This window comes from Streptomyces sp. NPDC028289 (assembly GCF_055565975.1).
Genome location: NZ_JBVHTI010000002.1, coordinates 56642 through 167284, shown reverse-complemented (window position 1 = coordinate 167284; position 110643 = coordinate 56642). Strand labels below are relative to the sequence as shown.

111 protein-coding genes and 6 pseudogenes (1 of these 117 running past the window's edge) are annotated in these 110643 nt (G+C 71.2%); 45 read left to right on the top strand and 72 right to left on the bottom strand.

Annotation, left to right across the window (positions count from 1 at the left end; all coding sequences use genetic code 11):
• From ACZ4UV_RS08755 to ACZ4UV_RS08730, 6 genes are all read right to left on the bottom strand, one after another.
• On the bottom strand, window positions 1–1024 hold the 5' portion of the coding sequence (locus tag ACZ4UV_RS08755; RefSeq protein WP_467836957.1) for an acyl-CoA dehydrogenase family protein. 287 nt of this gene lie to the left of the window's left edge; 1024 of the gene's 1311 nt are visible here — the first part of the coding sequence; its start codon is at window positions 1022–1024; its stop codon lies beyond the left edge, outside the window.
• A gap of 185 nt (window positions 1025–1209) precedes the next feature.
• Window positions 1210–1725 (bottom strand): nuclear transport factor 2 family protein, encoded by a 516-nt coding sequence (locus tag ACZ4UV_RS08750; RefSeq protein ID WP_451018185.1) that lies wholly within the window; start codon window positions 1723–1725, stop codon window positions 1210–1212.
• On the bottom strand, window positions 1722–3077 hold the full coding sequence (locus ACZ4UV_RS08745) for an acyl-CoA dehydrogenase family protein (RefSeq protein ID WP_451018186.1): 1356 nt from the start codon (window positions 3075–3077) through the stop codon (window positions 1722–1724). Before ACZ4UV_RS08745 ends, ACZ4UV_RS08750 begins: the two co-directional genes overlap by 4 nt.
• A 111-nt stretch (window positions 3078–3188) precedes the next feature.
• Window positions 3189–4487 carry an acyl-CoA dehydrogenase family protein gene (locus tag ACZ4UV_RS08740; protein WP_467836954.1) on the bottom strand — a complete coding sequence of 433 codons (1299 nt, stop codon included), beginning with the start codon at window positions 4485–4487 and terminating at the stop codon, window positions 3189–3191.
• Window positions 4488–4560: 73 nt separating this feature from the next.
• Window positions 4561–5136: a flavin reductase family protein gene (locus ACZ4UV_RS08735; RefSeq protein WP_467836952.1), complete on the bottom strand. Its 576-nt coding sequence runs from the start codon at window positions 5134–5136 to the stop codon at window positions 4561–4563.
• A gap of 52 nt (window positions 5137–5188) precedes the next feature.
• A complete protein-coding gene (locus ACZ4UV_RS08730) occupies window positions 5189–6487 on the bottom strand; it encodes an acyl-CoA dehydrogenase family protein (RefSeq protein WP_467836947.1) in 1299 nt (432 codons plus the stop codon).
• Between the two features lie 130 nt (window positions 6488–6617).
• On the opposite strand from ACZ4UV_RS08730, the gene ACZ4UV_RS08725 reads away from it, so the two are divergent.
• The 4 genes from ACZ4UV_RS08725 to ACZ4UV_RS08710 all read left to right on the top strand — a co-directional run bounded on the left by ACZ4UV_RS08725 (window position 6618) and on the right by ACZ4UV_RS08710 (window position 11130).
• Window positions 6618–7319, top strand: coding sequence for a TetR/AcrR family transcriptional regulator (locus ACZ4UV_RS08725; RefSeq protein ID WP_467836946.1), 702 nt, complete (start codon window positions 6618–6620; stop codon window positions 7317–7319).
• A gap of 288 nt (window positions 7320–7607) precedes the next feature.
• Window positions 7608–8987, top strand: a complete 1380-nt coding sequence (locus tag ACZ4UV_RS08720) for an MFS transporter (RefSeq protein ID WP_451018191.1) — start codon at window positions 7608–7610, stop codon at window positions 8985–8987.
• Window positions 8988–9109: 122 nt separating this feature from the next.
• Window positions 9110–9631: a nuclear transport factor 2 family protein gene (locus ACZ4UV_RS08715; protein ID WP_451018192.1), complete on the top strand. Its 522-nt coding sequence runs from the start codon at window positions 9110–9112 to the stop codon at window positions 9629–9631.
• Window positions 9632–9849: 218 nt separating this feature from the next.
• Entirely contained in the window at window positions 9850–11130 is a 1281-nt protein-coding gene (locus ACZ4UV_RS08710) for an MFS transporter (protein WP_451018193.1), read from the top strand.
• A gap of 114 nt (window positions 11131–11244) precedes the next feature.
• Here ACZ4UV_RS08710 and ACZ4UV_RS08705 read toward each other — a convergent pair whose 3' ends face one another.
• Together ACZ4UV_RS08705 and ACZ4UV_RS08700 are read right to left on the bottom strand one after the other, a co-directional pair.
• The gene (locus tag ACZ4UV_RS08705; RefSeq protein ID WP_451018194.1) at window positions 11245–11865 is read right to left on the bottom strand and encodes an NADPH-dependent FMN reductase; all 621 of its coding nucleotides are present in this window, start codon (window positions 11863–11865) and stop codon (window positions 11245–11247) included.
• Window positions 11866–11928: 63 nt separating this feature from the next.
• Complete coding sequence (locus tag ACZ4UV_RS08700) at window positions 11929–12813, bottom strand: nuclear transport factor 2 family protein (RefSeq protein ID WP_451018195.1); 885 nt, start codon at window positions 12811–12813, stop codon at window positions 11929–11931.
• A 143-nt stretch (window positions 12814–12956) separates the two neighbouring features.
• Here ACZ4UV_RS08700 and ACZ4UV_RS08695 point away from each other — a divergent pair, with 143 nt between their 5' ends.
• The 5 genes from ACZ4UV_RS08695 to ACZ4UV_RS08675 all read left to right on the top strand — a co-directional run bounded on the left by ACZ4UV_RS08695 (window position 12957) and on the right by ACZ4UV_RS08675 (window position 18468).
• Window positions 12957–14420, top strand: coding sequence for a benzaldehyde dehydrogenase (locus tag ACZ4UV_RS08695; protein WP_467836938.1), 1464 nt, complete (start codon window positions 12957–12959; stop codon window positions 14418–14420).
• A 48-nt stretch (window positions 14421–14468) separates the two neighbouring features.
• A complete protein-coding gene (locus ACZ4UV_RS08690; RefSeq protein WP_467836936.1) occupies window positions 14469–16022 on the top strand; it encodes a carotenoid oxygenase family protein in 1554 nt (517 codons plus the stop codon).
• Between the two features lie 49 nt (window positions 16023–16071).
• Window positions 16072–16566: a VOC family protein gene (locus ACZ4UV_RS08685; protein WP_467836934.1), complete on the top strand. Its 495-nt coding sequence runs from the start codon at window positions 16072–16074 to the stop codon at window positions 16564–16566.
• Window positions 16567–16782: 216 nt separating this feature from the next.
• Window positions 16783–17637 (top strand): fumarylacetoacetate hydrolase family protein, encoded by an 855-nt coding sequence (locus ACZ4UV_RS08680; protein ID WP_467836932.1) that lies wholly within the window; start codon window positions 16783–16785, stop codon window positions 17635–17637.
• A gap of 42 nt (window positions 17638–17679) precedes the next feature.
• The gene (locus tag ACZ4UV_RS08675) at window positions 17680–18468 is read left to right on the top strand and encodes an IclR family transcriptional regulator (protein ID WP_451018199.1); all 789 of its coding nucleotides are present in this window, start codon (window positions 17680–17682) and stop codon (window positions 18466–18468) included.
• On the opposite strand, the gene ACZ4UV_RS08670 is transcribed toward ACZ4UV_RS08675, so the two are convergent.
• A complete protein-coding gene (locus ACZ4UV_RS08670; protein ID WP_451018200.1) occupies window positions 18429–19325 on the bottom strand; it encodes an FAD-dependent monooxygenase in 897 nt (298 codons plus the stop codon). The genes ACZ4UV_RS08675 and ACZ4UV_RS08670 overlap by 40 nt on opposite strands.
• An 823-nt stretch (window positions 19326–20148) precedes the next feature.
• On the opposite strand from ACZ4UV_RS08670, the gene ACZ4UV_RS08665 reads away from it, so the two are divergent.
• A complete protein-coding gene (locus ACZ4UV_RS08665; protein ID WP_451018201.1) occupies window positions 20149–20511 on the top strand; it encodes a hypothetical protein in 363 nt (120 codons plus the stop codon).
• A gap of 47 nt (window positions 20512–20558) precedes the next feature.
• Window positions 20559–22196 carry a sodium:solute symporter family transporter gene (locus ACZ4UV_RS08660; RefSeq protein WP_467836925.1) on the top strand — a complete coding sequence of 546 codons (1638 nt, stop codon included), beginning with the start codon at window positions 20559–20561 and terminating at the stop codon, window positions 22194–22196.
• Window positions 22197–22290: 94 nt separating this feature from the next.
• Here the strand turns inward: ACZ4UV_RS08660 and ACZ4UV_RS08655 are convergent, their stop codons facing one another.
• The 8 genes and pseudogenes from ACZ4UV_RS08655 to ACZ4UV_RS08620 all read right to left on the bottom strand — a co-directional run bounded on the left by ACZ4UV_RS08655 (window position 22291) and on the right by ACZ4UV_RS08620 (window position 28295).
• On the bottom strand, window positions 22291–22947 hold the full coding sequence (locus ACZ4UV_RS08655) for a SpoIIE family protein phosphatase (RefSeq protein ID WP_467836922.1): 657 nt from the start codon (window positions 22945–22947) through the stop codon (window positions 22291–22293).
• Window positions 22833–23777 carry a hypothetical protein gene (locus ACZ4UV_RS08650; RefSeq protein ID WP_467836920.1) on the bottom strand — a complete coding sequence of 315 codons (945 nt, stop codon included), beginning with the start codon at window positions 23775–23777 and terminating at the stop codon, window positions 22833–22835. The genes ACZ4UV_RS08655 and ACZ4UV_RS08650 overlap by 115 nt, the downstream gene beginning before the upstream one ends.
• Window positions 23778–23852: 75 nt before the next feature.
• The gene (locus ACZ4UV_RS08645; RefSeq protein WP_467837910.1) at window positions 23853–24155 is read right to left on the bottom strand and encodes an ATP-binding protein; all 303 of its coding nucleotides are present in this window, start codon (window positions 24153–24155) and stop codon (window positions 23853–23855) included.
• Between the two features lie 158 nt (window positions 24156–24313).
• Window positions 24314–26248 (bottom strand): annotated as a pseudogene (locus ACZ4UV_RS08640) (SpoIIE family protein phosphatase); the annotation flags it as partial.
• A 316-nt stretch (window positions 26249–26564) separates the two neighbouring features.
• Window positions 26565–27749, bottom strand: a complete 1185-nt coding sequence (locus ACZ4UV_RS08635; RefSeq protein ID WP_467836916.1) for a cytochrome P450 — start codon at window positions 27747–27749, stop codon at window positions 26565–26567.
• Between the two features lie 30 nt (window positions 27750–27779).
• Window positions 27780–27971 (bottom strand): annotated as a pseudogene (locus tag ACZ4UV_RS08630) (FAD-dependent oxidoreductase); the annotation flags it as partial.
• Complete coding sequence (locus ACZ4UV_RS08625; protein ID WP_451018208.1) at window positions 27944–28096, bottom strand: hypothetical protein; 153 nt, start codon at window positions 28094–28096, stop codon at window positions 27944–27946. The pseudogene ACZ4UV_RS08630 and the gene ACZ4UV_RS08625, both read right to left, overlap by 28 nt.
• Complete coding sequence (locus ACZ4UV_RS08620) at window positions 28086–28295, bottom strand: ferredoxin (RefSeq protein WP_121790814.1); 210 nt, start codon at window positions 28293–28295, stop codon at window positions 28086–28088. Before ACZ4UV_RS08620 ends, ACZ4UV_RS08625 begins: the two co-directional genes overlap by 11 nt.
• A 333-nt stretch (window positions 28296–28628) precedes the next feature.
• On the opposite strand from ACZ4UV_RS08620, the gene ACZ4UV_RS08615 reads away from it, so the two are divergent.
• The 5 genes from ACZ4UV_RS08615 (at window position 28629) to ACZ4UV_RS08595 (ending at window position 31328) form a co-directional block, all read left to right on the top strand.
• On the top strand, window positions 28629–29042 hold the full coding sequence (locus tag ACZ4UV_RS08615; RefSeq protein WP_451018209.1) for a hypothetical protein: 414 nt from the start codon (window positions 28629–28631) through the stop codon (window positions 29040–29042).
• A 319-nt stretch (window positions 29043–29361) separates the two neighbouring features.
• Window positions 29362–29787 (top strand): SsgA family sporulation/cell division regulator, encoded by a 426-nt coding sequence (locus ACZ4UV_RS08610; RefSeq protein ID WP_467836906.1) that lies wholly within the window; start codon window positions 29362–29364, stop codon window positions 29785–29787.
• 41 nt (window positions 29788–29828) lie between these two features.
• Complete coding sequence (locus tag ACZ4UV_RS08605) at window positions 29829–30158, top strand: NIPSNAP family protein (protein ID WP_467836903.1); 330 nt, start codon at window positions 29829–29831, stop codon at window positions 30156–30158.
• A gap of 34 nt (window positions 30159–30192) precedes the next feature.
• Complete coding sequence (locus ACZ4UV_RS08600; protein ID WP_467836899.1) at window positions 30193–30762, top strand: Clp protease N-terminal domain-containing protein; 570 nt, start codon at window positions 30193–30195, stop codon at window positions 30760–30762.
• A gap of 404 nt (window positions 30763–31166) precedes the next feature.
• On the top strand, window positions 31167–31328 hold the full coding sequence (locus tag ACZ4UV_RS08595; RefSeq protein ID WP_451023275.1) for a hypothetical protein: 162 nt from the start codon (window positions 31167–31169) through the stop codon (window positions 31326–31328).
• Between the two features lie 84 nt (window positions 31329–31412).
• On the opposite strand, the gene ACZ4UV_RS08590 is transcribed toward ACZ4UV_RS08595, so the two are convergent.
• Window positions 31413–32333 carry a helix-turn-helix transcriptional regulator gene (locus ACZ4UV_RS08590; protein ID WP_467836894.1) on the bottom strand — a complete coding sequence of 307 codons (921 nt, stop codon included), beginning with the start codon at window positions 32331–32333 and terminating at the stop codon, window positions 31413–31415.
• 173 nt (window positions 32334–32506) lie between these two features.
• On the opposite strand from ACZ4UV_RS08590, the gene ACZ4UV_RS08585 reads away from it, so the two are divergent.
• The 3 genes from ACZ4UV_RS08585 (at window position 32507) to ACZ4UV_RS08575 (ending at window position 36926) form a co-directional block, all read left to right on the top strand.
• Window positions 32507–33853, top strand: coding sequence for an aldehyde dehydrogenase family protein (locus ACZ4UV_RS08585; protein WP_451021377.1), 1347 nt, complete (start codon window positions 32507–32509; stop codon window positions 33851–33853).
• A gap of 504 nt (window positions 33854–34357) precedes the next feature.
• A complete protein-coding gene (locus ACZ4UV_RS08580) occupies window positions 34358–35470 on the top strand; it encodes an alkene reductase (RefSeq protein ID WP_467836890.1) in 1113 nt (370 codons plus the stop codon).
• A 367-nt stretch (window positions 35471–35837) separates the two neighbouring features.
• Window positions 35838–36926: an alkene reductase gene (locus tag ACZ4UV_RS08575; RefSeq protein WP_467836888.1), complete on the top strand. Its 1089-nt coding sequence runs from the start codon at window positions 35838–35840 to the stop codon at window positions 36924–36926.
• Between the two features lie 432 nt (window positions 36927–37358).
• On the opposite strand, the gene ACZ4UV_RS08570 is transcribed toward ACZ4UV_RS08575, so the two are convergent.
• The 7 genes from ACZ4UV_RS08570 to ACZ4UV_RS08540 form a co-directional block, all read right to left on the bottom strand.
• Window positions 37359–37775, bottom strand: a complete 417-nt coding sequence (locus tag ACZ4UV_RS08570; RefSeq protein ID WP_451021374.1) for a hypothetical protein — start codon at window positions 37773–37775, stop codon at window positions 37359–37361.
• Window positions 37772–38050: a hypothetical protein gene (locus tag ACZ4UV_RS08565; RefSeq protein ID WP_467836884.1), complete on the bottom strand. Its 279-nt coding sequence runs from the start codon at window positions 38048–38050 to the stop codon at window positions 37772–37774. The genes ACZ4UV_RS08570 and ACZ4UV_RS08565 overlap by 4 nt, the downstream gene beginning before the upstream one ends.
• Before the next feature lie 29 nt (window positions 38051–38079).
• Entirely contained in the window at window positions 38080–38655 is a 576-nt protein-coding gene (locus ACZ4UV_RS08560; RefSeq protein ID WP_451021372.1) for a hypothetical protein, read from the bottom strand.
• Between the two features lie 62 nt (window positions 38656–38717).
• Entirely contained in the window at window positions 38718–40457 is a 1740-nt protein-coding gene (locus ACZ4UV_RS08555; RefSeq protein WP_467836881.1) for a hypothetical protein, read from the bottom strand.
• Window positions 40454–41818: a site-specific integrase gene (locus ACZ4UV_RS08550; RefSeq protein WP_467836879.1), complete on the bottom strand. Its 1365-nt coding sequence runs from the start codon at window positions 41816–41818 to the stop codon at window positions 40454–40456. The genes ACZ4UV_RS08555 and ACZ4UV_RS08550 overlap by 4 nt, the downstream gene beginning before the upstream one ends.
• Before the next feature lie 186 nt (window positions 41819–42004).
• Complete coding sequence (locus tag ACZ4UV_RS08545; RefSeq protein ID WP_451021369.1) at window positions 42005–42451, bottom strand: TetR/AcrR family transcriptional regulator; 447 nt, start codon at window positions 42449–42451, stop codon at window positions 42005–42007.
• A 405-nt stretch (window positions 42452–42856) separates the two neighbouring features.
• Window positions 42857–43492 carry a TetR/AcrR family transcriptional regulator gene (locus tag ACZ4UV_RS08540; RefSeq protein WP_351494524.1) on the bottom strand — a complete coding sequence of 212 codons (636 nt, stop codon included), beginning with the start codon at window positions 43490–43492 and terminating at the stop codon, window positions 42857–42859.
• A 138-nt stretch (window positions 43493–43630) separates the two neighbouring features.
• Here ACZ4UV_RS08540 and ACZ4UV_RS08535 point away from each other — a divergent pair, with 138 nt between their 5' ends.
• Both ACZ4UV_RS08535 and ACZ4UV_RS08530 read left to right on the top strand, forming a co-directional pair.
• Window positions 43631–44776 carry a VOC family protein gene (locus ACZ4UV_RS08535; RefSeq protein WP_467836874.1) on the top strand — a complete coding sequence of 382 codons (1146 nt, stop codon included), beginning with the start codon at window positions 43631–43633 and terminating at the stop codon, window positions 44774–44776.
• Window positions 44773–45042 (top strand): annotated as a pseudogene (locus ACZ4UV_RS08530) (fumarylacetoacetate hydrolase family protein); the annotation flags it as partial. The gene ACZ4UV_RS08535 and the pseudogene ACZ4UV_RS08530, both read left to right, overlap by 4 nt.
• Before the next feature lie 219 nt (window positions 45043–45261).
• On the opposite strand, the gene ACZ4UV_RS08525 reads toward ACZ4UV_RS08530, so the two are convergent.
• From ACZ4UV_RS08525 to ACZ4UV_RS08505, 5 genes are all read right to left on the bottom strand, one after another.
• Window positions 45262–45672, bottom strand: coding sequence for an STAS domain-containing protein (locus tag ACZ4UV_RS08525; protein ID WP_467836870.1), 411 nt, complete (start codon window positions 45670–45672; stop codon window positions 45262–45264).
• A 381-nt stretch (window positions 45673–46053) separates the two neighbouring features.
• Window positions 46054–46653 (bottom strand): DUF5994 family protein, encoded by a 600-nt coding sequence (locus ACZ4UV_RS08520; RefSeq protein ID WP_467836867.1) that lies wholly within the window; start codon window positions 46651–46653, stop codon window positions 46054–46056.
• A 205-nt stretch (window positions 46654–46858) separates the two neighbouring features.
• Window positions 46859–47224: a hypothetical protein gene (locus ACZ4UV_RS08515; protein ID WP_451017597.1), complete on the bottom strand. Its 366-nt coding sequence runs from the start codon at window positions 47222–47224 to the stop codon at window positions 46859–46861.
• Complete coding sequence (locus tag ACZ4UV_RS08510; protein WP_467836864.1) at window positions 47224–47895, bottom strand: Asp23/Gls24 family envelope stress response protein; 672 nt, start codon at window positions 47893–47895, stop codon at window positions 47224–47226. Before ACZ4UV_RS08510 ends, ACZ4UV_RS08515 begins: the two co-directional genes overlap by 1 nt.
• Window positions 47886–48476, bottom strand: a complete 591-nt coding sequence (locus ACZ4UV_RS08505; RefSeq protein WP_467836862.1) for an RNA polymerase sigma factor — start codon at window positions 48474–48476, stop codon at window positions 47886–47888. The genes ACZ4UV_RS08510 and ACZ4UV_RS08505 overlap by 10 nt, the downstream gene beginning before the upstream one ends.
• Before the next feature lie 157 nt (window positions 48477–48633).
• Here ACZ4UV_RS08505 and ACZ4UV_RS08500 point away from each other — a divergent pair, with 157 nt between their 5' ends.
• The 7 genes from ACZ4UV_RS08500 (at window position 48634) to ACZ4UV_RS08470 (ending at window position 52985) form a co-directional block, all read left to right on the top strand.
• Window positions 48634–49122, top strand: a complete 489-nt coding sequence (locus tag ACZ4UV_RS08500; RefSeq protein ID WP_351495711.1) for an Asp23/Gls24 family envelope stress response protein — start codon at window positions 48634–48636, stop codon at window positions 49120–49122.
• A gap of 84 nt (window positions 49123–49206) precedes the next feature.
• Window positions 49207–49374: a hypothetical protein gene (locus ACZ4UV_RS08495; RefSeq protein WP_030645371.1), complete on the top strand. Its 168-nt coding sequence runs from the start codon at window positions 49207–49209 to the stop codon at window positions 49372–49374.
• Window positions 49371–49778, top strand: a complete 408-nt coding sequence (locus tag ACZ4UV_RS08490; protein WP_351495684.1) for an Asp23/Gls24 family envelope stress response protein — start codon at window positions 49371–49373, stop codon at window positions 49776–49778. Before ACZ4UV_RS08495 ends, ACZ4UV_RS08490 begins: the two co-directional genes overlap by 4 nt.
• A gap of 112 nt (window positions 49779–49890) precedes the next feature.
• Window positions 49891–50517 (top strand): DUF6286 domain-containing protein, encoded by a 627-nt coding sequence (locus ACZ4UV_RS08485; protein WP_451017600.1) that lies wholly within the window; start codon window positions 49891–49893, stop codon window positions 50515–50517.
• A 28-nt stretch (window positions 50518–50545) separates the two neighbouring features.
• On the top strand, window positions 50546–51154 hold the full coding sequence (locus tag ACZ4UV_RS08480) for an alkaline shock response membrane anchor protein AmaP (protein WP_451017601.1): 609 nt from the start codon (window positions 50546–50548) through the stop codon (window positions 51152–51154).
• Window positions 51155–51240: 86 nt separating this feature from the next.
• On the top strand, window positions 51241–51396 hold the full coding sequence (locus ACZ4UV_RS08475) for a DUF6131 family protein (RefSeq protein ID WP_351495678.1): 156 nt from the start codon (window positions 51241–51243) through the stop codon (window positions 51394–51396).
• Window positions 51397–51701: 305 nt separating this feature from the next.
• Window positions 51702–52985 carry a PP2C family protein-serine/threonine phosphatase gene (locus tag ACZ4UV_RS08470; RefSeq protein ID WP_467836853.1) on the top strand — a complete coding sequence of 428 codons (1284 nt, stop codon included), beginning with the start codon at window positions 51702–51704 and terminating at the stop codon, window positions 52983–52985.
• Between the two features lie 73 nt (window positions 52986–53058).
• Here the strand turns inward: ACZ4UV_RS08470 and ACZ4UV_RS08465 are convergent, their stop codons facing one another.
• Together ACZ4UV_RS08465 and ACZ4UV_RS08460 are read right to left on the bottom strand one after the other, a co-directional pair.
• Window positions 53059–53220: a hypothetical protein gene (locus ACZ4UV_RS08465; protein ID WP_451017603.1), complete on the bottom strand. Its 162-nt coding sequence runs from the start codon at window positions 53218–53220 to the stop codon at window positions 53059–53061.
• 13 nt (window positions 53221–53233) lie between these two features.
• Window positions 53234–53827 (bottom strand): DUF5994 family protein, encoded by a 594-nt coding sequence (locus tag ACZ4UV_RS08460; protein WP_467836850.1) that lies wholly within the window; start codon window positions 53825–53827, stop codon window positions 53234–53236.
• A 291-nt stretch (window positions 53828–54118) separates the two neighbouring features.
• On the opposite strand from ACZ4UV_RS08460, the gene ACZ4UV_RS08455 reads away from it, so the two are divergent.
• Complete coding sequence (locus ACZ4UV_RS08455; RefSeq protein ID WP_467836847.1) at window positions 54119–55387, top strand: ATP-binding protein; 1269 nt, start codon at window positions 54119–54121, stop codon at window positions 55385–55387.
• 38 nt (window positions 55388–55425) lie between these two features.
• On the opposite strand, the gene ACZ4UV_RS08450 is transcribed toward ACZ4UV_RS08455, so the two are convergent.
• The 13 genes from ACZ4UV_RS08450 to ACZ4UV_RS08390 all read right to left on the bottom strand — a co-directional run bounded on the left by ACZ4UV_RS08450 (window position 55426) and on the right by ACZ4UV_RS08390 (window position 67473).
• Window positions 55426–55911, bottom strand: a complete 486-nt coding sequence (locus tag ACZ4UV_RS08450) for a DUF5994 family protein (RefSeq protein WP_451017606.1) — start codon at window positions 55909–55911, stop codon at window positions 55426–55428.
• A 284-nt stretch (window positions 55912–56195) separates the two neighbouring features.
• On the bottom strand, window positions 56196–56468 hold the full coding sequence (locus tag ACZ4UV_RS08445) for a hypothetical protein (RefSeq protein ID WP_360663174.1): 273 nt from the start codon (window positions 56466–56468) through the stop codon (window positions 56196–56198).
• Window positions 56469–56730: 262 nt separating this feature from the next.
• A complete protein-coding gene (locus tag ACZ4UV_RS08440) occupies window positions 56731–57159 on the bottom strand; it encodes a DUF5994 family protein (protein WP_451017607.1) in 429 nt (142 codons plus the stop codon).
• Between the two features lie 334 nt (window positions 57160–57493).
• Entirely contained in the window at window positions 57494–58738 is a 1245-nt protein-coding gene (locus tag ACZ4UV_RS08435) for a sialidase family protein (RefSeq protein WP_451017608.1), read from the bottom strand.
• Between the two features lie 168 nt (window positions 58739–58906).
• Window positions 58907–59848: a lysylphosphatidylglycerol synthase domain-containing protein gene (locus ACZ4UV_RS08430; RefSeq protein ID WP_451017621.1), complete on the bottom strand. Its 942-nt coding sequence runs from the start codon at window positions 59846–59848 to the stop codon at window positions 58907–58909.
• 5 nt (window positions 59849–59853) lie between these two features.
• Window positions 59854–61350, bottom strand: coding sequence for a hypothetical protein (locus ACZ4UV_RS08425; RefSeq protein WP_451017609.1), 1497 nt, complete (start codon window positions 61348–61350; stop codon window positions 59854–59856).
• A 160-nt stretch (window positions 61351–61510) separates the two neighbouring features.
• Window positions 61511–62179, bottom strand: coding sequence for a response regulator transcription factor (locus ACZ4UV_RS08420; protein WP_351495660.1), 669 nt, complete (start codon window positions 62177–62179; stop codon window positions 61511–61513).
• Window positions 62176–63489 (bottom strand): sensor histidine kinase, encoded by a 1314-nt coding sequence (locus tag ACZ4UV_RS08415; RefSeq protein ID WP_451017622.1) that lies wholly within the window; start codon window positions 63487–63489, stop codon window positions 62176–62178. Before ACZ4UV_RS08415 ends, ACZ4UV_RS08420 begins: the two co-directional genes overlap by 4 nt.
• A 28-nt stretch (window positions 63490–63517) precedes the next feature.
• Entirely contained in the window at window positions 63518–64357 is an 840-nt protein-coding gene (locus ACZ4UV_RS08410; RefSeq protein ID WP_451017610.1) for an ABC transporter permease, read from the bottom strand.
• On the bottom strand, window positions 64354–65301 hold the full coding sequence (locus ACZ4UV_RS08405; protein WP_451017611.1) for an ABC transporter ATP-binding protein: 948 nt from the start codon (window positions 65299–65301) through the stop codon (window positions 64354–64356). Before ACZ4UV_RS08405 ends, ACZ4UV_RS08410 begins: the two co-directional genes overlap by 4 nt.
• A 261-nt stretch (window positions 65302–65562) precedes the next feature.
• Entirely contained in the window at window positions 65563–66588 is a 1026-nt protein-coding gene (locus tag ACZ4UV_RS08400; protein ID WP_451017612.1) for an iron-containing redox enzyme family protein, read from the bottom strand.
• Window positions 66588–66800 (bottom strand): CDGSH iron-sulfur domain-containing protein, encoded by a 213-nt coding sequence (locus tag ACZ4UV_RS08395; RefSeq protein ID WP_451017613.1) that lies wholly within the window; start codon window positions 66798–66800, stop codon window positions 66588–66590. Before ACZ4UV_RS08395 ends, ACZ4UV_RS08400 begins: the two co-directional genes overlap by 1 nt.
• Window positions 66784–67473 (bottom strand): HemK2/MTQ2 family protein methyltransferase, encoded by a 690-nt coding sequence (locus tag ACZ4UV_RS08390; protein ID WP_451017623.1) that lies wholly within the window; start codon window positions 67471–67473, stop codon window positions 66784–66786. The genes ACZ4UV_RS08395 and ACZ4UV_RS08390 overlap by 17 nt, the downstream gene beginning before the upstream one ends.
• A 456-nt stretch (window positions 67474–67929) precedes the next feature.
• Here ACZ4UV_RS08390 and ACZ4UV_RS08385 point away from each other — a divergent pair.
• Window positions 67930–68462: pseudogene (locus tag ACZ4UV_RS08385) on the top strand (zinc-binding dehydrogenase); the annotation flags it as partial.
• A 66-nt stretch (window positions 68463–68528) separates the two neighbouring features.
• A complete protein-coding gene (locus ACZ4UV_RS08380) occupies window positions 68529–69056 on the top strand; it encodes a hypothetical protein (RefSeq protein ID WP_467836830.1) in 528 nt (175 codons plus the stop codon).
• 48 nt (window positions 69057–69104) lie between these two features.
• Here the strand turns inward: ACZ4UV_RS08380 and ACZ4UV_RS08375 are convergent, their stop codons facing one another.
• A complete protein-coding gene (locus ACZ4UV_RS08375; protein ID WP_467836826.1) occupies window positions 69105–69893 on the bottom strand; it encodes an ANTAR domain-containing protein in 789 nt (262 codons plus the stop codon).
• Window positions 69894–70046: 153 nt separating this feature from the next.
• Window positions 70047–70745: a TetR/AcrR family transcriptional regulator gene (locus tag ACZ4UV_RS08370; RefSeq protein ID WP_451017616.1), complete on the bottom strand. Its 699-nt coding sequence runs from the start codon at window positions 70743–70745 to the stop codon at window positions 70047–70049.
• Window positions 70746–70890: 145 nt separating this feature from the next.
• On the opposite strand from ACZ4UV_RS08370, the gene ACZ4UV_RS08365 reads away from it, so the two are divergent.
• Window positions 70891–71568, top strand: coding sequence for an SDR family NAD(P)-dependent oxidoreductase (locus ACZ4UV_RS08365; protein ID WP_451017617.1), 678 nt, complete (start codon window positions 70891–70893; stop codon window positions 71566–71568).
• A 93-nt stretch (window positions 71569–71661) separates the two neighbouring features.
• Here the strand turns inward: ACZ4UV_RS08365 and ACZ4UV_RS08360 are convergent, their stop codons facing one another.
• From ACZ4UV_RS08360 to ACZ4UV_RS08350, 3 genes are all read right to left on the bottom strand, one after another.
• Complete coding sequence (locus ACZ4UV_RS08360; RefSeq protein ID WP_390034556.1) at window positions 71662–72183, bottom strand: hypothetical protein; 522 nt, start codon at window positions 72181–72183, stop codon at window positions 71662–71664.
• Between the two features lie 215 nt (window positions 72184–72398).
• Window positions 72399–72959 carry a hemerythrin domain-containing protein gene (locus ACZ4UV_RS08355; RefSeq protein ID WP_390034557.1) on the bottom strand — a complete coding sequence of 187 codons (561 nt, stop codon included), beginning with the start codon at window positions 72957–72959 and terminating at the stop codon, window positions 72399–72401.
• A gap of 208 nt (window positions 72960–73167) precedes the next feature.
• Entirely contained in the window at window positions 73168–73395 is a 228-nt protein-coding gene (locus tag ACZ4UV_RS08350; RefSeq protein WP_467836817.1) for a hypervirulence associated TUDOR domain-containing protein, read from the bottom strand.
• A 283-nt stretch (window positions 73396–73678) separates the two neighbouring features.
• Here ACZ4UV_RS08350 and ACZ4UV_RS08345 point away from each other — a divergent pair, with 283 nt between their 5' ends.
• The gene (locus ACZ4UV_RS08345; RefSeq protein ID WP_467836815.1) at window positions 73679–74695 is read left to right on the top strand and encodes an SDR family NAD(P)-dependent oxidoreductase; all 1017 of its coding nucleotides are present in this window, start codon (window positions 73679–73681) and stop codon (window positions 74693–74695) included.
• Window positions 74696–74701: 6 nt separating this feature from the next.
• Here the strand turns inward: ACZ4UV_RS08345 and ACZ4UV_RS08340 are convergent.
• From ACZ4UV_RS08340 to ACZ4UV_RS08325, 4 genes and pseudogenes are all read right to left on the bottom strand, one after another.
• Window positions 74702–75333 (bottom strand): annotated as a pseudogene (locus ACZ4UV_RS08340) (CHAD domain-containing protein).
• Window positions 75225–76097, bottom strand: coding sequence for a CYTH domain-containing protein (locus ACZ4UV_RS08335; RefSeq protein ID WP_467836813.1), 873 nt, complete (start codon window positions 76095–76097; stop codon window positions 75225–75227). Before ACZ4UV_RS08335 ends, ACZ4UV_RS08340 begins: the two are co-directional and overlap by 109 nt.
• A 184-nt stretch (window positions 76098–76281) precedes the next feature.
• Window positions 76282–76407 (bottom strand): annotated as a pseudogene (locus tag ACZ4UV_RS08330) (glutathione-dependent formaldehyde dehydrogenase); the annotation flags it as partial.
• 324 nt (window positions 76408–76731) lie between these two features.
• Window positions 76732–78567 carry a hydroxysqualene dehydroxylase gene (locus ACZ4UV_RS08325; protein WP_467836809.1) on the bottom strand — a complete coding sequence of 612 codons (1836 nt, stop codon included), beginning with the start codon at window positions 78565–78567 and terminating at the stop codon, window positions 76732–76734.
• A gap of 253 nt (window positions 78568–78820) precedes the next feature.
• On the opposite strand from ACZ4UV_RS08325, the gene ACZ4UV_RS08320 reads away from it, so the two are divergent.
• Together ACZ4UV_RS08320 and ACZ4UV_RS08315 are read left to right on the top strand one after the other, a co-directional pair.
• Window positions 78821–79555: a hypothetical protein gene (locus ACZ4UV_RS08320; RefSeq protein ID WP_390034562.1), complete on the top strand. Its 735-nt coding sequence runs from the start codon at window positions 78821–78823 to the stop codon at window positions 79553–79555.
• Window positions 79556–79600: 45 nt separating this feature from the next.
• A complete protein-coding gene (locus ACZ4UV_RS08315) occupies window positions 79601–80029 on the top strand; it encodes an OsmC family protein (protein WP_467836807.1) in 429 nt (142 codons plus the stop codon).
• On the opposite strand, the gene ACZ4UV_RS08310 is transcribed toward ACZ4UV_RS08315, so the two are convergent.
• On the bottom strand, window positions 79974–81305 hold the full coding sequence (locus tag ACZ4UV_RS08310) for a carboxyl transferase domain-containing protein (RefSeq protein ID WP_451019845.1): 1332 nt from the start codon (window positions 81303–81305) through the stop codon (window positions 79974–79976). The genes ACZ4UV_RS08315 and ACZ4UV_RS08310 overlap by 56 nt on opposite strands.
• 329 nt (window positions 81306–81634) lie before the next feature.
• On the opposite strand from ACZ4UV_RS08310, the gene ACZ4UV_RS08305 reads away from it, so the two are divergent.
• The gene (locus ACZ4UV_RS08305) at window positions 81635–82810 is read left to right on the top strand and encodes an ABC transporter substrate-binding protein (RefSeq protein WP_467836804.1); all 1176 of its coding nucleotides are present in this window, start codon (window positions 81635–81637) and stop codon (window positions 82808–82810) included.
• 21 nt (window positions 82811–82831) lie between these two features.
• On the opposite strand, the gene ACZ4UV_RS08300 is transcribed toward ACZ4UV_RS08305, so the two are convergent.
• The 5 genes from ACZ4UV_RS08300 to ACZ4UV_RS08280 all read right to left on the bottom strand — a co-directional run bounded on the left by ACZ4UV_RS08300 (window position 82832) and on the right by ACZ4UV_RS08280 (window position 90432).
• Window positions 82832–84829, bottom strand: a complete 1998-nt coding sequence (locus ACZ4UV_RS08300) for an SWIM zinc finger family protein (protein WP_451019847.1) — start codon at window positions 84827–84829, stop codon at window positions 82832–82834.
• Window positions 84826–87636, bottom strand: coding sequence for a DEAD/DEAH box helicase (locus ACZ4UV_RS08295; RefSeq protein WP_467836801.1), 2811 nt, complete (start codon window positions 87634–87636; stop codon window positions 84826–84828). The genes ACZ4UV_RS08300 and ACZ4UV_RS08295 overlap by 4 nt, the downstream gene beginning before the upstream one ends.
• 97 nt (window positions 87637–87733) lie before the next feature.
• Window positions 87734–88315, bottom strand: a complete 582-nt coding sequence (locus ACZ4UV_RS08290; protein ID WP_451019849.1) for a sugar kinase — start codon at window positions 88313–88315, stop codon at window positions 87734–87736.
• Window positions 88312–89457 (bottom strand): ROK family glucokinase, encoded by a 1146-nt coding sequence (locus ACZ4UV_RS08285; RefSeq protein WP_351499697.1) that lies wholly within the window; start codon window positions 89455–89457, stop codon window positions 88312–88314. The genes ACZ4UV_RS08290 and ACZ4UV_RS08285 overlap by 4 nt, the downstream gene beginning before the upstream one ends.
• 237 nt (window positions 89458–89694) lie before the next feature.
• Window positions 89695–90432, bottom strand: a complete 738-nt coding sequence (locus ACZ4UV_RS08280; protein WP_451019855.1) for a GntR family transcriptional regulator — start codon at window positions 90430–90432, stop codon at window positions 89695–89697.
• 130 nt (window positions 90433–90562) lie between these two features.
• On the opposite strand from ACZ4UV_RS08280, the gene ACZ4UV_RS08275 reads away from it, so the two are divergent.
• On the top strand, window positions 90563–91573 hold the full coding sequence (locus ACZ4UV_RS08275; protein WP_390034568.1) for a Gfo/Idh/MocA family protein: 1011 nt from the start codon (window positions 90563–90565) through the stop codon (window positions 91571–91573).
• Between the two features lie 80 nt (window positions 91574–91653).
• Here ACZ4UV_RS08275 and ACZ4UV_RS08270 read toward each other — a convergent pair whose 3' ends face one another.
• From ACZ4UV_RS08270 to ACZ4UV_RS08260, 3 genes are all read right to left on the bottom strand, one after another.
• Entirely contained in the window at window positions 91654–92835 is a 1182-nt protein-coding gene (locus ACZ4UV_RS08270) for a cytochrome P450 family protein (protein WP_451019850.1), read from the bottom strand.
• A gap of 85 nt (window positions 92836–92920) precedes the next feature.
• Window positions 92921–93583 (bottom strand): response regulator, encoded by a 663-nt coding sequence (locus ACZ4UV_RS08265; protein ID WP_451019851.1) that lies wholly within the window; start codon window positions 93581–93583, stop codon window positions 92921–92923.
• Window positions 93584–93634: 51 nt separating this feature from the next.
• Complete coding sequence (locus ACZ4UV_RS08260; RefSeq protein WP_451019852.1) at window positions 93635–94903, bottom strand: sensor histidine kinase; 1269 nt, start codon at window positions 94901–94903, stop codon at window positions 93635–93637.
• 170 nt (window positions 94904–95073) lie between these two features.
• Between ACZ4UV_RS08260 and ACZ4UV_RS08255 the strand changes: the two genes are divergently transcribed.
• Entirely contained in the window at window positions 95074–95274 is a 201-nt protein-coding gene (locus tag ACZ4UV_RS08255) for a hypothetical protein (RefSeq protein ID WP_451019853.1), read from the top strand.
• A 223-nt stretch (window positions 95275–95497) separates the two neighbouring features.
• Complete coding sequence (locus ACZ4UV_RS08250) at window positions 95498–95893, top strand: ribonuclease domain-containing protein (protein ID WP_451019854.1); 396 nt, start codon at window positions 95498–95500, stop codon at window positions 95891–95893.
• 481 nt (window positions 95894–96374) lie between these two features.
• On the opposite strand, the gene ACZ4UV_RS08245 is transcribed toward ACZ4UV_RS08250, so the two are convergent.
• The gene (locus ACZ4UV_RS08245; protein ID WP_390034573.1) at window positions 96375–96701 is read right to left on the bottom strand and encodes a hypothetical protein; all 327 of its coding nucleotides are present in this window, start codon (window positions 96699–96701) and stop codon (window positions 96375–96377) included.
• 288 nt (window positions 96702–96989) lie between these two features.
• On the opposite strand from ACZ4UV_RS08245, the gene ligA reads away from it, so the two are divergent.
• The gene (gene ligA / locus ACZ4UV_RS08240; protein WP_467836793.1) at window positions 96990–99080 is read left to right on the top strand and encodes an NAD-dependent DNA ligase LigA; all 2091 of its coding nucleotides are present in this window, start codon (window positions 96990–96992) and stop codon (window positions 99078–99080) included.
• Between the two features lie 243 nt (window positions 99081–99323).
• Here ligA and ACZ4UV_RS08235 read toward each other — a convergent pair whose 3' ends face one another.
• The 4 genes from ACZ4UV_RS08235 to allB all read right to left on the bottom strand — a co-directional run bounded on the left by ACZ4UV_RS08235 (window position 99324) and on the right by allB (window position 103579).
• On the bottom strand, window positions 99324–99950 hold the full coding sequence (locus ACZ4UV_RS08235) for a dihydrofolate reductase family protein (RefSeq protein WP_451023354.1): 627 nt from the start codon (window positions 99948–99950) through the stop codon (window positions 99324–99326).
• Window positions 99951–100044: 94 nt separating this feature from the next.
• Window positions 100045–100857, bottom strand: coding sequence for an AIM24 family protein (locus ACZ4UV_RS08230; RefSeq protein WP_467836790.1), 813 nt, complete (start codon window positions 100855–100857; stop codon window positions 100045–100047).
• A gap of 219 nt (window positions 100858–101076) precedes the next feature.
• Window positions 101077–102189, bottom strand: coding sequence for an allantoicase (alc, locus tag ACZ4UV_RS08225; protein WP_467836786.1), 1113 nt, complete (start codon window positions 102187–102189; stop codon window positions 101077–101079).
• Between the two features lie 49 nt (window positions 102190–102238).
• A complete protein-coding gene (gene allB / locus ACZ4UV_RS08220) occupies window positions 102239–103579 on the bottom strand; it encodes an allantoinase AllB (RefSeq protein ID WP_467836783.1) in 1341 nt (446 codons plus the stop codon).
• Between the two features lie 273 nt (window positions 103580–103852).
• On the opposite strand from allB, the gene ACZ4UV_RS08215 reads away from it, so the two are divergent.
• The gene (locus ACZ4UV_RS08215; RefSeq protein ID WP_390034579.1) at window positions 103853–104638 is read left to right on the top strand and encodes an IclR family transcriptional regulator; all 786 of its coding nucleotides are present in this window, start codon (window positions 103853–103855) and stop codon (window positions 104636–104638) included.
• Window positions 104639–104733: 95 nt separating this feature from the next.
• Here the strand turns inward: ACZ4UV_RS08215 and ACZ4UV_RS08210 are convergent, their stop codons facing one another.
• The gene (locus tag ACZ4UV_RS08210) at window positions 104734–105048 is read right to left on the bottom strand and encodes a DUF5955 family protein (RefSeq protein ID WP_467836780.1); all 315 of its coding nucleotides are present in this window, start codon (window positions 105046–105048) and stop codon (window positions 104734–104736) included.
• A gap of 155 nt (window positions 105049–105203) precedes the next feature.
• Between ACZ4UV_RS08210 and ACZ4UV_RS08205 the strand changes: the two genes are divergently transcribed.
• Complete coding sequence (locus tag ACZ4UV_RS08205; RefSeq protein WP_467836778.1) at window positions 105204–105803, top strand: nucleotidyltransferase family protein; 600 nt, start codon at window positions 105204–105206, stop codon at window positions 105801–105803.
• A gap of 184 nt (window positions 105804–105987) precedes the next feature.
• Window positions 105988–107610 carry a malate synthase A gene (gene aceB / locus ACZ4UV_RS08200; protein WP_451017843.1) on the top strand — a complete coding sequence of 541 codons (1623 nt, stop codon included), beginning with the start codon at window positions 105988–105990 and terminating at the stop codon, window positions 107608–107610.
• 1 nt (window position 107611) lies between these two features.
• On the opposite strand, the gene ACZ4UV_RS08195 is transcribed toward aceB, so the two are convergent.
• Both ACZ4UV_RS08195 and ACZ4UV_RS08190 read right to left on the bottom strand, forming a co-directional pair.
• Window positions 107612–107899, bottom strand: coding sequence for an Rdx family protein (locus tag ACZ4UV_RS08195; protein WP_451017844.1), 288 nt, complete (start codon window positions 107897–107899; stop codon window positions 107612–107614).
• Entirely contained in the window at window positions 107896–108801 is a 906-nt protein-coding gene (locus tag ACZ4UV_RS08190; protein ID WP_451017845.1) for a HipA family kinase, read from the bottom strand. The genes ACZ4UV_RS08195 and ACZ4UV_RS08190 overlap by 4 nt, the downstream gene beginning before the upstream one ends.
• 182 nt (window positions 108802–108983) lie before the next feature.
• Here ACZ4UV_RS08190 and ACZ4UV_RS08185 point away from each other — a divergent pair, with 182 nt between their 5' ends.
• Complete coding sequence (locus ACZ4UV_RS08185; RefSeq protein ID WP_467836769.1) at window positions 108984–109304, top strand: hypothetical protein; 321 nt, start codon at window positions 108984–108986, stop codon at window positions 109302–109304.
• Entirely contained in the window at window positions 109283–109549 is a 267-nt protein-coding gene (locus ACZ4UV_RS08180) for a hypothetical protein (RefSeq protein WP_467836767.1), read from the top strand. The genes ACZ4UV_RS08185 and ACZ4UV_RS08180 overlap by 22 nt, the downstream gene beginning before the upstream one ends.
• 23 nt (window positions 109550–109572) lie before the next feature.
• Here ACZ4UV_RS08180 and ACZ4UV_RS08175 read toward each other — a convergent pair whose 3' ends face one another.
• Window positions 109573–110337 (bottom strand): SDR family oxidoreductase, encoded by a 765-nt coding sequence (locus ACZ4UV_RS08175; protein WP_451017847.1) that lies wholly within the window; start codon window positions 110335–110337, stop codon window positions 109573–109575.
• Window positions 110338–110643: the final 306 nt, after the last annotated feature.

The window sequence follows — 110643 nt, the reverse complement described above, 5'->3', positions numbered from 1 at the left end:
CGAGGTCCATCGTGATCTCCGGTTCCTCCCACGGGTGAAAGTCCTCGCCCGCCAGCGCTCGCCGGTCGATCTCGTCGGCCTGCCGTTCGATGACCGAAGCGGCCGTGTTGATGACGGCCCTCGCCTTGCCCGCCACGACCTGGGTCGAGGCCATGTCGGCCATGGTCGGATACGGCAGGTTGAACGGCGGCCGCTTGGCGGCCTGTTCGACGAAGGCCTTGAGGGCGCCCTGTGCCATGCCCAGGGCGAGCGCCGCGAACGCCGTCGTGGTGGCGACCATGGTGCCGATCGCGGAGTGCATGAAGCCGATGCCCTGGTACTCGCCGCGCAGGGCGTTCATGCGCGCGGGCATGTCCATGGTGTGGACGACCCGGTCCTCGGGGACGAACACCTCCTCGTCGGCCCGCACACTGTTGCTCGACGTGGCGCTCAAACCCATGACGTGCCAGTCGTCCACGATCGTGTACTGGTCCTGAGTGAGGAGCCCCATCGCACGGCGCCGCTCCCCGGTGTCGGGATCGTCGTACTCGAACCCGACCGAGGCCCACTTCGCGATCTTGCAGCCGCTGCCGAAGGACCACTTGCCCTTCACCATGTAGCCGCCGTCCACCTTGCGGCCGTCGCCGACCTTCGGCGCGAAGACGGTGGCGCCGAACAGGAGCGGCCCCTGCCAGGTCTTGATGTCGGCGAAGATCTCGTCCCTCACACGCTCGTCGAAGGTGAGCGCGCTTCGGGTCGCGCTGGACACGATCACCGTCCAGCCGGCCGACGCGTCGACGGTTCCGAGCTCACGTACGACCTCCATGGTGTCGCGAGCGCCGGAGGCGAATCCGCCCAGCTCCACCGGGACGGTGATGCGGAACACCCCGATCTCGTGCAGTACCGAGACCGTCTGGGGTGCGAGTGTGCCCTGCAACTCCCCCTCGCGGGCACGTTCGGCAAGGCCGGGCGCCGCCGCGCGCACCGCGTCGCGCATCCGCCGGCCCTCCTCGCTCAGATAGGGCGATTCGGGAAACCTGCTCACTTTGGGCGACGTCATTGTCATCTCAGTTCTCTTTCTTCAACCTTGGGCATCGTCGGCCGCAATCCGCCGCTGCGCACGCGCGGCGGCGGATTGCGATGCGGGGGGGGAGGGAGCGCCTCGGCCCGGCGTTGTCGGCCACGGGCATGGGGCGCGGCCATCGGGGCCGGCCGGGCCGGGCGCGCCGCTCAGTTCCCCGGCAGGGGCGCGTCCATCTTGCGGAAGGCGCTCCAGTGCTCGGCGAGCTTGCCGTCGCGCACCCGGAAGACCGTCAGGATGTACCAGTCGTAGGTCTCGCCGGGGTTCGTCGGGTCCGGCGTCGGGGCCTTCATCATGACGCAGGCCAGGTCGCCCTCCACGGTCACGTTGACCACCGGCGGCGGGGTGCCGTTGCCGGTCGGAACACGGCGGAAGTGCTCGATGATGTTGTCCCGGCCGTTGCCGGGCGCGTTCGGGTCGTGCTGGACGTAGTCCTCGACGATGTAACGCTTCATCACGTCGACGACGTTCTCCTGCACGGTGTCGTCGCGGACCATGCGCGCGAGATCCGCCTCGAAGTCGACCAGCAGGCGCTTGACGGCGGTCCGCTCGGGCGTGTCGCCCTGGGCGACGGCGGCCTTGTAGTCCTCGCGGTCGAGCCAGGTCTCGTACAGCTTCGGGTCGGTGATCTGTGCGATGCCGTCGACGATGCTGAAGTCACTCATGCGCGGATGGGCTCCTTGTCTCGGGAGGGATCTGTTGAGGCGCGGCGCTCGGGGACGGCGCCGCCGATCATGGCGAAGGGGGGCAGGCCCAGGAGCCGGCGCCCGTTCTGTTCGGCCAGCGGGTCGATGCGGATCGCGCCGTGCGAGGTGAGGACGCGGGCGTCGCGGACGAACCGCTGGATCGGGTTCGACAGGCTCACCGTGGACGAGCCGATCGTCTTCTGGAGGAGGTTGATCGCGTCCTCGCAGAGGTTCGCCGCATAGGCGATGGAGAGGCTGATCTCGGACTCCTCCGGCGGGGTGAAGTCGAGGCCCTCCGCGGTCCGCGCGTCGATCTGGTCGGCCGCGCCCTCGATGGTCGCGGCGGCGACATTGATCATGGCGAGTGCCTTGCCCGCCGCGACCTGGGCGGACGCCATGTCGCCGATCGTGGGGTAGGGCAGGGTGAAGGGCTTGCGCTTGTTCGCCTGCTCGGTGAAGCAGTCGAGCGCGCCCCGCGCCATGCCCAGGGTGATCGCGAGGTTCGCGAGCGTCGCACAGAGCAGCAGTGCCAGACCGCGCTGCCCGTAGCCGAAGCCCGTGTAGCGCTCGTGCAGCTGCTGGAGCCGCGGCGGGAACTCACCGAGGTCGATGAAGCGGTGCGCCGGGACGAACACCTCGTCCTGCACCCGAAGGCTGTTGCTGGACGAGCCCGACAGACCCATGACCTTCCAGTCGTCGAGGATCTCGTACTGCTCGCGGCGCAGTGCGGCCATGCCCCGTCCGCTGCCGCCGGCCTCGGGGTCGAACTCGACGCCGACCAGGGACCAACAGGCGTGCTTGCAGCAACTGCCGAACGCCCACTGGCCCTTCACCATCCAGCCGCCCTCGACGGGCCGGGCGTGGCCGACCTTGGTCGCGAACACGGAGGCACCCACGACGGCCGGGCCGGCCCAGTCCTCGGTCTCGGCGCGCACCTCGTCGACGACCTGCTTGTCCATCGCGAGCACGTTCTTCACGCCCACGCCGACGAACCCGGCCCACCCCGCGGAGCCGTCGCCCTCGCTGAGGGCGCTGATCACCTCGACCAGGTCCCGTGCGCCGAGCCCGTACCCGCCCCACTCGACGGGCATGGACATACGGAAGACGCCGGCGTCGTCGATCGCTTCGAGCACTTCGGGAGTGAGCGCCCCGATCTTCTCTCCCTCACGGGCCTGGGAGCGGATCAGCGGGATCAACTCACGCACCCGGTCGCGGATCCGACGGCCCTCGTCGCTGAGCCACGGGGAGACGACGGGTGAGGCGGCTACCGGTGGCAACGGCGGGAGCGGGGCATCGGGAGAGGGAGGCGGCGGCGGAGGCGTTGCAGTCATCGGAGCACCATGGTTTCCATTGATATGTACTGCACAGTTCAGTGCATGTGGTGGACATGAAGCGGTACGGGTCGGGACGGCGAAGCGCCCGGTCGCCCAGTGGCGCCGCCCTCAACCCAGCGGCGGGCGGGGGGCGTTGACACCGCGCTGGGGCACCGCGGCACCGACCATGGGGAAGGGCTCGAGCCCGAGGAGGCGACGGCCGTTCTGTTCGGCGAGCGGGTCGACGCGGATCGCGCCGTGCGAGGTGACCACACGTGCGTCGCGGACGAAGCGCTGGATCGGGTTGGACAGCGCGATGGTCGAGGAACCGAGCGTCTTCTGGAGCAGGTTGATGGCCTCCTCGCAGAGGTTCGCCGCGTAGGCGAGCGCGAGGCTGATCTCCGACTCCTCCTCGTCGGTGAACTCGAGACCGGCCTCGGTGCGCGCGTCCACCTGGTCCGCGAAGCGTTCGATCGTCGACCCGGCGAGCACGATCATCGCCTGCGCGCGGCCGGTGGCCACCTGGGCCGAGGCCATGTCGGCGACGCTCGGGTAGGGCAGGGTGAACGGCTTGCGCTTGGCGGCCTGTTCGGCGAAACAGGCGAGCGCGCCTCGGGCCATGCCCAAGGTGATCGCGGTGCTGCTGAGCGCCACGGTCATCAACAGCGCCCGGCCGCTCTGCTTGAAGGCGGCGCCGCTGTAGTGGTGCCGGATCCGGTCCAGCCGCGGCGGGAACTCGGCGAGGTCGAGGAAGCGGTAGTCGGGGACGAAGATCTCCTCGGTGACCCGCAGGCTGTTGCTGGACGTTCCGGAGAGGCCCATCACATGCCAGTCGTCGAGGATCTCGAACTGCTCCCGCTCCAGCACCACCACACCGCGGCCGGTACCGCCGGCCTCCGCCGGGTCGAAGGCGATCCCGACCATCGCCCAGCGGGCGTGCTTGCAGCCACTGCCGAACGCCCATCGGCCGCTGACCATCCAGCCGCCGTCCACCTTGCGGGCGTCCCCGACCGTGGTCGCGAACACGGAGGCACCCACGAGAGCGGGGCCCACCCAGCCCTCGACGTCCTTGCGGATCTCCTCGATCAGCTCCGGCTGGAGCCCGAGGAAGTTGCGCAACCCGACACCGACGAAGGCACTCCAGGCCGCCGATCCGTCCCCCTCCCCCAGGGCCGCGACCACCTCGACCAGGTCCCGCGTGCCCAGGGCGGTGCCACCCCACTCGACCGGCATCGTCATCCGGTAGACGCCGGCCGCGTCGAGCGCCTTCAGCACATCAGGGGTCAGCGCCCCGATCCGCTCCCCCTCCTGCGCCTGCTCCCGGATCAGCGGCCTGAGTTCGCGGATCCGGTCGCGCAGCCCGCGTCCGGCATCGGTCAGCCACGGCGACTCCACAACCCCGAAATCCGGGGCGACCTGATCGAACATCGGCTCTCCTCGTTGAGATTCAGCAGGAACAACGAACTCATCTGCGTGAAAGGCGAATTGATGACGGCCCCGCTCAGGCGGGGACCGCCGACCTGGCGCCGTCATCGAGCCGCCGGAAGCGGCTTCCGTGGAAGACCAGGGGCTCTGCCGACGGCAGCGTCCACAGACGGTCTATCTCCAGCAGGGCGATGGTGTGGTCGCCCGCCGGGAGTTCGGCGCGCAGCGTGCAGGTGTACCAGGTGACCGCTCCGGGAAGGACCACCGCTCCTTCTCCGGTCGTCTCCCAGTGCACCTGCGCGAACCGCTTGTCCTCCGCGCCCGCGAGCGCGCGGCACACCTCGCCCTGCTGCTCGCCCAGGACACTCAGGCCCAGCCGCGGCAGCTCCCTGAGCTTCGGCCAGGTGCGGGACGAGGTCTGCATGCACACCGAGACCAGGGGCGGGGCCAGCGACACGGAGGTGAAGGAGCTCACCGCCATTCCGACGGGGCGGTCGTCCACCATCCCGCACACCGCGATCACCCCGCTCGGGAAGCGCCCGAACGCCTCCCGCAGCGCCTGCGCGTCCATCAGGGCCACCGGTGTGGGCTGCGGCTCGAGGCCGGAGCCGGGACTGATGAGCCCCTGGGGCCCGTGCTGATCGATCGACATGGTCCTCACCTTCATTCTTCCTGCAAGGCGGTCGGCCTGGGAGGCGGTCGGCTCAGCCCACCTGGGGCACGCCGCCGGAGAACATGGGAAACGGTTCGAATCCGAGGAGCTGGCGCCCGCTGAGCTCGGCCAGCGGGTCGAATCGGATCGCTCCGTGGGTGGCCAGCACGCGCACGTCCCGCGCGAAACGCTGGATCGGGTTCTTGAGGCTCACCGTGGAGGAGCCGAGGGAGAGTTGGAGCTTGTCGATGGCGTCCGCGCACAGCCGTACCGCGTAGACGAGGTCCATCGTGAGCTCGGACTCCTCGGCACCCGTGAACTCGATGCCGGCCAGGGCGCGGCGGTCCACCTCGTCGGCGTGGCCGAAGATGATCGCCTCCGCGGCGTTGATCATCGCGCGGGCGGTCCCGGCGGCCACCTGGGTCGACGGCATGTCGGCCACGGTGGGGTAGGGCAGGTTGAACGGCTTGCGGGCCTTCGCCTGCTCGACGAAGCAGTCGAGGGTGCCACGGGCCATGCCGAGGGCGACGGCCACGTTGCTGAGACAGGTGATCAGCATGAGCGCACGGGTGTCGTTGCGGAACCCGATGCCCTCGTAGCGGTCCCGCACGCTGTCCATGACCGCGGGGAAGTCGGCCAGGTCGACGAAGCGGTGGTCGGGGACGAACGCCTCTTCCTCGGCGGTGATGCTGTTGCTGGAGGTGGCCTGCAGGCCCATGACCTTCCAGTCGTCCAGGATCGTGTACTGCTCACGGCTCAGCAGTGCCATCCCCCGGCCCGGTCGCCCCTGCGCGTCCTCGTAGGTCACGCCCACGGCCGCCCAGGCCGCGTGCTTGCAGCCGCTGCCGAACGCCCACTTCCCGGAGACCAGCCACCCGCCGTCGGCCCGGCGGGCCGATCCGACGCTGGTGGAGAACACGGAGGCACCGACGACCAGGGGGCCGATCCAGGTGTCGATCTCCTTGAAGACCTCGTCGACGGTCTGCTGGGGGAAGCCGAGGACATTGCGGATGCCGCCGGCCACGAAGACCGTCCAGGCGGCGGATCCGTCGCCTTCGCCGAGCGCCGTGATGATCTCCACGACGTCTCTCGCTCCGAGAGCGTAGCCACCCAGCTCGACGGGCAGCGAGGTCTTGAAGACGCCCGCCTCGTGGATCGCCCTCAGTGTCTCGGGAGGCAGCGCGCCGAGTCCTTCTCCTTCCCGTGCTTCCTCCCGCAGCAGGGGGATGAGCGCGCGTGTCTCGTCCCGGATCTGTCGGCCGCGGTCGCTGAGGTACGGAGAAGGGCGCCGTTCGGCCGCCGCGGCGGCCGGTCCGGTGGCGGAAGGGGTCGGAGAGGGGGGCTTGCTCATGGGGCTCCTTCACGGCTCAACTGTACTGCACTGTTCAGTCCAGTTGAACCGTACGGTAGGGTTCAGTGAAAGGTCAAGACATCGAGATGTGTACCGGCTCCGAGAGGGGCGGGACTCGACAAGGAGTGAGATGGCTGAGCAGGGACGTCCCCAGCGCAGGGGCGCGGGCGGGCGGAGCAAGCGGGGATCCATTCTCGACGCGGCCGTCGAGCTGTTCCTGGAACTCGGCTTCGACCAAACCTCGATGGATGCCGTGGCGGCACAGGCCGGCGTCTCGAAGACGACCGTCTACGCCCACTTCGGCGACAAGCTGGAGCTGTTCCGCGCGGTGATCGCCCGCGGCGGGGACACCCTGGACTTCGACCTGGACCAGACGATGCTCGCCTCCCTCGACGATCCCCAGGAGAGGCTGGTCCGCATCACCCTCAAGCTCCTCCAGGCCACGACCGCCCCGAACTATCTGGCCTTCATCCGCGTGCTGACGGTCGAGGCGGCCCGTCGGCCGGAGCTGACCGAGACGCTGAGATCCCTCGGCGTACCCCATGTCGTCGATCTGGTGGCCGTGGCGCTCCGCGAGGACGCCCGGCAGCGCGGCTACACCCTCACCGACGCGGAGGCCTACGCCGGACTGTTCGTGCGCATGACGGCGGCCGGACCGCAGATGGACGCGCTGCTGGATCTGGAGGCCGACCGCGACCCGGCCCACCTGGAGGCGTATGCCCGATGGACGACGGCCATCTTCCTGCGGGGCCTGAGCGCCGAGGACCGTCCGGGGGTGCCCGATTCCGCGATGCACCAGGTCTTCCCCTGGCTGTCCCGGGCGAACTCCTGACACGTGCCGTGGCGCGGAAGACGGGACCTTCCGCGCCACGGCGGTCCCGGGCGCCCCTGCGGGACGTCCGGACACCGCACGTTCCGACCCCTTCCGCGTGCCCCTTTCGGGACGACGGCGGCTGTTCGATTCCTGCAGACCTCTTGACCCATGGTCTGCACTGAACCGTACAGTGCATCGACCGGAGTGCCGCTCGGCACTCGGCGCCCTCGGCGAGCCATCGGCAGCACGAGACCGCCCTGCCTTTCAGCCGGCGGCCGCCATCGCCTCGCGCGAGGAAGGACGACGATGTCCCCGCCCCACACCGAATTCGCTCCGCCCGGCCGACCGGGCACCCCCGCCTCCCTGCGGGAGTCCCTGTCCGCACTGCGCGGCTATCCCAGGCCGGCCTGGAAAGCGGCGATCGCCTGCGTGCTCGCCATGGCCTTCAGCCCCCCGGCTCTCGTCACCGCCGTCACCTTCCTCATCGACCCGGTCGCCAAGGACTTCGGCTGGTCCCACTCGGAGACGCTGAGCATCTTCAACATCCCCACCGTGGCCGCCCCCTTCGTACTCCCCCTGGCCGGCCGCTGGGTCGACCGCTGGGGCGCCCGCGCGGTCGCCGTTCCGGGCACCGCCCTGTACGCGCTCTCCACGGCCGCGGTGGCGCTCGTGGGCGCCAACGGCGTCGTACTGACGACGGTCCTGCTGGTGAGCACGGCTCTGGGGTACACCTCGATCCTGGGCGTGGTCTACAAGGTCGTCTCGGAGTGGTTCCCCCATCACCGCGGACTGGGCTACTCCCTGCTCATCGGCGCGACCTCCAGCCTCGCCGGCGCCGCCCTCTCGCCTCTGAGCCAGTTGTCCATCGAGCACTTCGGCTGGCGGACGACCTATCTGCTGATCGGCGGATGCGTGCTGCTGATCGTCTTCCCGGCCCAGTACTTCCTGATGTACGAGCCCGTACGGGCACCCCTCGCTCCCGCAGCCACCGACGTACCGAAGGGCAAGGACCGGCCCCCGCACCGGGAACTGCCGGGCCTCCCCCTGGGCCGAGCCCTGAAGACCCGCGCCTGGTGGTACACGGTGCTGGTGCTGACCGTGGCGGCGGGCGTGGCGATGAGCGTGCGCCTGAACGCCGTGTCGCTCTTCGGCGAGCAGGGCTACTCCGCGACCGAGGTGTCCCTGTCGGTGTCGGTCATGCTGGTGGCGTCCGTGGCCGGGCAGATCCTCGCCGGCATGGTCCTGGACCGGTCCCGCACCCCACGCGCCTTCGTGCCGTTCATGGTGTGTCTGGTACTCGGCATGGTCATGGTCTTCGTGGCCACCGGGGACATGTGGGCCCTGTTCGTCACCATGGCCCTGCTCGGCGTCGTGACCGGCGCGGAGTCCACCACCGGGCCGTACCTCGTGGGGTCTTACTTCGGCATGCGGGCCTTCGCCCAGATCCAGGGCATCACGCTGGGCGTCGTCAGCCTCGTCGGCATCGGAGTCTTCCCGGTGCTGGCGCAGGGAGCCGCCGAGAGCACGGGCGGGTACACGGCGACGCTCGTCGCGCTCACCGCCGCGGGCCTGATCGTCCTTGCGCTGTCGGTCTTCCTGCCGGCCTACCCGAGCCCCGCCGCCCACGACTCGGACGCCGACGAGCCGGCAGCCGACAGCGCCGACGAGCGTATGGGCAGCTACTGAACCCGGCTTGCGGCGATGCACCCGGCGCATTTCAGATCGGCGACAAAACTGAACCGTTCAGCTTGACTGCACTGAACCGTACAGTGCGGAATTCCCACGCCACGGAACCACCGGAGGAAACCTTGCAGGAGTACACGATCGCGGGCGGGGTCGCGCAGATCCATGACCCCGCCTTCTTCGAGACGTGGATGTACCGCGACGACTTCACCGACGCACTGTCGAAGTCATCGACGGCCGGGGCGACCGCGATGAAGCGCCTGGTCATCGAGTTCGAGGCGGCTCTCGCCCGGATGATGCTGAGCGGCCGGGTCGACGAGCAGGTCGACGGCGTCCTCGAGAAGTTCATCGTCGACGACTACATCCAGAACGACCCGAACGTGCCCGGCAACGGGCGCGCGTTCCTGGCGGACGGGTTCCGCAGGATTCCCTCGACCGTGGACGCGCCGCCCCCTCCGGTCGCGTTGATCGTCGAAGGCGACCTCGTCTGTCTGCTGATGCAGAAGCCGTGGCCCGATCCGACGGCCCCCGGCGAGACGTACGACTGGTTCATCCCCACCGTCTTCCGGGTCAGGGACGGAAAGCTGGTCGAGCACTGGGGCTCCTACAAGAAGGGCGGCCACGAGGCCGGACCCGCGCCGGAGTAGCGGACCAGGGATCCCTCGAGCACCCGAACTTCCCGTCCGTCGCGCAGCGCTCTCGCCCCACGATATGGACTGAACCGTACAGTATCGCATCAAGCCGAATGCGGGCGTGCGTCGCACCTCGCTTACGGAAGTAAAGGACGACGATGTCCCCGAACCCTCATGCCGATCTCACGGCACCCGAAAAGCCGGCCCCTGCCGCAGGCACCCTGCGCGGGTACATGACCTCCTTGCGGGGCTATCCCGCCCCCGCCTGGAAGGCCGCGACCGCCTGCGTACTGGCCATGGCCCTGAGCCCGGCCGCCTCCAGCGCCACCATCACGCTGTTCGTCGGGCCCATCGCCCGGGACTTCGGCTGGTCGCAGTCGCACACGCTGACCGTTCTCAACATCCCGATCATCGCCGCTCCGCTGATCCTGCCGCTGGCCGGACGCTGGGTCGACCGCTGGGGCACCCGCGCCGTGGCGGTGCCGTGTGTCGCGCTGTACGGCGTCTTCACCGCGGCGATCGCACTCGCCGGCGGCAACGCCGTGCTCCTGCTCCTGCCGATGCTGGCCTCAGCCCTGTGCGGATACATCGGCATCATGGGCCTGACCTACAAGGTGATCGCCGAGTGGTTCCCCCGCCACCGGGGCGTGGGCTACTCCCTGTTCATCGGCGGCGCCACCAGCCTGGGCGGAGCGGTCATCGCCCCGCTGTTCCAGCTGTCCATCGACGGTTTCGGCTGGCGCCAGACCTACCTCCTGTTCGCCCTGTGCATCCTCGGGATCGTCTTCCCCGCGCAGTACTTCCTGCTGACCGAGCCGCCGCGGGATCCCGCCGACCTCGCGGCGAGGAAGGAAGGACGCGCCCCCAAGGAGCTCCCGGGCATGCCGCTCGGCGCCGTGCTGCGCACCCGGGCCTGGCTGATCACGGTCGCGGCCATCGTCCTGACCGCGGGCGTGGCGACGAGCGTGCGGTCGAACGCCGTTTCCCTGTTCGGCGAGCGCGGATATTCGCCGACGACCGTGTCCCTGTCCCTGTCGGTACTGCTCGTGGCCTCCTTCGTGGGCATGTTCCTCGCCGGTGTGGCCATGGACCGTTCCAGGAGCCCACGCGCCTTCGTACCGTTCGTCGCGTGTCTCGTGGCCGGCACGGTGGCGATCTTCGCCGCCAGGGGAGGCACCTGGGCCCTGCTGCCGGCCATGGCGCTGCTCGGCGTGGTGATGGGCGCGGAGTCGTCGGTCGCGCCCTACCTGGCGGGCCGATACTTCGGCATGCGCGCCTTCGCGCAGGTCCAGGGCATCACCCTGATCGTCATCACTCTCCTGGGTGTCGGCTTGACCCCGACCCTCGTCCAGGCGGCCGCCGAGTCCACGGGCAGCTACGACGCCCCCCTGATCGCCCTGACCGCCGCGAGCGTGCTCACCCTGGCACTCGTCTTCCTGCTCCCGCGCTACCCGGCCGACGAGAAGCGCGAACCCACGACGGCGGACGAGGCCGCACAGCCCGAAGCGGTCTGACGCACCCCGTGCGCCTCAGCACCCGGTAGCGACCGACAGCCAACCGCACAAAAGATCCCGGTAGGGCACGCGATGCGCGTGCCCTACCGGGCGTTGACGGAGGCTCGGCCGCTGCTAGCCCCGCGGCGCGGATACGACCGGCGCCGGCGGCCCGGGGGGAGCCAACGGCGGCGGGTTCAGACGCAGGGACTCCAGCGCCTCGCTCCAGCGCAGCAGTTCGTCCAGCATCATCGTGGCCGCGGCCTCCAGCGGCTCGTCGGCCCGGAAGCCGCCCTCCCCCATGAACTTGAAGACGAACGGGATGGCCACGGCCTCGGGGATCGGCATCATCTTGAGCGCCGTCGAGACCTCCTTGAGCACCTGCACGGAGCGCAGGCCGGCCGCGACACCGCCGTAGCTGACGAATCCGACGGGCTTGTACAGCCACTCCCGGTACAGGAAGGACATGGCGTTGAGCAGAGCGGCGGGAGGGCCGGAGTTGTATTCAGGCGTGACGAAGACGAAGGCGTCGGCCTCGTCCACCGAGGCGCTCCACTTGAGCGTGTGCTCGTGGGCGTACTGACCCGCACGCGGATGGCCGGGTTCGTCGAGGAGCGGGAGGCCGAACTCGGCCAGGTCGACGAGCTCGACGTCGAAGCCGCCGTGCTCCTTCGCGGCCTGGGCCGCCCACTGGCCGATGGGCAGCCCCAGTCGGCCAGGACGGGTGCTTCCTATGACAACGTGCAACTTCGGCATGGGTGGGCCTTTCTGCGTATGTACGGATTCGAGGGCGAACAGGACGAGGGAGTCGACGACCGATCAGGTGCGGGCGGCGGGCGGCGGGCCGGGAGGCTTGGGCGGGGCGGACTTGTCGATGCCGCTCCAGTGCTCCACCAGCCGCTGCTCGCGCACGCGGTAGGCGTCGTAGACGTAGTACGGGTAGAGCGTGCCGCTCCCGTCGGGTTCGGCCTGCGGAAGCAGTCCGGCGACGACGACGATGTCGCCCTCGGCGACGATCAGCGCGGGCGGGTTGAGGGGCTCGGCGGGCGTGGGGACGGGGCCGTCGGGGAAGCGGCCGCGCACGAACTCCTCCAGCCCCGCTCTGCCGGGCGGGTAGAAGGAGACGTGCTGGCGGTAGTCCTCGGCGACGAAGTCCTTGACCGCGTCCGGGTTCTGCGCGTCGAAGACACAGCGGTAGAAGTCCACCACCAGGCGCTTGTTCGCCTCGATATCGATCGACGGCGATGACGAGACGGCGGTCGCCCGCGTCGGCACGCCCGGTGCGGGGGGCCGCGGTGGGGCGATCTTGTTGAGGGACGGCCACCGCTCGACGATCCGTCCGTCGCGGATCCGGTAGGTGGTGAACGCGTAGTAGTCGTAAGGGGAACCGGGGACGTCCGGGTCCGGCTGCGGCATGTAGTGGCAGACACAGACCAGGTCGTTCTCCCCGATGACGAACACCGGCTCCCGCGGCCCGGAGGCAGCGTCCTCTCCCTGGTCCACCGTCGCTCCACGGCCGAACTCGCGGCGCAGGAGATCGGTGAACGCCTGCGCGCCGTCGGGGACGTCGGCGCCGTGCTGGACCAGGTCCGGGGCGACGTAGTCGACGACCGCCTCGGCGTTTCTCGCGCCGAAGACATCGGTGTGGAACCGGCCGACCAGAAGCTTGTTGATACGTGGCTCTTGCTCGGTTGATGTAGCCATGCGGCTAACTAAACTGTACCGTACAGTGCACGTCAACATGACGCTTGACATCTCCCCGACACAAAGGGGAGTGTCCTATTTAACGAATCATCTGTTCTACATCACGGGACTATGACGGCTTGTCCCGCAGAGAAGGGGACATCATGACTTTTCTGGACGCCAGCGAATGGCAGGAGCGGATCTTCTCCGGGGAGTGGATCAAGGGGGCGGGAGAGTCGTACGACTCGACCGAGCCGGCCACCGGCAAGACGCTCGGCCGAGTCGGCTCCGCCACCCCCGCCGACCTCGAGCGGGCCGTGGAGCGAGCCGCGTCGGTGCAACGCGACTGGGCCGCCCGGCCGTACAACGAGCGGGCCCAGGTGCTGCGGCGCGCGGCGCGCCTCTTCGAGGAGCACCAGGCCGAGATCGCGGAATGGATCGTGCGGGAGGCCGGCACCCTGCGACCGTTCGCCGACTTCCAGACCTCGAACGGGGCGGCCGAGGAGTGCTACGAGGCCGCCGCCCTGGCGGCAGCTCCGTACGGCGAGGTCCTGCGGTCCGTCGAGGACCGACTGTCCTTCGCGCGGCGACGCCCGGTGGGCGTGGTCGGGGTGATCTCCCCGTTCAACGCGCCGATGGTGCTGGCCATGCGCGCCGTCGCCCCCGCTCTGGCGCTGGGCAACGCGGTCGTGCTCAAGCCCGACCCGCGCACCGCCATCTGCGGCGGTGTCACCATCGCCCGGATCTTCGAGGAGGCGGGTCTGCCCGCGGGCGTGCTGCACATGCTGCCGGGCGGGGCCGACGTCGGTGCCGCGCTGGTGGACCACCCGAACGTGCCCGTCATCGCGTTCACCGGCTCCACCCGGGCCGGAAAGGCGATCGCCACCGCGGCCGCCCAGCGTCTGAAGCGGGTCCACCTGGAGCTCGGTGGCAACTCGGCGCTGATCGTCCTCGACGACGCGGACCTGGAGAAGGCCGTCTCCGCCGGTGCGTTCGGCTCCTTCCACCACGCCGGACAGGTCTGCATGGCCTCCAGCCGCCACCTGGTGCACGCCTCGGTCGCCGGGGAGTACGCCGAACTGCTGGCCCAGCACGCGAACGCCGCCCCGGTCGGCGATCCGGCCGGCGGGCAGGTCGCGCTGGGCCCGATGATCGACGAACGGCAGCTTCAGGCCGCCCACTCCATCGTCACCGACAGTGTGGCGAGCGGTGCGCGGCTGGCGGCCGGCGGCACCTACGAGGGCCTGTTCTACCGGCCGACGGTGCTGGCCGACGTGCCGCTCGACGCCCGCGCCTACGCGGAGGAGATCTTCGGTCCGGTCGCCCCGGTCGTGCCCTTCCAGGACCTCGACGAGGCCGTCCGGCTGGCCACGGACACCGAGTACGGACTGTCGCTGGGCATCCTGACCCGGGACGTGGCCAAGGGGCTGGCCCTGGCCGACCGCATCCCCACCGGGCTGGTCCACATCAACGACCAGACCGTGAACGACGAGGCGACCGTGCCGTTCGGCGGCGTGGGCGAGTCCGGCAACGGCTCCCGGCACGGCGGGACCGTCGCCAACCTCGAGGCCTTCACCGAACAGCAGTGGGTCACCGTCCGCGGCGAGATCCCCGACTACCCCTTCTGACCCGCTCTGCTCTCTCACCCCCGCTTCACCCGCACTTGGAGCATGCAGATGACCACTTCCTCGCGGCAGGGCCCCTCCCTGCCCGACCCCATGACGATCGCGCCGCGTACCACCCCGCAGCCGCCCACCCCACGGCTCGCCCAGGACGCCGCCGGCTGGGCGCCCGGCAACAAGTTCCTGGAGGGCCCGTTCACTCCCTGGACGGAGGAGGACGGCGCGTACGACCTGGAGGTGGACGGACGGATCCCGGACGACCTCGCCGGGGCGCTGTTCCGTGTCTCCTCCAACCCCCGCTTCCAGCCGCGCGATCCCGACCGCTACCACTGGTGGGAGGGTGACGGCATGGTCTGCGGGATCTATCTGCGCGAGGGACGCGCGGCCTACCGCACCCGCTGGGTGATGACCGACTCCATGAAGTTCGAGGTCGAGCAGGGCGAGGCGGTCTACAGCGGATTCGCCAACGGTGGCACGGCCCACTCACTGCCCGCCGGGGCGCCGAGCGCGAAGAACGTCGCCAACACCAACGTCGGCATCTTCGACGACCACCTGCTGGTCTACTTCGAGGGCGGCCTGCCGTACTCGATGCACCCCGAGACGCTGGAGACGTACGGCACGTACGACTTCCACGGCGGCATCGACGTCCTGTGCACCGCCCACTACAAGATCGACCCCGACAGCGGCGACATGCTGTTCTTCGCCGCCACCGGGCCGACCATCACCTGGTACCGGGCGGACGTGAAGACCGGGCACGTGGTCGACAGCCACAGCTTCGACATCAAGGTGCCGGTGCTGATGCACGACTTCGCCGTCAGCGACAACTACGCGATCTTCTTCGTCACCCCGGCGCAGTTCCGCCTCGACCACATCATGCGGGGTGAGCCGGGCGTGGTCTGGGACGAGGCCTCGCTGCCGCACGGGGTGCAGATCGTGCTCATGAACCGGCGCACCCACGCCGTCAGTTGGCACGAGGCGGGCGGCCACTGGGCCAACACCCACTTCTACAACGCCTACGAGGACAACGGCCACGTCGTCATCGACGGACACCGCATCACGCGCCTGGGCACCCCGGCCGACCGGCTGGACACTCCGGTGACGTCCCACTCCTGGTTCCCGCCGTCGGTGCCCCACCGCTGGCGTGTGGACCTGGCGACCGGACGGGCGACGGAGGAGCTGGTCGGCGGCGTGGCCGGGGAGTTCCCGAGGATCAACGACGCCTACACCGGCCGGCCGCACCGCTACGGATACTTCGTCACCACCCGTTACCTGGCCGACGACACCATGAGCGACGGTCTCGCCAAGCACGACGCCCTGCGCGACTCCACCACGGTCGTCGAGGGCCCGGACCACCTCACCAACCCCGGCGAGCCGGTCTTCGTGGCCCGCGAGAACGCGGTCTCCGAGGACGACGGCTACCTGCTCACCCTGTGGTGGAACCGCGAGACCGGCCTGAGCGAGCTCCTCATCCACGATGCCGCCGATCTACGACGCACCCCGCTGGCCCGGGTGAAGCTGCCCAGCCGCGTGCCCTTCGGCTTCCACGGCAACTGGGCCGACCACAGCACCCTCGATCAGGCCGTGGCCACCCGCGGCGACGCCAACTGATCCGTCCCTTGCCCCTGCCCGTACTGACCCGTACTGAAAGGAGAACTCCATGGCCATCACCGGCCTGGGACACACCGGCTTCTGGGTGGACGACCTGGAGTCGATGCGTGACTTCTACACCCGTGTCATGGGGCTGACCGTGACCGACGAGGACGAGGAGCGGGGCATCGTGTTCCTCTCCTCCCGGCCCGAGGAGGAGCATCACGAGTTCGTCCTGCAGCAGGGCCGCACCGCCCCTGCCGGCGCCAAGCTCACCCACCAGGTGTCATGGCGGGTCGACTCCCTGGAGACGATCATCGACTTCCACCACCGGTTCCGCGCCGAGGGCATCGAGGTCCAGCAGGAAGTCACCCACGGCAACGCCATCGGCATCTACTTCTTCGACCCCGAGGGCAACCGCAACGAGGTCTACCTCCGCATCGAACGCGACGTACGCCAGCCCTTCCGCAAATCGCTCAACCTCGACCTGTCCCCGGAGGAGATCTTCGCCGAGGCCGAGCGGCTGCTGACCGAGGGCGGCCCGGCCTACCAGCCGGTCCAGTGACGGGGGCGTCCTCGCGACGCCACGCGCCCCGGGTCGGTTCGGCCGGTGTAGGCGTTCCGCTCGTCGAGCGGAACGCCTACACCGGTGACGGCCCCACGGCGACCACCCTCGAACGCTCGTGCCCCGAGCCCTCTCCAACCCCACTCACACACCCGGGGCGTCGGCCGCCGCGCCGCCCCTTGCCGCCGTTTCGTCCACTTTCTCCGGAGAGCCATCATGAGACTGAGTACGGTCCGTCTGCCCGCCCCCGACTCCGGCGCGCAACTTACCGCTGCTGCCCGCCTGGAGGCCGATGAACTGGTCCTGCTGCCGTACCCGGACGTCGGAGCACTGCTGGCGAGCGGGGAGGACTGGCAACAGCGCGCCGCAGCGGCCGACGGCCAGCGGGTGCCTCTGGAGGGGGCGTCCCTCGCCCCCGTCGTCCCGCACCCCAACAAAATCGTGTGCCTCGGCCTGAACTACGCCACACACATCAAGGAGATGGGCCGGCCCACCCCGAACCACCCGACGCTCTTCGCCAAGTACGACGGGTCCTTGATCGGTGCCCACGACGACGTCCATATGCCGCCGGTCAGCGACGACCTCGACTGGGAGGCCGAACTCGGTGTCGTCATCGGACGGCGAGCCAGGCACGTCGCCCGGGACGAAGCGCTCGCCTACGTGGGCGGCTACACCGTTGTCAATGACGTGACCGTGCGGGACTGGCAGCATCGCACCCGGGAGTTCCTCTCCGGGAAGACGTTCGAGGCGACCACGCCGGTCGGGCCGTCTCTCGTCACTCCCGACGAACTCCCCCCGGGAGCCTCCGGGTTGACGGTCGGCTGCAGTGTGGACGGCCACACCATGCAGAAGTCCAACACCTGCGACCTGCTCTTCGATGTCGCCACGACCATCGCCTACATCAGCACCGTCATCACGCTCCTGCCGGGTGATCTGATCGCCACCGGCACCCCGGGTGGAGTGGGGGCGGGACGCGACCCCAAGGTCTTCCTGCGCCCCGGGCAGCAGCTGGTCACGTTCGTCGAGGGAGTCGGCGAGCTGCGCAACACCGTCGTCAAGGACCGGTTGTGATCTCCGGTCGCCGGGAGGTACCCGCACGGTAAAGTGTCTCCCATGTCAGGAACAGCGTCCCCCAGCTATCGCGAGCGCAACTCCACGGCCGACCGGGCCCTGGACATCCTGACGATGTTCGACGACACCCGACTTGTCATTTCCGGTAGCGCGGTCGCCGAGCGTCTGGGAGTCGCCCGTTCGACCGCCTACCGATATCTGCAGTCCCTGGTGAGCAGCAGGTTCCTGGAGGAGGCGCCGGGCGGCGGCTTCCGGCTCGGGCTGCGTGTCCTGGAGATCGGCCGGCTGGCAAGGCGCAGCTACGGACTGTCCGAGATCGCCGTTCCAGCGATGACCGAACTGTCCGAGGACGTCTGCGAGACGGTGCTCCTGACCCGTCGTGCCGGGGACCTGGTCGTCTGCGTCGACCGTGCGGAAGCCGGCGCACGGGCAGTGCGGATCTCCTACGAGCGTGGCAGCGCCCTCCCGCTCAACGCCGGGGCTTCCGCGTTCGTCCTGCTGGCCTGGATCCCGCAGGACGAGGCACGGCGGCTGCTGGAGGCAGCCGAGCTGAGGCGTTTCACGTCGGCCACGATCACCGACGTGGACACTCTCATGGACCGGCTGGCGTACATCCGTCGCACCGGTTATTCCGTCACCCGCGGCGAACTCGACCCCGATGTGACGGGCGTGGCCGCACCGATCCGCAACGCCGAGCGGAAGGTGGTCGCCGCGGTGAGCGTCGCCGCGCTCGCCTCCAGGGTGTTTCCCGAAGCGGAAGCGGAACTGGCTCAGAAGGTGCTGACCACGGCTCAGAGGATCACCGACCGCCTGATCACCGTCGGCGGTTGAGAACGCACAGGCAGCCTGTGGTTCCTGCTCGGCATCGCTACGGCGCATCCATCGCCCCAGGCCTTGATGTGCGTGACGTGGTCCAGGCCGCACGGGCGCAGCAACTCCCTTACCAGGCCAAAGGGCACCGCGCCGCCGGGGGCGCACTCGCCCTGGCGCAACCGGAACTCGTATCGGCACCGCCCCTCGCGCCCGGGCACGATGACGAGGGGCCGGTCAGGGTCGCCGACGTGCATGCCGTAATGCTCGTCGTGCGGATCCTCGAGAGTGTCGACGACGAGCCAGACGTCGTCGGGATAGCTGCGTCCGCGCATCGGGACGGACAGCTGCTCCCGCACGGTACTGCGGCCTCCGTCGCACGCCAGGACGTAGGCTGCCTCGATCTGCCGCGTCACCTCGTCACTGTCACCGTCACCGTCACCGGATGCCAGGGTGGCCCACACGCGGTCGGGATACTGGCTCAGTTCCACGAGGCGGGTCCCGAAGCGAACGTCGACGTGCGGGAAGCGGTCGAGAGCGGAGCGCAGGACGCGCTCGAGATCGGGCTGGGCGAACGGATTCTTGAACGGGTGCCCGTACCGCCGCTCTCCGGTGCCGCGGGCATGGACGAGCGGTCGTCCGCCGACTCCGTAGTACCTCGCGCCCGTCCCCGGCACGATGATCGGGTAGACGGCTTCGTCCAGGCCGGCCAACTGCAGTGTGCGCAGTGACTCGTCGTCCAGACTGATCGCCTTCGCGTCATCGCTCGTGGTCGCGTGACGCTCTACGACCAGCACGCGCACACCGAGCGCGCCCAGGAGGTTGGCCGCGGTCAGCCCGACCGGTCCCGCGCCGACGACGAGCACCAGTGGCGCCACGCCGGACGACGCCGGGGGTGGTGTAGCCATGGAGGGGCCTTTCGGGAGTGTGAGCCGAACGTGCGGTCGTTCTGTCCGGGCGAGGTCCTGCTGGGCCCTGGTCGAGGTGGATCGTCTGCGGGAGCGGCAGGGTGAGCTTCGCCCCGCACGGTCGTCCGGCCACGCCGGATCGACATGCCCCCCCGGAGAAGTCGCGCCGCCAGGTCCTCGACCTGGCATCTGTCTCGCAGACCAGCGACCAGCGACGCTCACCCTGTCTCTACTATCAGGACTTCTGCCCCACATATCGAGACACTAGGCCTCGGCTCCTTCTCTTGACAACCCCCAACCTCGGCACGGTCACAGGTGGCTCCAACGCGAAAACGGGGCCGACGGCGGAATGGTCCGCACCCCGAGGCACCCAGCACCGGACACAGGAGACGGCTCCGCCCCGGTAGCGCACGTCGGGGCCGAGCCATCAGAACGCGCACGCTTCCCCGAGAAGGCGAACCCCGGCTCCGACGGCGACCACCAGAGCCCCTCGGCCAGCGGCGGTGTGCGCGCCAGTCTCGCGGTGACACATGTGTCGTTCACCGCAGGAGGCACACCTGGGCGCCGCTGGATGCCGATTCAAGCGCGCCCCCGGACGGCGACACCCGCGAAAAACCATGACGCGCAGGTCTTGACGCGTAATATGAACTGAACCGTACAGTACATCATCCGATGCGTCCTACGCCGGTCGCCCCAGCTCAACCGAGGTTCCCCGCGCACCGCGGTTCGGGCCAGTCCCCCACTCCGACCGCCCTCGGTCCTGCGATTCACTCACCTACCAGGAGAAGACCCGATGCGTCACAGACCCGACCCGTCCGCGTTCCCGGCTCACCGCGACACACCGAGAGGTTCATCGGCTCTGCAACACGCACGGCATCAGGCCCTGCGGCTGGACCGGGCCTTTCTGACGTCGAACGCGATCGGCTTCACCGTCACGTTGGTTCTGGGCGCGACGGCCGGCGATCTGTTGGCCCTTCGGCTGCCCGGCACGCACGTGACCGTGGGGCTGCTGCTCTCCCTGGCCCAGGTGGCCTTGCTGCTGGTGACAGCCCGGCGCTTCGACCGGCGCTGCACCCGTCTGCTGGACCCCTGGCAGCAGGCGTACGGGCAGTCCGGTGCGGGAGCGGCCAACGGCGGTACGGGGGACACGAGATGACCGGTGGGACGTTGCACATGGCTGTTTCCGGCAGCCCGAATCATGTCTTGATCGGCTTCATGCTGTTCATGATGCTGACCCTCTTCCTGACGGTCTTCTCCAGCCTGGACGAACACACCGCACGGGAGTTCTACACCGGCGACCGAACACTGCCGGCGTGGAAGAGCGCGATGGCGCTGGCCGGAAGCTTCACATCGACAGCCCTGCTGCTCACCGTCACCGGTGTGGTGGCGACCGCGGGCTTCGACGGCATCACCACGGCCACCAGCATGTTCCTCTCTCTCGGGGTGCTCCTTCTCCTCGCCCGGCCGATCCAGCTGAGCGGCGCCTGCACACTGGGTGAGCTCCTGTCCCTCCGGGTGCCCGGAACGGCTCCCCGGATCGCCGCCTCGGTCGCCACACTCGCCATGGCAGGACCGTTCCTGGTCGTGCAACTGACGGCCGCAGGCAATATCACCGCCTCCCTGCTCGGTTTCACCGGGATCGGCGTCCAGAAGATCTGCACGGTGCTGATCGGCTGTCTGGTCGTCGTCTGCGGTCTGCTCAGCGGCGCCAAGGGGCTCACCTCAGTGCAGGTAATGGCGGTCACGGTGATCGGCACGGCGATCTTCGTGATGTGCGCGTACGCCGTCCGGGCGTTCCACGGCGACGTCGACACCCTGATCGGCGCCGCCGCCCAGGGCAGCACCCACCCGGGCCGGTACCTGTCCCCCGGCGGCACGATCGGCATCGGGAGCAGTTCACGCCTCGACTTCGCCGGAGGTCAGCTCGCCCTGGTCCTGGGCAGCGCCTGCATGCCGCACGTCCTGAGCCGGGTCTACGCGATGAAGGACCCAGCCACCGCTCGACGTTCCATCCGATACGCGGCCGGCATCGTCGCCGTGCTGTGCGCCGCGTCGGTACTGCTGGGATTCACGGCCGCGGCACGGATCGGCACGCGTGAGATCTTCAGCGGGCAAGCGCACTCCGACGGCGCGCTGATGCTCCTCGCGCGGAGCCTGACAGGGGGTACGGGGAACGGGTTCGGCGAGCTGATGTTCGCCGCTGTGGCCTGTGCCCTGTTCCTTTCCATTCTGTCGGTCGTCGGCGGCACCACACTGGCCGCTGCCGGCGCCCTGGCCCGGGACTCCTACCCCTACGTCGCGCGGCACAAGCGGTCAGGTCCGTCGGACGAGGTGTTCACCGCCCGTATCGCCGTGGCGCTCTTCGGCGCCCTGGGCATCGCGACCGCGGTGTTCCTCCAGGGTCACTCCGTCGGCTTCCTGGCCCAACTCGCCACCACCGTAGCCGCGTCGAGCGTCACACCGGCCCTGCTGTACACCTTCCACTGGCGCCGCTTCAACCGGACGGGGCTGCTGTGGGCGGTCTACGGTGGAACGACGCTGCCGATCGGCCTGTACCTGTTCTCCACTGCCGTGTCGGGCAGCCCGACGGCACTGATCCCGACCGCCGACTTCGCATGGTTCGGCCAGAGCAGCCCGGCCATGGTCTCCGTACCCGGGGCCTTCCTGCTGGGGTGGGTGGGCAGCCTGGTCGGACGGCGCCGGGGCGGACGGACCCAGGCTCCGGAGGAGGATCCGCTCGCCGTCGACGCACTCCTGTTGACCGGTCGGCCGCTCGCATCCCGCGCTGTCACCCCCCAGAATCCCTCCACACCCCTCCCCGGAATGCACCGGCCACTGTGACGTTCCCCGGGCGCGGGGTCGGCGCGGTGGAAGCGCTCGAAGACGAGCTCGGCCTCGACGGGTTCGAGGCCCGGCCCTTCGTCCGCCACCTCGATCACGCCGATCGGAAGGTGGGCGTGATCAGTGAGCGCACGCGATGGGCTGTTCGGACCAGATGGTCTTGTGGTTCTGGCCATGGCGGCAGCCCCAGCGGTCGGCGAGCTGGGCGACGAGGAACAGGCCGCGTCCGCCCTCGTCGGTGGTGCGAGCGCGGCGCAAGGCGGGGTTGGGCGCTGTTGGAGTCGCTGACCTCACAGACCAGAACGTGGTCGCGGATCAGTCGCAGCTCCGCCGGCGGACGGCCGTAGCGGATCGCGTTGGTGACCAGTTCACTGACGATGAGTTCGGTGGGGAAGAAGAGGTCGTCCAAACCCCATGCGAGCAGTTGGCGGGTCGCCCATGCCCGGGCCTCGGAGACGGCGGCGGGATCGGCCGGTATCTGCCAGTGAGCGGTGTCCTGTGCGTGTATGGCGCGGGTGCGTGCCAGCAGGAGGGTCGCGTCGTCCCGCGGTGCCTCGTCCACCAGATCGTCGAGGAGGGCCCTGCCGGTCTCGTCCAGAGCGCGGTCGGGGCGGCAGGACGTGGCGAGCGCATCGGTCAGCCGCCGGAGCCCGTCGTCGATGTCGTGGGCGCGTCGGTGGACCAGGCCGTCGGTGTAGAGCGCGAGGACGCTGCCCGGCTCGAGGCCGATCGTGGTGGTCTCGTACGGCATGCCGCAGACGGCGAGGGGTAGCCTCCCACGCGCTCGGCGACCTCGCGGGCGAGATCCAGTTGTCGGCGGGCACGCAGTTGGTCCGTGTCCTCCGTGTACAGGGCCGCGACCCCCGTGGGGCGTCCTCGTGCGTCCTCCAGGCGGAAGGCGGACAGTGACAGTGCGTGCCGCGGCACCGGACGGTTTCGCCAGCGCACGTGCTGGTTCCTGCCGAGCACCGGGACGCCCGTCTCGAGGACCTGGCGCAGCACCGCCTCGATGCTCTCGGCGTCCTCGGCGCACAGCACGTCGTACAGCCGGGTGCCCGGCTGTACGGGACGGCCGTCGAGCCTGTCCGGCATGGCGTTCGTCTGCACGGTGATGAGATCCGTGTCGTGCAGAGCGATCGTGATCCGGTTCTGTGCGGACAGTGCGCGCAGGAGCGCTGCGCCGTGCTGATGGTCGACGGCGTGAAGGGTGGGGGCCGCGAGCACGAGGAAGGCCGCCGAGCCGCTCACACGTGTGGTCCGGAACGTGACGTCGATCGTGTTGCCGCACCGGTGTCGCAGGCGTACCCGGCCGGTCGCCGGCAATGGCGTGGCCCTGCGCGGGTCGTGCGGGAGGTCGGCCACCAGTTCCCGCACGGGGCGGCCATGGACCTCGTCGGCGCGGAACCCGGTCAGGTCCTGTGCTGTCCCGGTCCAGCCCACCACCGTGCCCCGATCGTCGAGCACGGCGGCGGCCAGACCGTCGAAGGCGTGGGGCCTGCCGCCGGGGACGGCGCCGGAGACGCTCGTCACTCCTTGGGAGGCGCCTGCCGAGTCGCCGATTTCCGTATTCGATGTGTCCATGTCTCTGGCTTTCCTTTGCGAGAGCCCGCGGCTCCGGGAGGGGGGATCCTGTGGCGGCTGTCAGTCGCCGACGTGTCAGAGGGCGCCGGCTGTGGAAGGCAGGTCCTGTTCGGCCCAGACGACCTTGCCGTCTGCTGCGGAGCGCGAACCCCACCTGCGCGACAGCCGAGCCACCAGGTAGAGGCCGCGGCCGTGCTCGTCGAGCGTGCGGGGATGGCGTGGGCGTGGCTGGCCGGTGCTGGTGTCGGAGACTTCACAGGTAAGCACCCGGTGCTGGATGAGCCGTAGGCGGATCGGGCCGTCTCCGTGGCGGATCGCGTTGGTGACCAGTTCGCTGACGATCGACTCATGGGCGTCACGAGCGGCTCCAGACCCCACTCCCTGAGCTGACGGGCGGCCAGGTGCCGGGCCGTCGGGACGGTGACGAGTTCGTTCGGCAGGTCCCAGGAGGCGACCTGGGCGGGTTGCAGTGCGCGGGTCCGCGCAAGGAGCAGGGTGACGTCGTCGGCCGGTGCCTGGGTCGGCAAGGTCTCCATCGCCCGGGAGCACAGGTCCTCCAGGGCGGCACCGGGCTGTGCCAGGGCGGCACCCAGTCGCCGCAGGCCGACGTCGATGTCCTCGTCGCGGGACTCCACCAGGCCGTCGGAGAAGAAGGCGAGGACACTTTCCTCAGGTAGTTCCAGTTCCACGGACTCGAAGGGCACGAGGCCGAGACCGAGGCCGAGGCCGAGCGGGGCTCCGGCCGGCAGGTCGGGAACGGTGACCTTGCCCTGCGCGTCGACGATCAGGGGTGGGGGATGCCCGGCCCGCGCCAGCGTGCACCGTCGGGTGACCGGGTCGTAGACGGCGTACAGACAGGTGGCACCCACCACCGCGGGGACCGGGTCGGAGACGTCGGCGTCCTCGTCGTTGAGTCGCCGGACCGTGTCGTCGAGGTGCGCCAGTAGTTCGTCGGGGGGCAGGTCGAGGTCGGCGAGCGTTCGCACGGCGGTGCGCAGCCTGCCCATGGTCGCCGCGGCGTTGATGCCGTGTCCCACCACGTCGCCGACGACGAGGGCCACCCGGGCGCCGGACAGCTCGATCACGTCGAACCAGTCACCCCCCACCCCGTGGTCCATGTCGGCCGGTACATAACGTGAGGCGACCTCGACGGCGGCACCGCCCTGCACCCGATGAGGGAGCAGGTCGCGTTGCAGTGTGAGGGCGGCGGTGCGCTCGCGCGCGTACTGGAGCGCGTTGTCCAGGCACAGCGCGGCCCGCGTGACCAGTTCCTCGGCGAGGAGCAGGTCGTCCTCCTGGAACGGCGTCTGTTCCACGGAGCGGCCGAACAGCGCCAGTCCCAGTACGCAGCGCCGGGCACGGATGGGGACGACCATCAAGGAGTGGACGCCGCTGTCGCGTACCTTCTGCGCCCGCACCGGGTCGTGGTCGACCCAGGGGCCGGCACGGGTGTCCAGCACCGGCTCCAGGTACGACCGGCCGGTGCGCATGGCGGCGGCGAACGGAGACTCCAGGTGAGGGTGCACCACCTCTTCGCGCACCCACGGCAACTCCAGGACACCCAGGTCGACGGAGGCCAGACCGGCACGGCGCATCAGCTGCGGGCGGCTGCTCGTCGTGCCGATCCGTGCCGACGGCTCAACACTGAACGGCACCGACTCCACCAGATCGACGAGGGCGTGGTCGGCCAGCAGGGGCACCGCGAGCTCTGCCAGTTCCTGCCCGGTCCTCATCACGTCGAGGGTGGTCCCGATGTGTGTGCTGGCCTCGCTGAGGATGGCGAGGCGCTCCCGCGCCCGCCGGTTCCCGGTGACGTCCACCGTCATCGAGCACACGCCCTGTGGTGTGCCGTCCGCGCCCTGCAGGCAGAAGAACGAGGCCGAGAACGCGTGCTCACGGCGCCGGTCCGCGGGCGGCCACGCCCGGTACTCGTGCAGCGTCGTGGTGCCGCTCTCCAGCACCTGCCGCATCACCACCTTGAGCGCTTCGGCCTCGACGGCGGGCAGTGAGTCCTTCAGACCGTGCCCGAAGCGTCGGTGACGAGGAACGCCGTCGTGCCGCTCCATGGCGTCGTTCACCCACACACAGCGCAGCTGCGGGTCATAGACGACGATGCCGATCGGGGCGCGGGCGAGGAGCGACTCACGCACCGGTCCCCCGGTCGCCTCCGAGGACAGGGAACCTATGTCCGTCACGGACACCAGCCACCGGGTGCCGGCGTCCTGCCCCCGCAGCAGCGAGACACGCAGCGTCATCCTGAGCGTGCGGCCGTCGCGGTGGCGTATCGCCGTGGTGCCGGACCAGCCACCCCGCGCACGGCAGAGCTCGGCGAACGCCAACGCCCTCCGGGCGTCCTCGGGAGGCGGCAGCACGTGTGCTGCGGACCGGCCCACCACCTCCCCGGCCGAATAGCCGACGAGCTGCTGAGCGGCGTGCGTCCACCCCACCACGGTGCCCTCGGCATCGATCATCGCTATCGCGGCGTCGGGCACCTCACGGGGGCCTACCGGCTCGGCGAGGAGGGTGTGGTCGGTGTTGGTCATCGCGGTCCGTCCCATCGGTGCGGAAGTGAGAGCGTCGGTGCTTGGTCCGGCGGCCCTGTGTGCGGCCGTGGCGAACGGCGTTGTCCCGGTGAGCGGCACACGGTGCGGTATGGATCACAATGGAGCATATGTCCATTTCTGATGAAATAGTCAGATGTAATTGCTCAGGCGTCAAGACCCTCATGCCTGATCGGAGAGTCAGACACACGCTGTGCAGCTCATCGCTCGCCGTGGCTACGCGGCTTCACAGTTGGATGGGCAGGTGGCGGGGCCCGCGGAGCACGGCGTTCTGCCGGTACGGGGGCGGATCTTCGATCAGGCGGGCGCTGCCGAGGTGGGGAAGCAGCGCCCCGAGCGCCGCGTACGCCTCGACGCGGGCCAGGGGGCCGCCGTAGCACGCGTGAATACCACTGCCGAAGCCGAGGTGCTGGTTGTCCGCACGGGTGGGGTCGAACCGGTCGGGCTCGTGGAACCGCACGGGATCGCGGTTGCCCGAGGCCAGTGCCAGAACGACGGACGCGTGTTGCGGGATCCCGGTGCCGGCGACGTCCATGTCGGCGCGCGGGACGCGCTCGCGCATGTGGACCGGGGGCTCGTAGCGCAGCAGCTCCTCCACCGCGCGCGGCAGCAGGTCCGGTTCGCGGCGCAGGAGGTCCAGCTGCTCGGGCCGGCGCAGGAAGGTGAGCGCCCCGTTGGTGATCAGGTTGACCGTCGTCTCGTGCCCTGCAATGAGCAACAGCACGGCGGTTTCAGCGAGTTCCTCCTGAGTGAGCCGCAGGGCCGGGTCCGGTTCGTTGACGAAGGCGGAGAGCATGTCGTCACCCGGGTCGCCGCGGCGCTGCTCGGCGAGGTTCACCAGGTACCCGCCCATCTCCATCCGCGCCTGGTCCCCGGCTTTGTCCGTCTCCGTGGACTCGTCTTCGGGCCTGACGTCGGCGGCCGCGACCAGCGCGTCGGACCAGGCCCGGAACAGCGGCTCGTCCTCGCGCGGCACGCCGAGCAGCCGGCAGATCACCGTGACGGGCAGCGGGTAGGCGAAGTCGTCGACGACGTCGATCTGCCGGCCGGCTGCGAAGGACGCCAGCAGTTCGCTGGTGATCCGTTCGATCTCGCCACGCATGGAGTCGACCCGGCCGGGGCTGTGCGGCGGGCCGAAGGGCCGCATGGCCAGGGTGCGCAGCCTGTGGTGTTCGGGGTCGTCGAGCCGGAGGAACGGCGGCTTGTGGGTCACCTCCCCCCGGGTACGGGGGTCGGCACTCATCCGCGGGTCGTGGAGCAGAGCGGCGATCTCGTGGTAGGTGCCGATCAGGTAACTGCCGTCTGTCTGCCGTACCACGGGACCGGCCTCGCGGAGTTCCGCGTACAGCGGGTAGGGGTCGGGGCGGCTGGCGTAGTCGGTGATCCGTGCCAGCAGGGTCTCGGATTCCATGGCGGATCCTCGCGGTCGGCGGGACGTGGGCTACACCACGGTCAGTCTGCGGTCGGGAAGGTGGCCGGTGAGCGCGACGGTCGGGCCGTGGGACAGCCCCGACGGATCCGGTACGAGGGAGGGGATCGGAATGTCCGCCGCGATCGCCCGGTCCTGCGCGCCGGGCGGTGGCGGAAATGGAGCGGCCGTCTCGATCAGGTGCCGGTAGTAGTCGAGCGACTTGGTTCATCCCCCACCGCCGTCAGCGAACCGGTGAAGCCCTCCTCGCGCAGCGCCTCGGCGGCCCTGAGCCCGGCCGGCGACGCGCCGACGATGACGATACGGCCGGCCTTGAGGTCACCGGGCACCGGTGCTCACCTCTTCTCCCAGAAGGATCGCCTGGACCGGGCAGGCCGCCGCGGCCTGACGCACACGTTCGGCCTGGTCGTCGGGGACGGCCGTGGCGTACAGCAGTCCCTCCTCGCCGTGCAGCTCGAACACCTCCGGCGCGAGGAACACGCACTGCGCATAGCCCTGGCAGCGCGTGAGGTCGACAACGGTCCGCATGTCCACCACTTCCTCCGTCGCCTCACCCCCTCGTTTCCAGCATGGGCCGGGAATGACAGGCCCGCACGTTGCGGCCGCGGAACGCAGACCCCGGCGCGCCGATGAGGCGGGCATTGCCAACTCTTCTGAGGAAAGCGCCCGTTGTCGCCCTGGTCAGCTCCGGCCGTCTCCGTGACCCACGCCACTTCGACCATTCCATACAGCGTATGGTATTAATGAGAGGGAGGTTCCATACAACGTATGGAAAGTCTGACCCGGACCACGCCAGGCGCTACACATCGCCTGCCCGTACGACCGGCCGGCGCACCTGACGCCAACCGGGAAGGAAAGATCATGAAGAAGCTCACGAAGCGCATCGCCGTCACCGCTTCCTCTGTGGCGGTCGCGGGTGTCACCGTTCTCGGCGCCGGGGACACCGCCTCGGCCGCGACTCCTGCGTCCGCACACGTCCGCCACCCGGCTGTCACCGCCAAGGCCGCCGACCACCAGTGGGACCACGGAGTCGGCTACCTGCTCGAACAGGGCTACTCCTGCGACGGAATCCGCGGCTGGCATCAGGACCACCAGGGCACCGATTCGACCCGGCACGACTGCGACGGTCTCTTCTACCGCGGTGGTCACTTCTACCGCCGGCAGGGAGAGGGACACAGCTGGAAGTCCGGCCGGTCGTACGGGTACGACCGGAACCGCTCGGAGCACATCGGCTGGAACGGGGAACACCACAACCGGAACCACGCCGACTGGTGAGGCAGGTTCCGCCTGTGGCCATGGGCCCAGGCCGTTTCCCCCGCCTTGAAGTCCGTCGGCGACAGGGACGCGCTCGCTGGTCAGGGATCACTGGCCCCTGACCGCCGCCCCGGGCCGCCCGGCCGAGGGCCCTGCCCCATCGCCGCTGCCTGCAGATACCCGTCAGGCGTCGCGGACTCACGTCGCCCAGCTGTCGCGATGGGCACACGAATGGTGCGGTCCGGCCACCCGGGCCCTGCTGTAAAGCCCCTCCCTCCACCACCTCTTCGTCGCCAGCCGGGCGGCGGGGTGCGGCCGAGGCAGAGGCGCCCTGGAGTGAATGCCGATGAAGTCCTTGAAGACCGTCGTGCGGGGGGTGGCCGCGCATCTTGTCGTCTCACGCGACTACTCCCTGCCCATGTGCATGCGCCTGCGCTACGAACCCACCGATCCCTATGTCGTCCGTGCCGTCTTCTTCGTCCACGGTGACGAACCGGTCGAATGGGTCCTGGGTCGTGACCTTCTGAGTGATGGCCTGACGGGTTCCGCGGGCGATGGCGATGTCCGGGTCTGGCCGGCCGTCGGTCGTGGTGACGAGGCGATGTACATCGCCCTCGGGTCTTCCGCAGGCACCGCGTTGCTCGAGGTTCCCGTGCAGGACATCAAGTCCTTCCTGGAGGACACGGAGGCGCTGGTGCCACAAGGTACCGAGTCCGGACGCATCGACTGGGACACCGAGCTGGCGTTCCTGCTCTCGCAAGACTGACCGCCATCCGTCCACGCCCAGAAGAAGAGGAACGAAAATTCATGTCCCAATACCAGCTTCGTGTCTACACCGTGCGCAGCCCTGAGTCGCTCGCCACCTACGAGAACATCTGGGCCAAACACATTCCCGGTATGGCCAAGCACCGGATCACCACACACGGTGTCTGGACGGTGCCCGCGGCGCCCGCAAGCGAGGCGCCCCAGCTGTACGCCCTCGTTTCCTACAGGGACGCCGACGACATGCGGGAGCGACTGGAGGCGTATGTGTCGAGTCCTGAGTTCCGCGCGGACATGGAAGGCTTCGACCTCACCCAGATCGTCGACATCGCCGAGTCCGTGCTGACGCCCACCGCCGACTCGCCCTTGCGATGACGGTCGACCTTCGACAGGTGACGCGGCCGGAAGGGTGAGCTTGGTCGAGGATCACGTCGAGCACTTCCGGACGCACGGCTCCTCGTGGACCGACATCGGCGCCGCCCGGGGTGTCACCGGACAGGCGGTCCAGCAGCGCTTCAACAGCCCGCACAAGCGCCACAGCCCCGAGACGATGACCGACGACCTCCGCCGGGCGATGGCGCACGTCGAACAGGCGGCGGTGCAGCACCGCGACAACCACACCGGCACCGAGCACCTGCTCTGGGGCCTGACCACCGAGGACAACAGCGCCACCCGGCTCGGGCACGCCGCCGGTGTCCCACCGGAAGCGGTCCACCGGTCGGTCGGCAATCGACTGAGCACGGGTGGCTCCCAGGCAGCCGAGCGCGTCGCCTGGACGCCCCGCTCCCGCAAGGCCATCGCCATCGCCCGGACGCGGTCCGAGCACAACGGCTCCGACCGCATCGACTGCGACGACCTGCTGATCGGTCTTGCCCGGCTCGGCCGCGGAGTGGCCGCCGACGTCCTGACCGAGGCCGGGTTCGGCCCGGCCGCCCTCGACACCACACTCACGGACACCCGTTCATCACTGCACGAATGACCACGACGCAGTGCTTCGCGGCGATCAGCCACGTGCCCGGCCAGGACCTGGTCGCCCTCTCCCGAGGACAGCCGCCCGGACATCCGGACTGCGGCCCTGTCAGCGGCGACCCCAGGCCGCCACGCCTCGGAAGCAGGGACTCAACGGCCCGGGCCCCGGCCGTCACGTTCGGCGGCAAGCCGGCTTTCCAGGCCCGCGATGAGCGTGTCCATCACCAGGCGGAACCTGCGGTCCTGGACGGGCCCTGACGGGTCGGCGTCCGTGGGCTCGTCTGCACCGGCGGCGAGACCAGGGGGCTTGAGGCTCGCCCACTGGTGAAGGGAGCCGTTGAGTTCCGCGGCGAGGACACCGACGACTTCTCTGTCAAGTTCAGCGTGTTGAGACACGGTCAGCCAACTGCCGCAGTGAGCCGGCTACGGAAGGAGAACAGCGACCTGCGCCGTACTCTCGCTCTGCACGAGGAGGCGATCCGCCAGCTGGCCCTCGAAAACGACGCACTGCGCAGCGGCGGCACCGTTCTTCCACTGCCCAACCGCAGCACGCCCGCGCCACCCGGGCCGTCCTGAATGCGACACCCCCGCTGATGCCTGGCGTGGATGTGGTCGCTGGGCGTGGCGCTCAGTCGACTACCGGTGATCAAGGGGAGTTGATCAAGCCGTGCGTGCCGACGGCGTGCTCGTTCCTGCCCGGGTCGCGTCGGTGCCCCAGCTGGCCAGTAGTCGCAGAGCCTCCGCCGACGGGGAGTTCGGTTCGGCGTGGTAGGTCACGAGCATCTGCTCGTGGTCGTCGGCCTGGTGGAACGATTCGAGGCGGAGGTCGAGTTCGCCGACGAGCGGGTGGTGCAGGCGCTGGATGCCGTGGCACTTCTCCTTGACGTCGTGGGTGGCCCACAGCCGCCGGAACTCCTCGCTCTTGACGGAGAGTTCGCCCACCAGCGCGGACAGTCGGGGGTCGTTGGGATGGGAGCCGGCGTCCATGCGCAGCTGAGCGACGACGTCGCTGGCTTTGTGCTCCCAGTCCACGAACAGGTCGCGGTACTCGGGCCGCAGGAAGACCAGCCGCGCCCAGTTCTGCTCCCTGGCCGGCAGCTCGGCCCAGTCGCCGAAGACCGCTGCGGCCATCCGGTTCCAGACGAGGATGTCCGAGCGCCGCCCTACCAGGATCGCCGGAACACCGTCCATGGTGTCCAGCAGCGTCCGCAGGGGGCCCCGCACCTGCTGGGTGCGGCCGGCCGGCTTCTTCTTCTGTTTCGGCTTCGCCAGGTGTGTGAGGTGAGCGTGCTCGGCGTCGCTCAGCCTGAGGGCGCGGGCGATGGCGTCGAGGACCTCCGGCGACACGTGCTGCCCGTTGCCCTGCTCCAGGCGTGTGTAGTACGCCACGGACACCCCGGCCAGCTGCGCCAGCTCTTCGCGGCGCAGCCCCGGTACCCGCCGGTACCGCCCGTAGTCCGGCAGTCCCACGTCTTCCGGCTTCAGCCGGGCCCGGCGGGTGCGCAGGAACTCGCTGAGCTCGGCACGCGGGTCCAGAGCGTCGGCGGCGGGCTCGTGCACCGGTTCGGGGTATTCGTCCATGTCTCGAGTATCCACGGTCGCACGCACACCTTCCTGACCCAACCAGTGGTAGGCATCGCGCGCGTACGCAAAGCCGTGACCTGGGTGGATGCCGGATCGTCCAGCACGCTGGCCACTGTGCCCGGCTGGAAGACGGCCAGGGCGTGGCCTGGATCAAGAACGGAGTACATCCCATGAGCGCAACACAGGGGATCGAGTCGAGGACGCACCAGAGCGAGACGGCTGCGGAGGTGGTGGGCCGCCTTCGGGCGACGTTCAACACCGGTGTCACCCGCCCATTGGACTGGCGCGTCGACCAGCTGCAGCGGCTGCGGGCACTGCTGGTGGAGAACGAGCAGGAGCTGCTCGATGCGCTCTGGGCGGATCTGAGGAAGAACGCCGCCGAGGCGAAAATGCAGGAGATCGACTTCACTGTCGCCGACATCGACGAGGCACTGGCGAATCTCGAGAGCTGGCTTGAGCCCCGCCCGGTGGAGGTTCCTGCCCACTTCGGTCCCACGACCACGGCCTACACCACGTACGACCCGCTCGGGGTGGTCCTGGTGATCGCTCCGTGGAATTTCCCGCTGCACCTGCTCATCGACCCCATCATCGGCGCGCTGGCCGCCGGGAACACCGTGGTGGCCAAGCCGAGCGAGATGTCGGTGCACACCTCGGCGGTCGCTTCACGCCTGCTGCGCGAGTACTTCGACGCCGATGTGCTCACCGTGGTCGAGGGGGGCGCCGAGGAGACCACGGCCCTCCTGGCTCAGCGTTTCGACCAGATCTTCTACACCGGTAACGGCACGGTCGGCCGGATCGTCATGGCAGCGGCAGCCAAGAACCTCACCCCGGTCACGCTTGAGCTCGGGGGCAAGTCGCCGGTCTTCGTGGCCCCCGACGCCGACGTGGACGAGACCGCGGAGCGGCTGGTCGGCGCCAAGTTCGGCAACGCGGGGCAGCAGTGCATAGCCCCCGACTACGTTCTGGCCGATCCGGCCACCGCCGCCGCGCTGGTCCCCGCCCTGCGCGCGGCGGTCGACGCCCAGTTCGGTACCACCCCGCAGACCTCAGCCGGTTTCGGCCGGATCATCAACGAGCGGCACTTCGACCGGCTCACCCGCCTGCTGGACTCCGGCCGGGCGGCGGTAGGAGGCCAGCACGACCGTGACGACCTGTACATCGCACCGACCGTGCTCACCGATGTCGACCCCGCATCGCCCATCATGCAGGAGGAGATCTTCGGTCCGATCCTCCCCGTCGTCGAAGTCGAAGACCTCGATGCCGCCATCGCCTTCATCAACGAACGCGACAAGCCCCTCGCCCTCTACGCCTTCACCACCTCCGAGGCCATCAAGTCGCGCCTCGTGAAGGAGACGTCCTCCGGCGGCGTCGCCTGGGGCCAGCCGGTGATACAGCTGCTCATGCCGGGACTGCCTTTCGGCGGCGTCGGCGAAAGCGGCTTGGGCCGGTACCACGGCCGGTACTCCCTGGAGACGTTCAGCCACCTCAAGGCCGTCGCGGACGTGCCGCTCAGCTAGGCCCGAGCTTTCGTGGAGCAGGCGGTCCGATGGGCGATCGGCCGGCGGAAGGCCTCAGGCCGGTGAGCATGAGGAGCACTGAGATCGCTGTTCCCGCCACCGCCGAAAAGCGCGTTCCAGGTGAAGCCGTGTATCGGTTCTTCGCGGGGGCGCGTCGAGGGAGTCGGTCGCGGCGCGGGGTGCAGACACCGATCCGTACCGACTCCGGCGGCGGCACCCGTGACTTCGTCACCTGGCTGACTGCTGATCGTGTGCAAGCAGCGAACGCCCGTACTGCGGCGGGCAGTTGCGCTTGACCGGCGTCGACGCCGACGGCATGCGGTTCTCACCGCGTTCGCCGCCAACACCCCCCCACACCCCGATCGCGGTCGTGCAGCCGCGTCACCGTCAGCGGGCCCGCGCCTGCCCGAGAACCGCATCCGCACCTCCGCCGGGACAGCCTGGACCCCCTGCGTCGCAGGCCTTCATCCCGTTCTCCTCCGTATTGCAGAAAGAAAGAAACCCATGACTGTCAACATCTCAGAAGTTTCACCCGTCCCGTCGCTCTTCTCCCCCGTCTCTCTCGGGAAGATCGAGCTCGCCAACCGCATCGTCATGGCACCGCTGACCCGGGTCCGGGCCGGGTCCTCCGGCATTCCCGGGGACCTGATGGTCGAGTACTACCGGCAGCGGGCGAGCGCCGGAATGATCATCACCGAGGGCACCTACCCCGACCACGCGTCGCAGGGGTATGTCGGTGAGCCGGGCATCGCCACCGACGAGCAGGCGGCCGGCTGGCAGCGGGTGTTCGAGGCGGTGCACGCCGAGGGCGGCCGCATCGTCCTGCAGATCATGCACGCCGGCCGCGGCACCCACCCCGACATCAACGGCGGCCGCCGCATCCTCGCCCCCAGCGCGATCGCCATCGACAACAAGACGTTCACCGAGAAGGGCGAGCAGCCCTACCCCGTACCGGAAGCGATGACCACCGCAGAGATCCGGGCAGCCGTGGAGGACTTCGTCGCCGCGGCCCGCCGGGCCATCGAGGCGGGAGCGGACGGCGTGGAAATCCACGGCGCCAACGGCTACCTGCTCCAGGAGTTCCTCTCCCCGGCGGCCAACCAGCGCACCGACGAGTACGGCGGCTCGCCGCGCAACCGCGCTCGCTTCGTCGTCGAGGTCGTCACGGCGGTCGCCCAGGCCGTCGGTGCCGAGCGGGTCGGGCTGCGGATCTCGCCGGAGGTCGACCTCGGGGACGTCTTCGAGACCGACCGGGACGACGTCCTGGCCACCTACGGCACCCTGATGGACCAACTGCGCCCGCTGGGCCTGGCCTACCTCTCCGTACTGCACGCCGAGCCGGGCGGCGACCTTGTACAGGAGCTGCGGCGGCGCTTCGACGGCAAGCTGATCGTCAACAACGGCCCCTTCGGGGGGCAGACCACCCGCGAGCAGGCGCTCCAGCAGATCGAGGCCGGCCACGCCGACGCCGTGGCCGTGGGCCGGGCCCTCATCGCCAACCCCGACCTGGTCGAGCGCTGGCAGGGTGGCCACCCGGAGAACGAGCCGCGGCCGGAACTGTTCTACGGGCCGGGCGCCGAGGGCTACACCGACTACCCCTTCCTCGAAGCGGCTTGAGGCCCACGGGCACGCCTGTCCATGCGGCAGCCCCACTCACACATGGACAGGCGCCCGACCGGCGACACTGTGCCCGCCCCTTTGAGCGCGCGGTCACAGCGGCGATCACCGGCTCGAGGCCCGTCGGGTCCTTCAGGGCGTTGACGGTCCGCAAGTTCCTGGTCAGCAGCCTGCGTTCGGTGACCTCGGCGAGCACATCGCTCTCGTGCGTGGCCACCGCGGCGGCCTTCTGCCACAGCTGACGCCTATGACTGTTTTCCAGCGGCGGCCCACCCCGGCCTTGTCGATCACCAGTTCCCCGCCACCCCGCAGGGAACGTGCCGCCGCCTGCCTCTTTCACCCCTCCCATTCTTCGAAGGAAGCTGCCATGACCACCGCATTCGACCCGATCGACCTGAGCGGCAAGACGCTCGCCAACCGCATCGCTATGGCGCCGATGACCCGCAGCCGCGCAGACACTCCCGCCGCCACGGCGACGGAGCTGATGGCCACCTACTACGCCCAGCGCGCGAGCGCCGGCCTGATCATCACCGAGGGCATCCAGCCGTCGGCCGGCGGCCAGGGCTACACCAACACCCCCGGCCTGCACTCCGCCCAGCAGGTCGACGCCTGGCGGAAGGTGACCGACGCCGTCCACGCCCAGGGCGGCACGATCTTCGCGCAGCTGATGCACACCGGCCGGATCAGCCACCCCAGCCTGCTGCCCGACGGACTCCACCCCGTCGCCCCCTCCTCCGTCGCGGCGGCGGGCCAGGTGTTCACCTACCAGGGCCCCCAGGACTACGTCACGCCGAAGGAACTGGATCAGGACGACATCACCCAGACGATCCGCGACTACGCCGACGCCGCACGCAACGCGATCGCCGCCGGTTTCGACGGCGTGGAGATCCACGGGGCGAACGGCTACCTGATCCACCAGTTCCTCGCCCCCAACACCAATCTGCGCACCGATGGCTGGGGAGGCGGCGCCGCGAACCGGGCCCGCTTCGGCATCGAGGTCGCCACGGCCGTCGCGGAGGCGATCGGCAGCCACCGGACCGGCTTCCGCATCTCTCCCGGCAACCCCTACAACGACATCGCCGAGACCGACCCGGCCAACGTGCTGGAGACCTACACCACCCTGATCGCCGGACTCAGCCGACTGGACCTCGCCTACCTGCACCTGGTCGAGAACCCGGACCGCGACCTGACCGCCCGGCTGCGCAAGGACTGGCCGACGGCGTTCATCCTCAACCCCTTCACCCACCCCGAGACCACCGGCCCCGGCGCTCTCGCCCACATCGCGGACGGCACCGCGGACATCATCGCCTTCGGCGCGCTGTTCCTGGCCAACCCCGACCTGCCCGCCCGCCTCGCAGCCGGCGGCCCCTACAACACTCCCGATCCGGCCACCTTCTACGGCGGCGACCACCGCGGCTACACCGACTACCCGACACTGCCCTCCGACAGCGCGTGACCTGAAAAGACGTCACCACCCGCGAGTGCGGCAAGGCAAGCCGCGGCGTTTCAGGCCGCAGGCCACCGGCGTCCCTCTGGTCCTGACCTATGCGCCTGGTGGCGGCACTCGCCGCCTGCCACATCCGGCGGACCACCTTGGAGAACCGGCATCTGAGAGAGGAGCTTGAGGCCGCGACGGGCGGCGCTCGCGGCGCGGGCGATCCCGGACACGGTGCCCTGCGTATCACCGCGCAGGGCACCATCGAAAGCTTGGACGACGCGTTCGCGACCGCGTCGGAGCACAGTGCCAGAACCGACGCCACCACTGGTCCAGGGCCCTTCACGCCGGAGGGCCCTGCCCCATGCCCGCACTGGACAACGGACAGAACGAAAGCCCATCCATAACACCAGCTCAAGGCGGCACTTCGCCGAGCAAGCCCACCACGTTGGGTCAGCCCAGAACGGGACGGGGCTGGGTGGGCAGCGTACGGACCGCGGACCGCTCTGCGAGCTGCTGGCGTAGAAGTTGGTTTTCGATTGTCGTTTGGTGCAGCGCACCGACGAGACCTTCGACGTCGGCCTTGAGCTGGGCGATCTCCTCTGTGTCGGCAGCGCGTAGCTCCTTCAGCCGGCGGACCTGCTTACGCAGGCGCTGTTCGCTGTCTGGGGTGCCGCCACGATTGCGGACCTTGTCGTAGAAGTCGTTCTTCAGGTCGGTGTGCCGCTGGGTGAGTGCGTTGCGCGGGACACCGGCTTCGAGGGCGAGGGCGACGATCGTCAGCGCGCCGTTGGAGCGCTCGGGCGTTCCGCCCAGGATGCGGTCCATCGCGGCACGGATGAGGTCGCGCTCGTCCGGGGTGGGGCTCATGACGTCGGCTCCTGGAGGTCGATGCGGCCGTGGTGATGACGGTCGGCCAGGTCACGGAGATGGTCGGCGCGCAGGGTGAGCCGGTCGGCGAGCGGGCCGGGCACTGCTTCCGACGCGGCCTGTTTCTCCAACGCCTTCGCGTGCTGTACGAGTTCGTCGGCATGGCGGTCGGTGCGCGCGATGTTCGCGCAGGTGGGCTGGCATCGGTCCAGGCTCGGGGCGTCAGCGACATCGAGCCGGTGGCACAGGGCGCGGTCGCGGTTGTGGACGCACATCAGGAACGAGTGAGGGTTGTCGTAGACGGTCAGGGCCGGGTTGCCCAGGATGTCCCGGGCCTGCCGGTGCGTGCGGATGGACCCGGCGAACGTGGGGGCCTGGGCGTGGCCGGGAGGTAGTCGTCGACGCCGTACCGGTGCCAGGGAGGCATCACCAGGCCGGCCGGGTGGGCGCTCGCGGCGTCGAACGCCCACAACCGGGTCAGCGCGACCAGTTCCTTCGTACCGTCGTTGCGGTTGGCCCCTGGTCGGCGGGCCAGGTGAGCGGCGTACGCGGTGAAGGTCTCGGCCGCGCACGTGCCGAGGCCGGATGCCCCCTGGGCGGTGAGCCAGTGAGCGAAGCGCTGCCAGCGCCGCACGGTGTCGTAGATCCCGTGCGGCCCTAGTCGAGAGTGCCAGGCCGGGTGACCGACCAGAACACTCGCCGGCAGCGCCGTATTGATCATCATCCAGGCCGCCAGGCGCATCTCTTCCCGGAGGGTCTCGGGGAAGTTCGACCAGTCCACGCCGACCCGCGACGCACTGGGGTTGGCGATCAGCGGAGCGGGAGACCAGACGTCGTCGCCGTAGATCGAGATCGGGACGGGCCCGGACGCCAGGATCAAGGACGGTGCGATGACCGGGGTCCTCCATCCAGGCAAAGTCGGCAGTTCGGAGGGCAGAGCGGTCACAAGTCGTAGTCCCCGTGGAGAAGTTGATCGATGACATCACGATCGGCGTCGCTGACCGAGGCGCGCGCGGCATCCCAGAGCGGCTGTCCGACCCGGTCGCGCAGATCGGTGAGCCGGGCGTGGGCATCGGCCCAGTCCGCGTCCCACACGGCCGGCTCCACCGTGCCGCGCAGGTTGCCCAACGCCTGGTGAAGGTGCGCGAGACGAGGGTGATGGGCAGGCGTGACGCGCGCGTTCGGGCAGGCCGTACACAGCAGGAACGAGGCGGCGCAGCTCTGGCCCGGCGGGCCGAACGGGCTGTGCTCGTAGTCGGCGCAGCCCGCCGTCGCTGTCTCCCGGACCCCTGCCCCGGACTTCTCGGTCAGGCGGGCGGCGAACACGGTGCGATGGGCGGCAGCCACCGCGTCCAGGGCTCCGTCGGCGATCACCGGCACGGCCGCCTCCTGGACTTGCGGCTCCGGCAGCACGTAGACGCTGTCGTGCGTGTCCTGGGTGTTCTGCCCGGGCTCACGCCGGTGCAGCACGTTCACGGTCTTGCGGATCCGCTTGAGCGGAGAGCCGGACAGCCCGACCGACCGCGCCCAGTCGGCGCCGGCACGTTCATCCACGCCGAACCCGAACTGGCCGACCCGGACGGCCCTGCGGTAGGCCTGTCCCTCGTGCTCGGTGGTCTGGTGCCAGACCAGCAGCCGGTCCATGTCCGCACCGAGCAACGCCAACACGGCCCGCGCGTGCGCGGTCGCCTCCAAGGCCTCGCTGATGATCCGCCCGGAAGAGTCGGCGCCGGAATCGGTGAGGTTCCGGCTCTCGAAACGGCCACGGTGACCTGCGCGGCGTCGCTTCTCCAACCGCAGCCGGTAGACCGGCATCCCCGCCTCCGCCGTGCCGGGCAGCATCTCCGGCACGGGCATCTCGGAGATCGGCGTGGAGTTCAGCCCGAGCTCCGCGGCGATGAGCACCGCCAGCGCCGCCGTCTCATTGCGGCTGAGGAAGAGCCGCTTCCAGGTGTCCTGCGCCGAGTCGCCGCCCAGAGCCGGACGGTAGCGGCGGCGCACCCTGCGTCCCCACTCGTACAGCGGGACATCGCCGGTGCGCGCCAGCACGTCCAGGGCCTCGCCGACCAGCCACTCCCGGCTGCCCGGCTCCATCGTGCCCGCGCGCCAGGCCGCCAGCCGGTCGGTGTTCTCCCGGATCCGCAGCAGTGCTGAGCGGAACGTCCGGCGGGCCGCGACGCGGATCGCCTTGAACTCCTCGGGCCCATAGGCCTGTTCACGGCCCGGCTCCCACACGAAACGCGCGGCCATCGCCTCCCGTACCGGCTGCGTGAGGCGCGGATCCATCTGGAGCAGGGCAGCGATCGACGCGTACTTGCTGTAGCCGTTCGCCCGTGGCGGCAGGCTCAGCCGCCACGCGCTCCAGTGGGCGGGTGTCAGTCGGTCCACGTCCTGTGGCACGTCGTCCAGGCCGGCGAGGAACTCGGCGAAGGGCTTGACGAGGTACCAATGGGCCTCGCTGGTCTCGATGCTGTCCCAGCCTCCGCCCGGCGCGCACTTCGCCGCGTACAGGACGGCCAACGACCGCTGGAGCGTCTCCGGGATCGGAAGGGTGCCGAAGTCGTAGGTGCGCACCCGCCCCTGTGCGTCCTGGTGCCGTACGACCAGGCTGTCCTCTTCAAGGACCTGCGGACGCTGATGCGGTCCATCGGGCAGGGCGGCCGTGCGGCCGCGGCGGCTCACGGGGCCACCAGCTTCTCGTCCAGGTCTTGGATGCCCTCGCTCTCCCGGGCCAGCTGCGTGAACAGCCCGGCGAGTTCCTGCTCCGATACCGGTCCGGCTGTGGGCACGAAGTCGGCCGGCAGCGACCGCAGTTGCAGATCCGCGACCGGGGCGAGGTAGACCGCCTTTGTGGTCTCCAGCTGGGCGTGACCGAGCAGGTCCTGCACCATCCGCCACGGATCGCCGTACAGCAGACGGAAGTCCCGGCGCTCCTCCGGCGTCAGCCCCATACGCCGGTCCATGACGTGGTTGAGGACCACGAGCATCAACAACGCGAAGCTGTGCCGGCACATGTGCGGCGTACAGAACGGCGCCTCGTCTATCACCGGTGACAGCACCGCCTCGCACCGCTCGTGCGCGGCCCGGAACACGTTCTCCCACGAGGCCGGGTGAAACGGCAGACCGGACTCGTTCAGCCACAGCCACACCGGCTCCGGACCTGCCGGCCCCTCGGTGAAGAAGCTCATCCGCTCCTCCACCGTCGCCTCAGTCAGTGGGGTCTGCCCGACCACGCCGTCCCGGTCGCGCCAGTGCAGTACACGCCGGTGCCGACCAGTCTCGTGAGTCACCAGCCGCATCGGCACATCGTCGAAGCGGCCCAAGGCCTGCGCGCGCCGCACCACCCGGGCGCGCGAGGACTCGACGTACCCCTCGATCTCGCCCACCACCACAGAGGAGGCGTAGAACGTGCGAGCCCGCTTCGACTTCGTCACCACCCGAGCGAGCCGCCCCACGTAGTATCGACCGCCCTCCAGCCGAAGGCGCGGAACCTCCACAGTCAGCAACGAAGCCCCCTCCGTCAGCCGAACCCCGGAGGAGAACAGCAGGTCGCTGAAGGCACTGTTGCGGTCGGCCAGACGCCCCGCCCACCCCGGCGACGGTATGCCGTCGGCGCCATAGCCACGCAGACCGACCTCCACCCAGCGGCGAAAAGCCCGCGGGGTCAGCCAACGGACCTCGCTGGTCCGCGCGTTCTTCGCCCGGGCCGCCGGCACCAGAACACGCTGACCGCTCCTGCCGAGGACCGACCGCATGATCACCGGGTTGACCCTCACGTGATCGCGCTGCACCGCCCACTCGTACAACCGGATCAGCGCGGCCAGCCCGCGGTTCCACCGCGCCCCACCGACCCGGCGCGGGTTCCGCAGCGAGCGGGTCCGCCAGTCCTCGAAGTCCCACAGATCGTCTGCCGTGGCGTCGCACCACGTCTTCTCGCGACCCCACAGGAAGTCGAAGAACAAGCAGTAGTCGTCCGTGTAGTTCCGCTTCGTCTCCTGCGCGAGACGGGCGAACGACGACCGGCACAGATACCGGCTCAGCACCTCATCGATCCGGTAGTCCGGAGAAAGAAGAATCGGATCCCCAGGATGAACACCAACTCGGTCCTCACGCTCCGCCAGGTCCTTCCACCCGGCCAGAACGGGCACTCGACCCTCCGCCACCTGGCGGTCCCTCGGCACCCAATACCTACGCCACCCCGGCACGCAGCCACCCTTGCTCGATCCGCTTCAACACGTAGATCCAACAGGGAAGACGACGACGGCGACCACCAGAGCAGCGGCCTCCGGGACCTCTGCCTCCGGCACTCCCGCGGCGGCCACGATCGCGGTGAGCGCGGTCCAGAACGGGTCGTCGGGCAGGATGAAGTCCGGCTGGTGGCTGAACGAGTAGGCCATCAGCTCGGGGTGACGGTGCGCCAGGGCCCGGAAGTCCGTGGCGAGCAGGCGGATGCGCTCCTGCCAGGGAGCGTCCTGAAGCGTCACGGTGCGGAACTGGGCGCCGACCGTTCTCGTCACGCCACGCAGCACCGCTTCCTTGTTCGGCACGTGGTGGTACAGCGACATCGGGTTGGCATCGAGCTCGGTGGCGAGTTTGCGCATGGTGAGCGCCTCGACCCCGTCCGCGTCGATGAGCCGCAGGGCGGCGGCATAGATCCCGGCCTCGGTCAGAGGCACGTCTCTCTTCCTCGTTCCCCGCGGGGGACGCCTCACCTTCTTTTCCATACCTCGTACGGTATTAGTTTCGTACGTCGTACGGAAATGACCTTGATCACAGCGGCCGGCCGTGCCGCCGGGGGTTGCGTCGAGTTTCCATACGACGTAGGCGATCCACGCCGCTCTGGCACCGGCGCGTGAAGAGGCCGTCGCGACCATACGACGCGGTCAATACCAAGGCGTGTTCGAAGACCATGTCCCGGCACCCGTCCTCGCCCGGGCGCTGAAAAGCACTGGTGCTGGCCCTCGTCGAGGAGAACGCCGCGGGCACGTGGGCGGACCCCACGGGTGAGGCCGCCGCCACCGCATTCCTGATCGCCGCCGGCGTGGCACCGCAGGCGGCTGCGCTCCGGGTGCGGGAAGTTGTCAGGCGAGGTCCGGCAGCGGGCGTCGAGTGACCTCATGGGCGTCGTCCGGAGGGACGCCGAGCATGCGCAGGACCATCTCGGCCAGGTCGGAGGCGGCCTCGTCCCCGTCGAGGTCGGGGCGGGCCAGTCGCAGCGCCACCAGGGACAGCAGGGTGCCGCCCACGGCGGACAGGGCGGTTGTCGCGTTGCCGCAGGTGAAACGGCCCGACGCGATGCCGATCTCCAGGTCGCGCAAGGCGCGCGGGGAGAGACCGCTGTCCGAGTGGATGTGAGACAGACCGCGGTCGCGCAGGATCCGCAGGAGTTCCGGGTGGGAGTCGGCCATCAGGGCGGTGAGCCGGAAACCGGCCGCGACCAGCTCGGCCGGGTCGTCGATGCCTTCGACGCGCTCGTCGACGACCTGCCCGAACTCCTCCAGGGCGTCCGTCACCGCGGCGTCGAACAGCTCCGTCTTGGACTCGAAGTGGTTGTAGAAGGATCCGAAACCGACGTCGGCGCGCTCGGCGATGGCCTGGATGCTGGCGCTGGTGTCCCCGGTCTCCGCGAGGATCTGCCGGGCCGCACGGACGAGCGCCTGACGGGTCTCGGCGCGGCGCCGCTCGAAGCGGTTCTGGGGTGGGGCTGACGTCGGCATACGGCTCAGTGTAACCGCCACGACGATGACCCTGCCATTACTGATGAAATCCTCAGTCATTTGGGCCTCGCCTATTGACGACGAAATTAAGCAGAGTTGATGATTTCCTCATTATAGCAGTGTTGCCTGGAAGACACCATGTCCCACATCCCCGTTGACAAGGGCGGTCCTCTGACGCCCCACCAAGACCTCCACAGCGCGCAGGGCGCACTGCGCGGAGAACACCCCGGACGAGCCCGCAACCCCGTGATCAAGGTGGCGGACCTGGCCTGGCTGGAGTTCGAGAAGCCGGACCTCGACCGGGCCGAGGTGTTCGCCCGGGACTTCGGCTTCGCGATCGCCGCCCGCACCCAGCACGAGCTGTGGCTGCGCGGCACATTCGCAGGTTCTCCCTGCATGGTCATCCGGCGTGGGAGTGCCTCCCGCTTCCTCGGACCGGCGTTCCGTGCGGCCGAGCGGGCCGATGTGGACCGGCTGGCCGCGGCCGTCGGGCACACCGTCCGGGACATCGACGTACCGGGTGGTGGCCGGTCGGTCGCCCTGTTCGATCCGTCGGGCCTGCCGGTCCGGGTGGTGCACTGTGCCGAGCCGCTGCCCGCGCTGCCCGGGCAGGAGCCGTTGATCCTGAACTTCGGTTCCGATCACCGTCGTACGAACGCCACCCAGCGTCCGCCCCGCGAGCCGTCCCGTATCCAGCGCCTCGGCCATGTGGTCCTGGAGACACGGACGTTCACTCGCACCGTGGACTGGTACCTGGACACCCTCGGGATGATCGTGTCCGACTTCCTGTTCCTGGACGGACAGCGCGAACGCGGTCCCACCATGGCCTTCATCCGCTGCGACCAGGGCAGCACACCCGTGGACCACCACACCCTCGCCCTGCACCTGGGGCCCGGCACCGGCTACGTCCACTCCGCCTACCAGGTCACCGACCTCGACTCGATCGCCGCCGGCGGGGAGTACCTGGCCGAGCGCGGCTACCGGCGCAGCTGGGGCATCGGCCGGCACATCCAGGGCAGCCAGCTCTTCGACTACTGGCGCGACCCCGACCGCTTCATGCTGGAGCACTTCGCCGACGGTGACCTGTTCTCCTGCGACCTCGAGCCCGGGTGGGCGCCGATGTCGGCGAGCGGCCTGGCCCAGTGGGGCCCGCCGGTCACCCGCGACTTCCTGGGCGCCAGCCCCTCCCCCGCCAAGCTGCGCGAGGCCATGACGGCCCTGCGCGGCGACAACGAACTCGACCCCGCACGCCTGCTGGGCCTGATGAAAGCGATGAGCTCATGAGCACCAACGTTCTGCGCACCGGCGACGGCTGGTGGGCCGTCCGGGACGAACGCGCCGTCCGCATCGACACCAAGGCGGTCACCACCGCCGAGCTGCTCGCCGACCGCGCCGCCGTGCGGGAGGCCGCCGCCTCCGGCGAGAGCGGCACGCCCGTCGCCGACCTGGTGGCGCTGCCCCCGGTCACCACCCCGTGCCGGGTGGTCGCCCAGATGGTCAACTACCGCAGTCACGCCAAGGATTCAGGCTTCACCGGCGACATCCCGCCCGTCCCCGAGGCCCGGGACATCGTGCTGGAGTGGGACAACTGGGCCTGCGAAACCCGAGCCCGGGTCTTTCAGTCGACGATCCGGAAGGTCACACCCGCAGAGCAAGGCTCGTGGGAACGTGCCCTACATGAGGAGCGTCGGCGTGGAGCCGTCAGGGTTTGGAGTCGGCTGCGTGGCATTCGTGTCCCACCACCTCGCCCTCCTGGAGTGGGCCGACGGTCAGTTCCCGGTCGCAGGGATCATCCTCGGTGCGCGGGTGAGCCCCCGACTTGGCGCTCCGGGCGTCAAGGGCTGTGCAGAAGGCCGCGGTGGGAGGTTGCCGTGGAGCAGGATGCTGCTACCGGTGAGGGCGATGATCCGAGCCAGCGCCGGGGGCGAGTGGTGCAGTCGCAGGGATCCGCCGGCCACGGCGGTGGCCCGCGACGCGTCGAGGAAGGCGTTGAGGCCGGTCACGTCGCAGAAGGTGACCGCGGTCAGGTCGACGTCGATGGTGCGGATGCCGTCGCGCAGGCACTGCCCCAGTGACTCGCGGACGACGCGCTCCGTCGTCAGATCGATCTCACCCGCCAGGGTGATCAACGCCCGGCTGCGCCTGTCGCGGCGGTAGAGGGTCAGCTGTGGAATGGGCATGGCACCTCGGTTCAGTGAGACCGGCCTCGCAGCGCGAAGGCCCGGACACCCGGCTCCTCCTGCGCTCGGCACACGGTCGTGCTCTCGTGCAGAGAGGCAAACGGGCGGTTCAGCAACCTGTCTTCCAGGCGCAGGGCCGACTGGTCGCCTCGGGGGATCCGCCGACGATCGAACGGAGTCCGCTACCCGGGGACATCTGTGCCTACAGGAGCGCGCATCGAGATCCGGGAGAGAGCCGTTGTGCAGGGGGTTCACGTCTCGGTGCGGCGCCACCGCCAGAGCCGCCGCCGGGAACGGCCGGGCGGCGAGGTACCTGCATCAGGAGCACGCCCAAGGCGATCACCGCGAGGACCACGCCCACGGCGTGACGGTCTCCATGCCTCACATTCCCTGTGCCGGGGTGGGCACGGGGTCGATGGCCGCTGCGGCAGGGGTGCGTGCGGCGTGTCCGCCTTCGGAGTCCCAGACCGCCTCCCGGAGCGAACCCGAGCCGGCCGCTGCCTCTGCCGCGACAAAGGCTTCGGCCTCATGGATCAGGCCGGTCGCCGTGAGGCTCCGCGACGGGTCGGTGGCCGCGGCCATCAGCCGGGCGGCGATGGCCGGCTCTGTCTCCGGTGGGATCACCAGCAGGTCCCAACGGCCGACGGTATAGGAGAGCAGCAGCAGTTTGTGCGGGTCCTGCTCGGCCTCGAACCAGCCGACGTGCACCACGTGCCCTTGGACGGGCACCTTTCGCGGGATGACGGGCCAGAACGTGGGGTTCACCGTTACTCGGGTGATCCGCCCCCACAGGGGATCGAGGACCTCGATGAGCGCCGGAAGCTCCGCCGTCAGGGAGCGGGAGCGGGGCCACCAGGCACCGTCGATCAGGGCCGGAGCGGTTCCGAGAGGTGCCAGGACGAGTCGGAGGGGCGACGAAGAAGGCGACGAAGAAGGAGTCCGGTCTTCGACCGCGGGCGTCAGCAGAATGGTCGCGGTCATGACGCGGACCCAACCCCGGGCCGGTCGTGGCCGACCCGGTTGTCGTGAATCGCCGAGAACGACCCGACGTGGAAGCCGGTGTACGGAAAGCTCTCGGTAATCACCAGGGTACTCCTTGTCGGGCCCCGGCGGACCGATGCGGAGCGATGGGTTGAACGAGAGCACGTAGGAGCGACGGTTCGCGGGGCTTGGCCCGCGCCGCCACTCATGCCGCGTCGTGCCAGGCGGCGATACCGGTCACCGTGACCGCGACGGTGACCGGCTCCGCGACACCGTGGGTGGCGAGGTGGGTGATGAGGGCGGCTGTCACCCGGTCATGGACGTTTCGGGCGATGTCCAGCGCCCGCCGGCCCTCGGTCAGGACGCAGCGCACCTCGATGTGCCATCCCGAACCGTCCGGCGCCCGGTCGGCGCGAATGCCGGCCTCGGGCGGCGTGGTGTCCGCCCGGGTGGGCGCGGCGGCTGCCGCGAGGCGCCGGGCGAGGCGGGGTTGCAGGCCGGCCACGCCGGGGACCGCGAGGGCCGCCTCGGCCGCGACGCCGAGAAGCGCGGTGGTGCCGGTGGCGGTCATCACGTGCCACCGCCCGTCGGGAGGCGGGGGCCGAGGGTTGACCCCGGCTCCAGTACGTCGACCACGGCGATGTCGACGGCTGTCACCGTGAGCCCCAGGTCCTGTCCGGCCGCGTGGAGGACCGATCGGCGTACCTGGTGGACCCGGTCGGGCAGCGGGCGGTCGAGGGAGGCGGCCAGGGTCATGGTCACCCGCACGCCGGTGCCGTTGCCCTCGGGTACGAGTCGGCAGGTCGCGGCCCTGACACCGGGGACCGCGTCCGCGGCCCGCCTCAGCACCTTCGCCGCGGCGCTCTCGGTGATCCGTAGGTCCAGGTGCGGGTCGGCCAGGGGCAGTATCCGCCCGAACCGGACCTCTGCCCTGACGACGTCCATGACCCGGTCGGCGAGTGCGTGCAGGCCCGGAGGGTCCTCGTCGCGCAGCGCCCGGGCGGCCGCGTTCACCGTGGCCAGTCCCTCGACTGCCTCTCGGCAGTACGGACAGGACACCGGGTGCGGGCCCGCGGCCGGCGGTGCGTCCCGCCCCTGTTCCCAGACCCGGCTGAGCAGGCGGCCGCAGGGCAGTACCTCATCGCCTGCGAACGGGGGCACGTCGGCGGCGGCTGAGCTGTTGCGTGGCCCACCGGCTCCGGGCGGTTCGGGAGGCCGCGTGTGCGGGTCGTCTAGCGCCATGGGCCCATCGCCTCCTGCAGGGATCGGCGCGCCCTGAACAGTCTGCCGCGTACCGTCTGCTCGCCGGTACGCGTCACGTGCGCTATCTCCTTGTAGGGCAGGCCCTGCACCTCCCTCAGGATCCAGCAGACCCGCTGTCCGGCGTCCAGTTCGGCGAGTGCTCGGCGCAGGGCGGCCGTGGCCGCATCCTGCTCGGCGGTCCGGGCGGGCTGGCTCCACGCGTCGCCCGCCGCGGGTTCGGCGACGGTTTCCAGGGGGACGGGCGGCGGTCGGCGGTGTCGCATGGTCTGGCATCGGTTGACGGTGATCCGGTACATCCAGGTGTGGAACTCCGCGCCGTGCCGGTATTCCGGCAGGTGGCGCCAGGCGCTGATGAAGGCGTCCTGGACGGCCTCTTCAGCGTCCTGGGGGTTGCCCAGCATGCAGCGGGCCAGGGTCAGCAGGGACCGGCTGTGCCGCTGGACGAGAACGGCGAAGGAGTCGTCGTCCCCCTCGGCCGCCCGTACGGCCAGCAGTCGGTCCGGCAGGTCGCGTACCGACAGGTCGCGCTCCGGCGTTGGGGAAACATCGCTTTCGATCATGGCGCCCCCGCACAAGGTACCGGACCACCCGTGTACCCGACAGGGCGGCATGTGATGCACGCCACATCCCTCGGATGTGAGGAATGTGGCGTCCGTGATGTCCAACGCTTCGAAGGGCGCCGCACCGGTGTCCGAGCGACCGATCGAGGCGACCGCCATGACGGACAACATCACCAGCGTCGGCGGGGGCGGCCGGTCCGAAACGGGCGTGAGCCCGCTCACGGGCCGCACCGGGTCGGGGGCTCCGGCCGAGACACGGGGCAAGACCACCATCGCGGACGGTGTGGTGGCCAAGATCGCGGGCATGGCCGCCCGCGAGGTACCGGGCATCCACAGCCTGGGCGCGGGGATGGCCCGCGCCTTCGGCGCCATGCGGGAACGCGTCCCCGGCACAGGCGGCGGAGCGGTCACCCGCGGCGTCAAGGTCGAGGTCGGAGAACGGCAGGCCGCGGTCGACCTGGACGTCGTCGTCGAGTACGGCGTCTCCATCGTCGACGTCGCGGGCGGCGTACGCACCAATGTCATCAGCGCCGTGGAGCGGATGACGGGCCTGGAGGTCGTGGAGGTGAACATCGCCGTCGACGACGTTCACCTGCCCGACGACGAAGAGGAGCAGACCGAACCGGACGAGGGCCGCGTGAGGTGACCGCCGCCGGGACCACCGCCGTGTCCTCGGGCATGAGCGGAGGATCACGGCGAGAGGGACGCTCGTGAGACGGGTGAGTGCAAGATGAACACAGCAACGACCGGACTCGCGGCCGGTATGGCCCTCGGCTTCGCCGGCTACTTCGGCGGCTTCTGGGCATTTCTGCTGGTGCTGGTCCTGGGCGCGGCGGGGCTGATCGTCGGCCTCGTCGTACAGGGCGACCTCGACCTCCGGACACGGAGGCAGCGGTGAAGACCCGGCCCGGTTCCCCCGGCGAGGGGTCGGGCCCGCCGACGCCGACCGCCGGGCTGCCGCCCCCGGCCGAGCGGGGCGCCACCGTCATCCCGGACAGGGTGGTCGCCCGTATCGCCACGCAGGCCGCGCGCGCGGCGCAGTCGCGGCGCGCCGCCGTACCGCCCGATCGGGGCGGACCTGCGGCGCCCCACGTCTCCGCCGCCGTCCGTACCGGATCGGTGCGCCTGCATCTGACCATGGACCTGCCCTACCCCACCGACATCCCCCGTGTCTGCGAGCGGATCCAGCAGGACGTCGCCGAACGGGTCGCCCAGCTGACCGGGCTGCGGGTGGGAGAGGTACTCCTGACCGTCCGGCGGCTGGTGACCGCCGCCGACGCGAGCCGGGGGCGGGTCCGGTGACCGGCCACGCGGCCCGGGTCACCGGGCACGCCGTGGAGGAAAGGCGATCGCGATGACATCCGAGCCACATCCTCCGGGCAGCGGCTCCGCGTCGTCCACGCACCGTGCCGCGGTGCCGCTCACGAAAGAGCCCGACCCTGCCGAACGCGACGTGTCCACCTCGGACCTCACGGCCGGTGAGCGCGACGGCGGCCACCGGACCCGTCGCACGTGGTCCGGGCGCCGCATCACGGCGGCGTCGGTCGCCGCGGTGATCCTCGTGGCCGCGGTCGCGACGCTCGTCGACGTCATAGCCGTACGGGCGGGACGCCCGGCGGCGGCCTGGCGACGGCACCTGGCCGACGAACTGGCCACCCGCCCGGTGGACGACGTGTGGATGCTGACGGGAGCCGCCGTGGCCGCCGCCGTCGGCGTCTGGCTGATCGTCCTGGCCCTCACCCCCGGTGAGCGCCGCTGGCTGCCCCTGCGCTCACCCGCCGGCTGCCCGCGAATGCGGGCTTTTCTGGACCGCGACGGCGCCGCCGCCCTGCTGCGCGACGCCGCCATGCGGGTCCCCGGAGTCGGCGCGGCGCACGTCCTGGTGCGCCGCCACCGCATCAAAGCCCGCGCGGACGTCCGCTTCCGCGACCCCCGGCAGGTGAAGGACGACCTCACCGCCGTCCTCGGCGAGGAACGCGACCGGCTGGCCCTCGCCCGTCCTCCCCGTATCGCCGTACGGGTGCGGCGACGCACCCGCTGACGCGAGACCCGTAGCACCGGAGCCCGCCATGACGCCGCGATCCGCACTCAACCGCACTCTGCTGGCCCTCGTCGGCCTGGTCCTCCTCGGGGGCGGACTGCTCATCCTCTTCGCCGGACTCGACCTCTACCGGCGGCACGATCTGGCCCCGCCCGCCGGCTGGCCCCTGACCCACCCGGCAGACGTCCTGCTCGGCTCCGCCGACCGGGTCCGCTGGAGCGGCCAGGGCTGGTGGTGGTGGCCCGCGGTCATCGCCGCCCTCGTCGTCGCGGCTCTGCTCGCCCTGTGGTGGCTGCTCGCCCAGCTGAGCCGACGTCGCCCCGGCTCCCTGCCCGTCGGCGGCACACCCCCGCAGGAGGGCGTCGAACTGCGCGACCGCGCACTCGGTGACGCGATCGCGACCGAGGCCGGTGCCCTGCCGGGGGTCGGCCATGCGGCCGTGCACATCACCGGCCGACCGGCCCGCCACCGCACCCGCGTCAAGCTCACCCTCACCCCCGAGGGCACGCCCGGCGCCACTCTCGGTGCCCTGTGTGAAGGCCCGCTCCGCACCGCCCGGCGGTCCACCGGCCTTGCTGACATGCCCACCGAGGTCCGCCTTCAGGTCGCCCGCCACACACCACACCGGGTGGAGTAAGGAAGGGATCGGCCGTTCCCACCTCAACGCGCTTTCAGTCCCTCGTAGTTCGCAGGGAATCAGCACTACTCCCCAAAGGAGAGATCATGATCATCCTGGGCATCATTCTGCTCGTCGTCGGCTTCCTCACCGGGATATCCATCCTGTGGACCATCGGGATCATCCTGCTGGTCGTCGGAGCCATCCTGTGGATCCTCGGCGCGATGGGACACGCCGTCGCCGGTCGACGCCACTACTGGTAGTCGGGGTCCTGCCCCGCAGGCAGTGAGCCGGGCCGCGGGCAGGGCGGCAGACGGCGCGGACCCCTCGAAACGTTCGCGGCGCCGGAGAGGCCGATCCGGCAGAGGTCGCCGCCGGTGCCGACCGGCCGCCGCGGCTCGGACGCGGCGCGCACGAGCGCACGGCCGACTCGATGGGGAGTCGGTGGGTCGGCCCCCGCGATCCGGGCGGAAGTCCCACGCCGCGTCGGCCGGTGAGTCTCTGTCGGGAGTCGGTATGCACAGCGCCTTCGTGAAGATCCGCCAGAACGTCCCCCCGGGCCACGGCGATGGCGGGCGGTGAGCGGCAGGAACCCCGGGAAGGCTCCGCCCGGTCGGAGCACTTCGGGGAGGAGTTTCTGGGAGTCCTGCTCGACCAGGGGCACGAGTTGCCGCCGCACCAGCTCGGTCCGCTCGTCGCCCGGCAGATCGGCAGGCTCGACGGCCGCGAGACCTCGCTCTTCCTGCAGGACTACGGCCAGGTGTGGCTGGTCCCCCTGCCGGGTGACGGGCTGGCGGCCGGGGAACCGCAGCCGATCGACGGCTCCGACGTCGGCCGTGCCTTCCGGGAAGCGCGTCCCGTGGAGGTGCCGCAGGCCGACGGTGTGCGGATCTACCTGCCTCTGCTGGACGGTGGCGACCAGGTGGGCGTCATGGCCGTCACCCTGGACCGCATCCACGACGACGAGCGACGGCTGCTGCGCCGACTCGCCTCGCTCGTGGCCGACATGCTGGTGACCAAGCACGGTTACACCGATCTGTTCTTCCGGCTGCGCCGCAGAGAACCGATGAGTGTGGCGGCGGAGATCCAGTGGTCGCTGCTGCCACCGCTGGCGATGTTCACGCCCCGGGTCGAGCTGGCCGGAATGCTGGAACCCGCCTACGACGTGGCCGGCGACAGCTTCGACTACGCCCTCAACGGCGATGTCCTGCATGTGGCCATGGTCGACGCGATGGGCCACGGGCTGGATGCCGCCACGATGGCCACGGTGGTCATCGGAGCCTACCGGCATGCCCGGCGCATCAGCGTCGGCCTGTCGGAGATCTATGCGTTCATGGATCGGGCCGTCGCCGTGCAGTTCGGCCCCGACCACTTCGTGACCGCACTGATGATGCGGCTCGACACGGTCACGGGCAGGCTTCAGTGGGTCAACGCCGGACATCCCGCTCCTCTGCTGATCCGTGGACACCGTGTCGTACGACGGCTGCAGGGCCCGACGACGCTGCCCGTCGGCTTCGGCGGTCACGAGCCCCGGATCAGTGAAGTGGCCCTCGAGCCCGGCGACCGGATCATGTGTTTCACCGACGGACTGATCGAGGAGCGCGATGTCGGCGGTGAGGAATTCGGTGAGGAACAGCTCATCGACTGGGTGAACCGCCTTGGACCCACGGCGCGGCAGATCCGGACGGTGGCGCGCAGCCTCTCCCACACGCTGCAACGGGCGCGGGGCGGGATCACGACGGACGACGCGACGCTCCTGCTGATCGAATGGCGCGGGGCGCCACCGACCGCCTCGCCCTCCTGGAGTGAGCCGGCAGCCGCACCACCAGGGACATGGCCGAAGACACGCTGACCGTTACACTCCCGCCGCTGTCTGCGAACGTCCTACCGGCGGAGCCGGCTCCGCGATCCTCCTCGGAGCGGGTTCACTTCTCCGTGCGGTGCCATGGCGAGAACCGCCACCGCCGGGTACGGCCGGGGGCCGGGGTCTCCATGCGGTCATCGTGGCTCGCGGTGAACAGCTGGATCACGATCACACCGAAGACGATCATCGCGAGGAGCACACTCACCGTCACCAGGGTGCCCATGTATCTCACACTCCTACTGCCGGGTGGGCATGTGGCCGGTGACCGGTCCGTCAGGAGTACGCGACGTGGGGTGGCGGGCGTCATGCCCGCCCTCGGAGTCCCAGACCGCCTCCCGGAGCGAGTCCGAGTCTGCCGCCGCCTCTGCCGCGGCAAAGGCTTCGGCCTCATGGATCAGGCCGGTCGCCGTGAGGCTCCGCGACGGGTCGGTGGCCGTGGCCATGAGCCGGGCCGCGGTGGCCGGCCCTGTCTCCGGTGGGATCACCAGCAGGTTCCAGCAGCCGAACGTGTAGGACAGCAGCAACAGCTTGTGCGGGTCTTCCCCGGCGTTGGACCAGCCGACGCGCACCATGTGGCCGTGCGCGGGCACTTCTCCCGGAATGACCGGCCAGAGCGTGCGGCTCACCGCTATCCGGGTGATCCGCCCCCACAGCGGGTCGAGACGTTCGACGAGCGCCGGGAGCTGCTCCGTCAGGTTGCGCGAACGGGGCCACCAGGCACCGTCGATCAGGGCCGGAGGGGCGACGGCCGGCGCCAGCGTGAGTCGGAGGGGTGACGAGGAAGGGGCCCGGGCTTCGACTGCGGGTGTGAACGGAATGGTCGCGGTCATGGCGCGGGCCCAACCCCGGGCCGGTCACGGCCGGCCCGGTTGTCATCAATCGCCGAGAACGACCCGGCGTGGAAGCCGGTGTACGAGATGCTCTCGGTAATCACCAGGATACTCCTCGCCGAGGCCCGGCGGACCGATGGGGAGCGACGGGCCGAACGGAACACGAGGCTTGGCCCGACTACGGCCCGAGCGATCCGTGCCACCAGGGCGCACTCGTGGCCGAGGCCTGTCGCGCGCGTCCTGCGGGCATCGGCTGATGATGGGAGTACGGCCGAACACGCGGAGCTGATCATGACGGGTTGGCGGGTCAGGGACTACACCCAGGACGATCTCGAAGCGCTGATCCGAGTCGACATGGAGAGCAGCACGACCGAGGAGCCGCCGCTCTTCCCGCTCTCGGACGCCGTGACGGCCCTCCAGACCCGCCACCCGGCTGTGGTGGCCACGGCCGACGACGTGCTGATCGGCGCCGCGGTGAGCAGGGTGGAGGGCGAACGGGCATGGATCCTGCGCATCTGCATGGCGCCCACCTGGCGGCAGCGCGGGCTGGGCAGTGCCCTGATCACCACCCTTGAGCAACGGCTCTTCGCCGCCGGCGTCCGCGCGGTGCACGCCGCCCTTCCCGAGGGCGAGACCGGTGCCACCGCCCTGCGCAACTGCGACTTCGGCGCCCGCCCCGGCCTGGTCTTCTTCGAAAAGCGCGGGCCGGTGAGCCCACAGTCGGCCGGCACGCTGTCCTCGCTCGGAGCGGAGCTGCCGCCGGGGGGACTGTGGCAGAAGGTCGCGGGCATGCAACGGGAGAAGCAGCTCATCGAGCGGCGCCTGGTCCTGCCGCTGGCCCATCCCGAACTGGCCGCCCAGCACGGAGTGGAACCGCCCCGGGCGGTGATGCTGTTCGGCCCGCCCGGGACCGGCAAGAGCACGTTCGCGCACGCGATCGCCAGCCGCCTGGGATGGCCCTTCCTCGAACTGTTCCCCGCCCGTCTGGCCGCCGAGTACGGCCTGGCGACCGGGCTGAACCGGCGCTTCGACGAGATCGCCCGGCTGGAGCACGTCCTCGCCTTCATCGACGAGGTCGAGGAGATCGCCGGCGAACGCGGCGGCGCGGACGCGACCGCTGTCGGCGTCGTCAACGAACTGCTCAAGGCGATCGTCCGGTTCCGAAGCCAGGACGGACGGCTGCTCGTGTGTGCCACGAACAACGTGACCACGCTCGACTCCGCGTTCCTGCGGCACGGCCGCTTCGACTACGTGCTGCCGATCGGCCCTCCCGACCACACCGCCCGGACCGCACTGTGGGAGAGCTACCTGTCCCGAGCGGGCGCGCGGGCCGACAGCGCGGTACTCGCGTCCGCCAGCGGGGGGTTCACCCCCGCCGACATCGCCCACGCGGCGCGCACCGTCTCCCAGGCCCAGTTCGAGCGCACCTTCGACACCGGAACCCGGACCACCCCCACCACCGACGACTACCTGGACACGATCCGCGACACCAAGCCCACGGTCAGCTCCGCCATGGCCCAGGAATTCGCCCAGCAGACGGAGAAGTTCGCCCGCATCTAGCGTCCAGGCCGATAAAGAGTCGATCTGCGACGGACGTGTCAGGACGGCGTGGGTGGCGTGTCGCCGCCCGTATCGATGAGGATCTGTCTGGCGTCGGTGACGTTGTCGGCCCGTATGGCCCTGGCCATCGCGGCGCGTGCCGCGTCGGGCGACGTGTCCGGAGGGACCAGCATCAGGGAGAAATGGTCCCGGTCGCCCCGGGTGATGAGGACGGTGTCGTCAGCGACCGGGAAGGAGTCGATGTGGACGACTCGGCCGTCGACCGTCACCCGGGTCGGCAGTTCGTCCCAGGCGCTGCCGTCCAGACCGACCCGGGTGACAGGCCCGAGGTGCTCGGCCAACGCGGAGATCAACGAGGGGAGCTCGGCGCCGATGTCCCGGGACCGCGGCCACCATGCGCCGTCCAGGATCCCCTCGCGTGCGTGTGTCGTCTCCAGCCGCAGCAGGGCCGTTCCGGGTTTCACCGACCGGTGGACGGCATCCGGCAGGAGCCGGGGGAGGTCGGGGGTGTCTGAGTCGGCCATGGTGTCCGCCCGTCCGCAGAGAGCAGTGCGACCGCAGAGTGTGCGACCGCGATACGGCCCTGCTCCCTCACGGTACTCCGCACGACGCTCGCGCGAGCGCTTCGCCGCAGGGCGCGGTTACGGAAGCAGACAACGGCTCCGGCGTATACCCGCCGGAGCCGCCCTTCCGGGTCATTGCACGTGAGCGTGCGCCGACCCGGTTTCCACGTTACGCCAAAGGGATTGATCCGGCACGGGCAATCCCTGCGAAGGTTCACGTCGGTCCGAGAAGCCGACACGGCTGCTCAGCCGCGCCCTTCCTCTTCCGTCTCCATCTGCCGGATCCCCTGGTGCGTCAGCGTGATCATCGCGGGCGTGTTGCCCCTCCCCCAGTCCACGACGACCCAGCCTTCGTCCGCCAGGTACATACAGGCAGCGGCCATGTCCTGCTCAGGGATACCGAGGTCGGTGCGGAGCTTCGCCCCATCGACGCCCAGGAGGCGATTGCCCTCGGCGGCTTGGTACAGAGCCTGCATGATCCTCTCGCGGTACGTCTTCCGGTCTCGCAATATCGCCATGACGCGCCTTCCTCTACTGCCCACGGTCGGACCGAAGTCGATGTCATCCGCGGTCGCCGTCGCGGTGGGGCGCGTCGGAACGGTCGCGTCCACCGCCGACCGACCGTGCCGCCGGGGCCGACGCCCGGTCCCCGGCAGAACACCGCCGTAGTGGAAGGCGGCGATCCGCGCGTCGTGCTGAGCGTTGAGCCGGTGGATCAGAGCGACTCCGACGGCGATCAGAAGGAGCAGCACGGCCACGGCGATGACAGTCATGGCTCTCTCACCTCCGCCGACCGGCGGGCGAAGGCGGGGCCGGAGCCTTGATGCCGTCGCCCGCCATCAGCTGCGCGGCTGCCTCCGCACCGGTTTCCGGCGGAATCACCAGCACGTCTCGGCGACCATCGGGTAGGGACAGAGTAAGTCTGTGCGGATCCTGGGCCTCGGTGGACCAGCCCACCTGCACGGTACGCCCGGCGACGGACACCCAGTGCGGGATGACGGGCCAGTAGGCCGGATGCACGGTGACGCCCGTGATGCGGCCCCAATGTTCGACCAGTGCGGCCGTCAGGGTGGGCAGCTCACGGGTGAGGGCACGGGACCGAGGCCACCACATGCCGTCCAGCCCGCCCGGCGCGGGCGACAGGGACAGCCGGGCCGACTGCGGGGGCGCGCGCCTGGTCGATGTCGTACGGTCGATGGTCACGGGCATGGCGCGGACCTGTCCCCGGGCTCGTGGGTGGGCCCGGCATTGTCGATCACCGGAAACGGCACCCGCAGCGGAGCCGGCACGCGAAGAACTCCCGGTTTCTTCACACTACTCCGCTCACCGGCCGGAAAAGCCGGGGGTGACCAGGTGCTTTCCCGCCTCCGGAGCCTGCGCGCCGGTGCCCGGCACCGGCGCGGTCAGAGGTTCTGGCGCAGTATCCGGTGATCGCAGTGGGTACGGCGATGAGCGCGGCCCAGCCGGTCACCTTCTTCGTGATCACTTTCACGCACGATCCGGTGCGGCGTCCGCGTCCCGGGTCCGGCCGGGCACGGGTCTCCTACTGGGCGTCCGCCGACACATCCGTCACTGGAACCCGCCGGAACTCGATCGTCTCGTACGCCGTCCGAACGCCCGTTTCATACAGGATGCCCACGCTCCGGCCGTCGACCTGAACGAGGTCCGAGTACCCGGCCTTCCGCGCGGACAAGGTCAGCGCCTTGCCGAAGGACCGGCCCCCGTCCGTGCTGCTCCACAACGCCATGGCCGCGCGGTCGGTCGGCACGGAGGGTCCCGAGAACAGCAGGTTCCCCTCCTTCCCGGCCAGTTGCAGCACGCTTCCCTCCACCAAGGGCACGTCGTTCAGCGAACGCTGCTCCGCATAGCCCCGGTCCAGGCTGGCGCCCCCGTCACCGGAGTAGGCGTCCAGGCGGTTCCCCGAGCTCGTGCCCTTCTGGTTCCGGGCACTGAAGTACAGGCGTCCGTCCGGTAGTTGGGCCGCTGTCGACTCGTTGGCGTTGTACACACCCTCGTAGGAGTCGTCGACGAAGCCGAGGTGCCAGGTTTTCCCGCCGTCGTCGCTGTAGATGGCGTGCGCCCCGTAGTACCTGGGCTCCTGGCCGGTGTCCGGCGACCCCGGAGGCGGCGCGGAGGAGTGGTTCGCCGGGACCACCAGCCGCCCCGCGTGGTCACCCCGCGTCAGCGCGACGGCGTGGCCCGGCCCCGTGGCGTACCAGCGCCAGTCCGGCTTCTTCACCTCCGACGTGATCTCCCGCGGGGCGGAGAAGGAGCGCCCGTCGTCCTCGCTCGTCTGCACGAACACCCGCCGGCCCTGCTCACCCGTGGCCTCACCGCGCAGAATCTGCGCTTCGGTGACGTCACCGCTGTGGTAAGAGGTGACGAGCACGATGTTCCCGGTCCGGGGATCGACGACCGGGGACGGGTTGCCCCGGGTGTTCCCGTCGCCCTCAGCGACGACCTGCAGCCGCCCCCACGTGCATCCGCCGTCCTGCGACCTCCTGAGCACGACGTCGATGTCGCCGTGGTCCGCCCTGCCCCCGACCCGGCCTTCGGCGAAGGCGAGCAGGGTCCCGGCGCGCGTGCGGACGACGGCGGGAATGCGGTAACTGCCGTAGCCGCCCACGCCCGAGACATACGGAACGGAGGAGGTGCAGCTTCGTTCCGGCCCGGCATCCGCGTTGCCGGCCCGGTCCGCCCAGGGCCGGACGGAGACCACGAGCGCAGCGAGGCCGATCGCGACAGCACCGAGCACGGACGTACGACGGCTCGGGAAGGGACGGCTCATTGCTCTCCAGGTCAGCGGGACGACCCAGCCGAACCTAAAGGCGTGGCCGTGACGCGACAACGCCCTTGAGGTGAAGGGGAAATGAAGGACCGGGTGGCCGGGCGGGCCGGCGAGGCGGTCCCCCGGGCAGCCCTGCCGGCCGAGGTGCGGGACGAGAACCGGTTCGGCTCACAGGGCCGAGCGGCGGGCCAGCAGCGCCAGGACCAGCAGCCCGGGGGCCATCGGCAGCCATCCGGTCAGCAGGCGGTAGCCGAGGACCGCCGAGACCGCCGCCGGTCCCGGTGCGCCGGCCGCCGTGAGCGCCAGGGCCAGCGCGGCGTCCAGCGAGCCCAGTCCGCCCGGCGTCGGCAGCAGCGCCGCGGCGCCGCTGGCGACCAGGTAGGCCATGACGACACGGCTCATGGGAAGGCCGAGGCCGATCGCGTGGACCACGGCGACGACCACCCCGGCATGCAGCAGAGCGAACCCGACGGAGCCGCCCCACAGCGCCCAGGCCCGCGCCCGGCACCGGTGCACGGCCCGCACGTCGGCGAAGGCCCTGCTCACCGCTCGTCCGAGGCGGCCGTGGAGCGCGACCGTCAGCGCGGCGGCTCCGACCACCACCGGCACCAGCAGAACCAGTCCGTGCGGGACCCGCGCGGAGAGACGGACCGTGCCGGGCGAGGCGACCAGCAGGGCCACCCCGAGCACGCACCGGACCGTCCCGCCGACCGCCGCCTTCACCGCCAGTGCGGTCGCCGAGCGCCGGGTGGACAGCCCGCACCGCGTCAGGAACCGCAGGTTGACCACCGCCGCACCGGCACCCGCCGGAAGGAGGTGGTTGGCCGCGCCCGCCGCGAACTGCGCCGCCACCAGCCGCCCCCTGGGCAGCCGTTCGACCACCGCCCCCTGCTGTGCCACGGCCGCGCACACCCAGGTGCCCACCGCGGCGAGGCAGGCGAGCACCAGCCACTCCCCGTCGGCGGCGGCCAGCCGGTCGGTACCGCTGTCCAGCGTGGCCCGGTGCGCGACGAGCATCCCGCCGGCGGCGACCAGCACCAGCAGGGTGATGCCCAGTCGGACGTACAGGCGCCGACCCGAGGTCACCGCCAGGCTCTCGGCCGCGGTCACGGCGGTCACCTCCCCTGCCGTACGACGGGATCCATGTACGCCCGGAGAGCGCCGACCCGCTGCTCGGCCCAGGTGCGCGCGTACGCGGGTGGACGGCTCCCCGGCCGAACGAGGACGGCGAAGGCCGTGCCGTGGGCGGCGCGTTTCAGCTCGGCCACGGTGGTGCTGGCGTCGTGCCCCGCCGTCTGGGCGGAGCCGCAGCCGGTGTAGAAGGCGATCGGCACGGCGTCGTAGCCGCTGAGCAGGCACGGCGGCCGTACGCGACGTGTGTGGAGGGCGGCGGCGGTGCGGGCCCAGTCGGCGCGGGAGGCGGCGGAGCTGTGCACGGTGTGTTCCAGGACGACGTACTGCACGGCCAGATGGCCTGCCAGGCCGACCGCCACCAGGCCGACGGCCAGGGCGCGCCCGGCTCGGTGGGACGGGGCGGTGACCAGGTGGACGAGGCCCAGGGCGACGGGGAGGGCGAGCAGGGCGTAGGCGGGCAGCAGGAAGCGGGGGGCCGCGTAGCCGATGAGGAACAGGTAGGGGATCGCGGCCGTGGCGGCGCAGGCCCCCGGCAGCAGGACGGGCAGGGCCCGCCGGGCGCGGACGGCGACCACCGCGCCGAGGACGGCGAGGAGCGGCAGCGCGAACCACCACAGGGTCACCGCCGGGTTGGGGGCCGCTCCGGTGCAGGGGCGGCACAGGGTGCGACCGCCGAGGCTGCGCAGTTGGTCGACCACGGCGAGGTGCCAGCCGAGGCCGCCCTGGATGGCGGAGGCGGCGGACAGGCGCCGCGCCAGACCTCCGTAGCTCGTGTACGCCTCGATCACCCACTCGCCGCCACCCGCCACCAGCCCCGCGGCCAGCACGGCGAGCAGACGGGGGCGGCGCGGGCGGCGCAGGGCGAGAGCGAGCAGGGGCAGCACGACGTAGACCGCGTCCATCGGGCGCATCCACGCCATCAGCGCCGCGCCCGCGAACACACCCCACCAGGCCGCCCGGTCCCGGGCGTTCGCACGGGCGCGCAGGAAGCAGCCGACGCAGGCCAGGGCGCCGATGGCGACCCAGTAGTTGGGCATGGCCTCGGAGCCGTAGAACAACGTCACCCACAGCGAGGCGAACAGGGCGCCGGACAGGGCCAGGACGCCGGGGCCGAAGTGGCCCCGCCAGACGCGCAGGGCGAGGTAGAGGGCGAGGCCGGAGAGGACGGCCAGGTAGATCCGGAGCAGGACCGTGGAGTCGGACCACGACGCGACCGGCGCGACGAGGAGCGAGATGCCGCGGGAGCGGGGCGCGCTGAAGTAGGCGGCGGGAACGTGGCCGCTGACCTGGCTGACGTAGACGGTCTCGTCCCAGCCGAGACCGATGTCCGGCCGGACGAGGACGAGCTGGGCGAGCGTGAAGGCGGCCGCGACCGCCCCGAGCCGGGGCTCGGCCCGCGCACGCCGGGGCCGGACGGCCTCCGCCGGGAGGCCGGTGCGAGCGGCACCGGTCGTCGTGGCGTTCGGGCCGTCGGCCATCTCGTACCTCTCCTCGTCACACGCCCCGGAACCGGCCGGGAGCCGGAACCTCCTACAGCCCGTAGGAGGACATCCCACCCTACGGTTTGTAGGGTTAGAGGCGGGTGAGAAGACGTCCGTTCCCTTCAGCCGGTTCTCTCCTTCGGTCGGCCCGTTCTTTTCAGCCGGCGCCGGGGAGGGCGATTCCCTGGTCGTAGGCGAAGATCACGGCCTGGACGCGGTCGCGGGCACCGATCTTGGCCAGGACGCGGCCCACGTGCGTCTTCACGGTGGACTCGGACACGACGAAGCGGGCGGCGATCTCGCCGTTGGTCCAGCCCTTGCCGATGGCGACGAGGATCTCGCGCTCGCGTTCGGTCAGGGAGGCCAGGCGCGGGTCCTCGGCCGGGTCGCCCCTTCTGGTGGGCACGTGCCGGGCGTACTCGTCCAGGATGCGGCGGGTGAGGGCCGGCGCGATCACCGCGTCGCCTCCGGCGACCGCGCGGATCCCGGCGAGGAGCTCGTCGGGGCGTGCGTCCTTGAGGAGGAAGCCACTGGCTCCGGCCCGCAGGGCGGCATGCACGTACTCGTCGACGTCGAAGGTGGTCAGCACGAGGACCCGGGAACGCCCCCCGGCCTCGGCGATCCGGCGGGTCGCCTCGATGCCGTCCATACCGGGCATCCGCACGTCCATCAGCACGACGTCGGGACGGAGTTCGGCGGTCCTGCGGACGGCCTCGGCGCCGTTCGAGGCCTCGCCGACCACCTCCGTCTCGGGCATGGAGTCGAGCAGCACCCGGAAGCCGTAGCGCTGCAGCTGCTGGTCGTCGACGACGAGCACCGTGGTCACCGGGTGCCTCCCTGCGGTGTCAGGTCGAGGGCGGCCTCCACGGCCCACCCCCCGTCGGCCGCGGGCCCGGCGCTCACGGTCCCTCCGTACAGCGCCGCTCGTTCGCGCATGCCCACCAGTCCGTGTCCTTCCTCGTTCCATGGTCCGGGTCCGGCGGGTCCGGCCGGGCCGTCGTCCCGGATCCGGATGACGAGCCGTTCGTCCTCGACGACGACCGCCAGGTTCACCTGGGTGCCGGCACCGGCGTGCTTCAGGGTGTTCGTCAGGGCCTCCTGGACGATGCGGTAGACCGTCAGCTGCATCCCGCGGTCCAGGGCGTCCACCTCGCCGACCGTCCGGTAGACGATCTCCAGTCCTGCGGTGCGTACGCCGTCACACAGCGTCTCGATGTCCGCGAGGCCGGGCTGGGGGCTGAGTTCGGGTGCCTGGCGGGCGCCGTCCGACGCCTCGCGCAGGACGCCGAGCACCCGGCGCAGCTCGCCGAGGGCGGTGCGGCCGGTGTCGCCGATGAGCTGGAGGGCCTCCTTGCCGCGTTCGGGAGCGGCGTCGGTGGCGTACGCGCCGGCGTCGGCGAGGGTGATGATGACGGACAGGTTGTGGCCGACGATGTCGTGCATCTCACGGGCCACCCGGGCGCGCTCCGTGGCGGTCGCGAGTCTGATGCGCTGGTCGCGTTCCGTCTCCAGCCGCGCCGCCCGCTCCCGCAGCCCCGCGAGCTGCGCCCGCCGGGTCCGCACCGTCAGGCCCACGGCCAGGGCCGCGGTCGCCGTGCTCAGCAGGAAGAACAGGGCGTCCCAGACGGACATGGCCGGCGAGACCCGCACCGCGACCAGCACCATCCCCGCCGCCATGACCGCGCAGGCCCACGGCAGGCGGCGCAGCTGCCCGTGCAGGGCCAGGCTGTACAGGGCGACGAACAGGGCGACGTCCGCGCGCAGCACGGCGTCCAGCGACCACTGCAGGACGAAGACCGCGGCGATGGTGACGAAGGCCGCCATGGGCCGGCGCCGCCGCCACAGCAGCGGCAGCACCAAACCGGCCTGCAGGGCCAGCATGGCCGCGAGGGGGAGCTGGGTGAAGACGAACTGGAACCTGCGCCGGCCGTCCCCGTCTCCGTCCCCGTACCTCGCGCTGCCGTGGTGCAGGAGGTCCGGCAGGCAGAACATGAAGAAGACCAGCGCCGCGACCGCGGTGTCCAGCACCCACGGATGGGCGCGGTCCGCGTGCCGCAGCCGCTGGCCGGCCCGGGCGAGCCGGGCGGCCAGCGGTCCCGTTCCGCCGATGTCCCCGGCGGAGGCGGTCGTCGTCAAGGTGGTCACCTGCCCATGGTGCAGGCTGTCAGACGTCGCTGCGCACCAGCCGGTACGCCGCGCCCGCGAGCGCGAGCACCGTCCAGCCGAGGAAGACCAGCAGCCCGGCGCCCGGCGACAGGGTGGTGCTGTCGTGGGTCAGGGCGAACATCGACTCGCCCGCGTTGCTCGGCAGGTAGGGGCTGATGTCGTCCTGCCAGGAGCTGGGCAGCAGGGAGATCAGGCCCGGGACCAGCATCAGGGAGGCGACCAGGACCGAGATGCCGCCGGCCACCGACCGCAGCAGGGCGCCCAGGGCGGTGCCGATGACGCCGACCAGGCCGAGGTAGAGTCCGGCGCCCAGCAGGCTGCGCACGACACCCGCGTGCGAGAGGCCCATGGCCGCGGGCGTGCCCGACACGATCTGGCTGCCGAACAGGAAGGCGACGAACGCGCCCAGCGTTGCCACCACCAGCGCGACCAGCCCGAACACGGCCGCCTTGGACCACAGCACGGGCAGCCGGCGCGGTACGGCGGTGAGCGTGGAGCGGATCATCCCGGTGGAGTACTCCCCCGCCGTGACCAGCACGCCGAGCACGCCGAGGGCGAGCTGGGCGAAGTTGGTGCCGAAGAGGGACAGGCTCACGGCGGTCGCGGTGGCGAAGTCACGGTCCTGGTGCGGAGAACCGACGCCCGACTTGTAGTGGTTCGCGGCGATGAGCCCGAAGGCGACGAGAAAGAGCAGGCCGAGGCCCAGGGTGATCCAGGTCGAGCGGAGCGACCACAGCTTGGCCCACTCCGAGGCGAGCACGCGCCGTCCGGTCACCCGATAAACGGGGCGGGTGGCGGTGGCCGGGGGCGCCTCGACGGGCGCGGCGAGGGTGCTCATGCCGCACTCCCCTCGGTCACGCGGGCCTCGATGCCGGTCGTCGAGCCGTGGTACTCCACGGCATCCCTCGTCAGGTTCATGAACGCCTCCTCCAACGACACCGTGCGCGCGGTCAGTTCGAACAGCGCGATCCCGTGCTCGGCCGCCTTGAGGCCGATGTCGCGGGCACTCAGCCCGGTCACCTGAAGCTCCTCGGAGCCGGCCCGCCCGCTGATGTCGACGCCGGGACCGGCCAGTGCCTCCCGCAGCCGGGCCGGCTCCTGGGTGGCCACCTGCACCGTGTCGCCACCCGCCTCCCGGACGAGGTCCGCCACGGTCGTGTCGGCCAGCAGCCGCCCGCGCCCCACGATGATCAGATGGTCCGCGACCAGGGCCATCTCGCTCATCAGGTGGGACGACACGAACACGGTCCGCCCCTCCTCGGCGAGGGCCTTGAGCAGGTTGCGGATCCAGAGGACGCCCTCCGGGTCGAGCCCGTTGACCGGCTCGTCCAGCATCACCGTCTGCGGATCGCCCAGCAGCGCCGCCGCGATACCGAGCCGCTGCCCCATGCCGAGGGAGAACGCGCCGGCCCGCTTCTTCGCCACGCTGCCGAGGCCGGCCAGTTCGACGACCTCGTCGACCCGGCGGCGCGGAATGCCGTGGGTCAGCGCGAGCGCCAGCAGATGGTTGTAGGCCGAGCGGCCCGGGTGGATCGACTTCGCCTCCAGGAGGGCACCGACCTCCTGGAGCGGTGCCTGGTGGCGGGCGTAGTGCCGTCCGTTGACGGTCACCGACCCGCCGGTCGGGGCGTCGAGGCCGACGATCATGCGCATGGTCGTGGACTTCCCCGCGCCGTTGGGCCCCAGGAAGCCGGTCACCGTGCCCGGCTGCACGGCGAAGTCCAGCCCGTCGACGGCCGTCTTCTCGCCGTACCTCTTGGTCAGCTGCTGTGCGTCGATCATGCGCGTCTCTTCCTGTGGGAGCCGGCGCCCGTCTGTCGCCCCTCGACGCCTCACCGACAACGCTAGGAGTCGAAACGCCCCGATTCGGTGGTACCGGGGCATGATCCACGCCCGCCGGGTCGTACCGCGGTACTACGCACGCCTGCCCCCTCGGTCGCACCCTCCAGGTCGCCGTCGGGGCGCTGCCGCGTGCGGTCCGGAAGCGGGCCGCACGGGCGCAGTGGCCGTCCGGTCCGGCCGGTGCGGAGGCGTCCGGCGTGCTCACACCCGTGAGCCCTCAGGGGCCATGGCCGACGGGGTGGTGCGGGGCGTGCGCAGCGCGGATCGGCCGTCCGACCAGGCCGTCAGCACGCGCGCGGCCAGGCGGTCCTCCAGGTGCCCGGTGGCGCGGATCCCGAAGACCACGTCGGCGTCCAGCTGCGGCTCGTCCGCCAGCAGTCCGGCGACGACCTCGTGCCGTACGACCTGTTCGTGCACCGCGTCCGCCTCGACGTGCTCGGTGTAGAAGCGGACGGCCGCCGGGCCGGCGCCCATGCGGCGCAGGGCCTCGGACAGCCGCCGGGAGGCGGGAGACGAGGTGATCTCGACGGTCGCGAAGTGGCCGACGAGCGCTCCGCGCAGGGCCCGGTGCAGGCCGAACAGGGACATCATGTTGGCGGTGGCCAGTGCCTCGGCCGGTGCGGCGTCGACGTAGTGGCCGTACGAGGTGTCCAGGCCCAGGTCCGCCATCAGGTCGGCGAAGAGCCGGGCGTGGATCTCGTCGGCGCGGCCGGCGCCGAACTCGTCGAACTCCACGGCGACCATCCCCGCCTTGGCCCGTCCGCGCAGCCGGGGGATGACCCAGGCGTGCGGGTCGGCCTCCTTGAGGTGGTAGAGCGAGCGCAGCGCGGCGTACTGGCGGAAGTGGTCGAGAGTGCCGTGGTCACGCAGGAAGTGGGAGAGGCTGCCCTCGACCTCGCCGACCGGTTCGAGCTGGAGCTCGTCCAGGGCCCGCGCGGCGCTGTCGGACGCGTCGACCGGCACGTCCGCGCGCAGCGCGCCGAGGAAGCGGTCCTCCAACCCGGCGCGCAGGGCGAGGAGTCCGGGGTCCCACTCGCGGTCGTCGGGGACGCCGTCGAAGCCGAGGTAGTGGAGTTCGTAGAGGATGTACAGGGCGAGTTGGAGGTCGTCGCCGTAGGGGTCCGTTCCGGAGGGGACCGGTGGCAGCCCGGATCCGGGTCCGCTCAGTGCGGCGGTGAGCGCGGCGGAGAGCGGGCCGCGCGGCTCCGGCAGTCGTACGTTCGTCATCACGATGCCTCGTCCGGTTTCGCACGGCGGCGATGGCTGGTGTCGCACCAGGGCGGGGTCCGGGTACGGCGGCAGGTGCAGATGGCCACGGTGAAGCGCCGCGACACATGCACCTCGCCGTCCTCGCCCACGACTTCGACGGGTCCCTCCACCAGGAGCGGACCGTCGCGCTGGACGCGGATCCGGCGGGGGCGTTCATATGTGTTCGGCACGGATCACCACCAGCTCCTCCGTCGTGCGGTCGGCGCTGTCGGCCAACAGGCCGCGTTCGCGCAGCCAGCCCGACCGGGAGCGCAGGATGCGGCCGAAGGGCAGCCGGGTGCGGTCGACGACCTGGGCGTGCAGCCCGGCCGCGTGGAGCCGGGCCAGGGTCTCCTCGACGCCGCTCAGGTGGGAGTGCACCATCAGCAGCCTCCCCGCGGGGCGCAGGACCGCCGGTGCCGCCGCGCAGATGCGGTCGATGAGCAGCCGGCCGTCGGGCCCGGCGTCCCAGGCCCGCGCGCGGCCCCGGGGCGGGCGGTCGGCGGGCGGGGCCGGGACGTACGGCGGGTTGGTGACCACGAGGTCGAAGCGACGGCCCGGCACCGCGGACGCCAGGTCACCGTGGCGCACCCGCACCGTCTGGCCGTTCAGCAGGGCGTTGCACCAGGCGGCGGCGAGCGCGCGCCAGGAGATGTCCACCGCGGTCACCCGCGCGCCGAGCCGGGCCGCCTCCACCGCGAGGGCACCGCTGCCGGTGCCGAGGTCCAGGACCTCGGTCCGGCTGGTGATCCGCTCCCGGCGCAGCGCCCGGCCGAGCAGCCCGGTGTCGGTCTGCGGCCGGTAGACGCCCGGCGGGACCCAGCCGCGGAACCGGGGCGGGGAGACGAGGGATTCGGTCGCCATCATGGTGCCCCTGGTCGGCTCGACGCCTTCAACGGCCGCCCGGCGAGTGCGCGGGCGACTCCGCGGAGGCTCTGGCCAGGGCCTCCGTGTCCGAGGGCTGCGGGGATGTCCTGAGGGTGCGGTGGACGACGAGGGCTTTCACGGGTGCTCTCCACGCTGGTGAGAGGGGGTGCGGGCGGGCCGCATCCCGGCCCGTCGTGTCACACGGGTACCCCCGGGCCGCTGTCGTAACGAGAGATCCCGGCGGGGACTGTCACGTCGACGGGGTCTCGCGCTGCTCCAGCGGCCGGACGGCGGGACCTCGGAGGATGCCGGATCCGCGGCATACGTGCAGGCCACCTGCATGCCGCGGTCGGCCTGGCGACCACCACACCCCCTTGGTCCGTTTCGCCGGAATCGTGTACGGGGACCCGGCACGGGCAGCACCAGCACGCTCAGCCGCCCTCCGGCCGGCCGGACCACGTGATGCTCGCCGACGTCTTCCCGACGGGCTACCACGCCACCGAGACGGCCGGCGTGGGGCCCGGGGACCAGACCGTCGTCTACGGCGCCGGACCCGTCGGGCTCATGGCCGCCTGCTCGGCGATCCTCAGGGGCGCCGGCCGGGTGTGGGTCGCCGACCACCAGCGGGACCGGCTGCGCAAGGCCGAGAGACCGGCGCCATCCCGATCGACACCAGCAGCCAGGACCCGGCCGAGGTAGTGAAGGAGGCCACGCTCGGGCTCGGCGCCGACAACGGCTGTGAATGCGTCGGTTACCAGGCTCACGATCCGAGCGGCCAGGAGGATGCCGCCCTCACGACCGGCCAGGCGCCGGTGAAGAGGTACAACCGGGCCCTGCGCGACCTGATCGCCGGAGGCAGGGCCGAGCCCGGCTTCATCGTTTCGCACGAACTCGGTCTCGACGAGGCACCGCCGGCCTACGAGCACTTCGACAACCGGGACGAAGGCTGGACCAAGGTGATCCTGCACCCCGACCGCCACGGCTGAGACGGGCTGGGCGGGTACTCGTGCAGAGCCGCCGCACGCGGGCGGAGGAAAGCGAGGGCACGAGCCATGACGACACCGATGCCGGGCACCCGCCCGCAGGTCCGCACGGTCCGTACGGACCTGCTCGGGATCTATCTCAACGACCATCTGGCAGGTTCGACGGTCGGAGTCGGACGCTCCCAGTTCATGGCCCGATCGCATCGCGACCCGCCCTTCGCGGAACCCCTGCGGCACCTCGCGGGCGAGGTCGCCGAGGACCGGGCGAGCCTGCTGCGCATCATGCGGAGCCTGGGCGTGCCGCAGCGCCGCTACAAGGTCGCCGCATCCGCCGCGGCCGAGCGACTGGGGCGTCTCAAGAGCAACGGGCGCCTCTTCAGGCGTTCACCGCTGACACTGGTCATCGAACTCGAGTTCCTCCGGCTGGGAGTGAAAGGCAAGGAACTCGGCTGGCGCACCCTGCGCGTCCTGGCCGAGGCGGACGGCCGCCTCGACGAACAGGAGCTCGACGACCTGATCGCACGGGCCGGGCGGCAGCTGAGCACGCTGGAGGACCTGCGCGTCAGAGCGGTCCGAGACGTGTTGCTGTGTGACTGACGGGGCGCTGAGGGCCCGAAGGCCGGGGCGAGAGGGCCGAGCCCGCGTTCATCCACATGCCCGTCCCCGGCACGCCTCCCGTGCCGCTTCCGTGGGGGTGGCGCTCGACGGCCGGCCGTCGGTCCTGCGGGCCGTGGCGACGGCTGCGGTGAGCTGCTTCCGGACGGCATCCGGCAGCGCTGCCCCATGGACCGCCGTCAGCACGTCCCTGGCGAGGTGGTGCAGTTTGGTATTGGTGTGCTGAGATGTCGTGACCAGCACCTCCCACGCTGCGTCCGGGCTCAGACCGAACGTGGCCATGAGGACCCCGCGCGCCAGGTCGATGTCCGGACGGGTGCGCATCGCACGGCGGAGCTGGACCACCTCCGTCCGCAGAACCCCGTCGTCCGCGTTCCCGCCCTGAGGCCCGGATTTCCCCACGGGCGGATCGGTGCCGTCGGATGCGACTGATCCGTCGGGTGCGGCGGAGAAGAGACCGTAGGTGTCCGTGAAGGTCAGCAGGCGTTCCACGGCGGGGCTGACGGCGGTGACGGTGATCGTCTTTCCCGCCGCGACCGCCCGGGCGCGGGCGGCCAGCAGTACGTTGAGCGCGCTGCAGTCCGCGAACGTCAACCGGCCGAGATCCAGGTCCACGCCCTCGGCGGAGCTCGCAAGGGCGTCGCGCAGGGTGTGCCGGAGCTCCTGACTGTTGTCGAGACAGAACTCGCCGCTCACGGTGACGGTCACTCGACCGCCGTCCGGACGGGCCGATGCCATCAGACTCGTGGTCGTCGGCCGGGGCGGGCGGTCGCCGCCGCATTCGCCCGCGAACGGCACTTCGTCGGACGGTTCCAGCATGATCGCCTCCTCCGCACATGCCTCCTCAAGCGTCGTACGCTCCCCCTGGCCCGTCAAGGTGTACGTGAAATTTAGTTCGTGTTTCCGGTTGCGTGAAAACGCGGCCGTACGATTTGGGCCACGGCGGCAGTCGCCGGACCGGCAGTCACGAGGTCAGCTCTCGGCGTCCGGGGCGGGGGCCGCGGGGCCTGCCGGTGCGGCGCGGAGCATGGCCTTGTAGAGAGCCTCGTGCTCGGGCGAGGCGGGCAGCGGACCCCGGGCGGGGGCCTCGAAGGACTGGACGAACAGGGCCACGACGCGGCGCCAGGCGTCGGGCGCCGCGTCACCGGTGGCGTTGACGACGCCCGCGTTCGCCATGTGGAGCAGCACCAGGTCGGAGGGGTCGAAGTCCGCGCGCAACCGGCCTGCCTCCTGCGCGCGACCGATCAGCCGGACCATGCCCTCGTACGCCTCGTTGCGACGCGTCTCCAGTTCCTTGGCCGTGGGGAAGGTCGTGGTCAGCACGTCGGCGAAGCCGTAGTCGGCGGCCTGCATCGCACACGCGGCCTCGATGTAGCCGACGAAGCCACGCCAGGGGTCGGGATCGTCCAGGGCGGCGGCGACCGCGTCGGCGTAGGCGTCCATACGGTCGGCGAAGACGGCCGCGACCAGGTCCTCCTTGGCCGGGAAGTGGCGGAAGGCCGTGGCGATCCCGACGCCCGCCTCACGGGCCACCGAGGCCATGGAGGCGTTCAGCCCGTCGCGCGCGAACACCCTGCGCGCCGCCGCGACGATCCTGCCCCGGTTGCGCTCGGCGTCGCTGCGCAGCGGCTGGGCGGCAGTGCCGTCGGGATGCTGGGAGCCAGGAGTCATGCCGGCAGTCTAGCAATCGGAAAGGCCTATCCATTTCCCGTGGTACGGTGAGCGCACCGAACCGGTAAGCCCTATCCGGATCGCGAATCGGAAAGGGCTATCCACATTCCTGCCTCCCTTGCGGAGGCCTTGCGAAAGGATCGCTGTGAGCAGCATCGCCATCGTCGGGGCCGGCCCCCAGCTGGGCCTGGCCATCGCCCGCACCTTCGGCACCCAGGGCTACGACGTCGCCCTTGTCTCCCGGGACCCCGAGAAGCTGGAAGGTATGGTCGGCAAGCTGACCACCGAGGGCATCACCGCCGCCGCCTTCCCCGCCGACGTCCTCGACCGCGACGCCCTCACCCAGGCGCTCAAGGACGCCGCCGAGCGCTTCGGCGGCATCGACGTCCTGGAGTACTCCCCGCTGGGGGCGTTCGGCCAGGTCGTCCTGGCCACGCCGGCCGAGAGCGACTACTCACACATCCAGCACGAGATCGAGTTCCAGCTCTACGGGGCCATCGCCGCGACCAAGGCCGTCCTGCCCGCGATGCGCGAGGCCGGCACCGGCACCCTGCTCTACACCACCGGCGCCGGCTCCCTCGACCCCCTGCCGGTGGTCGGCAACGTCAACGCCGCCGCCGCGGCGCTGCGCAACTGGGCGGTCAACCTGCACAAGGAACTCGACGGCACCGGCATCCAGGCCGCCCACATCGGCATCGACGTGTCGATCGCCGTCTCCCTCATCCCCGGCCAGCCGGTGATCCAGCCCGAGGACATCTCCCCCGCCTACTGGGACCTGCACACCACCAGGCGCGATCAGGCCGAACTCGTCTTCAAGGGCTGACCACACCGGCTTCTCCCGCCGGCCCCGGTCCCTCGGTCTCGATCGAGACCGGCAAGAAGCCCGCCCGCCGTCGTGCCGGGGCCACTGCTGCGATCAGGGCAGTTCCGCGGTGTCGACACCGAGCAGTTCCACGAGCTGGAGCCGGTGGAGGCCGGCGATGTTCTCCACCAGGTCGGGGTGGCGCAGCAGAGCCGCAGCCTCCGTGTCCCACTTCCCGGGGGCGGTCAGCCTCCGCAGGCCGCCGCCGGCCTGGTGCTCGCTCATGGCGGCGGCCCGGTGGGCGGCGTGGGCGGCCAGGGCCGCGTCGGCCAGGAGGCAGGCGGCCCAGCTGACGACGGTTTCGTCGACCCAGGTCCGCCAGGCGGCGTCGCCGGTGCCGTCGGGCTGCGGCTCGCATCCGGTGAGCCAGTCCAGCCGCTGGGACCCGCTGGGTGCGAGCAGGTGGAGCAGCTGCACATCGAGGGTGGTGGGGTAGCGCAGGGCGGCGGCGAGCGTGACCGCCTGCCGGGCCTGCGCCTCGGCCAGCGCCCGGCTGAGCGCACCACCGGGGGCGGGGTAGGCGGCCAGGAGCCAGCGGGTGGAGGCGGCTATGACAGGTGTCAGATCGTCGGTCACGGCGGTCGGTCCCTCGGGAACGTGCTCGCCTGTGTCCGGCAGATCGGTCCCGCGAGCTGTTACGCGGGGCCGCGCTGCCCCGCTCGTGACCTACCAGCGTAGGCAGCCGGACCGGAGGAGGGAATGAGCAGCGTCACAGGAGTCCGGGCCGCCGCCCGGGTTCCCGACCGGGAATCCGGGCGGGCGCCGAACGGCCCGGTACTTCTCCCCGGGGGTCAGGACTTGCCGCGGCCTGTGATCAGGTCGCGGGCCCGGTCCACCAGACCCGTGCCCGGCGCGAGGAGCTTGTTGGCGGGCGGGGTGCTCGGCGCGGAGGGGTGGGGGCGGGTCGGGGCCATGGACTTGGCCCGGCGGATCTTGTCCCCGAGCTTGTTCAGAGCGTCGGCGGAGCAGGTCTGGCGCAGCATGGGGAAGAGGTTGTCCTCCTCGTCCCGGACGTGGGCGGAGACCTCGTCCATGAGCTGCTGCAGCAGCGGGCTCGTCTTGGGGTCGTCGGTGTCCGCCTTCTCCAGCTGCTTGAGGAGCTCCTCGACCCGACCGTGGTCCGCGATCTCCTTGTCCGCGATCCGGTCGCCGCCCTCGATGTACTCGCGTACCGCCGGGTAGAGGTACTCCTCCTCGGCGATCGAGTGCCGTACGAGTTCGATGGTGACCTCGTCCACGACGTCACGCAGTGCCTGGCCGCCGCCCGGCATCCCCTGGATCCGGGCGAACATCTCCTCGACCTCGCGGTGGTCGGTCATCAGCTCCGCGATCGCGTCTCCACCGTGTCCCATGGTCTCTCCGCCTTTCGCTGTTCATGCCCGGGGCCGGGCCGACGAAGCCGGCGTCGCCGCGGGCGAGGTCCACCCGCCGGGTGCCCACCCCCGGTCGGGAGTAACTGCTTCTTCGTCATCGAGGAGCGGCCCTCGATGTTGCGCAGAAGCGTGAGCTCCACGTCGCCGTGTTCGCCGTGGATCAGGCATCCAGGCCGACCGCCCCGGCTCACTTCTTCTTCAGCGCGGACGGCTTGTGCACTGCGGACCGGCCGGACTTGCCGCTGCGCACCTGGTACTGCGGTTCGTCACGGGACGCATCCACCGTGCGGCCAGCGGCCTCGGTGCGCTCGGTGATCTTCTTCTCGACCTCGCCCTCGGCCTGTCCGCCGTGACTCTCCCAGGCCACCTTGTCGCCCCTTTCCAGCTCCTTGCCCGCGCGCCTGTTCCGAGCCATACCGGCACTCCTTCACCTGCGGTGGGCCGTTTCTCCCAAGGTGCGGGCATCGTGCCTGCACCGCAGCTGCTGGTCACGCTCTGGGGCTGAGTTCGGCGGGCATCGGACTGTCTGTCCGGAGGACGGGTACTCAGTGATCTCTGCGGCTTCTCGCGCACCAGGTCCCACCGATTGCTTCCAGACCACCGACGTCTCGCCCTTCCCGGAGAAGCGCCTGGCAGCGGCCTGCCGTCCCACCAGGGACACCATCTCCCGCGGGCTTCGAAGACAGGGAGGCATCTCCATGCCGACACCACTGCCGTTCCGGGCGTCCGAATCCCTTCACGGCCTGTCCGCCGTGGTCACCGGCGGCTCCCGCGGTCTCGGTCTTCTCATCGCCGACGAGCTGATGGACCGCGGCTGCCGTGTCACGCTCGCCGCGCGAGACGCCGACGAACTCGAGCGGGCCGCCGGGCTGCTTCGGCAGCGGCATCCCGAAGGCTCCGTCCGCACCGCCGTGACCGACGTGCGGGACAGGCAGGCCCTCGGTGGTCTTTTCCACCGGACGGCCGAGGCCTGCGGCGGCGTGGACGTGGTCATCGCCAACGCCGGCATCATCCAGGTCGCACCTGCCGAGACCGTCGGCGCGGCCGGATTCGACGACGCGATGGGCACGATCTTCCACGGCGCGCTCCACACCAGCCTCGAAGCACTCCCCTACCTGCGCGAGAGCCCAGCCGGCGGAAGGCTGGCTCTGATCGGCTCCGTGGGCGGTCTGCTCGCCGTACCGCATCTGCTGCCGTACTCGTGCGCCAAAGCCGCCGTGGGGGCCCTGGCCGAAGGGCTGTACGCGGAGTCGGCGCGCGACGGCGTGTCCGTGACCGCCGTACATCCGGGTCTGATGCGCACCGGCTCGCATCTGCACGCCGTGTTCGGCGGTGACCGGCGACGCGAGTTCGCCTGGTTCTCCGCTCTCGCCGGCACTCCGCTGATATCGATGGACGCGCGCCGCGCTGCCGACCGCATCGTCACGGCCGTCCAGCGCCGCCGCCTCCGTCTCGTGCTCACCCCCGCCGCCCGCATCGCCGACAAGGCCCACGGCCTCGCCCCCACGCTCACCGCACGGCTCAGCCACGCGACGACCGCACTGCTGCCGACCGCGGAAGGCGAACCGGAGCTGCGCCCGGGCCTCGACATCGAGCTGGCAGCCCCACGCACGCTCGGGGAACGCCTGCGCTCCGTGGGCAGCGCGCTGAACGACCGGGCTGCCCGTGCCTACAACGAACGCCACCGCACCGCTGCGGAGCGGCATCTGCCCTGACCGGGCTCACGGCCGGGTGCAGCGGGTCCAGCTGCGCGTCTTGCGCGGATCGCGCCGTGAGGCGTCGGCCCACACCGTCGGCAGCTCCCGTTCGCGCCGGTCGGCGTCGGCCTGCTCCTGTCCGTACAACAGGCCCCAGACGAAGGAGGGTTCGCCGGCCGCGTGGGCTGCCAAGGTCATCTTGCGCAGGGTGTCCCGGGCCACGACGCTGTCCTGATGGTCCCCCAGCACCTTCTGGACCGCTTTGACGCGCTTGCCCAGGCGCTTGGCGGGCTTGCCCAGTGTGTCGCGCGTGGGCTCCGTGGCGTACCGCGTCTTCTTGGCCGCCTTGCGGGCTTCGTGGAGGGCCGTGTCACGTTCCGGTCCCGGCGAGAGTTCCAGCGCGTGGGAAACCCGGCCGGCGAGACGGCGGTATTCCTTGAGGACGGCCTTGGCCATGACTCCGGCTTCCGGCCGGCCTTGCCGCGTAGCGGGGGCTGTTCCGTCAGGGTCGCCAGAGAGTCCAGAAGGGCCAGGCAGCGGGGGGAGTTCAGGGCGTCGAGGGTGCGCCGGCGGGCCTCGGAGCTGTTATTGAGGTCCCACACCCGCAGCCGGGAGGCAACGGGGCCGAAGACCAGTTCCGCAGGCAGCGCGTCGATCCTCGAACCCAGCCTCTCCCGGAGTACCTCCTGGTCGCGTTCCGCGCCCAGGAGGTACTCCGGGACCGGTAGGAGCGCAGGACGCCGCGCAGCCGCCCGCAGGCGACACGCATCTTGTGCACCGAGTCGGGCACGTCACGCCGTACCGCGGGGTCGAGGTTCACCAGGGCCTGGATCCGGCCTTCCACATAGCCGAGGACCGCTTCGCCGGCGGACCCCGGCACCACGGTCTCGGGGGCCGGTCCGCCCGGCAGCCGGGGCGCTCCCACCGTTGTCTCCTCCAGAGCCCGGGCCAGCTTGGACGGAGCGTGCGCACGGTCCACACCGCTCTTGCGCGGCGTCTTGTCCACGAGGTCCAGAAGGGCCGGGTCGGTGTCCGGTGCGAGTTCGACCTCCATCTCGGTCCAGGAGGCCAGCGTGCCGGTGGCGCGCAGGGGCTCGGCGCTCAGCTCGGCGAGGACGGCGCTTCCGGAACCGACGAGCTGCCGTACGCCACGGGTGGAACGGATCCGGACGACCGGCCGCACATCCGCTCCCCGGGTACGGGAAAGGGCCAGGTCGCGCAGTGTTTCCGGAAGACTGTCGGACAGCGGGGCCTGTACCTCTTCCCGGCTGTCCCCGGACAGCGGCAGTTTGAGATGCCAGCCCGCGTCGGTTCCGCCCGTCCTTCGCCTGAGGGCGGCCGAGGAACCGGCCGGGCGCAGGTAGTCCGTGTCGTAGTACACGGCGTCCAGGATCTCGGTGCCCTGATCCGCGACGGCCACGATGCCGCCCACCCCGGTGAGGTCGGGCAGCCATGTCGTGTCGGCAGCCGACGGTGATCCGACCGGCCGTCAAACCACTCGTCCGAGCTGAGGCGGCTCAGGGTTGCAGCAGGGTTTTGATCATGCCGTCACGCTTGGCCTGGAAGTCCGCGTACGCCCGTGGCGCCTCCTCCAGGGGCAGGTGGTGGGTGGCGAAGCCGTCCACGCCGGAGGTGATCCGCACGATCACGTCGTCAGGCTGTTCGATCACCGGATCGGGGACCGTCTCCACCCGGACGTCCCGCCGACCCTGCCAGGTCAGAGCGCGCATACCGTCCGCCTCCTCGCTCGTACACCGGTCAGTGGTCACGACCGGGTATCCGCAGCGAGCCCCCTCAGTCGCCGACGGCACCGTCACCGGCATGCGGGGTGACAGCCGCTCCAGCAGCTCCGCCGAGGGCTGGAAACCCACGGATGCGAGCGCCGCGTCGACTGCCGTGCGGCGACAGCGCCTTCCCCGGCGGAGCCCTCGGGGGAGGGAAGGCGGTGCGTGTGCCGGATGACCGGCGATGCGGGACTGTGCGCCATTCGCGGATGATCGCAGAGGTGCGCGAGCCGGTGCACAGGAGCTTTCCGCTCCGCCGCCGGACAGCTCCTAGCCCAGGTCGAAGGTGTTGGGCAGCCCCAGCCGGTAGCGCACCTCGTCGACCCGTTTCAGGGGCTCCAGCTCCGGTGGCCGGAACAGCTCCCAGACGTGGCACCGCTCCGCGTCCGAACCGTCCGCGTCCAGCAGTGCGTTGACGGCGCGTCGGGCGGATTCGTTGGCGCCCTCCATGGTCGCCAGGTCCACGTCGGTGCGGATGTAGTCGCCCGCGAGGAAGAAGTTCGGCACCGCCGTCCTCGCCGACGGGCGGTGGTAGAGCGTGCCGGTGGGGTGGATGAGGAGTTGTTCGCGGTTGTGCGGGTCGGGGCCGCCGAGGCCCGTCACCGCAGGGTCCATGAACCAGCCGAGCCGGTCCTCGTCCCTGAGCGTCGTCTTGCCCGAGTCGTTCAGCCCGTCCTTCAGCTGGGCCCACAGTTCGGCGACGATCTCGTCCTTGGTGCACTCACGGGCGGTCTTGCCGTACAGGATGCCGGGCTTGTCCCACTCGGAGATGATCGTGGACAGGCACTCGTGGGCCTGCCCGTCACCGTAGTCGCGCGAGAAGTCCCGTACGTCCCAGAACTGTGTCTGGCCGATTCCGGTGACCGCCCAGGGTGAGTCGAGGCAGTTGATGTGGCCGTGCACGACGGGGGTGGGGGTGCGCAGGTAGAACATCACGCCGGTCATCCAGTCCGTCTTCAGCTCGTCGCACCGCCCGAGCTGCGGGTCGGCGGCGCGCAGGGCCGGGCCCCAGGTCACGCGCGCGTGCTCGACCGGGAGGGCGGAGACGTAGTGGTCGGCGGTGACGGTGCGCGGCCGGCTGCCGTCGCGCGCCGCCACCCGTACGCCGGCCACCCGTACGCCGTCGTACACCACCTCACGGACCTCGGTGCCGAGCACGAACTCGACGCCCAGGGAGCGCAGATGCGTCTCCCAGGGGTCGATCCACGCCTCGCTGGTCGGGGCGTTCAGCACCCGGTCGACGTCCGCGTCGCCGTCCATGCCGCGGCCGAGCAGGCCCCACAGGATGAGGGCCTCGATGATGACGCGGCCGACGGTGCGGGTGGAGGCGACCTCGGCGCGGGTGGCGACGAGGTTGCGGGTCTGGCCGATGCCGAGGAGCACCTGGTACTCGCGGCTCATCTCGCCGGCCCGGATGAAGTCCCACCATGCGACCTTCTCCCACTGGTCCTCGCGGCGGGCGTCGCAGCTGGTGAGGTGGACCAGGAGGCGGTCGGCGAAGTAGGCGGCCTCGTGGGCGGGCAGGTGGGTGGCGAGGTCCAGCACCGACAGGACCTGGTCGCGGATCCAGGACGGGGTGAGGTCGCCTGGAGCGGGCGGCGTGGTGACCCGGCGGAGCGGGAAGTGCAGGTCCGGGCGGCCCGAGCCGCGCGCGAACAGCTCCTCCGTGCCCCCTCGGAGGTTGCCGTGGACGCCGTTCGTGTTGCCGGGGAAGGGGATGCGGCGCATGGTGTCCGGCAGGTTCCGGTAGAAGCCGGGGAAGAAGCGGAAGCCGTGCTCGCCGGGTAGCGGCTTGCGGCCGCCCGTTCCGGTCCCGGGGACGTCCATCGAGCGGGCCTTGCCGCCGAGGGCGTCGTAGTACTCGTAGACCGTGACCCGGTAGCCGCGTTCGGCGAGTTCGTGAGCGGCGCTGAGGCCGGAGACCCCGCCGCCGAGGACGGCGACACGCTTGCCGGAGCCGGCCGCGGCCGCACTGCCGGCCGCCCCTAAGACGCCGGCCGCTCCCCCGCCCACGGCGCCGGCGACCACTCCCCCGCCCGCCGCCAGGAAACGCCTGCGGCTGTGCCCGCCGTGCTCCCGAGACTGCTGCGCGTGTTCTGTTGTCATGAGAACCGGAGATTAGGGAGGGGCTCGGGCAGCCGGAAGCACTCTTACGTGTCGCCTACAGCATCCTCACAAACACCCGGGGACAGCGGCGCCGAGCGTGTCGGCGCAGGGCCGGTGCCGCCGGGTTGCCGCTCGCGTACCGACCAGGAGCACCCGGCCTCGCCTGCCGGCGGGCGGTTACCGCACCCGACGGTGGGGAGCAAGGGCCGAGCCGGTCGTGGATCGGCCGGGGGGGCTCGGGACAATCATGGCCATGAGCGACCGAATGTCCGACGCCGAGAACCGGCTGGCCAGGATCGAAGGGCTGCTGGAGAGCGGCGAGCACGACGTGGTGCCCGCGTGGCGCAGGGCGACACAGGGCGAGCCGCGGTGGGCGGTGACCGCCGTGATACTGGTGGCGATCGCCCTGCAGCTGATGCTGCCGCACCGGCTCGCCTTCCAGCCGTACTGGGCCCTGCCGGTCCTGGAGGTGGTGTTGCTGGCCGGCGTCATCGCCGGCAACCCCCGGCGGGTCGAGCCCCGCACCCGGTGGCTACGGGTCCTCGGACTGGTGCTGATGGGGGTGATCAGCGTGGCCAACGGCTGGTCGGCGGTCCGCCTGGTCGCGGGTCTCGTGAACGGCACGGAGGGCCGTGACGCCGGGCCGCTGCTGCTGAGCGGCGGGGGCATCTGGCTGACGAACGTCATCGTGTTCGCCCTCTGGTACTGGGAGTGGGACCGCGGCGGGCCGATGGCCCGGGTCCTCGGCCGGCACCAGTACGCGGACTTCCTCTTCGTGCAGATGCAGAGTCCGGAGACCGCGCCGCAGGACTGGGAGCCGGGCTTTCTCGACTACCTGTACCTGTCCTTCACCAACTCCACCGCGTTCAGCCCGACCGACGTGATGCCGTTGTCGCACTGGGCCAAGATGCTGATGATGCTGCAGTCCTCGGTCTCCCTGGTGACGGTGGTCCTGGTGGTGGCGCGGGCCGTCAACATCCTCCAGTGACGGCGGTGCCGGCACCGCCGGCCGGGCTGCCTTAGGTTCGTCTCCATGAGCGAAGACTCCTTGCGCCTCGTCACGGTCGAGCGCACCGGCACCGGCCGTTTCACCGCCACGAACGCCCGCGGCGGCACGATCGCCTTCGGCACCGGCGACGGCACCGAACTCACCCCGGTCGAACTGCTGCTCGCCGCGATCGGGGGCTGTACGGCCGCGGACGTCGACGTGTCCACGAGCCGTCACGCGGAGTCGACCGCGTTCACCGTCACCGTCAGCGGCCACAAGGTGAGCGACGAGGACGGCAACCGGATGACGGACCTCTCGGTCGCCTTCTCCGTCACCTTCCCGGAGGGCCCGGCCGGCGACCGCGCCCGCACCATCCTGCCCCGGGCGGTCGCCGTCTCCCACGACCGGCTGTGCACGGTCAGCCGCACGGTCGAGGCGGGAACGCCGGTCGCCGTGTCGGTCGAGAACGTCTGACGTCTGACGTCGGTGGCCGGGTCGGGTCCGGCTGTGTGGCTGTGTGGCTGCCTGGCTGCACGGCGGCATGGTCGAGCGTCTCGTGGACGACCTCCAGCAGGATCCGCTGCTGGGGGTCGAGCACGGCGGCCTCGCGCGGTGCGATGCGGAAGAAGTCGGCGTCGAATCCCGCGATGTCGTCGAGATATCCGCCGTGCGCGGGCACGTCGGCGGGCGGGAAGGCGGTGCCGTCGCGCCATCGGTCCGCCGGAACCCGGCCGATCGCGTCGATCCCGTCCACCAACAGCCGCCAGTAGTCGGCGGGCCCGCGCACCCCGCCGGGCAGCCGGCACCCGACGCCGATGACCGCGACCGGTTCGGCCGCCCCTCCGGACAGGGCCGGCGCGGGGGCGTGCGGCCCGCCCGGCGCTTCGTCGAGCGGGGTCCCGGCGGGCACGGTCCCGGGCGCGTACTCGGGGGGCCGTTCCAGGTTGTCGCCGGGCAGGTACGGCAGCAGGTCGCGTACGGTGTCGAGGGCGTCCTCCTCGTCGGCGGCGAGGAAGTGGGCGTTGCCGTTGACGGTGTTGCTGACGCGGGCGCCGCCGAGTTCCTCGGCGGTGGTGCGCTCTGCGGTGACCGTCTCGATGACGTCGGGGCCGGTGACGAACATGTGCGAGGTGCGGTCGACCATCACCGTGAAGTCGGTGATCGCCGGTGAGTAGGCGGCGCCGCCCGCGCACGGGCCGAGGATGACGGAGATCTGCGGGATCACCCCGGACGCCTGGACGTTGCGCCGCACCAGTTCGGCGTAGAGGGCGAGGGAGGCGACGCCCTCCTGGATGCGGGCGCCCCCGGAGTCGTTGAGGCCGATGACGGGGCAGCCGGTCCTCAGTGCCAGGTCCATGGGGGCCCCGGTCTTCTCGCCGAAGGCCTCGCCCATGCTGCCGCCGAAGACCGCGGAGTCCTGGGCGAAGACGCAGACCCGGCGCCCGTCGACCGTGCCGTACCCGGTGACGCCCCGTCGCCGTAGGGGCGGCGGGTGTCGTCCCCGGTCGGGCGGGCGCGCACGAACAGCCCGGTCTCGGTGAACGAGTCGTCGTCGAGGAGCCGTTCGATCCGCTCCCGCGCGCCGAACGCCCCGCGTCTCCTGGCCGCCCCCGGAACGAGCGCCCGTGCCGTACGGCGGTCCAGGTCCGCGATGCGTTCTGCGGTGCGGTCCGCAGGGGGCGCCGCGGTCGCCTGCTCGGGAGTCATGGAGTGCACCGGGCGCCCGGTCCGGCGCGGCGCGGACTGTCACCGGCTGATGGCCAAGGGGTTACCGTTCGACTCAACTCACTTTCCACTGGGGCCAGTTGACACAGGTTGGCGCTAGCGTTCGACGTGCGGCCACCAGGGGAGGGCCGTACGGCGGTCTGCTGGGGGGCGTGATGGGACGGGGACCGGTCCTGTCCGCGGCGGCGGTGGCACTGCTGCTCGCGGGCTGCACGAACGGCGGGCACGGCTGCCGCCGGGCCTGCCGGCGCTGGTCGCGGACCGGGCCGCGCGCGTCCTCGACCTGCCGGTACCGGAGCCCACCGCCCTGTCCGGGGTGCCCCTCGCCGACACCCCGCCCGCCCCGTCCCGGCGGTGGCTGCTGCTCGCCTCGGCGGCGGCCGGTGTGTCAGCGCGGTGGGCGGCGGCAGCGCGTGGTGGCGGTGGGGGCGGCCGGGGACGCCGGGGTCCGGCAACGGCCCGCTGCCGACCCGTACGATCGCGCTGCTCGGCGACCTGTCCACCGCCGTCGTCGAGGCCCAGGTGCGCGGGGCACGGCTGGCGGTCGACGCGCACAACGCCCGCTCCGACCGGACCTTCGACCTCGCCCTGCGCACGGCCGACGACCGGGGCACCGCGGCCGGTTCCGCCGCCGCGGCCGCCCGGCTCGTCGCCGACCGCGAGGTCTACGCGGTGATCGGCGCCGGAACCGGCACGGCCGTGCCGGCCGCCGTGCCGGTGTGCACCGAGGCCGGGGTGTGCCTGCTCATCACCCGCGCCGACACCGACGCCCTCGACGGCACCAACACGACCAGCTCCCTGGTCCTGCGCAGCACCCGCACCGCGGGGCCCGGTGCCGTCGTGAAATACCTCAACCTGGTGGCACGCCCCGCCCGGACGCTCGTCGTGCACGACCTCACCGACGCCGGCGAGGGCGAGCCCACCGTCCGGATCGTCACCGTCTACCGGAAGCTGGAGGTCGGCACCGTCGAGATGGCCGAGGTCGCCCCGGGCACCGCCTTCACCGACGTGGCCCACGGCCTGGCCGCCCACCCGGACACGGCCGTCCTCTTCGCGGGCGGCCTCCCGGCCCGCGCCGCCGCCTGCGCCCGGGCCCTGACCGCCGCCGGGCACCGCGGATTCCGCGGCGGCGACGAGCACATCCTCGGCGCGCCCTTCCTGACGGCGGGCGGCGGCTGGTGGATCAGCACGGGGTACTGCGACCCGGCCGCCGCCCCGAGGACCCGGACGTTCGCCGCCGCCAACCGCACCCGCTACCGCACGGCTCCGCCACCGTGGGCGGCCGAGGCGTACGACGCCGTCGGCTACGCCGCCCACGGCCTCGCGGCGCCCAGCAGCGACGAACGCGAGTCCCTGCGCGCGGAGTTGCTGCGCGAGCCCTGGCAGGGCATCACCCGCCGGTACAGCTACGAGAGCCAGAACCAGTACCTGGAGACCGGCCAGGACGGTGGGTGGTTCCTCTACCACGTCGAGAACGGCAGGGCCCGGTTCGTCGCGCGGCACGACGACATCGGGAAGAAGACGTCGTAGGCATCCGGTGGGGCGGCGGAACTACAGGCCGTCCGATGCGCCGAGGCCGGTCAGCGCGCCCACCGGGTCCAGGTCGGGGGTGCCTCTGGGCCACCAGTCGTCGTGGCCCGGCTCCGACTCGTAGGCGTACCACAGGCCGTCGCGGCCGAAGCGGAGCTGGAGATGGCCGCCGGGGTGGGTCAGGTGGTTGCGCCACGGCCGGAAGGCCGGGAGGTCGGCGGCGAGCAGCAGCGGGCGGGCCCGGTCGAAGCGGCCGGCCGGCGGGTCCCAGGGCTCTTCGAGGACGGCCAGCCCCTCCATGCCGCCCTGCCGCCAGGCGGCGACCGCGCGCGCCAGGTCGCCCGGGGTCCGGCCCACGGCGTCCGCGAGCGTGGCGTAGAGGGCCCGGGTGGACGCGGTCAGGCCGGAACCGGGGCGGGCCGCGGCGAGCCGCACCGCGTCCTGCCAGAGGGACAGTTCACCGACCGGGTCGTGTCCGGTGGTGAGCAGGGCGTGGGCGCGGGCCGCCGCGTCGGTGGCCAGCTGGTCCAGCGCGAACGGGTCCGGGCCGCCGGGCACCCCCGGATACACCGGCGGCTGCTCGGGGTGCGCCGGCGCCGGCAACGGAGGCGGCAGCGGCGGGAGTCGACGCGGTACGAGGGCCTCGGTGGCCCGGACGCCCGGCAGCGCGGCCGGCTGCCGCTCCCGGGCCGCGCGGGCGGCGTTGCGCCGGGACAGCGCGTCCAGCACCTCGCGCTCCCCGCGGCCGCGCAGCAGGAGCAGCACGAACGGGTCCGCGTCCAGCAGCCGCGCGGTCTGGTAGCAGAGTGCGGCCGCGTGTTTACAGGGGTGCCCGAAGTCCGGGCAGCTGCACCGGGGTTCGAGTTCACCGGGCCCCGGCAGCAACGGGACCCCGCTGTCGGCGAGGGTCTGCGGCAGCTCCTTGTCGAGCAGCGCGGCGATGTCGGCCGGCCGGTCGGCGGCGGCCTCCAGCAGCCGCTCCCACTCGTCCTCGCCGAAGGTCCGCAGCCGCACCTGCACGCGGTACGGCCGGGGCCGGCTGCCCTGCACGTACGCCAGGACCAGCCCCGGGGTCACGGTGATGGCGTCCACGTGCCCGCGCTCGGCGTAACCTCGCCCGCGCACCAGCCGCTTCACGTCCAGCGCGCCCTCTTCCAGCGCCCGTACCCAGGCGTTTCCCCACCAGGTCTCGGCGAACTCGGAAGCAGAGGCGGAGACACGGGACGGGAGGGGAGGGAAGGTACGGCGGAGCTCGGAGTCGCGGTGGGGGGTGGCCATGGTGCGCGGGAGACGGAGGGTCGGCTCCGGGTGGCCGGTGGCGACCTCAGCGGGGTGGGAGTCAGGCGTGTCCGGGTCGGGTCCGGGTGCGGGCTCGGGTGCACGTTCGGGTTCGGGTGTGGGTTCGGGTGCACGTTCGGGTTCGGGTTCGGGTGCGGGTTCGGGTTCGGGAGTGTCCGGTTCGGACTCCTCCCTCGGCATCCGGAACGCGGTCGCCAGGAACTGCTTCAGGTCACGGGCGGTGCGACCACGAGCCGCGGACGCCGGGGCCGGCGAAGACGAGGGCGAGGGCGAGGGCGACGACGGGCGCCGTACCGGGCGGGCCGGGGGCTGTTCAGACGTCTGCGCCGCAGCCGCCTCCTCGGCCCGCCTCGCCTCCGCGCGCGCCGCACGCAGCGCCTCCCGCGCGACGTCACCGGGACGGCTGCCCGGCCGTCCGGCGGCGGACGCGGCCGTGTCGGCCCGGTCGATCCCCGCGATCTGCTCGGCCGGCTCGGCGGCTACACCTTCCTCGGCGCCGGGCTCGGGCTCGGCATCCCGCCCCTCGGCCTCCTTCGCGGCGACGGCCACCCGCAGTGCCAGACGCGCGGCATCCCCCGGCCTCGGCACCCGCTCCGCCCGTTCGCCCTCTCCCCCGCCCGCGGCCACCGCGTCGGCCCCGGTCTCCGCCTCGCGCCCCCGCGCCGCCCGCAACGCGCGCCGCGCCGCATCCCCCGGCCGCTCCTCGCCCGCGCCGCTCATGACGTCCTCCGCAACGACACCAGGTCGGACAGCTCGCGGTCGGTCAGTTCGGTCAGGGCGGCCTCGCCGGAGCCGAGGATCGCGTCGGCGAGGGCCCGCTTCGCCTCCAGCATCTCGGCGATGCGGTCCTCGACCGTGCCCTCGGTGACCAGCCGGTGCACCTGGACCGGCTGGGTCTGGCCGATGCGGTACGCGCGGTCGGTGGCCTGTTCCTCCACCGCCGGGTTCCACCAGCGGTCGAAGTGCACGACATGGCCGGCGCGGGTGAGGTTGAGGCCGGTGCCCGCGGCCTTCAGAGAGAGGACGAGGACCGGGGTCGCGCCGCTCTGGAAGCGGTCCACCATGCGCTCCCGCTCCGGCACCGGGGTGCCCCCGTGCAGCAGGTCGACCGGGACCGCGCGAGCCTGGAGGTGTGCGGTGATCATGCGGGCCATGCCGACGTACTGCGTGAACACGAGCGCCGAGCCGTCCTCGGCGAGCACGGTGTCCAGCAGCTCGTCGAGCAAGGTGAGTTTGCCGGAGCGGGCGGCCAGGCCCTCGATGCGGGACTCCTCCTTGAGATACAGCCCGGGATGGTCGCAGATCTGCTTCAGGGCGCCGAGCAGCTTGAGCACCAGGCCGCGGCGCGCGATGCCGTCCGCCGTCTCGATGGCGAGCAGCGACTCGCGCACCACCGCCTCGTACAGCGCGGCCTGCTCGCGGGTGAGCGGGACGGGGTGGTCGGTCTCCGTCTTGGGCGGGAGTTCGGGGACGATCCCGGGGTCGGACTTCTTGCGGCGCAGGAGGAAGGGGCGGACCAGGCGGGCCAGCCGGGTCACCGCCTCCTGATCCTCGCCGTTCTCGACGGCGCGCGCGTGCCTGGCGCGGAAGGACTTGAGCGGGCCGAGGAGTCCGGGGGTCGTCCAGTCGAGGAGGGCCCAGAGCTCGGAGAGGTTGTTCTCCACGGGGGTGCCGGTGAGGGCCACGCGCGCGGGGGTCGGGATGGTGCGCAGGGCTTTCGCGGTCGCCGAGTAGGGGTTCTTGACGTGCTGGGCCTCGTCGGCGACGACCATGCCCCAGGGCTGTTCGGTGAGCCTGCCCGCGGTGGCGCGCATGGTGCCGTACGTGGTGAGGACGAAGCCGCCGTCGAGGCCGTCGAGGGTGCGGTCGGGGCCGTGGAAGCGGCGGACCGGGACGCCGGGGGCGAACCGGGCGATCTCCCGCTGCCAGTTGCCGAGCAGCGAGGCCGGGCAGACCACCAGGGTCGGCTCGGTGCGGGCCCGCTTGAGGTGCAGGGCGATGACGGTGATCGTCTTTCCGAGGCCCATGTCGTCGGCGAGGCAGCCGCCGAGGCCGAGGGCGGTCATCAGGTCGAGCCAGGCCAGGCCCCGCAGCTGGTAGTCGCGCAGGGTGGCGTGCAGGCCGGCGGGCGGCTCGGCCGGCTGGATGCCGGCGGTGAGACGGTCGCGCAGGGCCGCGAGGACACCGACGGGGACGGCCTCGACCCGCTCGCCGTCCACCTCGGCCTCGCCGGTGAGCGCGACGGAGAGCGCGTCGACCGGGTCGAGCAGGCCGAGTTCGCGCCTGCGCGCCTTGCGGACGAGGGCCGGGTCGACGAGTACCCAGCGGTCCCGCAGCCGTACGACCGGGCGATGGGCCTCCGCGAGGGCGTCCATCTCGGCGTCGCTGAGCGGATCGCCGCCTAGCGCCAGCTGCCAGCGGAACTGGAGCAGTTCCTCGCTCTCGAAGAAGCCGGTGCCGTCGGTGGCCGAGCCGGGGGCGGGCCGCACCACGGCCGCCGCGGTCAGGTCCTGGGCCAGGTCCCGGGGCCAGTGCACGGCGACCCCGGCCGCCGCGAGCCTCGTCGCCGCCACCCCCAGCAGCTGTCCGAGCTCCTCCTCGGAGAGCGCGAGGACGTCCGGCACGTCCTGCTCCGCGAGGCGGGCCAGCGGCGGCCACACCCGCGCGGCCCGGCGCACGGCCAGCGCCGCGTCCACGCGCGTGCGGGGACCGAAGGCGGCGTCGGACGCCCCCGACCACAGCGCCGCCGCGTCGGTCACCAGCGTCGGGTCGGCCAGGCTGTGCACCTGGACGATCGCCGCTCCCGCGCGGTGCGCACCCTCGCCGTCGTCGAACAGGTCGTACGCCGACAGGTCCAGCCGCAGCGAGATCCGCACCCCCGCGTCCATGCCGGCCGCGACCTCCGCGGCCCACTCCTGGGCGTCGGGCAGCCGCCGGGCTTCGCGGGCGGCGAAGGGCCGGCCCGCGGTGTGCGGGGCGGCCGGAGTGCGGGGCAGGGTGTCGGCGACCGCGTCCAGGAAGGAGCGGACCAGCGCCTCCGGCTGGGGCAGCAGGAGCGGGCCGGGGCCGGGCAGCGGGACGGCGTGGCCCTCGGCGGGCAGGGCGTCGGCCACCGCGCGCAGGTGGGCGATGTCGGCGGGCTCCAGAGGGCCGGCCCGCCAGGCGTCGTGTCCTGCCGGGGTGAGGCCGGGCAGCAGCCGGCCGCGGGCGGCGAGCCGCAGCGCGTGCAGGGCGGCGGCGCCCCAGCAGGCGGTGGCGGGGTGGGCGGCCGGGTCGCGGCGGGCCCGGACGAGATGCGGGAGGGCGGCGGCGAGCGGCAGGGTGAGCGCGGGCACCTGCCGGCGGCGGACCCCGGTGGCGCCGTGCCGCCGTACGACCGTGAGCTCCTCGGTCGCGGTACCGGGCAGCGGATCGCCCTCGGGGTCCCAGAAGGCCATCCGGCCCTGGCGGGGGAGGTCGGCGGGCAGGTAGACCGCGGCCAGGCGCACCGGTACGTCCGCGCCGGCCTCGGCCGTCGTGCCGCTCATACGTTCTGCCACCTCCCGCCCGCCTGTCGGATCAGACGTCTTCGACTGTACGGGCGGGGTCTGACAGTCGGTCCCGGCGACCGGCCCCGGCGGCGGCCTACGGGACGGTGCGCGAGACGACGTAGATCATCGGGTAGTTGGGGTCGGCCGTGTTCACCACCACGTCCTGGGTGGGCGCCGGGTTCTTCTGCTTGTGCGTCAGGCCCGACCAGGTCCCGGGGCCGGTGAACTTCCAGCCGCTGATCTTCTGGTCGCGGGAGCTGATGCTGATGTCGTTCTTCCCGAGCGCGTCCCGGTTGACGCCCATGCCCTCCAGGAAGCTGTCCAGTCCGGCGCTGTTGGTGCGGAACTGGACGTAGAGACGGCTGGTCTTCCAGTTGTTCGTCTCGTAGTACGCGATCCGGTCGGCCGGGTGCGGGACCGGCACCTGGTAGAGGCGCCGCTGCACCTTCGAGGGCCAGCCCTCGGAGAGGCCGATCGCCGAGTACTTGGACTCCTTGTCCTTGCCGCTGTTGCGGCTCTGGGCGGCGGAGATCACCAGATAGCCGGCCGGGACCCCGATGAGCAGCACGATGATCAGCAGCGTCAGCGCCCGGCGCTTGGCCTTGTGCCCCGGGGTCTCGGGCGGCCGCTGCGGTCCCTCCGGGGACGCGGCCTGACGGGGCAGCGCAGCGGTCATGCGGTGTCCCGGGTACGGCGGGCCTCCGCGAACCGCTCGTAGCGCTCGTACCGCTCGACCCGGCGCCGCTTGGCGCGCCGGAACCGGCGGGCGACCAGGCGGGCGAGGTCGGCGGCGCCGACCATGCCGGCCTCGGGGCCCAGCTGGGCGCGGGCGATCCGGGCCTCGGGGCGGTAGCCGCGCCCGGTCAGCTGGCGCTTGAACGCGTCCCGCGCGGGGCCGATCAGCAGGTCGTCGGCGGCGCTGACGCCACCGCCGATCACGAAGCAGGAGGGGTCGAGGGCGGCGGCGAGGTTGGCGATGCCGACGCCGAGCCACTGGCCGATGTCCTGGAGCAGCTCGACGCACATCGCGTCGCCCTCGCGGGCCAGCTCGGTGATCATCGGGCCGGTGATCTCGTTGATGTTGCCCTTGACGTGCTCGATGATCCCGTAGGCCACCGGGGAGTCGGCGGCGGCCAGCTCCTTGGCCTCGCGGACCAGTGCGTTGCCGGAGCTGTACTGCTCCCAGCAGCCGCGGTTGCCGCACGGGCAGCGGTGGCCGCCGGGCACCACCTGCATGTGGCCGAACTCGCCGGCGACGCCGTACTTGCCGCGCTTGACCTGGCCGTCCTCCAGGATCGCGCCGCCGATGCCGGTGCCGAGCGTGATCATGACCAGGTGGTCCTCGCCGCGGCCGGCGCCGAAGCGCCACTCCGCCCAGGCCGCCGTGTTGGCGTCGTTGTCGACGAGGACGGGGACCGAGAGCCGGCCGGAGAGGCGGTCGCGCAGCGGTTCGTTCCGCCAGGACAGGTGGGGGGCGAACAGCACGCGGTTGCGGTCGGCGTCGACCCAGCCGGCGGCGCCGATGCCCACGGCGTGCACGTCGTGCCGGTCGGACAGGTCCAGGACCAGCTCGACGATCGTGTCCTCGACGACCTTCGGGCTCTTGGACTTGTCCGGGGTCTCCGTGCGGAGCTTCTCCAGGATGTTGCCGTCGGCGTCCACGACGCCCGCCATGACCTTGGTGCCGCCGATGTCGATGCCGACCGTCGGCACGCGGGGGGCCGTCAGGTGGGACCGGCGCTCCCTGGTGCCGACGGTGCGCAGGACCGGGGCTCGGCGGGAGCCGATGGGGGCGGTGAGGTCGCGGTAGGTGCTCATCGGGCTTGATTGTGCCTCACCGTGAGAAAGGGTGCCGTTCGGGGGAGATAAGGAATGGGTGCGGCGCCGTTGCCGAGTGCGGGTCGCCCGTGGCTGGTCGCGCAGTTCCCCGCGCCCCTTTCAGGGGCGTTGCAGCTCGCGGCGCAGAGAGTCCAGGTCGCTTTCGCCTGCCGTTCGGCGGGTCAGCCAGCAGATCCGTCACATTGTCCGGACATTAAGACCAGAACGGCCGTGCCTTCAGGACCGCACGAGCAGCTGGAACTCGAAGGAGTAGCGGGTCGGGCGGTAGATGTGGTCGCCGAACTCGACGGCGCGGCCCGTGTCGTCGTACGTGGTGCGCTGCATGGTGAGCAGCGGAGCGCCCTCCGGCTCCGCGAGCCGGTCCGCCTCGGCGGCCGTGGCGCCGCGCGCGCCGATGGACTGGCGAGCGCTGTGCAGGGTGATCCCGGCGGTCCGCATGAGACGGTACAGGCCGGTCGCCTCCAGCTGGGCGGTGTCCAGGTCGAGCAGGCCGGGGGGCAGGTAGTTGGTCAGGCACGCCATGGGCTCGCCGTGCGCCAGCCGCAGGCGTTCGATGCGGTGCACCTCGGTGTCCTCGGCCACCCCGAGCGCGGCCGCGACCTCGGCGGACGCCGGGACGACGGTGTTGACCAGCACCTTCGTCGCCGGGCGCTGACCGGCCGACTCCAGGTCGTCGTAGAGGCTGCTGAGTTCCAGCGGGCGCTTGACCTGGCTGTGCACGACCTGGGTGCCGACACCCCGGCGGCGGACGAGCAGGCCCTTGTCCACGAGGGACTGGATGGCCTGGCGGACCGTCGGCCGGGACAGGCCGAGCCGTGCGGCGAGCTCGATCTCGTTGCCCAGCAGGCTGCCGGGGGTGAGCGAGCCGTGCTCGATCGCCGCTTCCAGCTGCTGGGCGAGCTGAAAGTACAACGGGACCGGGGAAGTCCGGTCCACACTGAGGTCGAGCGTCACGGTCGGGTCCACATCTGGTTTGGGCACGGGGCCGAGCGTATCCCCGTGACGGGTTGACGGGAAGTTGTGTAGTTCGATTGTCCGGACATACGGATTGACAGCGCGCGGGGTGCACCAGCACCTTGTTCCCATGCGCATCGGGGTCATCGGGACGGGCCGCATCGGCACCATTCACGCGAACACGCTCAGCCGTAATCGCGAGGTCGGATCGCTGATCCTCACGGACGTGGATCCCCAGCGGGCCCAGGATCTGGCGCACCGGCTCGGGGAGACGGCGGCGCCCGGGACGGACGAGATCTTCAAGTGGGGCGTGGACGCCGTGGTGATCACCGCCGCCACCTCGGCCCACGCCGACCTGATCGGCCGCGCGGCCCGCTCCGGGCTGCCGGTCTTCTGCGAGAAGCCGATCGCCCTCGACCTGCCGGGCACGCTGCAGGCCCTGGCGGAGGTGGAGAAGGCCGGGACCGTGCTGCAGATGGGCTTCCAGCGGCGCTTCGACAAGGGGTACGCCGGTGCGCGGGAGGCGGTGCGCTCGGGCCGGCTCGGGCGGCTGCACACCGTACGGGCGCTGACCTCCGACCAGTCCCCGCCCCCGCCGGAGTGGCTGCCGCTGTCCGGCGGGCTGTTCCGGGACACGCTGATCCACGACTTCGACGTGCTGCGCTGGGTGACCGGCCGCGAGGTCGTCGACGTGTACGCGACCGGCTCGGACGCGGGACCCGCGATGTTCCGCGAGGCCGGTGACGTCGACACCGGCGCTGCGGTGCTCACCCTCGACGACGGCACGCTGGCCACGGCGACGGCGACCCGGCTGAACGGCGCCGGGTACGACGTGCGGATGGAACTGGCCGGCGAGCGGGACACCGTGGTGGTCGGCCTGGACGACCGTACGCCGGTGGCCTCGACCGAGCCGACCGGGCCGCCGCCCGCGGACAAGCCGTGGCCCGGTTTCCTGGAGCGGTTCGGGCCCGCCTACGAGGCCGAGCTGTGCGCCTTCGTCGACGTGGTGCGGGGTCAGCTGGCCAACCCCTGCGACGGGCGTGAGGCGCTGCAGGCGCTGCGGATCGCGGAGGCCTGTGAGACCTCCCGGCGCGACCGCAGACCGGTGGCGCTCGCGGAGATCCCGGACCGGCTTGCCTGACCGGGCAGGCCTGCCCGACCTGCCCGACCTGCCCGACCTGCCCGGCTTGCCTCGGCCTCAGCCTCGCCTTCGGGGTGCGGCTACCAGCGCACCGGGAGGCTGCGCACTCCTCGCATCAGAGTGCCCGGCAGCCACTCGCCGTGCGGGCCGTCCAGGGCGAGGTCCGGGGCGCGCTCCAGGAGGGTGCGCAGGGCGGTCCGGCCCTCCAGCCGGGCCAGGGGTGCACCCAGGCAGTAGTGGATGCCGTGACCGAAGGCGAGGTGGCCGCGGTGGTCGCGGCGGATGTCGAACCGGTCGGGCTCGGGGTAGCGGTCAGCGTCGCGGTCGGCACCGGCGAGGCTGATCATCACGGGGTCGCCCCGGCCGATGGCGGTGCCGGCGATCTGCAGAGGCTCGGCGGCGTACCGGTACGTGGCGTTCTCCACCGGGCCCTCCCAGCGCAGGGTCTCCTCGACCGCGCCGTCCAGGAGGCTCATGTCGGCGCGCAGGGCGGCGAGCTGGTCGGGGTGGGTGAGCAGGGCGAGAACGCCGTTGCCTATGAGGTTGACGGTGGTCTCGTGGCCGGCGATCAGCAGGACGAAGGCCATGCCGCGCAGTTCCGCGGCGGAGAGCCGGTCGCCGTCCTCGGCGGTGGTGCGGATCAGGTCGCTGAGCAGGTCGCCGCTCGGGCCCGCGCACCGCTTGTCCTCGATGAGCTCCGCCAGGTAGTCGGCGAGCGCGACGAAGGCGTCGTACTCGCTGCCCGGATTGCTGGGCGCGACCACCTCGTTGGACAGTTTCCGGAACCGCTCGCGGTCCAGCTCCGGGATGCCGAGCAGTTCGCTGATCACCGTGATCGGCAGCGGGTAGGCGAGGGCGTCGACGAGGTCGGCGCGGCCGCGCGGGAGCATCTCGTCGAGCAGCCGGTCGGTGATCTCCTGGATCCTCGGCTCCAGTGCGGCCACCCGGCGGGCGGTGAACGCGCGCGTGATCAGGCCGCGCAGCCTGGTGTGCTGGGGCGGGTCGGCGAGCAGCAGGTACTTGCCGATCAGCTCCTCGTCGAGGAACTTGAAGCCGACCTTCTCGGTGTCCTTGGCCAGCCTGGGGTCGGCGAGCGCCGCGCGCGCCTCCTCGTACCCCACGACCAGCCAGGTCTCGTGGTACTGGTCGGGAAGCGGCCACCGCACTCGGTGCACCGGGCCGCTCTCGCGCAGCCGCGCGTACACCGTGTGCGGGTCCGTGCGCAGACCGTCGCCGTACTCGCCGAGGTCGGTCACCTGCATGCTCTGCTCCCCCTTCAGGAGGTCCCCGAGGCCGTCCCGTATCCGGAGAACGCACGGGCCGCCCCACAGGTGCCCCACCGTCGCCCTATTCCTCCAGCAGTCCCGCGTCGTACGCCAGCAGGGCGATCTGGACGCGGTTGTTGAGGCCGAGCTTGGCCAGGATGCGGGAGACGTGGGTCTTGACGGTGGCGACGCTCATGAAGAGGCCGGTGGCGATCTCGGCATTGGCGAGGCCCCGGCCGACCGCGACGGCGACCTCCCGCTCCCGGTCGTTGAGGGCGGCGAGCCGGTCACGCGCGCGTGCCTGCCGGGTGTCCGCCCGGGTACCGGCCGCGTGCCGCATCAGCTGCCGGGTGACGGCGGGCGACAGCACGGGGTCGCCGGCCGCGACCCGGCGCACCGCGGCGACGATCTCGGCGGGCGGGGTGTCCTTGAGGACGAACCCGGCGGCTCCCGCGCGCAGGGCGTGCAACACCTGTTCGTCGGCGTGGAAGGTGGTCAGGACGACGACCTGCGGGGCGTCGGCACGCGCGCGCAGCCGCTCGGTGGCGGTGAGTCCGTCCACTGACGGCATCCGGATGTCCATCAGGACGACGTCCGGGCGGGTGCGGTCCACGAGCGCCTCCACCTCGTCACCGTCGGCGCCCTCCCCGACGATCTCTATGTCCCCGGCGCCGCCCATCATGAGGGCGAGACCCGCCCGCACCAGCGGGTCGTCGTCGACGAGCAGCAGTCTGATCGCGGTCATGGCTCCTACGTAATCACGCGGATACGGCGCCATGCGGCCGTCTCCCGTTCGTCACGCCGCCGGGACGGCGGCCCAGGGCAGCCAGGCCCGCACCTCGAAGCCGCCGTCGCCGGTGGCCCGGTGCTCCAGTCGTCCCCCCGCCAGAGTGGCGCGTTCGGTCAGGCCGATCAGGCCCTGGCCGGAGCCGGGGACGTGCGGGGCCTCGTTCGCGGGGGCGGGGTTGTGCACGGTGATGTCCAGGCCGTCGCCGGGGGCGCCGGTGACGCGGACGGTGACCTCGGCGCCGGGGGCGTGCTTGCGGGCGTTGGTGAGGCCCTCCTGGGCGATCCGGTAGGCGGTGCGGCCGACGGAGGCGGGGACGGCGGCCGGGTCGCCGACGTGGTTGTTCAGCACCACCTTCATGCCGGCTCCCCGTACCTCGGCGACCAGCGACTCCAGCGCGGCCAGGGTCGGCTGCGGGCGGCCGCCCGCCTCGTCGCCGTCGGCGGCGCGCAGCACGCCGATGATCTCGCGCAGGTCCTGGAGGGCCTCGTGGGCGCTCTCCCGGATGACCCCGGCGGCCCGGGCGATCTCCTCCCGGGGCGCGTCGGGCCGGAACTCCAGCGCCCCGGCGTGCACGCTGAGCAGGGTCAGCCGGTGGGCGAGGACGTCGTGCATCTCTCGGGCGATGGCCTCCCGGGCCAGCCGCTGGGCCCGCTCGGCGCGCAGCCCGGCCTCGGTCTCGGCCCGCCGGGCCCGGTCGCGCAGGCTGACCATCAGCTGCCGCTTGGAGCGCACGAACATGCCGAGGCTGACGACCAGGAGGGTGAACAGCACGACCAGGATGACGACGGCCAGGTAGGGCAGGTCGGGGTCGGGGCGCAGCCAGTAGAAGAACGGGACCAGCGCGAGGTCGGCTCCGGCGATCCAGGCGACGTACCGGAACGGGCGGTGCACGGCGAGCGTGAACAGCGCGACCATGGCGGCGCCGCCCGCGGTGTCGGAGACGAAGCCGACCGGGATCATGGCGATGGCCAGGCCCGTCGGCCAGCGGCGGCGCAGCCAGACCGCGGCACAGGCCAGACCGCCGACCAACTGGTCGGCGACGGCGAGGCCGTGCGAGACGTTCGGGTCCTGGCGCATCGTGTTGGCGGCCGCCACACCCAGAAGGACGGCCAGCAGGAAACAGCTGAAGTCGACGAGCCAGTCGCGCGCGGTGCGCCGGGGCCGCCGGCCGGCCGGGCCGGCGTCCGGGTCGAGTTCATGGATCACGGCGGAGGGGAAGAGCCAGCGCCGCCCCTCGAACGTCCGTATGGAGATGTCACCGCTCACGGTCGACAAATCTACGCAGGACCGACCCGTGACACCTACTCGTGCACGGGATCGTCGACCAAAGTTGTGCCCGTGTGGACTTTCGGTGTGCCACGCGCGCGTGCGGCGGGTCTTCCGGCGGGCACGGCCCGCCCCACGGCCGATGGTGTGGGGCTGGGCCGCGGGGCGAGGGTCGTACCGTGAAACGGTTGCTGGAACTGCTCGGGTTCGTCGCCCTCGTGCAGGGTGCGCTGGGGCTGCTGCAGGAGTTCACCCACTGGCGGGTGGGCCTTCTGCAACGGCTCGGCTTCCTCGACGGCTACGGCGTCTACGCGAGCGTCGCGCTGATCGTGCTGGCGTGCGCACTGTTCGCCGCCGCGGGGAGCCGGAGGTCCGGCTGAGGGGCGGCCGGGATCCGGCCGGCCGGGCCCAGTGCACCAGCCTCGCCGGTTCACCTCGGCAGCGAACGGTCCGTCCGGCGTGGAGGCCCGGCGGCTGCCGGGATGCGGGCATCAGGGGGCCGGCCGGCGGCAGGTTAACTACGTGAAAACTCAGAGGACTTGGCGGCAAATTCTTCAGACTTGTCATTGACATGCCACACTCTACGCGCGTCATCATGGAGCCATGAGATTCCCCCCACGAATCACCCGCATCGGCGCCGCGGGCGCCCTGCTGTCCGCCCTCCTCGTGGGCGGTACCGTCTCCGCCGTCACGGCGGACGCCGCTGCCAGCTCGGTCGGCAGTATCTGCTACAGCAACCTGCCGTCGCAGGCGTACGACACGCTCGACCTGATCGCGTCGGGCGGTCCGTTCCCGTACTCGCAGGACGGGACCGTCTTCCGCAACCAGGAGGGCGTGCTGCCGAGCGAGCCCACCGGCTACTACCACGAGTACACCGTGATAACGCCGGGCTCCTCCACCCGCGGTGCACGTCGCATCGTCACGGGCGAGGACTACCAGGAGGACTACTACACCTCCGACCACTACGTCACGTTCAACCTCATCGACTTCGACTGCTGACTCCGCCGGAGGAAGCAGTGCAAGGACCAGCGCGAACCCGGTAGATCCTCTTACTCGCTCAGCTGCCCCCGTACAGGCCGCATACCGGCGGCCGGCCGGACCGGCCGTGTCGTATCCCTGTCGGTGCCGTCTTCGCTCCGCGTACGGCAACGATGCGAGCAGCGACAGCTGCGTCTGCACGGCTCGGAGTCCTCGCCCCGCGTTCCCCCCACCACGCCAACATGGGACGCGGGGCGAGGCATGTCCGGCCCAACCGGGGAGGCGCCGCGCTTCGGCCCCGCCCGGTAGATCCCCGGCCACCGGCCGGAACCGGCATGTCGACAGCCACTGGCCGTCGGCGCCGACCGCGCCCCGAGGATTCCCCGAGGCGTACAGCCCGATCGCCGCCGACGACAACGTGGACGCCTCGCCTACCGTGCGGACCCCGGGCGTCTGAGTCCTGACGGTCGGCAGGGGCGCCTGTGGCCCACGCGAACCCCTCTCACATCCCGTGTGTCTGCTGCCCCTCGAGTTGCCGCCTGGCGGCAAGCGCCTTCGCCAGCACCGTGGTTCGGTAGGGATTCGCGGCGTCCAGCGCCGACGCCACCGCAACCGCCTCGTCCAACAGCGCCAGCCGCTGCTCGGGCAGCTCCCGCACCAGCGACGACGCGCTGGCCTCCACCAGAACGTACGCCAGTTTCGACCCGTACACCTCCGGCTCGACCTGCGTCAGCAGGCGGTAGATCCGCAACCCCTCGGTGCCGCGCACCACCCGCCGGTTGGCACTGAGCAACTGGACCCTCGCCCGCATGACCATGTCCTGATCCATCGGTCCCCCTCCGTTTCCTCACCCCCACCTGCACCCGTCCCGCGACGAGACAGCACGACGAACGCGTCGGCACCCGGGAACGGATGCCGACACGGACGTCGGAGAGTGGATGACGACGAGTCTGCGGGCAGGTCACCACCTGGGACAAGCCTGAACGGACGTGCGCTCCGTCCTACCGAAAACCACGTCCGAGCAGGCATGATGGACCTGACACTCGCTCAGCCTCTTGATCGGTTCGGCAAGTCCGGGAAGGCACCGTTGTCAGTGGTGGGCGGCAGGATGCCGGTCATGACGACACCTGCAGCAGAGATCACGGATGCGGCCGCCTACGCACAGGCCGTCCAGGACGCCGTCGGGGCGGCTGCCGCGTACTACGCGGGCGGCACGTCACCGCTGGACGACGATGCCTACGACCGACTGGTGCGCGGGATCGCCGCGTACGAGGCCGGACACCCCGAGCAGGTGCTGCCCGACTCCCCCACCGGGAAGGTGGCCGGCGGCGCGATCGAGGGCGATGTCCCGCACACGGTGGCGATGCTGAGCCTGGACAACGTGTTCTCCGCGGAGGAGTTCACCGCCTGGACCGAGTCCCTGGCCCGCCGTATCGGGCACGAGGTCACCCGCTTCCACGTCGGGCCGAAGCTGGACGGCCTCGCGGTCGCCGCCCGCTACACCGAGGGCCGCCTCACCCGGCTGATCACCCGCGGCGACGGAACGGCCGGGGAGGACGTCTCGCACGCGATCGGCACCATCGAGGGCCTGCCCGGGCAGCTGGCCGAGCCGGTCACCGTGGAAGTGCGCGGCGAAGTCCTCATGACCACCGCCCAGTTCGAGTACGCCAACACCGTGCGCACCGAGCACGGCGGGCTGCCGTTCGCCAACCCGCGCAACGCCGCCGCGGGCACACTGCGGGCCCGCGAGCGGCTCTACACGGTGCCGATGACGTTCTTCGCCTACGGGCTCCTCCCGCTCCCCGGCGCCGACCCGGCACTGGCCGAGCGGCTGACCGCGTCCGCGCACAGCGACCTGATGCACCTGGCCGCCGAGTTCGGGCTGCACACCAGCGCCCGCACCCCGGTCCCCGACGCCGTCGCCGAGTCCGTGGAGCAGGTCCTCACCCGGGTGCAGGAGATCGCCGCGGCCCGTGCCGGGCTGCCGTTCGGGATCGACGGCATCGTCATCAAGGCCGACCTCGCCGACGACCGGCGGGCCGCCGGATCCGGGTCCCGCGCCCCCAGATGGGCAATCGCCTACAAGCTGCCGCCCGTGGAGAAGATCACCCGGCTGCTGGCGGTGGAGTGGAACGTCGGCCGCACCGGGATCATCGCCCCGCGCGGCGTCCTCGAACCGGTCGTCATCGACGGCTCCACCGTCACCTACGCCACCCTGCACAACCCGGCCGACATCACCCGCCGCGACCTGCGCCTGGGCGACCAGGTCATGGTCCACCGCGCCGGCGACGTCATCCCCCGCATCCAGGCCCCGGCCGCCCACCTGCGCACCGGCGACGAACTACCCCTCGCCTTCCCCGAGACCTGCCCGCGCTGCGGATCGGACATAGACAAGACCGAGGAACGCTGGCGGTGCACCCAGGGCCGCAACTGCCACCTGGTCGCCTCCCTCTCCTACGCCGCCGGCCGCGACCAGCTCGACATCGAAGGCCTCGGCGCCACCCGCGTCGTCCAGCTCGTCGAGACCGGTCTCGTCAGCGACCTCGCCGACCTGTTCACCCTCACCCGTGAGCAGCTGCTCGGCCTGGACCGGATGGGCGAAACCAGCGCCGACAACCTCCTCACGGCGATCGCCACGGCCAAACAGCAACCGTTGTCGCGGGTGTTGTGCGCACTCGGCGTGCGCGGCACCGGCCGGTCCATGTCCCGCCGCATCGCCCGCCACTTCGCCACCATGGACACCATCCGTGCCGCCGACGCCGAGGCGATGCAGCAGGTCGACGGCATCGGCGCGGAGAAGGCCCCCTCGATCGTCGCGGAACTGGCCGAACTCGCCCCGCTCATCGGCAAACTCGCCGCCGCAGGCGTCAACATGACCGAGCCCGGCGCCACCCCGTCCGGCCTCGGCGACGAGGTGAGCACCGACGGTGAGGCGCCCGTCGCCGCAGCGGAGACCGGCCCGCTGGCAGGGATGACCGTGGTCGTCACCGGCGCGATGACCGGGGTTCTGGAGAAGCTCTCCCGCAACGAGATGAACGAGCTCATCGAACGCGCCGGCGGCCGCTCCTCCTCCAGCGTCTCCAAGAAGACCACTCTCGTCGTCGCCGGAGAGAACGCGGGATCCAAGCAGGCCAAAGCCGAATCCCTCGGCATCCGTCTCTCCACCTCCGACGAGTTCGCCGCCATGGTCGCCGACTACCTCAGCTGAAGCCTCCGCCATCGCATGACGCCCGCCGCCGTGGGGGCGGCACCACGGTGGTCGGGTTCCGCGTCCCCACGGTCGGCGAAACGCCCTCTCAGTAGCCGTTCCTCGAGGAGCTTGCACATCCTGCGCAAAGTGGCGTCGCGGAAAGGCCGCCGCAGGAGCGCGCCGGTTCTACGACGAGATGGCTCCGCTCCCGACCGACTCGACCGGGCGCGGGCTGCGGGGTCGACCCGGGCGGCGAGGTGGTCAGGCGTTCTGCTCGGCGATGTACGAGCCGTAGTCGGGGCGGCCCGCGAGGTCGTACGACTGGATCGAGACGCCCGCCGTGGTGATCCGCCCGCCGGTGTGCCGGAACTTCGTCGGCGGCGCGCCTTCCTGGAAGAACCGGCGGCCGGAGCCGAGCACGACGGGGAAGGTCACGAGGTGGAGGGTGTCGACGAGGCCGAGGTCCTGCAGGGAGCGGACCAGGGCGCCGCTGCCGTGCACCTGGAGCTCGCCGTCGGTGCGCTCCTTGAGGGCCGTGACCTCCTTGGCGAGGTCGCCGGCGAGGACCGTGGTGCCGGACCATGCGGGGTCGGTCAGGGTCGCGGACGGGACGTACTTCGGGAGTGCGTTGAGCCTGGCCGCGATCGGGTTGCCGGGGTCGGTGATCTTCGGCCAGTAGGACGCGAAGATGTCGTAGGTGTGGCGGCCGAGCAGGAAGGCGCCGGCCCGGTCGAAGACCTCGGCGACGAACCGACCGAAGTCCTCGTCACCGTACGTGAAGCTCCAGCCGCCGTGGGTGAAGCCCCCGCTGGGGTCCTCCTCGGGGCCGCCGGGCGCCTGGTAGACGCCGTCGAGGGTGACGAACATGGTGGAGACGAGCTTGCCCATGGCGGTGCCTGCTTCCTGGGGCGCGGTCCGTTGTCGCCGGTTCAGACCCCCGTGGCACCCGTAACTCATCGGCCGGCCGGTCCCCGGCGCGCCCTCACCCCGTGTACGTCGAGAACAGTCCGCCGGTCGGGCCCTGCTTGTCGCCGCCCTGGGCCTTCTTCAGGGCGTTGGCGAGGCTCTCGATGGTGAGGGACTGCAGGATCACCCGGCCGTTGCCCTCCAGGGTGGCCAGGGAGAGACCCTCGCCGCCGAAGACGGCGTTCATCAGGCCCTGGCGGTTGAGGCCGCCGACGCGCTGGACGCCGTACTGGATGCCCTCCTCGAAGGCGACGACGCAGCCCGTGTCGACCTCGATACGGCCGCCGAAGTCGGCGGGGTTCAGGTCGATGAAGTTGCCCGCGCCGGCGATGATCACCGTGCCGTGGCCGGTGAACTTCTCCAGGATGAAGCCCTCGCCGCCACTCATGCCGGTGCGGCCGCCGGAGAAGGCGATGCCGAACTCGACGGTGGACTCGGCCGCGACGAAGGCGTCCTTCTCGGCGAACCACGCGCGCGTGCCGTTCAGCTCCAGCGCGCGCATCTCGCCGGGGAGCACGCCCGCGAAGCCGACGGTGCCCTCGCCGCCCTGGGAGGTGAAGTACTGGAACGCCAGCGACTCGCCCGCGAGCATGCGCTGGCCGACCTGCATGGCGGTGCCCATGGCCTGGCGGAGCATGCCGCCCATGCCGCCACCGCCGCCGCCCTGCTGCTGGCCCCCGCCGTTCGGACCGCTGAGCCGGGTCTCCATGGTCACGTTCGTCGTCTTGAACAGGAACTTGCCGGCCTCGCAGTAGACGGTCTGGCCGGGGTGCAGGTTGACGACCGCCATCTGCATGGCGTTGCCGACGATTTCTTGCTGAAGGGTCACGGCAGAAGAACGTAGCCGACGGCTCAGCGGTTCCCTCCGCCCACCCACCACCCGACTCGGTCGTCCCGGACCCCACCGGTCTCCCGCGTGGGGCGGGGCTGCGCGGAGAGCCACCCGGCTCTCCTGGGGCACCCTTGAGCACCTCGGCAGTCCCACCCTGTCGTTGCTCTTCGACTTCGCTTTCCGAGAAGGCGAGTCGGGTGGGCGGGCAACCAGGCGTCAGGACAGTTCGCGGTGCCTTGCCGTCAGGGCCGCTGCCCCCGCTTCCGTCGGCGTGCCGAACAACCGCAGGCGGGAGATCCCGCCGTCCGGGAAGATGTCCACGCGCGCGTGGGTGCCCACCGCCGGGGCGGCCAGGACGAAGCGGTGGTTCGTGTCGGGCTGGAGGCGGGTGCGCGGCAGGATCTCGCGCCAGTCGCCGTCCTCGCCGTCCCGTACGGACACCGACGCCCAGCCCGCGCTGTTGCCCTTCAGGTACGCCGTGTCGATCTCGATCGCCCTGATCCGGGACTGGGCGGCGAGCCGGTACCGGATCCAGTCGTTGCCCTGATCGCGGCGGCGGCGCGTCTCCCAGCCGTCGTCCATCTTGCGGGAGCGGCCCGGCTGGACGGTGTTGGTGGCCGGCGAGTAGAAGAGGTCGGAGGCGTCCTCGACCCGGCCGCCGTTCTCCAGGGCGACCACGTCGAAGGTGCCGAGCACGGCGAGCCACCCGGGGTCGGGCACGACCTCGCCGTACACGCGCAGGCGTGCGATGCCGCCGTCGGGGTGCTGGTTGACGCGGAGGTGGGTGAAGCGCTGCTCCAGGGAGACCGCGAAGCCGTTCGCCGCGTGGCCGCCGACCGGCGTACGCGGGACGAGGGTCGTCCACTTCACGTCGTCGCCGAGCAGTTCCGCCGGGGACGGCGAGCCCGCGACCGACGTGCCTTCGACGGACACCGCCTGGGGGTAGTTGCCACGGAAGTGGGCCGTGTCGACGACGATGCCGCGCACCACCCCGGCGGCGCCGAGCCGGACCAGCGCCCAGTCGTGGTCCTCGGCGGTGGGCCAGGGGTGGTCGGCCGAGACCCCGCGGCGGCGGCGCGTCTCCCAGCCGTCCATGATCTTGCCCTTGTGCCCGAAGTGCTCGGGGTCGAACTCGGCCCGCCCCGGCACCAGCAGGTTCTCCCGCTGGGCGAAGAACTCGTCGTTGGCGGCGATGACCCCGGCACCGAGCTGCCGGTCGGCGAGGTTGACGTACCGGGTGAAGGGGAAGTCGCCGGTGCGGTAGTCCGCGTAGGGGTCGCCGCCGGAGTAGGGGTGCGCGTCGCCGGTGAAGGTCGGGATCGCCGTCAAAGGTGTTCCTTTCGGTGTCGGCCGCTGCGGGTGCGGAAGGAAGAGGTCGTCAGGGGGTGCGGGTGAGGAGGCGGCCCTGCGGGGGCGTGAACTCGCCGTCTGAGACGATGCGTTCGCCGCGCAGCCAGGTGGACTTCACGACGCCGTACAGGGTCTTGCCCGCGTACGCGGTGACCCGGTTGCGGTGTTGCAGGCCCGCCGGGTCCACGGTGAAGGTCTCGTCGGGCGCGAGGACGGCGAAGTCGGCGTCCCGGCCCGCCGCGATGGCGCCCTTTCGGTGGTGGAGGCCGACGAGCGCGGCCGTACGGGCCGACATCCAGCGGACCACGTCCTCGAGACCGTGGCCGCGCCTGCGGGCCTCCGTCCACACGGCGGCGAGGCTGAGCTGGAGGCCGGAGATGCCGCCCCAGGCGGTCGCGAAGTCGCTGGTCTTGAGATCGGCCGTGGAAGGCGAGTGGTCGGTGACCACGCAGTCGACGGTGCCGTCGGCCAGCGCCTGCCAGAGCAGGTCCTGGTTGGCCGCCTCCCGGATGGGCGGGCAGCACTTGAACTCGCTGGCGCCGTCCGGGACCTCCTCGGCGGTGAGGGTGAGGTAGTGCGGGCAGGTCTCGACGGTGAGGCGGACGCCGTCCGCCTTGGCCGCCGCGATCAGCGGCAGCGCGTCGGAGGAGGACAGATGCAGGACGTGCACGCGCGCGTGCAGGCGTTTCGCCTGGGCGACCAGCTGGGCGATCGCCGTGTCCTCCGCGTCACGCGGACGGGAGGCGAGGAAGTCGGCGTACCTCGGGCCGCCCTGCTGCGGGGCGGCCTCCAGGTGGTGCGGGTCCTCGGCGTGCACGATCAGCAGGCCGTCGAAGGAGGCGATCTCCGCCAGCGACCGGGCCAGCTGCTCCTGGTCGAGGTGCGGGAACTCGTCCACGCCGGACGGCGACAGGAACGCCTTGAAGCCGAAGACCCCGGCCTCGTGCAGCGGGCGCAGGTCCTTGACGTTGCCGGGCAGCGCGCCGCCCCAGAAGCCGACGTCGACGTGCGCCTTGTCGGCCGCGACCCGCTGCTTGACGCGGAGGTTCTCGACGGTCGTGGTCGGCGGGAGGGAGTTGAGCGGCATGTCGACCAGGGTGGTGATGCCGCCGGCCGCCGCCGCGCGCGTGGCGGTCCAGAAGCCCTCCCATTCGGTGCGGCCCGGGTCGTTCACATGCACATGGGTGTCGACCAGTCCGGGCAGCAGGACGTCGTCGCCGAAGTCCTCCAGGCGGGCGCCCTCCGGGACGGGGGCGTCATAGGGCAGTACGGCCGTGATCGTCCCGGCGGACACGGCGACCGAGGCGGCCCGCGTCCCCTCCGGGGTGATGACGCGCGTCGAGCGCAGCACCAGTTCAGCGTCGGACACCCGGACCCCTCTCTCTGCCGCCGTTTTACTTCCGGGAAACGGGATTTACGCCCACGTAACGGAATTCAACGTTCTGTTGAAGGAGTCTTCACTCCCGCTCCCGCGCCGTCAAGGGCACACTGCATCTCGGGGCCCGACAGGCGCTCACTCTGGACGTTTCCGCAAAGCGGAATTAAACTTCCAGCAAGCAGAACGTAGCTACGCACGACCGGGGAGTCAACCGACTGCCGGGTAGGCTTCTGCCCTTCCCGCCAGTCCCGAAAGGAACGCGCCGTGCCGACGTCAAGCGCCAGCACCACCGACTCCGCCAAGTCCGGCGGCGTCCAGTCCCTGGAGCGCGCCTTCGATCTGCTGGAGCGGATGGCGGACGCGGGCGGCGAGGTGGGTCTCAGCGAGCTCTCCGCGAGCAGCGGGCTGCCGCTGCCGACGATCCACCGGCTGATGCGGACGCTGGTCGCCTGCGGCTACGTACGACAGCAGCCGAACCGGCGGTACGCGCTCGGGCCGCGGCTGATCCGGCTCGGCGAGTCGGCGTCCCGGCTGCTCGGCACCTGGGCGCGGCCGTACCTCGCGCGGCTGGTCGAGGAGACCGGGGAGACGGCGAACATGGCGCTGCTCGACGGGGACGAGATCGTGTACGTGGCGCAGGTGCCGTCGAAGCACTCGATGAGGATGTTCACCGAGGTGGGGCGGCGGGTGCTGCCGCACTCCACGGGCGTGGGGAAGGCGTTGCTGGCGAACGTGCCGGACGCCGAGGTGCGGGCACTGCTGGGCCGGACCGGGATGCCGGCGGCGACCGAGAAGACGATCACCACACCGGAGGGGTTCCTGGCCGCCCTCGCGGAGGTGCGGGAGCTCGGGTACGCCGTGGACGACAACGAGCAGGAGGTGGGGGTGCGGTGCCTTGCGGTGTCCGTGCCGGACTCGCCGACCGCGGCCGCCATTTCGATCTCCGGGCCCGCGGGGCGGGTGACGGAGGCGGCGGTCGAGAAGATCGTGCCGGTGCTGCAGCAGGTGGCTGTGGAGTTGTCTCGGGCGTTGGTGAGTTCAGGAGCCTGAGGGGTAGGGGCCGCTTGACCGTTGGCAGGTGCGGGTGCGCTGTGGCTGGTCGCGCAGTTCCCCGCGCCCCCAGGTGAATGACCGCACCCTCGCTTTCAAGCTCTCGGAGTCTCCCCGAACAGGTCCACCGCCTGCCGTACGTCCGACAGGCCCCGTGACAGGGCGCTCATCGAGCCGATCGCGCCCGCGATCAGTAACAGGGACCGGCGCAGGCGCGGGATCTCCGGGATGCCGCCCGTGGCCATCGCCGCCAGGGCCGCGAGCTCGTCCTCGGCTATCGCGCGGTCCGGGAACTCGGCCGGATGTGCGGCCAGTTCGCGGCGCAGCCGGGAGACCGCCGTGCGCAGTTCCGTCACTCTCGGATCCTCGTCGCTGCCGGTCACTGACCTCTGTCCCAAGCTCCGCAACACAGCTCTCCCCCCTCACCAGGTGCCCCTGAACGGTGGTCGGGCGCCCGGGGACGCGGGTCAGTAAACGCCCTCCCGTGCGGAATGCGCTACAGCGCGGACCGAATTTCAGTCCTTCGGAACCGGCCGCCCGCTCCGGCGTCGGGTATGCAGGACGCATGACGGACACGCATGACCAGATCGCCGGGCTGCTGCTCGCCGCCGGCGGTGGCAGACGGCTCGGCGGACGCCCCAAGGCCCTGCTGACGCACCGGGGGCGGCCACTGGTGGAGCACGCGGTCGGGGTGCTGCGGGCGGGCGGCTGCGGGCCGGTGCACGTGGTCCTCGGGGCCCTGGCGGACGACGTGCGGGAGCGGGCCGGGCTGGACGGCTGCGTAGTCGTGGAGAACCCGGACTGGGCCGAGGGCATGGGGTCCTCGCTGCGGGTGGGGCTGGAGTCGCTCGCCGGGGCGGGGGTGCGGGCCGCGCTGGTGTCGCTGGTGGACCAGCCCGGGATCGGGGCCGCGGCCGTGGCGCGGGTGCTCGGCGGGTACCGGGACCAGAACTCGCTGGTGTCGGCCGCGTACGACGGGGTGCGCGGCCATCCCGTCCTGTTCGGCTCGGCCCACTGGGCGGGGATCGCCGCGAGCGCGACCGGGGACCGGGGCGCCCGCGCCTATCTCAAGGCTCACGAGGAGGCGATCACGCTCGTCGAGTGCGGGGACGCGGCCGAGCCGTACGACATCGACACGGAGGCGGACCTGGGCCACCTTGAGTGAACGGGGTGGCACTGAGCGCCACCTTGGCTCGACCCGGAGAATCTCGACATCAACAAACCATTGAACTTCCACAATGAGGAAACTAGTATCCACTGTTCAGAAGCGCCCGGCCCCCGATCGGGTGTGCTTCGCTCTACCCGGAACGACTGGCACCCGGTGCCACCGCTGAAGGAAGTGACAGCTCATGTCCGCACCAGCGCCGTCTCCGCTGGCCATCGTCGACGCCGAGCCCCTGCCCCGGCAGGAGGAGGTCCTCACCGACGCGGCGCTCGCCTTCGTGGCCGAGCTGCACCGGCGGTTCTCGCCGCGCCGAGCCGAACTCCTCGCCCGCCGCGCCGAGCGCCGCGCCGAGATCGCCCGCACCTCGACCCTGGACTTCCTCCCGGAGACCGCCGCCGTCCGCGCGGACGACTCCTGGCGGGTGGCCCCCTCCCCGGCGGCCCTGAACGACCGCCGGGTGGAGATCACCGGTCCCACCGACCGCAAGATGACCATCAACGCCCTCAACTCGGGCGCCCGGATCTGGCTCGCGGACTTCGAGGACGCCTCCGCCCCCACCTGGGAGAACGTCGTCCTGGGCCAGCTGAACCTGATCGACGCCTACACCCGGAACATCGACTTCACGGACCCGGCGAGCGGCAAGTCGTACGCCCTGCGCCCGGACGAGGAGCTCGCGACGGTCGTCATGCGGCCGCGCGGCTGGCACCTGAACGAGCGGCACGTCGAGGTCGACGGCGAGCAGGTGCCCGGCGCCTTCGTCGACTTCGGGCTCTACTTCTTCCACAACGCCCAGCGCCTGCTCGACCTGGGCAAGGGACCGTACTTCTACCTCCCGAAGACCGAGTCGCACCTCGAAGCCCGACTCTGGAACGACGTGTTCGTCTTCGCGCAGGACTACGTCGGCATCCCGCAGGGCACCGTCCGCGCCACCGTGCTGATCGAGACGATCACGGCCGCGTACGAGATGGAGGAGATCCTCTACGAACTGCGCGACCACGCCTCGGGATTGAACGCCGGACGCTGGGACTACCTCTTCTCCATCGTCAAGAACTTCCGGGACGGCGGGCCCCGGTTCGTCCTCCCGGACCGCAACGCGGTCACCATGACGGCCCCGTTCATGCGGGCGTACACCGAACTCCTCGTCCGTACCTGCCACAAGCGCGGCGCGCACGCGATCGGCGGCATGGCGGCCTTCATCCCCTCCCGCCGCGACCCCGAGGTCAACAAGGTCGCCTTCGAGAAGGTGCGTGCCGACAAGGACCGCGAGGCGAACGACGGTTTCGACGGCTCCTGGGTCGCCCACCCCGACCTGGTCCCGATCGCCATGGAGTCCTTCGACCGGGTCCTCGGCGACAAGCCGAACCAGAAGGACCGGCTGCGCGAGGACGTCCACGTCGAGGCCGCCGACCTGATCGCGGTCGACTCGCTGGAGGCCAGGCCGACCTACGCCGGTCTGGTCAACGCCGTGCAGGTGGGCATCCGTTACATCGAGGCCTGGCTGCGCGGGCTCGGCGCGGTGGCCATCTTCAACCTCATGGAGGACGCGGCCACCGCGGAGATCTCGCGGTCGCAGATCTGGCAGTGGATCAACGCGGGCGTAGAGTTCGAGAACGGCGAGAAGGCCACGCCGGAGCTGGCACGCAAGATCGCCGCCGAGGAACTCGACGCCATCCGCGCGGAGACCGGCGACCAGGCCTTCGCGGCCGGCCACTGGCAGCAGGCCCACGACCTGCTCCTCACCGTCGCCCTCGACGAGAACTACGCGGACTTCCTCACGCTGCCCGCCTACCAGCAGCTGCGCGGCTGACCTAGTCCCGCGCAGCCTTGTCCGAGTGGCCCAGGGACCTCCCCGGGGCCACTCGGTCGCGTACGGCCTGCTTCACGGCCGTGGGCTCGGGGAAGCCCTGCTCGCGCCGGTCCCAGACCACTTCGTCACCGACCCGTACGACGAAGACGCCGCCCTTGCCCGGCTTCAGCGCCAGCTCCGTCAGCTCGGTCTCGAAGGTGGTCAGCAGCTCCTGCGCCAGCCAGGCCGCCCGCGGCAGCCAGCGGCACTGGGTGCAGTACTCGATCTCTACCCGCCGACTGTCGCTCATCCGAGGTGCACCGACCAATCCTGTCGGGCCGCGGGCTTGCCGTGCAGGTCCGGAACCCGCTTCAGCCAGTCCGGGCGTCCCTGCTGGTTCCTGGCCGCACGGGCGGCCTCCTCGGCCGCGAGCTGGTCGCGGCCCGGGAAATCGGTGGGGAGCCACTCGGCGGAGGCCCGCACCCGGGCCAGCAGATAGCCGACGTAGGCCTCGCGCATCTCGTCGGGCGTGCCGAAGTCGGTGAGCCACGCGTCCGGGACCTCGGCGAGGACGTCCCGGAGCAGCTTCTCGGTCACTTCGGGCGCGAGTTCGGCGTCGGCGGCCCGGGTGTCGGGGCCGAACCGGCCGAGGGCGTGATGACGGAAGTCGTACGCCTTCCCGGGGGCCGAGGTGTCCCAGCGGTGGTGGAAGACGAGCGCGGCGCCGTGGTCGATGAGCCACAGGCGCGGGGGTGCGATGCCGAGGGTCGGCCAGACCATGAGGTTGGAGCTGTGCACCGTACGGTCGACGTTGACGGTGAGTGCGTCCAGCCAGACGATCCGGCCCGCCTCCAGCGGGTCCACCGGGAAGACCTCGGCGATCCGCGGGGTGAAGTCCTCCGCACCGGGCAGGAAGTCCATCCCGAGGTTCACTCCGCCGCTGGCCGCGTGCAGGTCGCGCACCTCCTGGTGCGGCTCGTCCCCGGCGATCGCCGGGTCGAAGTGCACCAGGACCAGCTCGGGGAACCGCAGCCCGAGCGCCCGCGCCAGCTCCCCCACGATCACCTCGGCGACGAGCGCCTTGCGCCCCTGCGCGGAACCGGTGAACTTCACGACGTAGGTGCCGAGGTCGTCGGCCTCGACGATGCCCGGCACAGAGCCGCCGGTCCGCAGAGGTTTGATATAGCGGGTTGCTACTACCTCTCTCAGCATCTTCCAAGGCCCAACAAGTTGCTTACCTTACATTCCACGAACGGCTCCCAGGCACTGCGACCCGGAACGGGCTCCTCGAGGTGAGCTTAGTATCCAAGCGTGACAGCCGGGCAGGAGTGATCACAGGTCCGCCTGCGCAGACAGTGGATGTGGCCGGTTCTCTGCTCCTCTCGCTCATGGGAATGATCGGAACCCTGATCGGCAGCGGTATGACGGGTTTCCTCGCCCTGCGGTCCGAGCGCGCCAAACAGCACGCCCTGGAACAACAGGAGGAGCGCCAGTCACGGCACCGGGAGAGGCTCCAGGAACTGGATCTCCGCCTGGAGCACCATCGCTGGCGTCGTGAGCACCGCAAGGCGATCTACGAGGAGTTCGTGGAGAAGTCGCAGACGGCCCGGATCGCGGCGCTCGACTACCACCGGGCCTCTCTGCCCGGTGCTCCGGAAGCCGAGCACGGGAGGAGATCCGGCTGCGCGGCAGAATGGCGTACCGGGAAGCTCTGAAGACGTCCTACGCGGTCGAGTTGCAGGGCCCCGACGAGGTGGCCGCACGGGTGGGCGACTGCATATCCAGCCTGCGGGACCTGCTGACCTGCGCCGAGGAGCAGGAGGCGAGGTCCGTGGCGGGACCGCTGAGCCAGGGCGACGCCATGGAGATGGACCGGCGCTTCAACGAAGCCCAGGACCGGCTACGGCTTTTCACCCGCGCCGGACGGGACGCCCTGGACCGGCCCACGCCGCCCGTCTGAGCCGGTGCCGTGGAGTCCTCCCGTCACAGGGCCGACCCGCCGGACGCATCGATGCACTGCCCCGTCACCCAGCGGGAGTCCGCGGAGGCGAGGAAGGCCACGATGTCCGCGACGTCCGCGGGCTCCCCCATCCTGCCGAACGCGGAGAGCGCGGCGTGCCGGGCCTCTGCCTCGGGCGTCGCCCAGCGCTTCCGGTTCAGATCCGTCTTGACGAAGCCCGGTGCCACACAGTTCACCGTGATCTGCCTGCTCCCCAGTTCCTTGGCGAGCGTGTGGGTGAGAGCTTCCAGGGCCGCCTTGGCCATGGTGTAGGCGAGGGCGGACGGGAGGGCGACGCGGGTGGCCGCCGAACTGATGTTGATGATGCGGCCGCCCTCGCGCAGGAGCGGCAGTCCTTCCTGCACGAGAAACAGCGGTGCCCTGGCATGGACGGCCATGAGCCGGTCGAAGTCCTGCGGGGTCACCTCGCGGACCCCGCCCCCGATGTTGAAGCCGGCGTTGTTGACCAGGATGTCCAGCACGGTCGGCTCGCCCAGTCCGCGCAGACCGGCATCGAGTCGCTCGTACACCGTTCGGATGCCGTCGGGAGCGTCGAGCGGACCGCGCACGGGAAAGGCGCGCCCGCCGGCGCCGGTGATCAGCTCGACGCTCTCACGGGCCGAGGACTCGTCACTGCCGTAGTGCACGGCGACGAGCGCGCCGTCCGCCGCGAGACGGCGGGCGATGGCCCGGCCGATCCCCCGCCCGGCGCCGGTGACCAGAGCCGTCCTGCCGTTCAGCGTACCCATCGGGCCCCCATGCCATGATCGCGTCATGCATCCCGGGCGAGGATACAGAGACCTGCCGATGCCGTGATTCACGTGCACGGCTCGTGAACTGCCTCCGCTGCCGTGACGGTGGGACGATCGTCGGCTGGTGCCCGCGCAACCGCCGTCGGCGGATTCGCACAGGCGGTTCGCCGGTGCCCGTCCGGAAAAGATCAGTGATTCTTGTGTGGTTGAGGGATGCCTGGTAGGACTGTGACGCGCCGTCACCGTCACATGTTCGATTCTGCGGGGGTCATGTGGTCGCCACGGCCTTGACGTCTTCGCCAC

Excerpts from the sequence above, each read along its gene's own strand:
- ACZ4UV_RS08690 (WP_467836936.1), top strand. The coding sequence starts at position 14,469 with ATGACCACTTCCTCGCGGCAGGGCCCCTCCCTGCCCGACCCCATGACG.
- ACZ4UV_RS08350 (WP_467836817.1), bottom strand. The coding sequence starts at position 73,395 with ATGGCTCGGAACAGGCGCGCGGGCAAGGAGCTGGAAAGGGGCGACAAG.
- ACZ4UV_RS08345 (WP_467836815.1), top strand. The coding sequence starts at position 73,679 with ATGCCGACACCACTGCCGTTCCGGGCGTCCGAATCCCTTCACGGCCTG.
- ACZ4UV_RS08750 (WP_451018185.1), bottom strand. The coding sequence starts at position 1,725 with ATGAGTGACTTCAGCATCGTCGACGGCATCGCACAGATCACCGACCCG.
- ACZ4UV_RS08320 (WP_390034562.1), top strand. The coding sequence starts at position 78,821 with ATGAGCGACCGAATGTCCGACGCCGAGAACCGGCTGGCCAGGATCGAA.
- ACZ4UV_RS08355 (WP_390034557.1), bottom strand. The coding sequence starts at position 72,959 with ATGGGACACGGTGGAGACGCGATCGCGGAGCTGATGACCGACCACCGC.
- ACZ4UV_RS08440 (WP_451017607.1), bottom strand. The coding sequence starts at position 57,159 with ATGCCCGTGACCATCGACCGTACGACATCGACCAGGCGCGCGCCCCCG.
- ACZ4UV_RS08265 (WP_451019851.1), bottom strand. The coding sequence starts at position 93,583 with ATGACCGCGATCAGACTGCTGCTCGTCGACGACGACCCGCTGGTGCGG.
- ACZ4UV_RS08180 (WP_467836767.1), top strand. The coding sequence starts at position 109,283 with ATGGCGTACCGGGAAGCTCTGAAGACGTCCTACGCGGTCGAGTTGCAG.
- ACZ4UV_RS08525 (WP_467836870.1), bottom strand. The coding sequence starts at position 45,672 with ATGCCCATTCCACAGCTGACCCTCTACCGCCGCGACAGGCGCAGCCGG.
- ACZ4UV_RS08675 (WP_451018199.1), top strand. The coding sequence starts at position 17,680 with ATGTCAGGAACAGCGTCCCCCAGCTATCGCGAGCGCAACTCCACGGCC.
- ACZ4UV_RS08705 (WP_451018194.1), bottom strand. The coding sequence starts at position 11,865 with ATGCCGAAGTTGCACGTTGTCATAGGAAGCACCCGTCCTGGCCGACTG.
- ACZ4UV_RS08405 (WP_451017611.1), bottom strand. The coding sequence starts at position 65,301 with ATGATCGACGCACAGCAGCTGACCAAGAGGTACGGCGAGAAGACGGCC.
- ACZ4UV_RS08665 (WP_451018201.1), top strand. The coding sequence starts at position 20,149 with ATGCGTCACAGACCCGACCCGTCCGCGTTCCCGGCTCACCGCGACACA.
- ACZ4UV_RS08460 (WP_467836850.1), bottom strand. The coding sequence starts at position 53,827 with ATGACCGCGACCATTCCGTTCACACCCGCAGTCGAAGCCCGGGCCCCT.
- ACZ4UV_RS08470 (WP_467836853.1), top strand. The coding sequence starts at position 51,702 with ATGGCGGGCGGTGAGCGGCAGGAACCCCGGGAAGGCTCCGCCCGGTCG.
- ACZ4UV_RS08480 (WP_451017601.1), top strand. The coding sequence starts at position 50,546 with ATGACGCCGCGATCCGCACTCAACCGCACTCTGCTGGCCCTCGTCGGC.
- ACZ4UV_RS08695 (WP_467836938.1), top strand. The coding sequence starts at position 12,957 with ATGACTTTTCTGGACGCCAGCGAATGGCAGGAGCGGATCTTCTCCGGG.
- ACZ4UV_RS08400 (WP_451017612.1), bottom strand. The coding sequence starts at position 66,588 with ATGACGAACGTACGACTGCCGGAGCCGCGCGGCCCGCTCTCCGCCGCG.
- ACZ4UV_RS08370 (WP_451017616.1), bottom strand. The coding sequence starts at position 70,745 with ATGACTCCTGGCTCCCAGCATCCCGACGGCACTGCCGCCCAGCCGCTG.
- ACZ4UV_RS08175 (WP_451017847.1), bottom strand. The coding sequence starts at position 110,337 with ATGGGTACGCTGAACGGCAGGACGGCTCTGGTCACCGGCGCCGGGCGG.
- ACZ4UV_RS08720 (WP_451018191.1), top strand. The coding sequence starts at position 7,608 with ATGTCCCCGCCCCACACCGAATTCGCTCCGCCCGGCCGACCGGGCACC.
- ACZ4UV_RS08735 (WP_467836952.1), bottom strand. The coding sequence starts at position 5,136 with ATGTCGATCGATCAGCACGGGCCCCAGGGGCTCATCAGTCCCGGCTCC.
- ACZ4UV_RS08375 (WP_467836826.1), bottom strand. The coding sequence starts at position 69,893 with ATGCTGGAACCGTCCGACGAAGTGCCGTTCGCGGGCGAATGCGGCGGC.
- ACZ4UV_RS08290 (WP_451019849.1), bottom strand. The coding sequence starts at position 88,315 with ATGACCGCTGCGCTGCCCCGTCAGGCCGCGTCCCCGGAGGGACCGCAG.
- ACZ4UV_RS08615 (WP_451018209.1), top strand. The coding sequence starts at position 28,629 with ATGAAGAAGCTCACGAAGCGCATCGCCGTCACCGCTTCCTCTGTGGCG.
- ACZ4UV_RS08445 (WP_360663174.1), bottom strand. The coding sequence starts at position 56,468 with ATGGCGATATTGCGAGACCGGAAGACGTACCGCGAGAGGATCATGCAG.
- ACZ4UV_RS08500 (WP_351495711.1), top strand. The coding sequence starts at position 48,634 with ATGACGGACAACATCACCAGCGTCGGCGGGGGCGGCCGGTCCGAAACG.
- ACZ4UV_RS08390 (WP_451017623.1), bottom strand. The coding sequence starts at position 67,473 with ATGGCGACCGAATCCCTCGTCTCCCCGCCCCGGTTCCGCGGCTGGGTC.
- ACZ4UV_RS08205 (WP_467836778.1), top strand. The coding sequence starts at position 105,204 with ATGACGGACACGCATGACCAGATCGCCGGGCTGCTGCTCGCCGCCGGC.
- ACZ4UV_RS08515 (WP_451017597.1), bottom strand. The coding sequence starts at position 47,224 with ATGACCGCCACCGGCACCACCGCGCTTCTCGGCGTCGCGGCCGAGGCG.
- ACZ4UV_RS08410 (WP_451017610.1), bottom strand. The coding sequence starts at position 64,357 with ATGAGCACCCTCGCCGCGCCCGTCGAGGCGCCCCCGGCCACCGCCACC.
- ACZ4UV_RS08185 (WP_467836769.1), top strand. The coding sequence starts at position 108,984 with ATGATCGGAACCCTGATCGGCAGCGGTATGACGGGTTTCCTCGCCCTG.
- ACZ4UV_RS08605 (WP_467836903.1), top strand. The coding sequence starts at position 29,829 with ATGTCCCAATACCAGCTTCGTGTCTACACCGTGCGCAGCCCTGAGTCG.
- ACZ4UV_RS08635 (WP_467836916.1), bottom strand. The coding sequence starts at position 27,749 with ATGGAATCCGAGACCCTGCTGGCACGGATCACCGACTACGCCAGCCGC.
- ACZ4UV_RS08655 (WP_467836922.1), bottom strand. The coding sequence starts at position 22,947 with ATGCCGTACGAGACCACCACGATCGGCCTCGAGCCGGGCAGCGTCCTC.
- ACZ4UV_RS08315 (WP_467836807.1), top strand. The coding sequence starts at position 79,601 with ATGAGCGAAGACTCCTTGCGCCTCGTCACGGTCGAGCGCACCGGCACC.
- ACZ4UV_RS08275 (WP_390034568.1), top strand. The coding sequence starts at position 90,563 with ATGCGCATCGGGGTCATCGGGACGGGCCGCATCGGCACCATTCACGCG.
- ACZ4UV_RS08535 (WP_467836874.1), top strand. The coding sequence starts at position 43,631 with ATGTCCCACATCCCCGTTGACAAGGGCGGTCCTCTGACGCCCCACCAA.
- ACZ4UV_RS08245 (WP_390034573.1), bottom strand. The coding sequence starts at position 96,701 with ATGGATCAGGACATGGTCATGCGGGCGAGGGTCCAGTTGCTCAGTGCC.
- ACZ4UV_RS08495 (WP_030645371.1), top strand. The coding sequence starts at position 49,207 with ATGAACACAGCAACGACCGGACTCGCGGCCGGTATGGCCCTCGGCTTC.
- ACZ4UV_RS08590 (WP_467836894.1), bottom strand. The coding sequence starts at position 32,333 with ATGGACGAATACCCCGAACCGGTGCACGAGCCCGCCGCCGACGCTCTG.
- ACZ4UV_RS08650 (WP_467836920.1), bottom strand. The coding sequence starts at position 23,777 with ATGGACACATCGAATACGGAAATCGGCGACTCGGCAGGCGCCTCCCAA.
- ACZ4UV_RS08520 (WP_467836867.1), bottom strand. The coding sequence starts at position 46,653 with ATGACCGCGACCATTCTGCTGACGCCCGCGGTCGAAGACCGGACTCCT.
- ACZ4UV_RS08580 (WP_467836890.1), top strand. The coding sequence starts at position 34,358 with ATGACTGTCAACATCTCAGAAGTTTCACCCGTCCCGTCGCTCTTCTCC.
- ACZ4UV_RS08505 (WP_467836862.1), bottom strand. The coding sequence starts at position 48,476 with ATGATCGAAAGCGATGTTTCCCCAACGCCGGAGCGCGACCTGTCGGTA.
- ACZ4UV_RS08725 (WP_467836946.1), top strand. The coding sequence starts at position 6,618 with ATGGCTGAGCAGGGACGTCCCCAGCGCAGGGGCGCGGGCGGGCGGAGC.
- ACZ4UV_RS08585 (WP_451021377.1), top strand. The coding sequence starts at position 32,507 with ATGAGCGCAACACAGGGGATCGAGTCGAGGACGCACCAGAGCGAGACG.
- ACZ4UV_RS08540 (WP_351494524.1), bottom strand. The coding sequence starts at position 43,492 with ATGCCGACGTCAGCCCCACCCCAGAACCGCTTCGAGCGGCGCCGCGCC.
- ACZ4UV_RS08450 (WP_451017606.1), bottom strand. The coding sequence starts at position 55,911 with ATGGCCGACTCAGACACCCCCGACCTCCCCCGGCTCCTGCCGGATGCC.
- ACZ4UV_RS08510 (WP_467836864.1), bottom strand. The coding sequence starts at position 47,895 with ATGGCGCTAGACGACCCGCACACGCGGCCTCCCGAACCGCCCGGAGCC.
- ACZ4UV_RS08250 (WP_451019854.1), top strand. The coding sequence starts at position 95,498 with ATGAGATTCCCCCCACGAATCACCCGCATCGGCGCCGCGGGCGCCCTG.
- ACZ4UV_RS08700 (WP_451018195.1), bottom strand. The coding sequence starts at position 12,813 with ATGGCTACATCAACCGAGCAAGAGCCACGTATCAACAAGCTTCTGGTC.
- ACZ4UV_RS08575 (WP_467836888.1), top strand. The coding sequence starts at position 35,838 with ATGACCACCGCATTCGACCCGATCGACCTGAGCGGCAAGACGCTCGCC.
- ACZ4UV_RS08740 (WP_467836954.1), bottom strand. The coding sequence starts at position 4,487 with ATGTTCGATCAGGTCGCCCCGGATTTCGGGGTTGTGGAGTCGCCGTGG.
- ACZ4UV_RS08270 (WP_451019850.1), bottom strand. The coding sequence starts at position 92,835 with ATGCAGGTGACCGACCTCGGCGAGTACGGCGACGGTCTGCGCACGGAC.
- ACZ4UV_RS08190 (WP_451017845.1), bottom strand. The coding sequence starts at position 108,801 with ATGCTGAGAGAGGTAGTAGCAACCCGCTATATCAAACCTCTGCGGACC.
- ACZ4UV_RS08300 (WP_451019847.1), bottom strand. The coding sequence starts at position 84,829 with ATGAGCGGCGCGGGCGAGGAGCGGCCGGGGGATGCGGCGCGGCGCGCG.
- ACZ4UV_RS08380 (WP_467836830.1), top strand. The coding sequence starts at position 68,529 with ATGACGACACCGATGCCGGGCACCCGCCCGCAGGTCCGCACGGTCCGT.
- ACZ4UV_RS08685 (WP_467836934.1), top strand. The coding sequence starts at position 16,072 with ATGGCCATCACCGGCCTGGGACACACCGGCTTCTGGGTGGACGACCTG.
- ACZ4UV_RS08745 (WP_451018186.1), bottom strand. The coding sequence starts at position 3,077 with ATGACTGCAACGCCTCCGCCGCCGCCTCCCTCTCCCGATGCCCCGCTC.
- ACZ4UV_RS08565 (WP_467836884.1), bottom strand. The coding sequence starts at position 38,050 with ATGTGCGTCCACAACCGCGACCGCGCCCTGTGCCACCGGCTCGATGTC.
- ACZ4UV_RS08610 (WP_467836906.1), top strand. The coding sequence starts at position 29,362 with ATGCCGATGAAGTCCTTGAAGACCGTCGTGCGGGGGGTGGCCGCGCAT.
- ACZ4UV_RS08195 (WP_451017844.1), bottom strand. The coding sequence starts at position 107,899 with ATGAGCGACAGTCGGCGGGTAGAGATCGAGTACTGCACCCAGTGCCGC.
- ACZ4UV_RS08295 (WP_467836801.1), bottom strand. The coding sequence starts at position 87,636 with ATGAGCGGCACGACGGCCGAGGCCGGCGCGGACGTACCGGTGCGCCTG.
- ACZ4UV_RS08455 (WP_467836847.1), top strand. The coding sequence starts at position 54,119 with ATGACGGGTTGGCGGGTCAGGGACTACACCCAGGACGATCTCGAAGCG.
- ACZ4UV_RS08680 (WP_467836932.1), top strand. The coding sequence starts at position 16,783 with ATGAGACTGAGTACGGTCCGTCTGCCCGCCCCCGACTCCGGCGCGCAA.
- ACZ4UV_RS08325 (WP_467836809.1), bottom strand. The coding sequence starts at position 78,567 with ATGACAACAGAACACGCGCAGCAGTCTCGGGAGCACGGCGGGCACAGC.
- ACZ4UV_RS08425 (WP_451017609.1), bottom strand. The coding sequence starts at position 61,350 with ATGGCCGACGGCCCGAACGCCACGACGACCGGTGCCGCTCGCACCGGC.
- aceB (WP_451017843.1), top strand. The coding sequence starts at position 105,988 with ATGTCCGCACCAGCGCCGTCTCCGCTGGCCATCGTCGACGCCGAGCCC.
- ACZ4UV_RS08465 (WP_451017603.1), bottom strand. The coding sequence starts at position 53,220 with ATGGGCACCCTGGTGACGGTGAGTGTGCTCCTCGCGATGATCGTCTTC.
- ACZ4UV_RS08710 (WP_451018193.1), top strand. The coding sequence starts at position 9,850 with ATGACCTCCTTGCGGGGCTATCCCGCCCCCGCCTGGAAGGCCGCGACC.
- ACZ4UV_RS08620 (WP_121790814.1), bottom strand. The coding sequence starts at position 28,295 with ATGCGGACCGTTGTCGACCTCACGCGCTGCCAGGGCTATGCGCAGTGC.
- ACZ4UV_RS08570 (WP_451021374.1), bottom strand. The coding sequence starts at position 37,775 with ATGAGCCCCACCCCGGACGAGCGCGACCTCATCCGTGCCGCGATGGAC.
- ACZ4UV_RS08475 (WP_351495678.1), top strand. The coding sequence starts at position 51,241 with ATGATCATCCTGGGCATCATTCTGCTCGTCGTCGGCTTCCTCACCGGG.
- ACZ4UV_RS08235 (WP_451023354.1), bottom strand. The coding sequence starts at position 99,950 with ATGGGCAAGCTCGTCTCCACCATGTTCGTCACCCTCGACGGCGTCTAC.
- ligA (WP_467836793.1), top strand. The coding sequence starts at position 96,990 with ATGACGACACCTGCAGCAGAGATCACGGATGCGGCCGCCTACGCACAG.
- ACZ4UV_RS08730 (WP_467836947.1), bottom strand. The coding sequence starts at position 6,487 with ATGAGCAAGCCCCCCTCTCCGACCCCTTCCGCCACCGGACCGGCCGCC.
- ACZ4UV_RS08435 (WP_451017608.1), bottom strand. The coding sequence starts at position 58,738 with ATGAGCCGTCCCTTCCCGAGCCGTCGTACGTCCGTGCTCGGTGCTGTC.
- ACZ4UV_RS08285 (WP_351499697.1), bottom strand. The coding sequence starts at position 89,457 with ATGAGCACCTACCGCGACCTCACCGCCCCCATCGGCTCCCGCCGAGCC.